This window comes from Roseovarius sp. ZX-A-9, from assembly GCF_028369135.1.
Taxonomy (GTDB): domain Bacteria; phylum Pseudomonadota; class Alphaproteobacteria; order Rhodobacterales; family Rhodobacteraceae; genus Roseovarius.
In genome coordinates, this window is sequence record NZ_JAPWHW010000003.1 from 166440 (window position 1) to 253812 (window position 87373).

Genomic DNA, 87373 nt, shown 5'->3' on the forward strand with positions numbered 1-87373 from the left:
CCGATGACGGATAGGTGGCCAGCCCGCCCGGCACGTAAAGCCCCGCCGCGCTGACCGGCGACCAGCGCCAGCCCAGCGTCGCGCCGGCGTCATCGGTCCAGCTGGCATTCTCGGGCATCTGCCGCGCATGGTAGGCGCGGATGCGGGACGCGGCCAGTTCCAGCGCCGCGCGCACATCGGCGGGCACCTGATCGGCCGCCTGCGCCACCTCTTCGGCGTTCAGACGGATCGTATCGCGCGTCAGCGTCACGCGGTCGAACTTCTCGGTCAGCTCAATCAGGGCCGCATCGCCACGGGTCCGCACATCCGCGATGATCCCGGCCACCGCCGCATCCACATCCGGGCTGTCTTCACGCTTGGCCGCGAGCAGCGCCGAAAACTCAGACTCGAAATCCGGCGCGGAAAAATCTAGAAATTTGGGCATTGGCAGTCCTTGAAACGGGTCACACCGGGTGACTTGGGGCCTTTTTCGACGGCGCACGGTAGGGCCGCGTCACATCCTTCAGCGTTACTTCCAGCGCCTCGATCTCCAGCCGGATCGCGCCATCGCCCGCCAGGGTCAGCAGAACATGCCCCGCCCCCTCTTCACCCGGCTCGAACGTGACCGACAAGAGCGACAGGATCGTATCCTTGTCACTCCGGTCGATCCCCTGGCTGGAGACGCCCAGCACGTTGTCCACGACCAGCAGCGAACGCACCCGTTCGGCACCGTGCCGCGCCTGCCCGTCATCCTCCCAGCGGAACCGGTTGATCAACAACGCAAAGCGCCGCATGCCCGGACGCCACGACATTTCGGTAATCGGGAAAACCGCGTCCTGGGACAGGCTCGACAGGATCTGCAAATCCTCCGGGTCGAACGCGCCCAGATTCAGCGGCGCCTCGCGCCCGTCCTCGAAAGCGGCATCGCGTTCGGTCATTGGCTTTTCACCCGTTCGATCTTGGCCCCGACATTGCGCAGCTTTTCCTCGACCCGCTCATAGCCGCGATCCAGATGGTAGACGCGGTTGACGACGGTTTCACCTTCCGCCGCAAGTCCAGCCAGGATCAGCGAGACACTGGCCCGCAGATCGGTCGCCATCACAGGCGCGCCCTTCAGCCGTTCAACTCCCCTGACCGTAGCATGGCCGCCATGCACGTCGATATCCGCACCCATACGCTCCAGTTCCGGGGCGTGCATGAACCGGTTTTCGAAAATCTTTTCCTCCAGCACCGAGGTGCCTTCGGCAGTGCACATCAACGCCATGAACTGCGCCTGCAGATCGGTCGGAAAGCCGGGAAACGGCGCAGTTGTTACATCGACCGCACGAATGCGGCCATTCTTGCGCGCCACTTTCAGCCCCGTGGGCGTTTCCTCGATACTGATACCCGCCGCGTCCAGCTTCTCGCAGAAGGCTCCCACCAACTCGATCCGCCCGCCAAGGCATTCCACCTCGCCGCCGCAGATCGCAGGCGCCAGCATGTAGGTGCCCAGCTCGATTCGGTCGCTCACCACCGGATGCGTCGCACCGTGCAGCCGGTCCACGCCCTGAATCTCGATGCGCGACGTACCGTCGCCGTCGATCTGCGCGCCCATCTTGCGCAGGCAGGTAGCCAGATCGACGATCTCGGGCTCGCGCGCAGCGTTGTTGATGACGGTCGTGCCCTTCGCCAGCGTCGCGGCCATCATGATATTCTCGGTGGCACCGACACTGGCAAAGGGAAAATCAATTACCGCGCCTTTCAGATGCCCACCATCGGCTTTGGCGTGCAGGTAGCCATCACGCAATTCGATCTCGGCCCCCATCTGCTGCAATCCGCTGGTGTGGATATCCATCGGCCGCGCGCCGATGGCACAGCCGCCCGGCAGCGACACTTCTGCATGGCCTTCGCGCGCCAGCAACGGCCCCAGCACAAGGTTCGAGGCGCGCATCTTGCGCACGATGTCATATTCGGCGCGGCTGTTGATCGCGCCATGGCATGACATTGCCAGAACCTTGCCATCCTGCAGCGACGTGACCTCGGCCCCGAGCGATTGCAGCAACTGTGTCATGGTCCGGATATCCGACAAGCCCGGCGCGTTGGTCAGCGTCAGCGGTTCGTCGCTCAGCAGCGTCGCCGGCATAAGCGTGAGACAGGCGTTCTTGGCCCCCGCGATCGGGATTGTCCCGCTCAGAGGGCCATTGCCCGTCACCAAAATCGAATCCATCTACGCTACCCTTTATCCTGCTCGGTTTGGCCTGCCTCGGTATCTTTCCCGCCTTCGCGCGCCCGGCTCTGGGCCTTGCGCCGTGCCAGATTGGCCTTCAGCGCACGGCTCAGCCTGTCTGCGCGCGCATTGCCTGTCTGGCCGGGCTTTTTCGGGTCGTCCTTGCGGGTCATGGGGCGTCTTTACATGAGGTGCACGCACGGGTCCAGATTAGGCTTGCACCGAGTCCGAGAAGCGTCTAATCCACCCGCCACAACGTGCTGCTGTAGCTCAGAGGTAGAGCACTCCCTTGGTAAGGGAGAGGTCGAGAGTTCGATTCTCTCCAGCAGCACCATTTTCAAAATACATTCCGCGCAAAAATAAGCCTCTGGAACCATCAGGTTCCGAGTTGGGTTCGTTGAATCGTTGACGCTTGTTTCTTAGGGATGATCGACTGGCAGCCCCCCGCGCGAGCGATCCGCCGTCTTCAGGAAAACAGTCTGGCGATCTGGGCGCAGCCACGCGCGGCCTGATCGGTCTTGCCCTCGCTGATGAAATCTTCGAGTCGGCGCATCGCGGCCCCAACGCAGATCGAATCCAGCACCAGATCCGGGTTCATATCCTTGCGGCGGACCTCGAAATACAGAACTTCGTGATCCTGCGCGCCGTAATTGTATTTATAGGGCTCGTTGCCGTGGCAGAAATCGTAACAGACAAAGCCCTGCCCGATCGCCCATTCGATGCTGTAGAAATGCAGCGCCGCACCTATAAACGCCTCTGTCGCGGCGGAATCCCGGCCAGCCACGATGAAATGCATCAGCCCGTTCTTCCGGTCCAGCACGTGGCCCAGCGCCCCCAGCGGCGTGTCGCCTTTGCGCAGAACCGGCATGAAGAGCGACCCGGTTCGCTGTGCCGCTGTCAGGACATCACGGTAGTTTCCGGCAACACGCTCGGCCTGCCGCTCGCCTTTATCGGCGCCCCATTTCTGTCTCCAGAATGTCAGCAACGCCTCCAGGTCAGCCTCAAGCGTCGTATCGTCAGCGCAACTGATGGTGTATTCGCCCGTATCCAGGCTTCTGCGTTTGAAACGGTTGAATTGCTGGCGCTTGTTGCTGCTGATCTGGTTTTTCAGGTAGCTGTCGAAATCTTCCGGCAGATCGACCTGCGGACATAACAGATTGTTGGTCTGCTTGTTGTTGATCATGTATTCCCTGAACCGCACCGAGAATCCCCTGTCGGCCAGCGCGTCGGTAAATATCTTGCAGCGACGATGCTGGGCGACATAGCGCATCGAGAGTTTGGTCCACGGCATCTGCGCCAGCTTGCCCGCCGCAGCGGTCAGCGCCTCCGCCTCATGGGTCGGATCGCACAGAAACCCGGTATATTCACTCCAGAGCAAACGGCCACCTGCCTCCATCTCGGTCTGGAATTCCTTGCGGCTGGTGCTCCAGTGCACCCGGTATTTCAGCGGCAGGATGCACACGACCCTGCCCGCCCCGGCGCCTTCGCGCACAACCAACACACTCCAGCGAAACAGCTTGTCGTGAAAAACCTCGTTCATCCAATCCCAGGTCATAAACACCGTGGATTCCGGATCACGACTTTCAAGGTCTCGCCAGGCATCGCGCAGCGCGGCGAACTCTGCATGCGTGTCGATCAATGCGACCTGCAAGGCACTGCCCCGTACTGATATGGATTTGTCATGCTTCATGAGGGTCACGCGCTCGCCGGTTCCAAGCTATCCTTCAGAATGTTCAGAAAAACGAGTTCGGCATCTTCGAAATCACGGGCGACGGGGCGCGTGGCAACGTTGCGTTCCGCAAAATAGCTTCCAACCCGGCAGAGCTGCGCCGCAAACTCGGGGTGGGCGCCAACATCGTCGTATTTGCGCACACGCGTTTTCGACAGCCAGCCACGTTTGCTGGTCTCATGCACGATCAGCTTGAACCGCTGGACGCAATGGAAGGTCAGGTAGAGCGCCATGTAATCGAGGTAATCATCCAACGCATGACCCGTCTCCGGGTCAAAGCCGTCGGCAACAATCGCCTCCATCACATCGGGCTGCAGCGGCCATGCCTCGTCACCGATCAACCAGGCAAAATCCTCGGCACCGTGGCGGGCGCCGGAATATTCACAATCGAACCAGCGCAGCCTGTCATCGGCGCCGATGGCGGCGTTCCCTGACCGACAGTCCCACTTGACGAACTGCTGCCCCGGATAGGCGATCATCTCGCACAAGGCAGGTTTGTTCAGGCTTGCAGAACGGCCTTGCGAATAGTCCGCAAGCTCGCTCACCGAGGCGACAAAGTTTTCCAGCCAGAGCTGGTTCTGCCCCAGATGCGGCAATGCCTCGTGCAGTTTGGCCTGCCGGCCCGCGGACTGAATGCGAAAGATCGAGGCAACCGCCTCGGCCGCCAGATCGACGCGTTTGGATTTGCTGACCTTGGATATCTCAAGGTTAAGGCGCTTGCCCCCGACATCCGACTGAAACAGGATCTCACCATCCACCCCCAGACACTCGGGCAGGTCAGTGCAATTCGGCCGCAATTCTTGCAGCGTGAACGCTTCAATATGTGTGCGGCGGAAATTGGGGCGCAGCGTAGCGATCACTGAGCGATCGGCAAAGACGAGCCGGTAACTCGACCGGCTTTCCCCGCCCGGAGCATCAACATCCAGAACAGGCACGCCAAAGAACTTCTCGGCGCTCTCGACCACCCGCAATTTGCGTTTCGTTCCGCCGCTCATGCTCACCTCGAATGACCCGGCCGGGCCTCTGTCCCGTTGCAGAACCGAATTTGGTGCCGCTGACTCCGGGTTTCAGCATCAGGGCTAAAGGCGAAAATCGGCAATTTTGAGGTCAGAGTAAGGAATCAGCGCCCCGACTGATTCGCCGGGTTTTCGGCACAATTGGGAAAATGATTGATCCGCGGCGGACATAAAAAAATTTGTATCAGCCGATACTGTTTCCGATTGAGAGACAAAAAATCGTCAATTTGTTGAAAATTAAGAAAAACTTTGGCAAAACTGTGGCCGCTCCGTATTTTCGACTGATCAATTTTAACGTGGATCTCTGCGACCTTCGCTGGCCTCAGGACTGCTGAAAACGCGTTTGCGCGCATGAATTTCCTTTGGAAGGGGAGACGGACGGATGAGACATTTCAGAGGCTTTGGCACCAAGGGCTCAGGCCACGCATCGGCAAGCTCGACAGATGCCTACCATAATGGCGGCGTCGAAGGCCGGACCTTTTCCAAATGGTATGACGAACATATGTCCGGCAGATTTGGCGGGCATCATGGCGCAGGCGGGCACCATGGTTCTGGCTGGCACAATGGCTCGGGCGGCACCAAGGGCTCCGGTGGGACCAAAGGCTCCGGAGGTACCAAGGGGACAGAGACCTGCGATGATCATGACAGTGCCGGCAACTCGGTCAGAGAGAGCTTTGAATGGGATCTGGCGCCGGACCCGAATGATCCGGATCCAATCGACAACTATGATGATCTGACCGGTGGGTTCACCCAGAACACCGGCAGTGTCGATGTCAAATTCTCGGTTCTTTCCAGCTCGGACAATACCGTCAGCGAATTCTACACGATGGAGCAGAACACTGCCGGTATCGTGGATGATGGCAATGCGGTCGATCCCAACAGCTCGATGTCCTCCTACCTTACGGCCCAGGGCGCCAACGCGTCTTACGAGCTTAGCTTCTCGGAAGAAGTGACAAACGTTTCGTTTCGGGTCAACGACGTCGATGCCGACTCAGTCGCCCGCATTCAGGCGTTCGATGCCGACGGCAACCAGATCGAAGTCAACCTGACGGCCGGTGAATCGGTCGACCTGCTCGACACCGACGCGGTTCCAGGTGCGGATACCGCGAACAGCACCGGCGCTGATGTCCCCTCGAATACCGAGGCCGCTTCGGTGCTGGTCGACATCCCCGGCCCTGTCTCCAGGATCGTGATCGACCACAGCCAGGACGGCGGCGCCGGTTCTGGGATCGACCTCACCGACGTCTATTTTGACGCCTGCGACGACCACAGCGACGGCAGCGGCGGCACCAAGGGTTCCGGTGGCACCAAAGGCTCCGGCGGCACCAAGGGCACTGGTGGCACCAAGGGCTCCGGTGGGACCAAGGGCACTGGTGGCACCAAGGGCTCCGGTGGCACCAAAGGCTCCGGTGGGACCAAGGGCACTGGTGGCACCAAGGGCTCCGGTGGGACCAAGGGCACCGGTGGGACCAAAGGCTCCGGTGGGACCAAGGGCACTGGTGGGACCAAAGGCTCCGGTGGGACCAAAGGCTCCGGTGGGACCAAGGGCACCGGTGGGACCAAAGGCTCCGGTGGGACCAAGGGCTCCGGTGGGACCAAAGGCACTGGCGGCACCAAGGGCACTGGTGGCACCAAAGGCTCCGGTGGGACCAAGGGCACTGGCGGGACCAAAGGCACTGGCGGCACCAAGGGCTCCGGTGGCACCAAGGGCTCCGGTGGCACCAAAGGCACTGGCGGCACCAAAGGCACCGGTGGCACCAAAGGCACTGGCGGGACCAGAGGCACTGGCGGCACCAAGGGCTCCGGTGGCACCAAAGGCACTGGCGGCACCAAGGGCTCTGGTGGCACCAAAGGCACTGGCGGCACCAAGGGCACTGGCGGCTCGCATGGCTCGGACCATTCGTCGTCAAACTGGTCCGGCTTGCCCAAGTTCCTGCCATTTGCCGAGGACGGTGACGGCGTGTCGACAGAAGATGTGATGTCTCTGATGACAGTCAATGCCTCCGGGAGCCGGTACGGCAATGCTTCAGGCGGTGACGATTGGGAAGATGATCCGCTGCACGGGTTCCTGCTCTGACGCGCAGGCAGCCCTCATCCAATCACAAGAAAACAACGGCCGGGCACCATATGGTGTCCGGCCGTGGCCCGTATAGCGATCACAAAACGTCAAATCCCGCCGCTTACATCACCATCAGATGCCCGGCGAGGCCCAGTGAGAACCCCGCGACAGCGCCCAGCGGCGGTGCCCACGCACGTTCCAGCGGGACACCCGGCGCGATGTCTTCGAACAGCAGGTAGAGGATACCCCCCGCCGCAAACAACATGATCGCCCCCAGCACCTGCGGCAGGTCGCTCAGCACCGACAGGCCGAACCACGCCGCCAGCGGCCCCAATCCGACGATAAGAACAAACAGGATCAGGATACGTAGCGTCCGGTTGCCGCCATCCTGCATTTCACGAAACGCGTTGAATCCTTCGGGCAGGTTCTGCAACGCAATCAGCCCGGCCATCAGCAGCGCCACACCGGGATCGCCCGCGATCAGCGCGCCCAGCGCCATCGCCTCGGGCACGAAATCCAGCAGCATCGCCATCAGCTGCGCGCCGCTGCCGCCCCGGTTCTGGATCGCCCGATCGACGGCGCAGAAAACCGCGCCCCCCGCCACGAACCAGAACAGCACCGGCAGTGGCGCAAGGCGCGCCGCCCCTTCGGGCACCAGAACCAGCGCAATCGCCGAGAAAAGCGCGCCGCCCCCAAAGGCAATCACCGTATGGCGAAACTCTGCCTCCAGCCAGCGCGGCAGGCACTTGTCCTGCGTCGCCAGAGCGGCACCCAGCGGAATCGTCCCCCCGGCCATCGCCGCCAGCAGCAGCGCCTGGGTCAAGGTTTCGGGCATGGTGCGGTCAGACCGTGCGCTCGACCATCATCTTCTTGATCTCGGAGATCGCCTTGGCCGGGTTCAGACCCTTCGGGCATGTCTTGGTGCAGTTCATGATCGTGTGGCACCGATAGAGCTTGAACGGATCTTCCAGATCATCCAACCGCTCACCCGTCGCCTCGTCCCGGCTGTCGATGATCCAGCGATAGGCATGCAGCAACGCGGCGGGGCCGAGATACTTGTCGCCATTCCACCAGTAGCTGGGGCAGGCTGTCGAACAGCTGGCGCACATCACGCACTCATAAAGGCCGTCCAGCTTGGCGCGGTCCTCGATGGACTGCCTCCATTCCTTCGCCGGTCGGTTGGTCTTGGTTTCCAGCCACGGCATGATGCTGGCATGCTGGGCGTAGAAATGCGTGAGGTCGGGTATAAGGTCGCGCACCACGGGCATATGCGGCAGCGGATAGATTTTCACATCGCCCTTGATCTCGTCCATGCCATAGATGCAGGCCAGCGTGTTGATCCCGTCGATATTCATCGCGCAGGAGCCGCAGATGCCCTCGCGGCAGGACCGGCGGAAACTCAGCGTCGGGTCGATCTCGTTCTTGATCTTGATCAGCGCGTCCAGAACCATCGGGCCGCAAGTGTCCATATCGACAAAATACGTGTCCACCCGCGGGGTCGCCCCGTCATCCGGCGTCCAGCGATAGATGCTGAACTTGCGCACGTTCTTGGCGCCAGTCGGCTTGGGCCAGGTCTTGCCGGTGGTGATCCGGCTGTTCTTGGGAAGGGTGAATTGAACCATGTGAGTCGCCTCCGTTCAGCCGCCCAACAGCGTGATGCTGTTTTGGGCGATACATTGCACGGCTTCGGGGCGTTGCGCGATTTCAATCACCTCCTGTGCCGTCGATTGGGTCACGCCGGTGCCCGCGGCACTGGCAATGGATATGATCTCTCCGGCGCTGGCCGCGTCGATGATGCAGTCCGATACCGGCGCCGGGTTCACACCGGGAAACCGCTCTGCAACAACGCTGTTCACGACCGTTTTGGCCCGGTCGCGCGCCAGTGCATCGGCCACGTCCCGTGCCGCACCGCAGGCCGACAGCCCGGCGATCAGCGCGCCGCCGATCAACACGCGGCGATATGTGGCGGCGACGCTCACCCGAGCCATCTTCGCGCGGCGCGATCTGCTGCCGCGACTTTTTCGGCGTTGACCAGTTGCATCAGAATGTCCGTGCCTTCGGCGCGATCTTCTTGAGACTGATGCCGCCCTCTTTCTCGTCGGTCAGCGGCGCCTCGATGATCGGACGATAGCTGAGCGCCACCTTGTTGCCCTCCACCCGCGCAATCGTGTGCACGCGCCACTTTTCGTCATCGCGCTTGGTGAAATCCTCATGCGCATGCGCGCCGCGGCTCTCTGTCCGCGCTTCGGCGCCATGAATCGTGGCCAGCGCATTCGGCATCAGGTTGGTCAGTTCCAGCGTCTCCATCAGATCGGTGTTCCAGACCAGCGAACGGTCCGTGACCTTCAGATCATCCAGCTTGGCCGCGATCGACGTCATCTTTTCGACGCCTTCCTTCAGCGTCTTGGATGTACGGAAAACCGCCGCATCTGCCTGCATGGTCTTTTGCATCTCCAGCCGCAGCTCGGCTGTCGGCGTGCCGCCATTGGCGTTGCGGATGCTGTCGAACCGGTCGAACGCCTTGTCGACCTGGCTGGTATTGGTGTCCGGTACGGCGCTGTCCGCGTCCACCACCTTGCCCGCGCGGATCGCCGCAGCCCGGCCAAACACCACGAGGTCGATCAGCGAGTTCGACCCAAGGCGGTTGGCGCCATGCACCGATGCACAGCCCGCTTCGCCCACGGCCATCAGGCCGGGAACCACCGCATGCGGGTCCTTTTTCGTCGGGTTCAGCACCTCGCCCCAGTAATTGGTCGGCACACCGCCCATGTTGTAATGCACCGTCGGCAGAACCGGGATCGGCTCCTTGGTCACGTCGACGCCTGCAAAAATCCGCGCACTCTCCGAGATCCCCGGCAGGCGCAGTTGCAGCGCCTCGGGCGGCAGGTGGCTCAGGTTCAGGTGGATATGATCACCCTCTTCACCCACGCCGCGTCCCTCGCGGATTTCCATCGTCATCGAGCGGCTGACATAATCGCGCGGTGCGAGGTCCTTGTATTGCGGCGCATAGCGCTCCATGAACCGTTCGCCTTCGGAGTTGGTCAGATACCCGCCCTCGCCGCGTGCGCCCTCGGTGATCAGACAACCCGAACCATAGATGCCCGTCGGGTGGAACTGCACGAACTCCATGTCCTGAAGCGGCAGACCGGCCCGCGCCACCATGCCGCCGCCATCACCGGTGCAGGTATGTGCGGACGTGGCGCTGAAATAGGCCCGGCCATAACCGCCAGTAGCCAGAACGACCATCTTGGCGTTGAACACATGCATCGTGCCATCGTCGAGCTTCCAGCAGACGACCCCGGTGCAGACGCCATCATCAGACATAATCAGGTCAATGGCGAAATATTCGATATAGAACTCGGCGTTGTTCTTCAGGCTCTGCCCATAAAGCGTGTGCAGAATCGCGTGGCCAGTCCGGTCAGCCGCCGCACAGGTCCGCTGCACCGGCGGGCCGTCGCCAAATTCGGTGGTGTGGCCGCCAAAGGGACGCTGATAGATCTTGCCCTCCTCGGTGCGGCTGAACGGCACGCCGTAATGCTCCAGCTCATAGACCGCCTTGGGGGCCTCGCGCGTCAGATACTCCATCGCGTCGGTATCGCCCAACCAGTCGCCGCCCTTGACCGTGTCATACATATGCCACTGCCAGTTGTCGGGTCCCATATTCGACAGTGAAGCCGCAATGCCCCCCTGCGCCGCGACGGTATGCGACCGGGTCGGGAACACCTTGGTCACGCAAGCGGTGCGCAGCCCCTGTTCGGCCATCCCCAGCGTGGCGCGCAAACCCGCGCCGCCCGCGCCAACCACAACCACATCGTAATCATGCGTCTCGTATTCGTAAGCAGCCATCAGGTCAGATCCTCAAATCGCAATTTTGGCAAGGGCGAACAGGCCAGTGGCCGTCAGCCCGTAAGACAGCACCGTCACGCTGATAATCAGCACTTTGCGCATGGCACCGCGCGAATAATCCTCCAGCATGGTCTGCGCGCCCTTGCGGAAATGTTCCAGCCCGACAAACAGGACCAGCCCGGTCAGAATCGCCACGGCGGGATGCGCAAAGGTTGCAAGCACCTCTTCGCGGCTGCCGCCAAGCGCGCTGCCAAAGATATAGAGGAAGATCGGCACGATCAGCGCCAGCCCCACGCCGCTGACGGTCATGTACCAGTGATGCTCGGTGCCGGTATGGGCCGCACCCTTGCCTTCGGCGCGCTTACGGGCGGTCAGGTAACGCATGGCTTACCTCCCTCAGATGATAATGATTGTAAGGATCGTCAGAACGACCGACCCGATGACACAGATCCAGCCCAGCTTCTCGGCCGACTTGATATCCATGCAGCGACCGGCATCCCAGATCAGGTGCCGCAGCCCCGCCAGATAGTGATACCAGATCGCCCAGAGCGACAGCGTCAGTACCAGATCACCAAACCACGAGGTGACAAACGCGTTCGCGGTCTCGAAATATTCGGGCCCCGTAGCGGCGGCCAGCAACCACCACACGATCATCAAGGTCGCCACGATCAGCGCGTTGCCCGTGATCCGCGTGAGGATCGACGAGATCGACGTCATCTGCGGGCGGTAGATCGTCAGGTGGGGCGATAGCGGGCGGTCGCCCCTGTTCACATCGGCCATTTTACAGGTCCCTTCCTTGGCAAATGGTCGCCCTCGGTCGGGCGATGCCATGACTGGCTGTTCGTTTGCGATTAGTTTTAGCGCGCCTGTCACCGGTGCACAGCCCCAAATGCCATATCTCGCGCCTTCCAGCAAGGAATGCCCGTCTCTGGACGGTTTCGTGATCACGAAAAAAATGGGCGTGATCACAAAGTACGACCTTCCTCTCGCTTTCGTGATCACGAATCACCGACTCAGCCCGCGCTTACCTTGCATCGTTCCTCATCCCACGCCCTGTTGCATCCGGCAGGGCCCGGATTTCCGCAACCGGCCAATCGCGATCTCCGTTGCCGCTTGTCCGGCACCGGACGGTTGCGCGATCAGACAGGAACCAAGGCCCAGTAATCAAGATCAAGCAGCACATCCGGCAGGTAGCGGCCATCCTCGCCCTTCAGCGCAAATGGCGCGCCGCCCTTGGTTGCCACCAGCCGCAGACGCAACGCACCGACTCCCGGCGCATCGGTCTCGGCGCGGTCCAGCACCTCGGTCCATGCCCGGACGGTATCGCCCGCATAGCATGGGTTGGCATGTGCGCCGCCATTCAGCCCGACCACCATCTGCGCATTCGCCAGCCCGTTAAAGCTCAGGCTGCGCGCCAGAGAGATCACATGCCCGCCATAGATCAAGCGCCGCCCGTCCGGGCGCGCGGAGGTGTCGAAATGCACCTTGGCGGTGTTCTGCCACAGGCGGGTGGCCAACATATGCTCGGCCTCTTCGACCGTGACACCGTCCACATGGTCGATCGTCTCGCCCACCGCGTAATCGCCCCAGCGATGCGGCTCGCCCGCCAGTTCGAAATCGTAACGCGTGAAATCCAGCCCCTCGGGCACCACCAGTTGATCGGACCGCAGCGCGCCTGCAAGCTCCGGGATCACCGGGGCGGGCGCATCGCTGCCCGGATCACGCTTGCGCACCATCACCCAGCGCACATAGTCCAGCACCGTCTCGCCGCGCTGGTTCTGCCCCTTGGTGCGCACCCAGACAACGCCCGATTTGCCGTTCGAATTCTGCTTCAAACCGATCACTTCAGAGGTCGAATGGATAGTATCGCCGGGATAGACCGGCCGCAGCCACCGCCCCTCGGCATAGCCCAGATTTGCCAGCGCATTCAGCGAAACGTCCGGCACGGTCTTGCCGAACACCACATGGAACGCCGCGATATCATCCAGCGGTGCGGCAGGCAGACCACAGTCTCGGGCAAACTCGTCAGAAGAATAGAGCGCATGGCGCGCCGGGTAGAGCGCATGGTAAAGCGCCCGCTCGCCCCCCGAAACGGTGCGCGGCACCGCATGGCGGATGGTTTCGCCGACAGTGTAATCCTCAAAAAATCGGCCCGGATTGGTTTTCGCCATGCTCACTGTGCCCCCAGCTTGGTCTCGGGCGTATACTCGCCCGGCGCGTCCTTGGTCACGGCCTGCCCGCAGCGCATCACGCCATTTGCGTGATCCCATGCGTAGGTCGGGCTACCGTGTAGCGCCCAGCCCTTGTTTAGCGCTTCCGTGACCTTGTGACAAAAGGCCGATGTGTCCTCGGCGGTAAGCAGTCGATAAAGTTTCATGGCATCCTCATCCAAATGTCGGGTAACCCAGCGCATAATGCGCCGCTGCAATCGCCGCGTAGACGATCACGCTCGCGATGATCGCAGTGATTTCCTTGCGCCGGGGCGCAACGGGCGGTGGCGTCCAGTCCCGCTCGGACCGGTTGATCAGGATGACCTCGAGCACCGCCCAGGCCAGCATCCCGCCAAACAGCACGAAGGACGGCACATCGCCATTGACCAGCAGATGCGCCAGCGCCCAGAGCTTGACCGCGCCAAGCATCGGGTGCCGCATCCGCCGCGCCAGCGCGGTCTTCGCGCCAGATACCGCAAAGAGGTAGATCGACAGCAGCATCAGCAGGTTGTTGATCCCCACCATTGCCGGGCTGCGCCCCCAGTAGAACGCACCATCGGCCATCCGGTAGCCCAGTACCATCAGCACGAGCCCCGCGAGGATCGCCAGAGCAACCGGCCCGCGCCCCTTGACGCCCATGGCCGCGCGCCGCTCTGGAGCCAGCCGCTTGAAGAGATGCGCGCCAGCCCAGAGCGCCAGCCCGAGGATCAGTAATATCATGCCCATCATTGTGCTCCCATTTCCGAAACCGCCTGCGCGCGCGCCAGCAACCGCTTGGCCGCGACCACATGCAGGTTCTCGACGATCATGCCGTCAACCACCGCAACCCCCTGCCCCGATGCTTCGCTGGCCTCGAACGCCTCGATCTGCCGCCGCGCCAGGTCGATTTCCGAACTGGTCGGGGCAAATGCGGTATTGGCCACTTCGATCTGCGCGGGATGGATCAGCGTCTTGCCGTCAAACCCCAGGTCGCGACCCTGCTCGCATTCCGCGCGCAGCCCTTCGCCGTCGCGGAACCGGTTATAGACCCCGTCAATCGCCACGATACGCGCGGCACGCGCCGCCATGACGATCATCTGCAGCGCTGTCATCAGCGGCAAACGGTCGGCGCGGCTGCGGCTGCCCAGATCCTTGGTCAGATCATTGGTGCCGGTGACCAGCCCCGCCACCCGGCCATGGGCGGCGATGTCACGCGCATTGAACACGCTCACCGGGGTTTCCATCATCGTCCAGATCGGCATGTCTGCGGGCAGCAGATCGCCCAGATTGTCCACGTCCGAGCGCGTGTTGACCTTGGGAAGCAGGATCGCATCGGCACCCGCATCGCCCAGCACGCGCACATCCTCCAGCCCCCAGGCGGTGGTCAGCGCGTTGATCCGCACGATCTTGGCCCGCTTGCCAAAGCCGCCCTCTTTCAGCGCCGCCGCAAGGGTCTGGCGGGCAGCGGCCTTGGCATCGGGCGCCACCGCGTCTTCGAGGTCAAAGATGATGGCGTCCGTCGGCAGGCTGCGGGCCTTGTCAATCGCGCGCTCCTTCGAGCCGGGGATATAGAGTACCGATCGATACGGGTGGCTGGCAGCGTCCATGAATCTCTCCTGCATTAAGCGCGGGTAATAATCTTGCGCCAGCAATGCCATTTTTGATGGGAATTGTTCAAGCCCTTATGTGCCGCAGCGCAGCATCATCCACCCCCAACACGCGCCAGGCACTCAAAGCGAACCGCAAAGGAGAACGGCGCACCCGTTCAGATACCGCTCACGCCAGAGCGTCCCAGATCAGCTTGGTCCCCGTCGCGGTGAGCAGCAGATAGGTCAGCGCGAAAAACGCCCGTTCCGGTACGGCGCGGTGCGCGACAACCCCCAGCCACGCGCCCAGCACCGCAAATGGCGCAAGCACCACGTCGATCAGCAGGGTCTGCGCCGTGAAAATCCCCAGGAACCCATAGGGCACCGCCTTGGCGATGTTCACCATCCAGAACAGCAGCACGGTCGTCGCCTGATACTCGATCTTGCTCAGCCCCCGTGACAGCAGGTAGATCGCGGCAGGCGGGCCGCCCGCATGGCTGACGAAACTGGTGAACCCGGCCACCAGCCCGGCGATCACACCTCCCCACGCAGGCATACGGCGGCGCGCGGCGCGCATGCGCCCCCACATTTGCCATGCCACGAACGCCAGGCAGATCGCCCCGATCAGCAGCCGCAACGCATCGGCATCCGCCACCCGGTAAAGCGCCGCGCCCAAGCCGACGCCCGGCAGGCCGCCCGCCACCAGCAACTGGACATCAGGCCAGCTCCACTGCCGCCAATAGGGCCGTAATGTCGCCAGATCGATCAGCATCAGCAGCGGCAACATGATCCCCAGCGCCTGCCCCGGCGGCAACACCAGCGCCAGCACCGACGACCCGGCAAAGGCCGCGCCGGACCCGAAGCCGCCCTTCGAGACCCCCGCGAATATCGCCACCAGCGCTGCCAGCACCCACACCGTCAACGGCAGCCCCAACAGGGCATGGGTCTCCGGGGTGATGTACGCGTCAGTCATGCCAGCTCGGATCAGAAAATTTGCAAATTCAAACGAAACGTTTGGAACCGTCCACACAGTTCGACGTTGATGTACCACACGGCGGCACACGCCGTAACAATTCGCAAGTTAAACCACTAAGGAGATGAAAATGAAACGTTTTCTGACAACGACCGCGCTCGCCCTGACGCTTGGCACTTCAGCTCTGGCCGAGGCGCACGGCCCCATCGACTGGACCGCACAGATGGAACCCTCGATCGGCCAGTTCTATGGGTCTGACCTGATCGGCATGCGCGTCTATCGCGCCGACAACGACTATGAAACCGGCTCGTCCATCGAGGCCGACGCAGAGCAGGACTGGGACGATATTGGCGAGATCAATGATCTGGTCATCAGCCAGGACGGCGAAGTCAAAGCGGTCATTCTTGGCATCGGCGGCTTCCTCGGCATGGGTGAACGCGATGTGGCCATCAAGATGGATGCCATCCGCGTCCTGAACGAAGCAGGTGACTCCGGTGACCGCTTCCTGGTCGTGAACGCCACCGCCGAAGAACTGGGCACCGTACCTGCCTATGACCGTGAAGCGACGATGATGGGCACCCATGACAACATGGCATCCAATGCGGCCATGAAAACCGACGGGCACGAGAAGGCCGAAGCCGAAGACACGATGGCTACCCCCACCTTCAACCGCCCTCAGGTCGAACGTGACGGTTACGCCGAGGTCGAACTTGTCGATGCACGCAACTTCACTGTCGACGACCTGCAAGGCGCACGTGTCTACGGCACCGACGATGAGGACTTGGGCGAGATTTCCGAGCTTCTGGTCGAAGACGGCAAACTGACCCGCGCCGTGGTCGATGTCGGCGGCTTCCTCGGCATCGGGGAAAAGCCCGTGGCGGTGGATTTCGAGCAGCTGCAGATCCTGCAGCACGGCACCGATGGTTCGCTCCTGATCTACATGGACGCAACCAAGGAGAGCCTCGAAGCACAGCCTGACTACCAGGCCAGCTAAACCCTCATCTGCCGCACATCATGGCCGCCCCGCACCGGGGCGGCCATTCTCTTTGCCCGGCCTGCACACAGCATGGTGGCTTGCGCGCATCCCAGCGATTGGATAGCACGGGGCGCAAATTCACCCATCCGGAGAAGACTCTCATGGCCAGACCCAAGATTGCCCTTATCGGCGCAGGACAGATCGGCGGAACGCTCGCCCATCTCGCAGCCCTCAAGGAACTGGGCGACATCGTCCTGTTCGACATTGCCGAAGGCACGCCCGAAGGCAAAGCGCTCGACATTTCCGAATCCGGACCTTCCGAAGGTTTCGACGCCACGCTGAGCGGCACGCAATCCTATGCCGACATCGCCGGTGCGGATGTCTGCATCGTGACCGCCGGTGTCGCCCGCAAGCCGGGGATGAGCCGCGATGACCTGCTGGGCATCAACCTGAAGGTCATGAAATCCGTCGGCGAAGGCATCCGCGATAACGCGCCCAACGCTTTCGTTATCTGCATCACCAACCCGCTCGATGCGATGGTCTGGGCGCTGCGCGAATTTTCCGGCCTGCCGCATGAAAAGGTCTGCGGCATGGCAGGCGTTCTGGACTCCGCGCGTTTCCGCCACTTCCTCAGCCTGGAATTCGGCGTCTCGATGCGCGACGTCACCGCCTTCGTTCTGGGCGGGCACGGCGACACGATGGTGCCGCTCACACGCTATTCGACCGTCGCAGGCATCCCCCTGCCCGATCTGGTCGACATGGGCTGGACCACCCAGGACAAACTGGACGCCATCGTCCAGCGCACCCGTGACGGTGGCGCCGAGATCGTCGGCCTGCTGAAAACCGGCTCCGCCTTCTACGCGCCCGCCACTTCGGCGATCGAAATGGCCGAAGCCTACCTGAAAGATCAGAAACGCGTCCTGCCCTGCGCCGCCTATGTGGACGGCGCTTACGGGCTCAAGGGCTTCTATGTCGGCGTCCCCACCGTGATCGGTGGCGGCGGCATCGAGAAAGTCGTCGAGATCAAGATGAACAAGGACGAACAGGCGATGTTCGACAAGTCCGTCGACGCGGTCAAAGGTCTGGTCAAGGCCTGCAAGGACATCGACGGCTCGCTGGCCTGATCCAGCTATAAGGAATCGAAGAAGGCTTCGGACTTTCTCCGGGCCATTCCGTTCTGTAGAACACAGGCGGTGAGTTTACTCACCGCCTGTTTTTTGTTTCTGGGTGCCTAAATAGGATGTGAGTGTGTTTCGGCTCGCCTATGAAAGGCCAGCATTTGCGTCACCATGCTGAAGTCTAATGCCCGGTTCGAGCCCAGATCGGACCTGAATATAAGCCGCAAATTCACTCATAGCGAAAGCGTCTACTAAAACATGCATTCGCCCCATCGCGGCGGCTGCCAGTTCGCTGGTTTAGCGGTTTCAGCAAGCTGTTCGAAGGAAAGGGCACGCGATCTGCATCAAGCTTGCTGCTGACGTCGGCGGCGTGCCGACAGACCGCCAAAGGCAATTACCGCCATCCCGAGCAGAGGTAAGGAGGCAGGAAGCGGTACCGGTGCAGGAGTGGTAATCGTAATTGGCGAACTGCTAAATATCGGCGCTCCTGACGCATTTTCAACTGAGACGCCTATCGGGAAGGCAAAAGGATCATTCGGATCAAGTTCAAGATTCGGATCAATGTCTGTAACAGTAAACGTTGTCACTCCGGTTATCCCTTCGGCTCCAAAATCCAATACAGCGCCAGAACCTAAAGAAAAGCTAGATAAGGCTCCACCACTTGTGAGGGAAAGTGTGTAGCCGTCATCGTCCGGTACAGCAGCAAAGGAAGGTGCCGTGACAGTATCAAATTCAGCATTCGTCACCGAATAGGTGTAGCCGACCGTGATCGTTGCGGCCGATGCGACCGATCCAAAAGCGACCCAACCGAGGGCGGCGGCGCAAAGAAAGATTTTAATCATCAGACTCTCCATTATAATTTGAAAAACGCGGTTGTCGGAATTGGGCGCAATGTAGATATAAATACCGTATTATTGCCGATTTGGCTCATTCAGGCAAGGAAACCAGCTTTCAATCTAAAATCGAACCATCCATCGAGCATGGAAAATTCGGTCTAAGCGTCGAGCCACCTGAATGGATTTTCCTGAAATCCAGACATCTGCGAGTGTCTAGCAGGGATCGTCAGACCAAATGTTCCAGCTCTGTCGTTGCGGGGTCGTCACCAAATGCAAGGTTGGCTTTGTCCGCAGAGCGGGCCTACCCAATACGCGGCCTCACCCAATTTTGATGGTGCAAAATGATACCGCTCACGGGAAGTTCGAACTTCCCGCCAGTTTATTTCTTGGATCTACGGGTTTTGCCCGAATTCGGACGTAAATACAAAAACCTGCCAGCTATTTGGCCGACAGGTTTCAGAGGCCTATGTCCTGCAAAACGGAATGGCTCCGGGGTTCTTCGGGGCCTTTTTTGGATCGGCCACGGGGCCGCGCCCCGGAAAACTCGGCCTCGCCATGCTTCGGACATGGCGCCCCCGCCGTGGCTGATCCTGTCGTGGTCGATGGCCCGACCGATACGCACGCGCAAAAAGCCGCCGCAGGGCACACATCTCCGTGACGGATCACATCCCCCGACCGCCCCGATTTTACGAGATGATTCTGCGGCACCGCCCATCGCGTCAGAATTTGTGATCACACGATTTACCCGTGTGATCACAAATGCGTGGAATTGACCCAAATTGAGCAAAACTAGCAGAAAGCCGTTTAAACTCTGGCCAACCTTGTGGGTATAATGCCCGCAACCAAAGCAACACGGGGACTGCCCAAATGAACATCCACGAGTATCAGGCCAAATCGCTCCTGCGGTCTTACGGCGCACCAGTCTCTGACGGTCGCGTCGTGCTGCGCGCCGAAGAGGCCAAGACCGCAGCAGGCGAGATGGACGGCCCGCTCTGGGTGGTCAAGGCGCAGATCCACGCAGGCGGCCGCGGCAAAGGCAAGTTCAAGGAAGCAGCCGCAGGCGAGGCAGGCGGTGTACGTCTGGCCAAATCGGTCGAAGAGGCTGCCGAAGAAGCCAAGAAAATGCTGGGCCGCACGCTTGTGACCAAACAGACCGGCCCGGCGGGCAAGCAGGTCAACCGCATCTATATCGAAGACGGCTCGGGCATCGAGACCGAGATGTATCTGGCCCTGCTGGTGGACCGCCAGACCAGCCGCGTCAGCTTTGTCTGCTCGACCGAGGGCGGCATGGACATCGAGGAAGTGGCCGAAAAGACGCCCGACAAAATCCTCAGCTTCAGCGTCGACCCCGCGACCGGCTATCAGCCATTCCACGGTCGCCGCATCGCCTTCAACCTCGGCCTTCAGGGCGCGCAGGTCAAACAATGCGTCAAGTTGATGGGCACGCTCTACAAGCTGTTCTTGGAAAAAGACATGGAGATGCTGGAGATCAACCCGCTGATCGTGACCGACAAGGGCGATCTGAAATGCCTCGATGCCAAGATGGGCTTTGATTCAAACGCGGTTTACCGCCACGCCGACATCGCCGAACTGCGCGACACGACCGAAGAAGACCCCAAAGAGCTGGAAGCGTCGAAATACGATCTGAACTATATCGCGCTCGACGGTGAAATCGGCTGCATGGTCAACGGTGCGGGTCTGGCGATGGCCACGATGGACATCATCAAGCTCTACGGCGCGGAACCCGCCAACTTCCTCGACGTCGGCGGCGGCGCCACCAAGGAGAAGGTGACCGAGGCGTTCAAGATCATCACCTCTGATCCACAGGTCAAAGGCATCCTCGTCAACATCTTCGGCGGCATCATGCGCTGTGACGTGATCGCCGAGGGCGTGGTCGCGGCTGTGAAAGAGGTCGGGCTGCAAGTGCCGCTGGTGGTGCGTCTCGAAGGGACCAACGTCGAGAAGGGCAAGGAGATCATCCAGAATTCCGGCCTCAACGTGATCGCGGCGGATGACCTCAAGGACGGGGCCGAGAAGATCGTGAAGGCGGTTAAGGGATGAGCACCGCAGGGTGGGCATCCTGCCCACTCCCTCGCCAAGGTTTCGAGTACAGGTGAGCAAATCATGTTCCGATATCTTTCTCTCGCATTATCCACGCTCCTTGTCGCGCCGTTGCCGGCAGAGGCGCAGGATCTTGAAGAGCTGCCCTACGTGATGCTTCTTGAGGAACTCACAAACCAGCTACGCGCTGAAGATCCGGCACTGCGGGTGCAAGGCGGGCTTGCCGCCTGCCTGGGCACCTTCGAGGCACCAACCGAGCCCGACCAGACCGCGAGCGTCTTCGAGTTCATGGAGTGGAACGCGGGCGGCACCTATGGCGGCTTGGTCGAATTTGACTATCTGGATTCCATGGCAACTGTCGCTGATGACGGCGCTTTTTGCGAAATCTCCGACATGACCCTTTCGCAAACCGAAGCGGCCGAGGTCGTATTCTCGACCTTTGCCGAGATGGGCGCAAAGCCATGGCCCCAAAGCCAGACCGAAGCGGGCTGCACGGCCTTCACCTCGCCTGCGGGCCGTGTGATCGTGATCACGAGCGCGGGGCAGGATCCGATCTGCGGCGATACCCCCGACAGCGCGATCCGCGTCTGGAATCAGGAGGCTCAGTAAATGCGGCAAACCGATCCCTTCAACGCGGCCCCGACCGGTGCCTTTCCGGCACGCCGCACGCGAACGGCCTTCCGGCCGACCAACGAAGGGAAAACCCTATGAAACATGTCGCGACCAGGGCTGGTACCATTGCGCTGCTGGCGTTTGGTCTCTCTGGTTGCGGCTGGTACCGCACCGATCTGCCGGTGCGCACCACGCCGCAGACCGAACCGCATGTGACCTACGCCACCTCCGGTGCCACGCCCCGGCGGATGACGGCGGGCACGCCTGACGCGGCAACTTTGGCCCGCGCGATCTGCGGTGCGCCCAGCGCCGCGACGGCAGAACAGGCCGCCATCGCATCGGGCCGCTTCCATCCACCCGCCACCACGAACCCCGATGCCAATGGCGCACATAGCACACTCTTCAACGACGGGGCCGGCACCGCCGTGATGATCACCACCGCGCCGGATGGCTACCAATGCACCTGGTCTGACAACTCGGGCACATCGACATGGCAGGGTGGCGCGCCCGCCACCTGATCCGACGCCACGCAATTGATTAAAAAGGGGCCGCAAGGCCCGCAAGGAGACAGAAACAAGATGGCAGTCCTCATAGACGAAACCACCCGCGTGATTTGCCAGGGCCTCACCGGCTCTCAGGGCACGTTCCACACCGAACAGGCCATCGCCTATGGCACGAAGATGGTCGGCGGCGTGACACCCGGCAAGGGCGGTCAGACGCACCTTGACCTGCCGGTCTTCAACTCGGTGCACGAGGCGCGGCATGCGACTCAGGCCAACGCGAGCGTGATCTACGTCCCGCCCCCCTTTGCAGCCGACTCGATCCTCGAAGCGATTGATGCCGAAATGGAAGTCATCATCTGCATCACCGAAGGTATCCCGGTGCTCGACATGATGCGCGTCAAACGCGCGCTCGAAGGCTCCAAGAGCCGCCTTGTCGGCCCCAACTGCCCCGGTGTGATCACACCGGACGCCTGCAAGATCGGCATCATGCCCGGCCACATCCACAAGCGCGGCTCTTGCGGCGTTCTCAGCCGCTCGGGCACGCTGACCTACGAGGCGGTCAAGCAGACCACCGATCTGGGTCTGGGCCAGTCCACCGCCGTGGGCATCGGCGGCGACCCGATCAAGGGAACCGAACATATCGACGTGCTGGAATGGTTCCTGGCCGATGACGAAACGCAATCGATCATCATGATCGGCGAAATCGGCGGCTCGGCCGAGGAAGAAGCGGCACAGTTCCTGATCGACGAGAAGAAGAAAGGCCGCTGGAAGCCCACCGCAGGCTTCATCGCAGGGCGCACCGCCCCTCCGGGCCGCCGCATGGGCCACGCCGGCGCGATCGTCGCGGGCGGCAAAGGCGGCGCCGAGGACAAGATCGAAGCAATGCGCGCCGCCGGCATCGTTGTCGCCGACAGCCCCGCCGGTCTGGGCGAGGCCGTGATGAAGGCCATCGGTTGATGCGGGCGGTTGGACATCTCGGTCGGGCATCTGCCCGGCATCTGCGCGGTGGCGTGCGGCTGGCGGTGCTCGCCTGCCTGCTCGCCACCCCGCTGCACGCTGGCTCCATGGCCCGCGTGGCCGAGATATGCAGCGATCCGATGACCACCGGCCCGCAGAAAGCCGTCGTTCTGGCGGCCGATGGCTGGGCACGGCAGGACAAAAGCAGCCTGCCTGCCGTCACTGCCATCGCCAATGCCCATATCGCCAGCTTCACCACCGGCATGCCCGACTGGGAAAGCCGCTATCGCGCGATCCCGCAACTGGCCGGCAATTTCATCCAGATGATCGACGACGGCTCTGTCGTTCTCTGGATCAAGGACAACGCCTATCTTGTCGTCTCGGTCCAGCAGACACCTGAAGGTGGCGAACATCTGGGCTGCTATTTTGCCGCGCCCGCAGACCCCGGAACGCTCGACATCATGGCGCGCTACGGCCCCCCCGAGGAAGTGCCGGACCAGCGCCTGACCATCACCCGCTTTGACGAGACAGCGATGGTGATGGACCCGGAACGCAGCTACCGGATGTTCAGTATTTTCAGCCGCCACTACAGCTACCCCGAATTCACCCATCCCGACGGCTACCGTCTGGAACGTATCGAACAGCCGCAGCTGGAATAGCGCCGCGCCACCATAGAAAGGATGTATCGACATGACCCTGACCGACGCCGTCAAAACCTGCCTGACCAAGAAATACGCGACGTTCACGGGGCGAGCCTGCCGGTCCGAATACTGGTGGTTCGTTCTGGCCTACGTGATCGTCGGCATCGTGATATCCCTTCTGGGCAACATTCTCAGCCTGCTTTACTTCGTGGCGCTGATCGTGCCTGCCCTGGCGGTCGGTTTCCGGCGCCTGCAGGACACCGGGCGCCCCGGCTGGTACATCCTGATCCCCACCGCGACCGGCCTCTTGTTGCGGCTTCTGACACCGACCCCCCCGATGATGGCAGACGGTCACATGACCGAAATGCCGGACATGGGCAGCATGGGCCTGCTGGCCCTGCTGAGCCTGGTACAACTGGCTCTGGCGGTGATCTTCATCTGGTGGCTCACCCGCCCGTCACAACCCGAAACCAACGCCTATGGTCCGCCGCCCGCCGCCTAGCTGCACGGCCAGACATATCAACCCCATGCTACTTACTGAGGGGCGCGCCCCGCACGAGGTAAACCAATGACCGACCATTCTCCCAATGACCAGTTCCACGCCTCCAGCTTCATGCAGGGGCACAACGCCGAATATCTCGAACAGCTCTATGCGCGTTACGCCAACGATCCCAACGCGGTTGACGAGGCCTGGCAGGCGTTCTTTTCGCAGCTCGGCGATTCCGAAGTCGAGGTCAAGAAAGAGGCCAGCGGCCCGTCCTGGGCGCGGCCCGACTGGCCGCCCGTCCCCAACGATGATCTGACTTCGGCCCTGACCGGCGAATGGCCCGACGAGCCCGCCCCGCGCGAGGTCGGCCAGAAGATCTCCGCCAAGGCCAAAGCTGAGGGCGTCGAGATCAGCGACGAGGTGATCCAGCGCGCCGTGCTCGATTCCGTGCGCGCGCTGATGCTGATCCGCGCCTACCGCATCCGTGGCCACCTGATCGCCGATCTCGACCCGCTCGGCCTGCGCGATCAACCCTACCGGCCGGAGCTCGACCCGAAATCCTACGGCTTCACCGAAACCGACATGGATCGCCCGATCTTCATCGACAATGTTCTGGGCCTTCAGATCGCATCCGTGCGCGAGATCCTCGACATCGTGCGCCGCACCTATTGCGGCACCTTCGCGCTGCAATACATGCATATTTCCAACCCTGACGAGGCCAACTGGCTCAAGGAGCGGATCGAAGGCTACGGCAAGGAAATCTCCTTCACCCGCGAGGGCCGGAAGGCGATCCTGAAAAAGATGGTCGAGGCCGAGGGGCTCGAGAAATACCTGCACGTCAAATACATGGGCACCAAGCGCTTCGGCCTTGATGGCGGCGAGAGCCTGATCCCCGCGATGGAGCAGATCATCAAGCGCGGCGGCCAGCTCGGGGTGCAGGACATCATCATCGGCATGCCGCATCGCGGCCGCCTGTCAGTGCTGGCCAACGTGATGGGCAAACCCTATCGCGCCATCTTCAACGAATTTCAGGGCGGCAGCTTCAAACCCGAGGACGTAGATGGCTCTGGCGATGTGAAATACCATCTCGGCGCGTCGTCAGACCGCGAGTTCGACGGCAACAAGGTCCATCTCAGCCTCACCGCCAACCCCAGCCACCTCGAAGCCGTGAACCCGGTGGTTCTGGGCAAGGCACGCGCCAAGCAGGACCAGCTGAACGATACCGACCGGACCAAGGTGCTGCCGGTGCTGCTGCACGGCGATGCGGCCTTTGCCGGACAGGGCGTCGTGGCCGAATGCTTTGGCCTATCCGGGCTCAAGGGGCACAGGACCGGCGGCACGATGCATATCGTGGTGAACAACCAGATCGGCTTTACCACAGCACCGCATTTCTCGCGCTCCTCGCCTTATCCCACGGATATCGCGCTGATGGTCGAGGCCCCCATCTTCCACGTCAACGGCGATGATCCCGAGGCCGTCGTGCATGCCGCGCGCGTCGCCACCGAGTTCCGCCAGAAGTTCCACAAGGATGTCGTGCTCGACATCATCTGCTACCGCCGGTTTGGCCATAACGAGGGCGACGAGCCCATGTTCACCAACCCGATCATGTACAAGAAGATCAAGAAGCAGAAGACGACGCTCAGCCTCTATACCGAGACTCTGGTCAAGGACGGGCTGATGCCCGAGGGCGAAATCGAGGACATGAAAGCCGCCTTCCAGGCCTATCTGGCCGACGAATTCGAGGCCGGGACCAACTACAAGCCGAACAAGGCCGACTGGCTCGACGGCAAATGGGCCCATCTCGACCGACACGACGACAATTACCAGCGCGGCCCGACAGCGATCAGCGAAGAGACCTACAACGATCTTGGCCGCGCCCTCACCACTGCGCCCGCTGACTTTCCGCTGCACAAAACAGTGCAGCGCCTGCTCGACGCCAAGGCCAAGATGTTCGAGACCGGCACCGGGTTCGACTGGGCCACGGCCGAGGCCCTGGCCTTCGGCTCACTGCTGACCGAAGGCTTTCCCGTACGTCTGTCCGGACAGGACAGCGCCCGCGGCACCTTCAGCCAGCGGCATTCGGCCCTGATCAATCAGGACACCGAAGAACGCTATTACCCGCTGAACAACATCCGCAAGGGGCAGGCGCGCTACGAAGTGATCGATTCGATGCTCAGCGAATATGCAGTGCTGGGCTTCGAATACGGCTACTCTCTGGCCGAGCCTAACGCACTTACCCTGTGGGAGGCGCAATTTGGCGATTTCGCCAACGGCGCGCAGATCATGTTCGATCAGTTCATCTCGTCGGGCGAGAGCAAATGGTTGCGCATGTCCGGCCTCGTCTGCCTGCTGCCGCATGGCTACGAGGGCCAGGGCCCCGAACACTCCTCGGCCCGTCTGGAACGGTTCCTGACCATGTGCGGACAGGACAACTGGATCGTCGCCAACTGCACGACCCCGGCCAACTACTTCCACATCCTGCGCCGCCAGTTGCACCGCACCTTCCGCAAGCCGCTGATCCTGATGACGCCCAAATCGCTCTTGCGCCACAAGCTCGCGGTGTCCAAGGCCGAGGAATTCATCACCGGGTCAAGCTTCCACCGCGTGTTGTGGGACGATGCGCAATATGGCAACTCCGAAACCGAACTGGCGCCCGACGACAAGATCAAGCGCGTCGTCATGTGCTCGGGCAAGGTCTATTTCGACCTGCTCGAAGAGCGCGACGCCCGCGGGATCGACGATGTCTACCTCATGCGGTTCGAACAGTTCTATCCCTTCCCGGCGCAATCCGCGGTGAAGGAACTGGAGCGGTTCAAGAACGCCGAAATGGTCTGGTGCCAGGAAGAGCCGAAAAACCAGGGCGCATGGTCGTTCATCGAACCGAACATCGAATGGGTTCTCCAGCGCATCGGCGCCCGGATCACCCGCCCCGAATATGCCGGCCGTCCGGCCGCCGCCTCGCCCGCCACGGGCCTGGCGTCTCAGCACAAAGCACAACAATCCGCGCTGGTCGACGCAGCGCTGACGATCGAAGGGAAATAAACCATGACCACCGAAGTCCGCGTGCCCACCTTGGGCGAATCCGTGACCGAAGCCACCGTTGCCACCTGGTTCAAGAAACCCGGTGATGCGGTGCAGGTCGATGAAATGCTCTGCGAACTGGAAACCGACAAGGTCACGGTAGAAGTGCCCGCCCCCGCCGCCGGCACAATGGGCGAGATCGTCGCCGCCGAAGGCGACACCGTCGGCGTCAACGCCCTGCTTGCCACGATCGAGGCAGGCGCCGGCGCCCAGACCAGCGCCAAAGCAGACGCTCCTGCCAAAGCCGCCAAAGAGAGTTCAAACGACAGCAGCGGCGGCAACGTCGATGTGATGGTCCCCACCTTGGGCGAGAGCGTGACCGAGGCGACCGTCAGCACCTGGTTCAAGAAGGTCGGCGACAACGTCAGCCAGGACGAAATGCTGTGCGAGCTGGAAACCGACAAGGTCTCGGTCGAAGTGCCCGCCCCCGCCGCCGGCACCCTGACCGAGATCCTCGCGCAGGAAGGCGAGACCGTGCAGGCCAACGGCAAGCTGGCGGTGCTCTCGGGCGCGGCCGACGGTGCGGTGGAACCCGCCCAACGCCCCGCAGCCGAAACCGCCTCTTCGGGCGATGCCAAAACCGCTGAACCCCGCAAGGGCGAGGATGCACCATCAGCCAAGAAGGCGATGGCCGAGGCCGGGCTCAACCCCGATCAGGTCAAGGGCACCGGCAGGGATGGCCGCGTCATGAAAGACGATGTCGCCCGCGCCGTTGCCGCCGGAGCCACGGCCTCGGCTGCCACGACAGCCGCACCTGCCGCCCCCGCTGCAACCCCGCGCGCCCCCGTCCCCGCCGAGGACGCCGCACGCGAGGAACGGGTCAAGATGACGCGCCTGCGCCAGACCATCGCGCGCCGCCTCAAGGACAGCCAGAACACCGCCGCCATGCTGACCACCTATAACGAGGTGGACATGACCGCGGTGATGGAACTGCGTAACGAGTACAAGGAAGAGTTCGTCAAGAAACACGGCGTGAAACTGGGCTTCATGTCCTTCTTCACCAAGGCCTGCTGCCACGCCCTGCGCGAGGTGCCAGAGGTCAATGCCGAGATCGACGGCACCGATATCGTCTACAAGAACTTCGTGCATATGGGCATCGCGGCGGGCACGCCCACGGGCCTCGTTGTGCCGGTGATCCGCGACGCAGACTCGATGAGCTTTGCCACGATCGAAAAGGCCATCGCCGAAAAAGGTGCCCGCGCCCGTGATGGCAAGCTGAGCATGGCCGAAATGCAGGGCGGCACCTTCACCATCTCCAATGGCGGCGTCTACGGCTCGCTGATGTCCTCACCGATCCTGAACCCGCCACAATCGGGTATCCTTGGCATGCACAAGATCCAGGACCGCCCGATGGCCATCAACGGCGAAGTCGTCATCCGCCCGATGATGTATCTGGCCCTGTCCTACGATCACCGCATCGTGGACGGTAAAGGCGCGGTCACGTTCCTCGTCCGCGTCAAGGAAGCGCTGGAAGACCCGCGCCGATTGCTGATGGATTTGTGATCGCTGCCGGGCTGAAGCCCGGCCTGCACGCACCGGTAGGGCGGGCGTCAGCCCGCCTTGCTCGACCGCGGACCTGAAATCCGGTGCCATCGAAAGTGAAGAAAATGACCCCCGAGCTCACAATCCTCACCCTCGCCGCCCTGCTTCAGGTGCTCCAGTTCGCGGCCTACTCGGTCACCGCCAACCGTCAGGTCGGCACCAAAACCGCGCTCGGCCCCCGCGACACGCCGGTACAACTCACCGGCACGGCGGGTCGGCTGCAACGGGCGATGACCAACCATTTCGAGGGGCTGATCCTCTTCACCATCGCCTGCACCGTGATCACCCTCAGCGATCAGTCCACGCCCTTCACCACGGCCTGCGCCTGGGTCTACCTGATCGCCCGCCTGCTCTACGTCCCCGCCTACGCCTTCGGCCTCTCGCCGTGGCGCTCCTTCATCTGGCTCATCGGTTTCGGCGCCACCGCGCTGATGCTGCTTGCGGCCCTTCTCTAAACGCTTCTTCGTTGCAAAAATTTTCATCTCTACCCGCAGCCAGAAGCGCTCCCGCCTGCCCCCCGGTTGACCCCGGTGGCAAATCGGGGTCAGCTTGGCTAAAGCAGACCCCACTGACGCAATACTGATGCAATACCGACGTGATACCGACGTCCAAAATCCAGAGGATTTCCAAAATGGCTTCCTATGACGTGATCATCATCGGCGCTGGCCCCGGTGGCTATGTTGCCGCCATCCGCTGCGCGCAATTGGGGCTCAAGACCGCCTGCGTCGAGGGCCGCGAAACGCTGGGCGGCACCTGCCTCAACGTCGGCTGTATCCCGTCCAAGGCGCTTCTGCACGCCACCCACATGCTGCACGAGGCCGAGCATAATTTCGCCACCATGGGGCTCAAGGGCAAAAGCCCTTCGGTCGACTGGAAACAGATGCTGTCCTACAAGGACGACGTTGTCGGCCAGAACACCAAGGGCATAGAATTTCTGTTCAAAAAGAACAAGATAGACTGGCTCAAGGGCTGGGGTTCGATCCCCGAAGCGGGCAAGGTCAAGGTGGGCGACGAGGTCCACGAGGCGAAAAACATCATCATCGCCACAGGGTCAGAGCCCAGCAGCCTGCCCGGCGTCGAGGTCGACGAAAAGGTCGTCATCACCTCCACCGGCGCGCTGGAATTGGGCAAGGTGCCAAAGAAGATGGTGGTCATCGGCGCGGGCGTGATCGGCCTGGAAATGGGCAGCGTCTATGCGCGCCTCGGCACCGAGGTGACCGTGGTCGAGTTTCTCGATGCCATCACCCCCGGCATGGATCCCGAAGTGCAGCGCACCTTCCAACGTATGCTGAAAAAACAAGGGCTTAAATTCATCATGGGCGCCGCGGTGCAAAAGACCGAAGCGACCAAGACCAAGGCCAAGGTGCATTACAAGCTGCGCAAGGATGACAGCGAACATGTGCTGGATGCCGATGTCGTGCTGGTCGCCACCGGTCGCAAACCCTACACCGACGGGCTTGGCCTCAAGGAGTTGGGAATCGAGCCGAGCAAGCGCGGCCAGATCCCCGTGGATGAGCACTGGCAAACCTCCGTCAAGGGCATCTACGCCATCGGCGACGCCATCGAAGGCCCGATGCTGGCCCACAAGGCCGAGGACGAAGGCATGGCCTGCGCTGAGGTTCTGGCAGGCAAACATGGCCATGTGAATTACGGCGTCATCCCCGGCGTGATCTACACCCATCCCGAGGTCGCCAGCGTCGGCAAGACCGAAGCCGAACTGAAGGACGAGGGCCGCGCCTACAAGGTGGGCAAGTTTAGCTTCATGGGGAATGCGCGGGCCAAGGCGGTCTTTGCCGGTGACGGATTCGTCAAACTGTTGGCCGACAAGGAAACCGACCGCATCTTGGGCTGCCACATCATCGGCCCCGGCGCCGGCGATCTGATCCACGAGGTCTGCGTCGCAATGGAATTTGGCGCCTCTGCCGAAGATCTGGCAATGACCTGCCACGCCCATCCGACCTACTCTGAGGCGGTGCGCGAGGCGGCACTGGCCTGCGGCGATGGGCCGATCCACGCCTGATTTAGCCATAGGGTTCCGGGTTGGCTTCACCTTCTGAACCGCCTGAAATTCGCGACACAGCCCCGCCGGCAACGCCGGCGGGGCTTTTCGTTTCAGGTACCGCACCCGCGATCCCGCAAACCAGTGACGGCTCTGTCCTTCGCAGGACGCCCATCTTCATCTGAAGTGAATGGCTCAGGTTCAAGGCGAAGCGACCAAAGCTCTCCGTGTTCGGCAGGCCCTGGGCCCGCTCCAACGCCGCGAGAGCGGTCACGCCTGCGTCTTGTCCACCTGAAATCCGGCCTCGTCCAGCAGCGCGTCCGAGGCCGCTTCGACCTCTCTCTCAAGCCGCTCCATCAAGGTCGCTTTGTCGAGCCCTGCGGGAATGCGCGGCAGGAACTCGACCACAGCCAGACCCGGCTTGCGATAGAACCCGCGGCGCGGCCAGAAGACACCGACATTGGTGGCGGCAGGCACACAATCCTGCCCCAGCTCCTGATAAAGCACGCTGGTGCCAACCTTGTAGGGGGCCTTGACGCCGGGCGCGATGCGCGTGCCCTGGCTATAGATGATCAACTGGCCCGGCAACTGCGTGCCGCGCGCCACGTCGCCAACCATCTTCTTGATCGCCAAGCTTCGCTTGCCGCGATCGACCGGCACGCAGCCGATCCTGAGCGCGTACTGCCCAAGGATCGGCGCATACATCAACTCGCGTTTCATGATGAATTTGCCCGCAGGTACGGCTGCGAAAATCATGATTATGTCTAGAAAGGACTGATGCTTGGCTGCAATCAGCACCTCATCCTGGGGCACCGGGCCACGCACCTCTGTCCGTAATCCCACCATCCAGCGCGCGCTCCAGCAAACCCATTTGCAGAAGGTCTTGCAGGCGATCAGCGCACCACGGCGGCTGAACGCCGCCCAAGGAAAGAAGACGATGCCAAGGATCAGCATCATCGCGTACATCTGCACCACGAAGACCAGCGACCGTAGCCATTGGACCGCGTAGGTCACGACATCTCTCCCAATGTGCGGCGCGCGGCAGCGCGCGTGGCGAGAAAGGCCACCAGCGCGGCCAGCAACGGTATCAGCAGCGGCCATAACCAGTGCCAGCCCTGGAAACCCAATCCGGTCAGGAACCCGCCGCCCACTTCTGCGCGCGGCAATGCGGCCACCGCGAGCGTTCCCAGCACCATGCCTATAGATGCGCCCATCAGGCCGCGCAGGGTAAAGCGCCGGACAAAGGCCTGCGCGATATAGCCGTCGCGCGCGCCCACAAGGCGCAGAACGCCGATTACCTGCGCATTGGCGGCCAGCGCCGCACCGGCCGCCAGCGTGATCATCGCCGCCATCGCCCCGCCGATCAGCACCAGAGATACCCAACCCAACAGCCGCAACCGCGAGGCCGCACGCACCAGCGGCTCCCGCCAGCGGGTATGATCGTCCAGTACCGCGCCGGGCACTTCGGCGGCCAACCGAAGGCGCAGCCCCGCCGCATCAAATCCGCTGCCCTCCTCGATCACTTCGATCAGCTGCGGGATCGGGAGTGTCTCGACCGGCAAATCAGGGCCGAACCACGGCTCCAACAGGGCACGTTGTTCAGCATTGGACAGGGCGCGGGCCGACGCGACGCCGGCTGTCGTCTCCAGTACCCGCAGCGCGGCATCGGTCTGGGCTGCCATCTGCCCTTCGGGAGCCGAAATCCGCAAGGTCGAACTGCGCGCCAGCTCATCCCCCCACCGATCCGCCAACCGCGATGTCGCCAGCGACAGCGCCAGCGCGAAAACCGCCAGAAATGCCATCGCAGCCGAGGAAAATAGCGTCAACCAAGCGGTAAAGCCCGTCGGCGGCACGACCCGGTCGGCCTGCGCATCGCCCCACAGAATACTGCGCAAGAGATCGATATTCAGCCTCACAGGTCCGCCCCCGCCAGTTGCAGCCGCCGATTCGAGATGCGCAGCACGCGCGCCTGAACATGCGGCTTGGCGGCACGGATCAGCGCCAGATCGTGGGTGGCGATCATGATCGTCTTGCCCATGCGGTTCAACTCAACCAGCAGCCGCATCAGGCGCTGCGACATCTCCCAGTCGACATTGCCGGTGGGCTCGTCCGCCAACACCACATCCGGCGACATGATGACAGCCCGCGCCAGCGCCGCACGCTGCCGCTCGCCACCGGACAGTTCCGGCGGCAGGGCATCCGCACGCGCGGTCAGACCAACCCAGCCGGTCAATTCGTTCAGATTGTCCATTTCACTATCGTCGGCGCGCCCCGACACCGTGAGCGGCAGCGCGATATTTTCCGCCACGCTGAGATGATTGAGAAACTGGCAGTCCTGATGCACCACCCCGATGCGCCGCCGCGCCATCGCGATATCGTCGCGCTCCATCGCGCGCACATCCGTGTCAAACAGCCGCACGTAACCCGAAGTGGGAATGAGCGCGGCATAGCACAGCTTCAGCAGCGTGGTCTTGCCCGATCCGGACGGCCCGGTGAGAAAATGAAATGACCCCGGCTGCAGTTTGAGCGAGATGTCACTCAATAACTCGGCACCGCCATAGCTGTACGCTACATTTTCCAGCTCGATCACGGCTGCCCCTTTTTCCGCTTCGCCTCTTAAATGCCTCACCGGGCGCGCGCATGCAATCGGCGGGGCACAAATCCTTTACTCTTTTCCGCCCGCGTTTTTCGTCCTATGGTACCGATCAAGGTCACGGTCGCCTGCGTGCGTCCGACGAAGATGGCCATACCAGTGCTCAATGGGGTGATCGAATGAGGCTCACTTGCCCGAATTGCGGGGCGCAATACGAAATCCCAGACGATGTGCTCCCTGAATCCGGTCGGGATGTGCAATGTTCCAATTGTGGTGACACCTGGTATCAGCATCACCCCAACCATCCCGTCGAGGATGACGAAGCCAACGATCGGTTCGCCGTCGAAGTCGGCTATGACGCCGACCGCAAGAAGGCGGAGCAGACCGCCGATGACACTGCCCCCGATAGCACCGATACCGACGCCACGGATACTGATGCTCAGGATGCCGATGCCGAGGATGCTGAAGGCGCGGATACCGAAGGCGCGGACACCCCAGCCACGGATACCGAAGGCAAGGATATCGATCCTGCGTCAGAAGCCCCCCAGCGTCGGCGGCTGGATCCCGAGGTGGCCAATGTTCTGCGCGAAGAAGCAGAGCGCGAGGCACAGGTCAGGGCACGCGAATCCGGCAGCTTGGAATCCCAGCCCGATCTCGGCCTCGACACTGGCGACGAAGGCAGCGACCGGCGTAGCCGCGAAGCGCGCGAACGCATGGCCCGTCTGCGCGGCCAGCCAGAGACAGAGGCAACACCGGATATCGACCCGTCCTCACGTCGCGGATTGCTTCCCGACATCGAGGAAATCAACTCTTCTCTGCGTAGCAGCGACGAGGAAGCCGAAAGTTCCGCCGCCGAGGACATGTACCCCGTGGCGCCCGGCGAAAATACTGGCGGTGGATTCCGGCGCGGGTTCATCCTGATCATCGCGATCGCCGCGGTCCTGACCCTGCTCTATGTCTTTGCCCCGCAGATCAGCCGCGCGGTGCCGGCACTCGCCGACGTGATGGGCGAATACGTGCAGGGCGTGAACAGTGGGCGAGCCTGGCTTGACGATCAGATCGCGGCGCTGATGCGCTGGCTTGACGGCATGGCCTCTTCCGCGCCGGACGGCGACGCAAGCTGACCCCGCCCTCGTAACTCTGAAACGATCCCCCCATGAACAGACCACTCGCCGGACAGACCCTTGCCCCGGTCATGATGACCTTTTTTGCCGCGATCATTTGGGGGCTGTGGTGGATTCCGATCCGCTATCTCGAAGGACTGGGGCTGTCTGGAGGGCAAATTGCGATTGCGGGAAATTTAGGCGCGTTGGTCGCGATCCTGCTTTTCCTACTGGTCACAAGGCAAATGCCACGCCTGAGCCGCCGCGCGCTTTGCGGGGCGCTGCTGGTTGGTTTGGCTGTGGCCTGCTATGCCATCGCGCTCGTGCTGACGGACGTGATGCGCGCGGTATTGCTGTTCTACCTTGCGCCCGCCTGGAGCAAGATCATCGAATGGGCGTTTCTCGGTCAACGCTGGCGGCACACATCAAGCCTCACGCTGGCCTTGTCGCTTGGCGGCGCGTTCATGGTCCTGGGCGGCGATGTGTCGCTGTCGCAGGTGGGCCCAGGAGACTTTCTGGCGATTATCTCGGGCGTGGCCTGGGCAATCGGCGCGGCTCTGATCTTCACCGAAGGTGCCGCGCGTGCTTCGTCGACAACGCTGGTGACCATGATTTCAGCCACTTTGGTCGCTTCAGCCTACACGCTGATGGTTGACGAGCCCCTGCCGGGCGCCGATGCACTGCCGGCCCTCGGCCTTGGCCTCGCGATGGGGGCGCTCTTTATCCTGCCGGTGATGGCCCTGACGATGTGGAGCGCGCAGCGCCTGTCGCCTGCGCTGCTCAGCTTTCTCTTTACCCTCGAAATCCTGGCGGGCGTTGTGTCGAGCGCAATACTGCTGGATGAGGCATTTGGCCAAATCCAATTGCTGGGGGCCAGCATGATCGTTGGAGCGGCGCTGGTCGAGGTGGTGATGGCGCTGCGCGCCCGACCCGCCCGCGTGGTGCCCTGAACCGGCGCAATGTGCCCCGCGGACACGCCCGCCCCAACGCAAGCCTGCGCGAAATTCATACCTTCGGGCCACACCGCCTGAAGTGCCGCATCTGCCTCAATCCTGCGCCGAGGCTTGCACGGAGACGCCCAGCGCGCTAACCCGCAGTCAGGAATGACGATAGGTGCCCCGATGGATGATCTGCGCGACAAATACATTGACCTGATTGCCAATGCTGGCAGCGAATCCGCACTGGAGGATCTGCGCGTGCAGGCCATCGGCAAGAAGGGTGAAATCAGCCTTCAGATGCGCGAGTTGGGCCGCATGACGCCGGAAGAGCGGCAGGTCGCCGGGCCAAGGCTGAACGCGCTCAAGGACGAGATCGCCAGCGCGCTGGCCGCCAAGAAAGAGGCGCTGGCCAATCACGCACTGGACGAGCGGCTGCGCAGTGAATGGCTCGATGTGACGCTGCCCGTGCGCCCGCGCCGTCAGGGCACGATCCATCCGGTCAGCCAGGTGACCGAAGAAGTGACCGCAATCTTTGCCGACATGGGCTTTGCCGTGGCCGAAGGCCCGCAGATCGAGAGCGACTGGTACAATTTTGACGCACTTAACATCCCCGGCCACCACCCCGCGCGGGCCGAGATGGACACGTTCTATACCCATCGCGCCGAGGGGGACGAGCGCCCGCCGCATGTCCTGCGCACCCATACCAGCCCGGTGCAGATCCGCACCATGCAGGAACAGGGCGCACCTATCCGCATCATCGCGCCGGGCCGCGTTTACCGCGCCGATTACGACATGACCCACACGCCGATGTTCCACCAGATCGAGGGGCTGGCCATCGACAAGGACATTTCGATGGCAAACCTCAAGTGGGTGCTGGAGGAATTCGTCAAGGCATTCTTTGAAGTGGACGATGTCGAGCTGCGTTTCCGCGCGTCGCATTTTCCGTTCACGGAACCCTCTGCCGAGGTCGATATCCGCTGCTCTTGGGAGGGTGGCACCCTGAAGGTCGGGACCGGCGACGACTGGCTCGAAATCCTCGGGTCGGGCATGGTGCACCCGCATGTGCTGCGCGCGGGCAACGTGGACCCGGACGAATGGCAGGGCTTTGCCTTTGGCATGGGGATCGACCGGATCGCGATGCTGAAATACGGGATTCCGGATTTGCGGGCATTCTTTGATTCTGACCTGCGCTGGCTGCGGCATTACGGGTTCGCCGCGCTGGATGTACCGACGCTGCGGGGTGGGTTGAGCCGGTGAGATGGCTCAACAAAATACTTGGGAAAGCAGAGCTGCTGCCTTGTATTGAGTTGGCTCATACCCGTGGCTACACACATGCGATTGTCGGCGAAGCCAGCTACCAAGACAACATCGAAAAAATTGTTGGCGGGAAAGGCCAGTATTCAGCAAAGTACGAATGCATGGCTACGCTTGAATGCGAGAACAACAATCCACACGATGAAAATGCTGTCGCAGTTAAAATTGGGAAGAGGTTGGTTGGGTATCTCGCGCGCGAAGACGCCGCGAGTTATCGTAGTGAACTTCAGAGTATAGATGCCAGTCTGCCACTAGCACAAGTCCGCGCCAAAATCGTTGGCGGTTGGAGAGATGCCGAAAGCGAAGGTCATTTCGGGGTCAAGTTGAACCTCAAACGCCCTTTGCAGAAGGCTAAAAATTAGAGATTCCATGGAATTCACTCTCTCCTGTCTCTAGGGCCATCTCAACACCACCGCCGCCGCCGCCGAAAAAAATCACTTCTTCGCTGCCCCAAACCGGACGTGCGACTGCCCGTGGGGTGGCGCTGCTCCGGTTGTGAGATGCACTTTATGCCAGCCAAGCACCTCCGACATCCGAGTGATGCATAACCCATCCAAAGCGCCAGCCCGCCCGAACGGGCTAGGCGCTCGTCCGGCGGCTTCGCCTTTATTCCGGACGAAGGCCCGCAGCGACAGCCTCAACCCTTCCCCCCCGGCGCTCTATCCGTTAGATGCAGGACAACCCATAATGACCTGCGGATGACGGCACATGAAATTCACGCTTTCCTGGCTCAAAGACCATCTCGACACCACCGCCACTGTGGACGAGATCACCTATGCCCTTACCGATCTGGGCCTTGAGGTCGAAGGGGTGGCGGACCCCGCCGCGCGGTTGGCCGACTTTACCCTTGGCAAGGTGATCCACGCCGAACAACACCCGGATGCCGACCGCCTGCGTGTCTGTCAGGTCGAAACCGACGCGGGCCAGTTGCAGATCATCTGCGGTGCGCCCAACGCGCGGGAAGGCATCACGGCCGTGATTGCCAAGCCCGGCACCTATGTGCCCGGCATCGACACCACCATCGGCGTTGGCAAGATCCGCGGCATCGAGAGCTACGGCATGATGTGCTCGGAACGCGAGATGGAACTGAGCGAGGAGCATGACGGCATCATCGAACTGCCCTCTGGCGAAGTGGGCGAGCGGTTCATCGACTGGCTGGCGCGCAACGACCCGGCAAAGGTCGACCCGGTGATCGAGATCGCCATCACCCCCAACCGCCCCGATGCACTGGGTGTGCGCGGCATCGCCCGCGATCTGGCCGCCCGTGGGCTGGGCCGGATGAAACCCGCCCCCGAGGCAGAGGTCAAAGGCCAGTTCCCCTGCCCCATCGGCGTGACCATTGACGACGACACTCGCGAAAACGGCTGCGAGGTCTTTGCCGGGCGGCTCATACGCGGCGTGCAAAACGGCCCTTCCCCCGACTGGCTGCAATCGCGGCTGCGTGCCATCGGCCTGCGCCCGATCTCGGCGCTGGTGGATGTGACGAACTTCTTCACCTTTGACCGCAACCGCCCGCTGCACGTCTTTGACGCGGGCAAGGTTGCCGGCGATCTGCGCATTCACCGCACCAAGGGCGGCGAGACCCTGATGGGGCTGGATGAAAAGGAATACAGCTTCGATCCCGGCATGGTCGTGATCTCGGACGATAACGGCGTTCAGAGCATCGCGGGCATCATGGGCGGGCTGCAGACCGGCTGCACCCATGACACGACTGATGTGTTTCTGGAGGCTGCGTATTGGGACACCGTTCAGATCGCCACCACCGGCCGTGCGCTCAAAATCAATTCGGACGCCCGGTATCGCAATGAGCGCGGCATCGACCCTGCGTTCAACATGGAGGCGATCGAACTGGCGACGCAGATGATCCTTGATCTTTGCGGCGGCGAGGCCTCCAACGTGGTGGTCGCGGGCAAGGTTCCCGATGTCTCTCGCGCGTTCAAACTGGTGCCGGCGCGCGTGCAATCGCTCGTTGGCATGGACATCCCCGAAAGCGAACAGCGCCAGACGCTGACCGCGCTCGGCTTCCGGCTCGAAGGGAACATGGCGCATGTGCCGTCCTGGCGCCCGGACGTGCACGGCGAGGCCGATCTGGTCGAAGAGGTGGCGCGCGTCGCATCCCTTACCAAGCTGAAGGGCCGTCCGCTGCCCCGCGCGCAGACGGGCGTGCCGAAGCCGGTGCTGTCGATCCCGCAGCGGCGCGAGCAGATCGCGCGGCGCACGGCGGCGGCGCTGGGCTACAATGAATGCGTGACCTACAGCTTTATCGACCACGCCAGCGCCGCGCTGTTTGGCGGTGGCGACGATGCCACGATGCTGGCCAACCCGATCAGCAGTGACATGAGCCACATGCGCCCCGCGCTGCTGCCCGGTCTGCTGCAGGCGGCGGCCCGCAATCAGGCGCGCGGCCAGATGGACATGGCGCTGTTCGAGGCAGGCCATGCGTTTCATGGTGGCGAGCCGGGCGAACAGCACATGCAGGTCGCGGGTATTCTGGTCGGGCGAACCGGCCCGAAGGATGTACACGGCACCTCTCGCGCCGTCGATCTCTATGATGCCAAGGCCGATGTCGAGGCGCTGCTTGCGGCCATCGGTGCCCCGGCCAAGGTGCAGATCCTGCGCGGCGCGCCCGAGTGGTGGCATCCGGGCCGTCACGGCATGATCTGCCTCGGCCCGAAAAAGGTGCTTGGCGTTTTCGGCGAGCTGCACCCGCGCGTTCTGCGCGCGCTGGATGTCAAAGGCCCCGCCGTCGGCTTTACGATCTGGCCCGCCGAAGTGCCGCTGCCGCGCAACGCCACCGCCAATCGCGGTGCGCTGACCAGCAGCGACCTGCAGGCCGTCGAACGCGATTTCGCCTTTGTCGTCAATGCGGATGTCGAGGCGCTGACGCTGGTCAACGCCGCCGCCGGTGCTGACAAGGCGCTGATCAGCGATGTGCGCGTCTTTGACGAATTTATCGGCGGCAGCCTTGGTGAGGGCAAGAAATCCCTCGCCGTGACCGTGCGCCTGCAACCGACCGATGCCACGCTCAAAGACACTGACATCGAAGCTGTCTCGGCCAAGATCATCGAAAAGGTTGCCAAGGCGACCGGCGGCACGCTGCGTGGCTAAATCCGCGGCCGGCGCGTCCCTGCGCGCCGCCGTGCCCGCCGATGCGGCGGCGCTGACCGAGGTGATCCGCGCCGCCTACGCGCCTTATCGGGCGCAGGGATTGGCGCTGCCCCCTGTCGACGTCGGTATTGCCGATGAAATTTCAGCCTATTCGGCAAATGTGGCCGAGCTGAATGGCCGGGTGGTAGGGGGTGTCATCTACTCGCTCCAGGCGGCCAAAGCACACTTGATGAACCTCGCCGTTGATCCGGATGCCTCAAGCCGCGGGATTGGCCGCGCATTGATCAGCGCCGCAGTGGACGCCGCCCGCATTGCGGGGCATTCTGAAATCCATCTCGGAACGCACAAGGACATGACCGAAACTCAGGCGTTCTATCGGAGTCTGGGCTGGCGGCTCTCAGGTCAAGAAGGTAACAAGGTCACGATGTTTCTACCCCTTTGACAGGTAGAAATCAGACTGAAAGTTGGTGCAACGCACGCGCCACCCAGAAGGAGATACAAAATGCTCAGCGTCTATCTGTCCGGCGAAATCCACACCGACTGGCGTGATGAAATCGCCCGAGGTGCCGAAGGGCTCAGCGTCGTGTTCTCCGCGCCGGTGACCGACCACGGCGCGAGCGATGATTGTGGCGTGGCTATCCTCGGGGCCGAGGACAACAAATACTGGCACGATCACAAGGGCGCCATGATCAACGCGATCCGCACCCGCAAGGGGATCGAAGAGGCCGATGTGGTCGTGGTCCGTTTCGGCGACAAGTACAAGCAGTGGAACGCAGCGTTTGATGCGGGCTACGCAGCCGCCCTGGGCAAATCCCTGATCATCCTGCAACCGCCGGAGCATGACCACGCGCTGAAAGAAGTGGATGCCGCAGCACTCGCCGTGGCCCGGACCCCCGATCAGGTGGTGGCGATCCTGCGCTATGTGCTCGAAGGCACGCTGCCCGACTGATCTGCCGCCCATCACCAACACCCCGTCTGCCCATCTGGCCGCAGCGGGCCATTCCGACAGGATGAACCAGGCCAGCAGCGCGGCAAACGGCGCCTCGGCGGCGCTGCGCCTTACCTATCTCTCGCTGGCCGGGGATTGTACGGTTCGTACGGTCAAACTGCCGGTTCTGACCCACCATGTCGAGGTCGCGGCACCCGCGGGCTGGTGGTGCCCCAGCCGACCTCTACTCAATATGCGGCGAATTTCCGTTCAGAGGTCAATGCAACACATGCAGCGCTTTGCACGAGTGGCCGTTTTCAGTGCCCAGATCAGGAACCTGTAAAGCAAACCAAATTGTGACAAGGGCTCTTGGCACGAGAACACCTGTCTATTTCTGGCAGCCCCGCCACTTCGTCATGCCGAGGCGCTGACGCCGTATATTCCAGGCCTGTGTGCTGACATGCATTTTGTCATGCACCTGCTGGCGAAAGTCCGAAGAATACATGTGATTCAAAGCTCACGGCTCAGCTAAATTGAAGCACCCTTGATTTGATCATCCCATTAATGCAAGCTTATGCATCGCCGGTGGTCCGCTTTGGGGCTGCCGTTTTTTAACGATTTTTCTGGGGGAAAATACGCAATGAATTTACTTAGGCTTTTTGCCGTGGCAGGTGTTTGCGCGGGATTGGGGGCTGGTGCCTCTGCCGCTACAATCGGCGGGATTGATTTTCCCGATGGCCCGATATCATTCGCCGACTCCGTCGTAAGTTACAATCCGGGAGGCGGATTCCCTGGCACTGGGGGCTGTCAAGATACCAGCGAGGCTGTTGGTATTCCCAACTTCACTGGTGGGGACTGTGACGGGTACGTCTCACTGGGTCAGGGCGGGTCCATAGTGCTGCAGTTTACCGATAACGCGCTTACGACATCGGGCGACAGTAGCGCCGACCTTCACGTATTCGAAATTGGCGACGCCGTTGAGGCCATGCTCATCTCAATATCGACAAACACAGTTGACTGGATCGACCTGGGAAGACTCTCTGGTCAGCCGACGAGCATCGACATCGACGGGGTGACAGGTGTCGTAAGCGGCGCAGCCTACAGCTATGTCCGGATTATTGACGATCCCAATTCGGGGCCAAGTGGCGGCGTCTATTCAGGGGCTGACATCGACGCCGTTGGTGCCATCTCGTCCACTGCTCCCGTTACTCCTGTGCCACTACCGGCCACTGGTCTGATGCTTGTTGGAGCATTAGGTGCGCTCGCCTCTGCGAAGCGCCGCAAGCGTAAGCAAAGCTGAAACCAGCTCGGAAAAGAGTTTGCCAGGAGCATTGCGCTACTGGCAAACCCTTTTTCTCCACAGCCAACAACTGGGGTTTAATCAGGTTTCCATTCCCAAGATTACCCCGCCGCACTCAGGCATGTAACTGGCCCATATTTCAGCTTTGCTGACCGGACAAAATCCTCACGATTTTGTCGCCGGTGAAAACGGCTGCTACTGGTGCGGTTTATAAGGCAAGCCTTGATCAAACTGCATTTTGCGTCCGCTTCGTTCGCTGAGCAGACCTTATTGCAGACCGCAGCGAAGCTCCGCAAACCACCCCGAACCGGTTCATCGGCCAACTAATGCCAGTTACGATTTCCCGAGTCAGGGAAATCGCGAAAGCCCCTCGCCCTTCACAACCGATCAAACAGCGCCCCCGGATGCTGTGCCTCGCGCGTCAGCCCCAGGTCCTGCATCAGGGCAAACACCATCGCCTGATTGGACGTGACCACCGGCTTGCCCAGCGCGGCCTCGACGCGGGAAATGACCTCGACGCTCCGCATGTCGGTGCAGCTCAGCACGATGGCCTCGGCGTCCGGATGGTCGGCCGCAACCGCCAGCGCATAGACCTCGTCAGGCGTCAGTTCGCCCTGTCCATAATTGCTCAGCTCGCGACCGATATCGTGGCAATGCACGGTCTCGAACCCCGCGCCTGCCAGAAATGCCACCGCCTCGGTGTTGATCTGCCCCACATAGGGCGAAGCAAAGCCGATCCGGCGCACCCCCAGCGCGCCCAGCGCCCGCAGCAGCGCCCCTGCCGCCGTCAATGACAGCGCGCCCGATCCCGCCTTGATCCGCGCCGCCAGATCGCGGTCAAAACTGCGACCATGCGTCAGCGTGGCCGAAGTGCAGCCATAGAGCACGACCGCCGGGCGCACGCCTGCGATCATCGCCAGATCATGGCCGATATCCGAGGCCCCGAGCCCGGCCATCTGGTCGGATCCCGGCACCTTGTCCACATCATAGCCGCCCAGCCGCTGAAAATGCATGGTGCAGCCTGCCGGGCAGAGCCGCATCATGTCCGGCTCCAGATTGGTGTTGGTGTAGGGCACCAACACGCCGATCTTCGTCTTGCGGCTCTGGCTCATCGCCTGCCCTCCATGAAACGCTGCAATACATCGCAGAGCCGGGTCATCACCTCTGCCGGGCCGATGGTCGCGCGCAGGCAATGCGGCAGGCCGTAGCCTGCCATGCCGCGCAACAGCAGGCCCGCCGCGCGCAGGGCCGCATCTGCCTGCGCGGCTTCCTGTGCATCCTGAAACGGGATCAGGATGAAATTGGTGTGGCTGTGCGGGACCCCCAGCCCGATCGCGCGCAGTCGTGCGGCCGCCCCGTCGCGCAGCGCCGCCGTGCGCACCACCACATCGCGCATATAAGCAGGGTCGCGCAGTGCGGCGGCGGCCATCGCCTGCGCCACGCCCGAAACATTGTTGGGGTTCATCAACTTGCGCATCTGTACTGCCACGCCGGACGGGAACAGCCCCCAGCCGACCCGGCACCCGGCCAGACCGTAAGCCTTGGACAGGGTGCGGATGACGGCAGTATCGCCGCGCGCCACCAGCGCAAAAACACCGGCAGGATCCTGCGGGTCGAACTCGGCATAGGCCTGATCGACGATCAGCAGGATGTCGTCCCGCAATGTCTCGCGCAGGCGGATCAGTTCGGCCCCCGGCAGGCGCGTGCCGGTCGGATTGCCGGGATTGCAGACAAACACGATTTTCGTCGCAGGCGTGACCGCCTCAAGCAGGAGTGTCACCGAGACGGTAAAATCCGGCTCCGGCACGGCCACGAAATCCGCCCCTGCCTGAGCGGCTGCGGTGCGGGCAAAGAGATAGCCATATGCCGTGCCCAGAACGGCGTCACCCGGCCCGGCAAAGGCGCGGATCAGGCAGCCGATCAGTTCCATCGAGCCCGCGCCGCACAGGATGTCGCCCGGCGGCAAATCATGCGCCCCGGTGATCGCCGCACGCAGGTCGGCCCAATCGGGATCGGGATAGAGCGGCGCGGCACGCAGCGCGGCCTTGCCCGCCGCGATGGCCTGCGGGCTGGGGGCAAAGGCGTTCTCGTTCTGGGCCAGTGAGGTCATACCTGCCCCGCCTGTGTCGGCCAGCGTGTAGGCAGCCATGGCCTGCACGTTTTCGACCGCCCGGATCATGGCGTGCCTCCATAGGCTTTCGCGCCCTCGTTGGTGACGATACCACGCGCCAAGTCGCGAGCCAGCGCCGCAGGGTCGCGCGCGGCGGGCGGGCCGAAACCGCCGCCGCCCGGTGTGTCAAAAATCAGACGCTCGCCGGGGGCGACGCGCAGCTCTCCCTTGCCGGGAATGTCATCTGCGCGCCCCGTCACCTGCACCCGCCCCGGCAGCCCCGGCAGACCGCCCGCACGGCCCCGCGCGGGGTTCTTCAGCCGCTCCAGCGACAGAAACACCAGAAACGGCGCGTCAATCGCCGATGTCATTTCGATCCGCTGGCCCAGACCGCCGCGATACTGTCCCGCACCACCACTATCGGCGCGCAATTCGCGCCGCCAGATGGTGACAGGTGCCACCGCTTCTGTGATTTCCACCTGACTGCCATAGACGCCCGAGGGATAGGCAGTGGCCGACAGGCCGTCCGCTCCGGGCCGCGCACCGGTACCGCCATTGTGCACCAACTCGACGGCAAACTCGCGCCCGCCTGTCCGCGCGCCTTCTGCCGTGTGGCGCAAGGGCAGATCGAACATGCAGGATGCCCCCTCTGCCGGGACGCGATCAGGCAACGCCTGATAGAGGCAGCCCAGCACCAAATCAGGCGTCATCTGCCCCAACGTGTGCCGCATCGCCACTGGTGCGGGGTGTTGAGCGTTCAGGATACAGCCCGGCGGCCCGCTGACCGTGAACGGCGCGAGCGACCCCGCATTGTTGGGGATGTCGTGCCCGATGATGCAGCGCATCGCAAAGACCGCATAGGCGGTTGCGTAATTCAGCGGCACGTTGATCCCCTTGGACGAGCAGCTGGAGGTGCCGGTGAAGTCCAGATGCAACGCATCGTCGGTGACGGTCAGGGTCCCGTGCAGTTCGATCTCGGCCTCGTAGCCGTCGACGCGCAGCATGTTGGTGTAGACCCCGTTGGGCACCTCGCCGATTGCCGCGACCGTGCCGCGCCGTGACGTGTCGATGATGAAATCCGACAACACGCCCAGATCATCCAGCCCAAAGTCGTCCATCATGCCGACCAGCCGCGCCACGCCCGCTTCGCAGCAAGCGATCAGCGCATAGATATCGCCCTCGTTCGCCGTCGGTTCGCGGCTGTTGGCGCGCACGATATCCATCAGCAGGGCGTTGATCTCGCCCGCGTCCACCAGCTTGCAAGGCGGGATTAAAAGCCCCTCGTCATAGATGTCCGACCCTTCCGGCCCCATGCCCAGCCCGCCGAGGTCCACCAGGTGCGATGTGCAGGCGGTAAAGCCAACCACGCGCCCGCCCCGGAACGCGGGCATCAGCAACAGGAAATCGTTCAGATGCCCCGAGGCCATCCAGGGATCGTTGGTCATGTAGATATCGCCCGGGCGCATGGTCTGAACCCCGAACCGCTCGCGCAGGGACAGCACTGCCTCGGCCATCGTATTGATATGGCCAGGCGTGCCGGTCACGGCCTGCGCCATCATCCGGCCCTGAAGGTCGAAGATGCCTGCAGAAATGTCGCCGCACTCGCGCACGATCGGGCTGAAGGCGGCTCGGATCAGGGTCTGGCCCTGTTCCTCGACCACCGCCAGCAGGCGGTTCCACATGACTTGCAGGCGGGCCGGGCTGTGATCGGTCATGGGTTTGCTCCGTGGTTCTGCCGTTCCAGCACCAGATTGCCGGACCCATCGACGCAACAGATGAAATCGCGGCTGACCAGCGTCGTGGTCTGCGGCTCGGTGATCAGGGCTGGGCCGGTGATCCGGTCGCCGGGGGCCAGCGTGGCGCGTTCGTTGACCTGCGCCTGTTGCGGGCTGCCATCCACGTCGCAGATGATCGGCACATGGGTGTCGCCCGCGCGATCACGGGGCGCGGCGGCGGAGGGCCTGCCGGGCACCGTGTCGGAAACTGTGCTGACCGCCACCGACCAGTTCAATATCTCGATCTGCATGCCCGGCACGGGGCGGGAAAACTGCACCCTGTAGGCCGCTTCGAACGCCTCTTGCAGGCCGGGGATATCGTCTGCGTCCAGCGCCCGGACCGGCAAGGCGATCTCGATCTCGTGCCCTTGCCCGTGATACCGCATGAACGCCGCGCGCCGCAGTTCCAGCGGCCCTGTCGGCGCGCCCAGCCGGACGAGCGCGCGGGCCTCGGCGCTCATCGCATCCAAGAGGGTATTGAGCCCCGCCAGATCGAGGCTTTCGAGCAGCGCATAGTGGCTGCGCACGATCTCGAAGGCCACCGGCGCAAAGAGGAACCCGACCGCCGATCCGACGCTTGGATTGGGTGGCACCACCACACGGGTGATCCCGGCGCTGCGTGCCACACGAGTGGCGTGCAGCGGACCGTTGCCACCAAAGGCAATCATCGTACGCGCGCCCAGATCCTTGCCGGACTCGACCGCGTGCATACGCCCGGCGCTTGCCATGCTTTCGTCCACGATCCGGCTGACACCGTCCGCCGCATCGCCAGCCTCCAGCCCCAGCGCGCTGCCGATCTCTGCCGTCAGTGCTGCCTCGGCTGCATGGCGGTCAATCTGGAACCTGCCTTCGGCAAAGTTCTCGGGCCGGATGTAACCCAGTGCGATATCGGCATCCGTCACCGTCGCATGCGTCCCGCCATTGCCGTAAGCGGCCGGTCCCGGCTCGGATCCGGCGCTTTGCGGTCCCACGGTCAACCGCCCCAACCGATCCACCGCCGCGATCGACCCGCCGCCCGCCCCGATCTCGATCATCTCGATCACCGGGATGCGCACGGGCATGCCGCTGCCCTTGATGAAGCGCGCCGCGCGCGCGATTTCAAACTGGCGCGCGGTTTGCGGGCGGGCACCGTCGATCAGGCACAGCTTGGCCGTGGTTCCGCCCATATCGAATGACAACACCTCGTCCAGACCGGCCTCTGCCGCGATCCTTGCGGCCAGAATGGCGCCACCTGCCGGGCCCGATTCCACCAGCCGGATGGGAAAGCGCATCGCCGTCTGGATCGTCGTCATGCCGCCCCCCGCCGTCATCATCAGTACCGGGCAGCGCACGCCTGCCTGCGCGAAACTCTGGCGGAACCCGTCGAGATACCGGCACATCAGCGGCTGGATATACGCGTTCGCGACGGTGGTGCAAAGCCGGTCGAACTCGCGCGCTTCGGGGCTGACTTCGGAACTCAGAGAGATCGACAGGTCAGGCAATGCCGCCTGCACCGCATCGCGCAATGCCAGCTCGTGGGCGGGGTTGGCATAGGCGTGCATCAGGCAGATCGCCAGAGCGTCGACCCCGGCGGCCCGCAGGCTTTCGATCACGCCGCCAACCGATGCCGGATCAAGCGCGGTCAGCGCCCGGCCAGCGGCATCCATCCGCTCGGTTACGGTAAAACTCAGGTCGCGCGGCACCAGCAGATCGGGCTTTTCCAGCATGATGTCATACTGGTCGTAGCGCCGCTCGTAGGCGATTTCCAAAATGTCGCGAAACCCCTCGGTGGTGACCGTCGCCACCTTGGCCCCGCGCCGCTCGATCAGCGCATTGGTTGCCAGCGTCGTACCATGCACGAACCCCGTCACCTGGTCGAAGGCGCGCCCGGCCTGCTCCAGAGCGCGCGCCGCCCCGGAAAGTGCTGCTTGGGATGGATCGGCATGGGTCGTCAGCGTTTTGGTGGAGGCAAGGATATCGCCTGCGCCCTCCATCAAAACGGTGTCGGTAAACGTGCCGCCAATATCTATGGCAAGGCGCAGAGGCGGGTTTGTCATGGGGCAGGTCCGTCAGGTGGGGCAAAAAGGGCAAGCATCACGCACAAGCGCGGCAGGCCCTATTCAGGCACCACGTCGGATTTCAGCGCCCGCCGGTCAGTACGGGCCAGATGAAAACGGCTGTCCATGCGGTCAGATTATCCCAGGGACGGCCCACGTCTGCCGCGTTTCGACGGCTCTTGGCACAAAAACGACCTGACCCGTTTGGCCAGTGGTCACAGCGTATGAAATGCCTCGCGCTTCTTTTCTCGCTCGCGCGACCGGGTTACGCTGCGTCACACGGGAAAACCCACCGTGCTTTCCCATGCGAACCTGAGCAAAATTAAGGCATACACATTCAACCGTGCGCTTCGAATCGGTGGTGCGGGCCAGAAACGCAAAAAAGGGACAGACATGATCAAGGAATTCAAAGATTTTATCGCCAAAGGCAATGTCATGGACATGGCCGTGGGTATCATCATCGGCGCGGCCTTCACCGCTATCGTCAGCTCGCTCGTGGCTGATCTTATCAACCCGATCATCGGCCTCTTCATGGGCGGTGTCGACTTTACCGAGCTCTTCTTCGTCCTGGGCGGCGGCGATTACGCGACCCTTGCCCAAGCCGAAGAGGCAGGCGCAGCGGTCTTTGCGGTTGGCCGGTTCATCATGGCCGTGATCAACTTCCTGATCATCGCCTTCGTGGTTTTCATGCTGGTCAAGGCAGTTAACAGTGCCAAGCGTACGGAAGAGGCGGAGCCCGCACCGGCACCCGGCCCGTCCGAGCTTGATATCCTGATGGAAATCCGCGACTCGCTGAAAAAGTAACGTCCATCGCACCGCATCACGAGGCCCGGGGGGAACCCCGGGCCTTTTTCATGCGTTGCGGGTAAAACCCGCCGTAGTACGATGGCGGGATAAGGAACATAGGGACAGCGCGTAACAATGGAAGAATTCTTTGAGGAAGCGGCGCTTTATGGCCCGCTGGTGATCAACGCGGTCAAGGCACTGATCGTCCTTGTCATCGGCTGGATCGTCGCGGGCCTGATCGGGCGTTTCGTGCGCCGCCAGGTCAACAGCCACGAACGCATCGATCAGATGCTGGGCAACTTTGCCGCCACGGTGATCACATGGGTCGTCCGCCTGATGGTGCTGATGGCCGTGCTGGGCCTGTTCGGCATCGAGGCGACCAGCCTTGTCGCTGTGATGGGCGCGGCCACGCTGGCCATCGGCATGGCGTTGCAGGGAACACTGTCTGATCTGGCGGCGGGGATCATGCTGGTGGTCTTTCAGCCTTACAAACAGGGACAGTTTGTGGATATCGGCGGCACCGGCGGCACCGTGAAGGAGGTCACGTTGTTCTTTACCGAACTGACGACCCCCGACAACGTGCAGATCATCGTGCCGAACGGACGGGCCTGGGGGTCGGTGATCACCAATTACTCACATCACCAGACCCGCCGCCTAGATCTGACCTTCGGTATCGACTACGACGACAGTGCGGACAAGGCGATGCAGATCATCTTGGACCATGCGCGGGCCGAGGACCGCATTCACTCCGATCCCGAACCCTGGGTGCGGGTGACGAATCTCGGCGACAGTTCGGTCGACATAACCGCACGGCTATGGTGCGACGCGGCTGAGTACTGGGACCTGAAATTCGGGCTGACCAAACAGATCAAGGAAGCCTTTGACGCGGGCGGCATCTCGATCCCCTATCCGCATCAGATGAACGTCACAAAGGAAGGTTGAGGGTCAGCACCGGGTGCCGTGAACTCCAGACGTTTCGGAAATCCGCAGACAGCACCCGCTTCCCGTGGCCAGGCCCCGGCGTGAGCGGTATCCGCGCTGCGAAGCTTGGCGCGGGATACAGCCATTGTCCGCTCCAAGCCCTTGCGGACGAAAGTTGCTGCCATGCAAATTGAAACGGAGCAGCTTGAAGCGGATAGCTGAACAGTTCATTCAGGTCATGTCGATCATCAGTTCGTCAAAAGCAGCCAAACTTCGAGGGAACCAAGATGCCAGTATCGATTTCAAACCTACGCGTTTTGGAAATCTCGCCCAATGTTCTCGCGTTCTACGATGGCCGGATCGACGGCCTTCGCCTGCATTCAAATGAGAAAAACTGGTTGGACGACGGTGCATTTTCGCTTGGATTTGCCAATTTCGCGATACTCGATCAGGGCGAAGCATTGGTTTACGACACCAGTATTTCCATTAAACATGCACGGGCGATAAGGGACGAACTCGACCGCCGGGGCGTCACCTCGATTCGTGTCGTACTTAGTCATCACCACAAGGATCACGTTGCCGGAACCGAAGTCTTCGCTGATTGCGAAATCATTACCAGTGAGAAATGTGCGCAGGCACTTCGCGACAACCAAGAGGCCTTCGCAAAGGCAACTCCACCAATTTCCCCATTGGTTATGCCAACCACGGTTTTTGACGGTGTCATGGAGCTATCGGTCGGCAACATCGGCGTTGAGCTGCGGCCCTTGGACGTCCACAGCTTTGATGGACTCACAATGTATTTGCCCCAAACACGACTACTGCTTGCTGGCGATACACTGGAAGACACAGTCACTTTTGTGACCGAGCCGGATCGACTCGAAGTGCATTGTGCAGAACTGGAGCGCCTTGCCTCATGGGACATCCAGAAAATCCTGCCCAGTCACGGTGCTTTCGACCGAATTGCTGGCGGCGGTTATGATCCGTCGTTCATAGACGCGACCCGAAACTACGTCGAAAAACTATTGCGCTGCCGAAACGAGCCAGATTTGGCGACGCTTAAGTTATCAGAATTTGTTGCTAGTGATATCGAAAGCGGAGCGCTCATTTATTTCGAACCCTATGAGCGGGTGCACGCCGCGAATGTGAAGTCAGTTTTGGCAGCCTGAACTCGGATGAACCTCGGTACCTGTCAGGCGGTGCCGCCCAAGCATTGCCGGGCACTGGTTGAGCGCTTCGTCTAGCCCCGCGGAACTTGCCAGCCCTGCGTCCGCTGCGCGCAACGCGTTCGCCCGCACGTCAGTCGACCACCCGCAGCGTCAGGTTGATCCGTCCGCCCTGCGGCAAGAGCGTGCTGCTGGCGAACCTGATCCGGTCCACCCCGTGATAGGTCAGCCGCGCCTCTCCGCCCATCACCACCACGTCGCCCGAGCGCAGCCAGATCGATTCCGTCTTGCCGCCGCGCGTCCGGTTGCCGATCCGCAGAAGCCCCTCGTCGCCCAGCGAGATCGACAGTACCGGCCAGCTGAAATCGGCCTCGTCACGGTCCTGGTGCAGCCCCATCCGGGCGCCCTCGCCGTAATAGTTTATCAGGCAACAATCAGGATCGCGGGCATCGCTGACCAAGCTGCGCCAGAGCGCCAGCACCGATGCCGGGATCGCAGGCCATGCCATGCCCTCGCGGTGCCGCGACGCGTAACGATAACCCGAGCGGTCCGACACCCAGCCATAGCGCCCGGCAGAGGTCATGCGCACGGTCATCGGCTTGCCATGGGGCGTCTGCGGCGAAAACAGCGGCGCGGCGCGCAGGACGGTGCGCAGATCCTCTACCAGCGAGGTTTGCGCCGCCCGGTCCAGATATTCCGGAAGGATGCGAAATCCGCGCAGGATGATGCTGGTTTCTGCCATGTCGCCGCCTCCGTTGTCGTCGCCCCGTACCAGTTGCATTTGCGCAATACACGGGCGGCCGGTCCGAATTTTACACGAATCTGCCAAATCCGTCCCGTTGCGGCGCTTGCAGGGCGCAGATGCGCTCCCTATATACGCCGAGAAGCGCCGCCAGAAACAGTCCGGCGGTATCACCCATCACCATCGGGGCCGGGATGCCGTAACGGGTCGGGCCTCGCATCATCGCCTGAAGAGAAAGGGATAAAACATGGCCAAAGTCATTGGTATTGACCTCGGAACCACCAACAGCTGCGTTGCCATCATGGATGGTAGCCAGGCACGCGTCATCGAAAACTCCGAAGGGGCGCGCACGACACCGTCGATCGTCGCCTTCACAGAGAACGAGCGCCTCGTCGGTCAGCCGGCCAAGCGCCAGGCTGTGACCAACCCGGAAAACACCGTCTTTGGTGTCAAGCGTCTGATCGGCCGCCGCGCGGACGATCCGTATCTGGCCAAAGACAAGAAGAACATGCCGTTCAACGTCATCGACGGCGGCAATGGCGACGCATGGGTCGAGGCCCGCGGTGAGAAATACTCGCCCAGCCAGATCAGTGCCTTCATCCTCGGCAAGATGAAAGAAACGGCCGAGAGCTATCTCGGCGAAGAGGTCACGCAGGCCGTCATCACCGTCCCTGCCTACTTCAACGACGCCCAGCGTCAGGCGACCAAAGACGCCGGCAAGATCGCCGGTCTCGAAGTGCTGCGCATCATCAACGAGCCGACCGCAGCCGCACTGGCCTATGGCCTGGACAAGCAGGAAACGCACACCATCGCGGTCTATGACCTTGGCGGCGGTACCTTCGACGTGACCATCCTCGAAATCGACGATGGCCTGTTCGAAGTGAAGTCGACCAACGGTGATACGTTCCTCGGCGGTGAAGATTTCGACATGCGGATCGTCAACTATCTGGCGGACTCGTTCAAGAAAGAGCACGGCGTCGATCTGACCAAAGACAAGATGGCATTGCAGCGTCTGAAAGAAGCTGCCGAGAAAGCCAAGATCGAGCTCAGCTCCTCCAGCCAGACCGAGATCAACCAGCCCTTCATCTCGATGGGTTCGGACGGCTCGCCACTGCACATGGTCATGAAGCTGACCCGCGCCAAGCTTGAGAGCCTGGTGAGCGATCTGATCAAGGCGTCGATCAAGCCGTGTCAGGCTGCGCTCAAGGATGCCGGCATTTCGGCCAGCGAGATCGACGAAGTCGTTCTGGTCGGTGGTATGACCCGTATGCCCCGCGTCATCGAGGAAGTGACCAAGTTCTTCGGCAAGGAACCCCACAAGGGCGTCAACCCTGATGAGGTCGTGGCCATGGGTGCCGCCATTCAGGCCGGCGTCCTGCAGGGCGACGTCAAGGACGTGGTGCTGCTCGACGTGACGCCGCTGAGCCTCGGCATCGAGACTCTGGGTGGAGTGTTCACGCGCCTCATTGATCGCAACACGACGATCCCGACGAACAAGAGCCAGATCTTCTCGACCGCCGAGGACAACCAGAACGCCGTGACGATCCGGGTGTTCCAGGGCGAGCGTGAAATGGCTGCGGACAACAAGATGCTCGGCCAGTTCAACCTGGAGAACATCCCGCCCGCGCCGCGCGGCATGCCGCAGATCGAAGTCACGTTCGACATCGACGCCAACGGTATCGTGTCGGTCCAGGCCAAGGACAAAGGCACCGGCAAAGAGCAGAAGATCACCATTCAAGCATCGGGTGGTCTGTCGGACGAGGACATCGAAAAGATGGTCCGCGACGCCGAAGAGAATGCCGAGGCCGACAAGGAACGTCGCGAGCTGGTAGAAGCCAAGAACCAGGCCGAAAGCCTGATCAACTCGACCGAGAAGTCGATGGAAGAGCACGCCGACAAGGTGGACCCGACCACGATCGAAGCGATCGAGCTGGCCATTGCCGCGCTCAAGGACGAGCTGGAAACCGACAACACTTCCAAGATCAAGTCCGGCATCCAGAACGTCACCGAAGCGGCGATGAAACTGGGCGAGGCCATTTACAAGGCCAGCGCCGAAGAGGCTGAAGACGGCCCCAAAGCCGCTGACGAAGCCGCCGGACCCGGTGACGACGATATCGTCGACGCCGATTTCGAGGACCTCGACGACAACAAGCGCAGCTAAGCGCCGCTTAGAACTTGCAGGGGCCGGGTCCAACGCCCGGCCCCTGACGGTTCGAGGAAAGGAGTTCTCGAATGGCCAAACGCGACTATTACGAAGTGCTCGGCATTTCCAGAGGGGCCTCGGCGGAGGAAATCAAGAAAGCCTACCGCGCGAAGGCCAAGGCGCTGCATCCCGACAGCAACAAGGGCAACCCGAACTCCGAGGCTCAGTTCAAGGAGGCGGGTGAAGCGTATGACGTCCTGAAGGATGCCGAAAAGAAGGCCGCCTATGACCGGTTCGGCCATGCTGCCTTTGAAGGCGGGATGGGCGGCGGCGGACAGCGCCCCGGCGGCGGGCAAGGCGATTTTGCCAGTGCCTTCTCGGACGTATTCGACGATCTTTTCGGCGATTTCATGGGCGCACGCGGTGGCGGCGGTGGCCGACGCGCTGCACGCGGCTCTGACCTGCGCTACAACATGCGCGTCACGCTGGAAGAAGCCTATACCGGGCTGCAGAAGACAATCAACGTGCCCACCTCGGTGGCCTGTTCGTCCTGTGATGGGACCGGGGCCGAAGGCGGCGCCGAACCGACCACCTGCCCGACCTGTTCGGGCATGGGCAAGGTGCGCGCGCAACAGGGTTTCTTTACCGTGGAACGGACCTGCCCCACATGTTCGGGCATGGGCCAGATCATCAAGAACCCGTGCAACGCCTGCGGCGGCCAAGGCCGTGTGGAAAAGGATCGCGCGCTCAGCGTGAACATTCCCGCAGGGGTCGAAACCGGCACGCGCATCCGCCTTTCGGGCGAGGGCGAAGCCGGCATGCGCGGCGGCCCTCCGGGGGATCTCTATATTTTCATAGAGGTTGCCAAACACCCCCTGTTCGAGCGCGAAGACGTGAACCTGTTCTGCAACGTGCCGGTGTCGGTCACGACCGCAGCACTGGGCGGTGATATCGAAGTGCCCACGATTGATGGTGGCCGCAGCCGGGTGAAGATTCCCGCTGGCAGCCAGTCGGGCCGCCAGATGCGCCTGCGCAGCAAGGGCATGCCAGCCCTGCGGGGCGGCGGGATGGGCGATATGTTCATTGAACTGGCCGTAGAGACACCAGTGAACCTGACGTCAAAGCAGAAAGAGCTGCTGCGCGAATTCGAAGCCCTGTCAGAAGACAACAACCCCGAGAGCAAAAGCTTCTTTCACTCGGTGAAGTCCTTCTGGGACAGTATGAAAAGCTGACATCGCGGCGGCGCGGGAAGTCGCGTCGCCCTTCCAAAATTTCGCGGCGCGCGGTAACGTGCCGCCAAGCGCCGCGCATGACGGCGCAGCATAAGGGGTGCGGGACATGGCGCATATCGTTGTCGTCGGAAATGAAAAAGGCGGCGCGGGCAAATCGACCGTGTCGATGCACGTGGCGACCGCGCTGGCGCGGATGGGCCACCAGATCAGTGCGCTCGATCTCGATCTGCGGCAAAAGACATTCGGCCGCTATATCGACAACCGTCAGAAATTTATTGAGAAATCCGGCCTCGATCTGCCCAGCCCGCACTATCACGACCTGCCCGAGGTCGACCAGTCCAGCCTGAATCCCGGCGAAAACGTCTATGACCGCCGCCTTTCAGAGGCAGTGGCGCAGCTGGAGCCGGGCAGCGATTTCATCGTGATCGACTGCCCCGGCTCGCATACAAGGCTCAGTCAGGTAGCGCACAGCCTTGCCGATACGCTGATCACGCCGCTGAACGACAGTTTCGTGGATTTCGATCTGCTGGCACATGTCGACGCCAACGCCACCAAGGTGCTCAAACCATCTGTGTATTCCGAAATGGTCTGGAACGCGCGCCAATTGCGCGCGCAGGCCGGGCTTAAGCCGATTGACTGGATCGTCGTACGCAACCGCATGGGCGCACAGCAGATGGTGAACAAGCAAAAGATGGGCGCCGCGCTGGAGAACCTGGCCAAGCGCATCGGCTTTCGCATCGCGCCCGGGTTCAACGAGCGGGTGATCTTCCGCGAACTTTTTCCGCGCGGTCTCACGCTGCTCGACCTCAAGGATGTGGGGGTCAAGCAGCTCAACATCTCGAACGTGGCCGCGCGGCAGGAACTGCGTGATCTGCTGAAGGCGCTGAAATTGCCCGGTGTCGAAGTGACGTTCTGACACTCTCGGCTGCGTATTTCCAAGACAGCTTTCGTCGCCGCAGCGGCCCTGCATTAAAAATTTCGCAGAATTTTCTCTGCGCCCGGGGCCTATGCGCCGACCGGCCGCCGGCGCCGTAGCGCCAGCAGGTTGGACACCAGCAGCGCCCCGATCACCACCGCGCCACCGATGATCGCCCAGGCGCCCGGATCCTCGCCCACCACGGCCCAGACCAGCAATGGCGCCAGTACCGATTCCAGCAAGATCAGCAGCGACACTTCCGCCGAGCTGATATAGCGCGGTCCCATCGTCAGTAGACAGGTCGACAGCGCGATGAACATGCCGTGCGGCACAACGAGGTGCCATTGACTTGGCATTGCGGTTCCCGGTTCGGCAAAGAGCAACATCACACTGGCGGCGACCAGGTAGGCAAACGGGATGGCGGGGATCATCGAGGTTGCCTTGACCTTGCGTACCGAGGTCAACGCCCCGGCAAACGCGACAGACACCAACAGTGCCACCAGATCGCCCTGCCACGTCGAGATCTGATTTCCCTGCGAGCCGTAAGCGATCAACCCCAACCCCGCCAGGACCGGAATCATCGTCAGCACCATGCGGCGCTGGATCGGTTCGCCCAGAAAGACACGGCTCATCAAGGCCGCAAAAATCGGGATGGATGCAAAGATAAAGACGACATTTGCGACACTGGTCAGGCTGACCGCGATCACGAATCCCGAGGCGGTACAGCTCAACAAGGCAGTGTAGATCACTCCGGGCCAACCGGTGCGTGCGACGGCACGAAATGCCCCAAGCCCCTGAAAAATCAGCACTCCAGTGAGAATGAGCGCCCCGGCAATCGCGCCACGCCAGAAGGCGATGGTATAGGGATCTGCCACGATCAGCCGCACAAAGAGACTGTCAGGCACGACGAGCAGAACGCCGAGCGCAGTGATGACAACGCCTTTCAGATGTTCATTCATGTGCCAGAGATCCGCCGGGTCAGGGCATGGTGCACGAAGGCGCACCACGCGTTGCGCCGCATCAATCGAAACGCCGGCCCGTCGGGCTCGGCCACCGGGCAGAACAGACAGGGCGGAAAATCCTGCAGATTACGTGATGTGGCGAGGGTGTACATGCTTTCGTCGTAGCGCCTGTCTGTTAAAGTCACATCTATCTCACGCCGCTTCGGAGAGGCCAAGTGCCCGCTATTTCGATTTTCTGGTTCGTTCTGACGGGCATCATATTCGCCATATGGGCGGCGCAGTTTTTTCTCAGCCTCTTTCGCATTTCACGGGTGGCTCGGGCACGGGCAGAGGCGCGCGGCGGAATGTGGCCCACGATCCAAGAGCAACTGTCGGCCTTCCATAGCTTCCTGTCCGCACCCGGCTATCGCGTCGATCGTCGCCGTATGCTGATCCTGACCTTGTTGATGTTCGCGGCGATCGCGGTGCATATGACGCTGATCCCGCACCCCTGACGCTATCATGCACCGTTCCCAGCCCGCGCCCTGCGCTCTATGCTGTGGCCGAACCGACCAAAGGAGACCCTATGCCCGCCCCCAAGAACCGTTTCAAATCCGCCCTGTCAAATGGCGAGATGCAATATGGCTGCTGGGCCGGATTCGCTGATCCCTACCCCACCGAAATGCTGGCCACCGCCGGGTTCGACTGGCTTGTGATCGACGGCGAACATGCCCCCAACGACCTGCGCACGATCATGGCGCAGCTTCAGGTGCTTGACGGAAAACACAGCGCACCCGTTGTCCGCCTGCCGATGGGCGAGACCTGGGCGATCAAGCAGGTGCTGGATATCGGGGCCCAGACCCTGCTGATCCCGATGGTGGAAAGCGCCGAGGAAGCGCGCCGGATCGTGCGCGCCATGCGTTACCCGCCTGCGGGCATTCGCGGCTCTGGCGCGGCACTGGCGCGTGCGTCGCGCTTTGCAGAGATCTCCGACTATATCGGCACCGCCAATGACCAGATGTGCCTGCTGGTGCAGGTCGAAACGCGGGCGGGCATCGACGCGCTGGACGATATCCTGACTGTCGTAGGTGTGGATGGTGTCTTTATCGGGCCTTCGGACCTTGCCGCTGATATGGGCCATGCCGGTGACAGCAGCGCGCCGGAAGTCAGCGCCGTCATCAAACACGCGTTGGGACGCATTGCCGCATCAAGCAAGGCGGCGGGCATCCTCGCGCTCGACCACGACACCGCGCAAACCTACCGCGATTGGGGCGCACAGTTTCTGGCGGTGGGCATCGACGTGGTGATGTTTGCACAGGCCGCCCGCGGGTTGATGGCGCGCTGGCGCGACGATGAGTGAAACCTGGCTTCTGGCCGATGTCGGAGCCAGCAATACCCGGTTCGGGCTGGCGCGGGGCGGACATCTGCGCGCGCAAACCACGCGCAGCTACCGCAATGCCGACGCGGCCGGGTTCGTCGAATTGGCGAAGCGTTTCCTGACCGAGCACGAGGCCGGACCTATCACCGCGCTTTGCGCCGGTGCAGCGGGCCCGGTACGCGATGGGGCGGCCCAGTTGACCAATCTCGACTGGCACCTGGACAGCCGCGATCTGGCGCGCAGGCTGGGTGTCGAGCGGGCGCATCTGCTGAACGACCTGCAGGCGCAGGGCCATGCGCTGGACGATCTGAACGCCGAAGATACCCGCGGCCTGATCGCCGGGCGTGCGGCACCGGCCCAAGCGACACGGCTGGTTCTCGGCCTCGGGACCGGGTGCAACATCGCGGTGGTGCACCAGCGGGAAAGCGTGCTCTTTGTGCCAGCGTCCGAAACCGGGCACACCCGCCTGCCGATGTTGCCAGCCCTGCCGGACCCGGTGATCCGCGCGCTCGGCTGGCATGGCGACCACCTGCCGATCGAGGCGGCGCTGTGCGGGCGCGGCCTGTTGCAGATAGCCGCCGCTTGCGGGTCGAGCGCCGCCACAGTGGAAGAAGTCGTAAAGCGCACCGACAGCGGCCCCGAGCAGGAAGCCCTGCACCACTATCTGTACATCCTTGGCACCGTCGCGGGCGACATCGCGCTGGCGCACCTTCCGCTGGGTGGCCTCTATCTGATCGGCGGATTGGCCCGTGCGATCGCACCTTTCGTCCCCACCGCCACCTTTTCCGATGCCTTCACGAACAAAGGCCCCTATCGGGACATCCTCGAAGGCATACCCATTCATGTCGTGCTGAGCGATTCCGCAGCACTTCTGGGCTGCGCCCGGGTGTTGCGCGGCGATTGACCCGCCGCAGGGCAATATGTCGACACCGCCGCACACCAACCGCAACCGCATTTTGCAGGCCAGCATGCTCTCTGGGGCAGGTTGCCACTGGTCAAACGACCCTGCCCTCTGGCATACTGAGCACAACCAAAAAACAAGAGCAGCCACATGAACGATCTTCTGAGCGCGCAGCCGGATTCGGGCGACTATGACGCCTCCTCGATTCAAGTCCTGGAGGACATGGAACACGTTCGCCTGCGACCCGGCATGTATATCGGAGGCAAGGACGACCGTGCCCTGCACCACATGGTGGCCGAAATCATCGACAACTCGATGGACGAGGCGGTTGCCGGTCATGCAACCTGGATCGAAGTCGAGCTGCACGAGAACGGCCATGTATCGGTGCGCGACAACGGCCGGGGTATCCCCACGGGGCCGCACCCCAAGGATCCGTCCAAATCCGCGCTGGAGATCATTTTCTGCACGCTGAACGCGGGCGGCAAGTTCTCGGGCGACAGTTATCAGACATCCGGCGGATTGCACGGCGTTGGCTCTTCGGTTGTCAACGCGCTGTCGGACCATCTGCGTGTCGAAGTGGCGCGCAACAAGGAACTCTTTGCGATGGAGTTCTCTCGCGGTATCCCGCAGGGCAAGCTGGCCAAGATCGGCGCCGCCCCCAACCGGCGCGGCACTGCCGTCACCTTTCATCCCGATCCCGAGATCTTCGGCTCGCTCAAGCTGAAGCCCGCCCGCCTGTTCAAGATGTCCCGGTCCAAGGCCTATCTGTTCTCCGGCGTCGAAATCCGCTGGAAGACCGCGATCAACGATGGCGAGACGCCGCAAGAGGCGACGTTCCACTTTCCCGGCGGCCTGTCAGATTATCTGACCGAGGCGATGGGCGGGGCCACCACCTATGCCGACAGCCCGTTTGCCGGGACCGTCTCCTTTGAGAAATTCAAAGTGCCGGGCAAGGTGGAATGGGCGATCAACTGGACCCCGGCCCGCGACGGCTTCATCCAGTCTTATTGTAACACCGTTCCGACACCCGAGGGCGGCACCCATGAAGCCGGGTTCTGGGCCGCGATCCTCAAGGGGATCAAGGCCTATGGCGAGTTGGTCAACAACAAGAAAGCCGCGACCATCACCCGCGAGGACCTGACCACCGGGGCCGGCGCGCTGGTGTCGTGCTTTATCCGCGATCCGGAATTCGTCGGCCAGACCAAGGACCGGCTGGCCACGGTCGATGCGCAGCGCATGGTCGAAAACTCGGTACGCGACCACTTTGACAACTGGCTGGCGGCGGACACGAAATCGGCGGGCGCGATCCTTGACTTCCTTGTCCTGCGCGCCGAAGAGCGCCTGCGTCGCCGCCAGGAGAAGGAAACCCAGCGCAAGACCGCGACCAAGAAGCTGCGCCTGCCCGGCAAGCTGGTGGATTGTTCCTCAAATACCCGCGAAGGGACCGAGCTGTTCATCGTCGAAGGCGACAGCGCCGGCGGCTCTGCCAAGATGGCGCGCAACCGCGTCAATCAGGCGCTGCTGCCACTGCGCGGCAAGATCCTGAACGTGCTGGGCGCGGCCTCATCCAAGTTGGGGTCCAATGCCGAGATCAGCGATCTGACACAGGCTCTGGGCGTCGGGCTGGGCACGAAATTCAACCTTGATGATCTGCGCTATGACAAGATCATCATCATGACCGACGCGGATGTGGACGGCGCACATATCGCCGCCCTGCTGATGACGTTCTTCTTTACCCAGATGCGCCCGATGATCGATTCCGGGCACCTCTATCTGGCCTGTCCGCCCTTGTACCGGCTCAGCCAGGGGGCCAAGCGGGTCTACTGCACCGACGAGGCCGAACGCGACATCTGGCTGGAAAAGGGTCTGGGCGGCAAGGGCAAGATCGACGTCAGCCGCTTCAAGGGTCTGGGCGAGATGGACGCCAAGGACCTGAAAGAAACCACGATGGACCCCAAATCGCGCAAGCTGATCCGGGTCACGATTGACGAGGATGAACCCGGAGAGACGGGTGATCTGGTAGAGCGTCTGATGGGCAAGAAACCCGAGCTGCGGTTCCAGTACATTCAAGAGAATGCGAGGTTTGTGGAGGAACTGGATGTTTGAGTGATGCGCCCTACTTATTCGATTACATACGAGCACTTGTCCCTATTCTCATTGCTATATTTGTAGCCTACGTTGCTTATCAACAGTGGCAGACAAATCACGAGAGTTTGCGAGAGAAACTCTTCGACAGGAGAATTGAGGTTCACGACCAAGTCGCTGCGGCTCTTTCAAGGCTATTACGCGAAGGATTTCCCGCTGCTGGCATAGAAAATGAGCTTGCACAAGCATGGAGAAAATCACGTTTTCTATTTGACGATGAGGTTTCCGAGTACATTGAAAAGCTTAGAGAAGCAGTCAATGATGGCCAGTTCTACCACTCGCAAGCCGCGCTCAATAACGAGAAGCGTAACGACTATCTCGACAAGGAACATGATCGCTTGAACTGGCTTGCGAAACAGTTTGACCCTCTTCACGAACATTTTGCAAAGTACCTTAGGCTTAGGTTCGGTCGAAAGTAGTTTTCTGATTTCATCCCTTTTTCTGATTTCATCCCTAAAGGCTCACTCTGATTATGGGCTGGCCGTGCCGCAAGCGTCACGGCCCATTTGGGGCAACCCCATCACATACCTCGCAGCGCGGGCGGCAGCTTGCCACATGGGCAAATCGCCCTTTCCCCCGCCGCGCGCACGCGCCATAAATCCCCCATGACCACCCACGCTTTCACCCTCGCAGGTGCGCAACTAACCGCCCTGCCCTCGGGTGCGCTCTACTGGCCGGAGCAGCGGCTGCTAACCGTCTCGGACCTGCACTTGGGCAAATCGGAGCGCCGCGCGCGTTTGCAGGGCCAATCGCTGCCCCCATACGAGACGCGAGATACCCTGACCCGGCTGGAAGCGGACCTAAAGGCCACGAACGCGGCCACGGTCATCTGCCTTGGTGACAGTTTCGACGACACCGCGGCAGCCAGCGCGCTGTGCGAAGACGACACGCTCTGGATCCAGACATTGCAGGCCGGGCGGCGCTGGGTCTGGATCGAGGGCAACCACGATCCCGGCCCGCTCGACCTTGGCGGCACGCATCTGGCTGAACTGCCGCTTCCGCCACTGACCTTCCGCCACATTGCACGGCCCCGCGCCAGCGGCGAGATATCCGGCCATTATCACCCCAAGGCCACGCTGAACGCACGCGGGCGCAGCGTCACACGCCCCGCGTTCCTGATCGACAGTGACCGGGTGATCCTGCCCGCCTATGGCACCTATACCGGCGGGCTGCGCGCCACCGACACTGGCCTGCAAACGCTGATGCGCAAAGAGGCGATCGCCGTGCTGACCGGCAGTGCCGCCCGCGCCATTCCGATGCCGCGTTAAGGCCTGTCCGGTTGCTGCGGGTGCCTGCCAAGCCGAAACGCCGGCGCTTGGGTAAGGCTCTGACGAGAGCATTCCACGCTGTCCCGACATGGAAAGGGGACGGCCTAGCCGATCACCCCCGCCGCCTCCAGTTTCGGGCGGTACTTGCGGCTGACCGGCACGGTCTCCTGGTTGACCAGCACAACCAGCACCTTATGCGGGCTTTCGCGTTTCGCACCGAGAATCGCAGACTCCGCCACCCAATGCGAGCGATGGGTGCTGTGCCCGCGCACCGGATCGGTCTCGGCGATGGCATCCGACAGGCGCAGACGCAGCGTTGCCGTCCCCCGCGTGGTCGTGACTTCGGTGAAATGTCCGTTCGCAGACAGACGGATGAGGCTGCCGCGCACCTCTGGCGGCAGGCGGCGCATCAGGCGCGGTTGCGGCGGCGTGTTCTGGGGCTTTGCCATGAACCTGTAGCGCCGTAGCTCGAACCCTGGGATCAGCCGCCGCAGGATGAAGATCGGCGTGGCGATGACCAGCACATAGAGCGCGATCAGCGGAAGCGGCGGTACCGGCGCCCCGAACCGCGCCTCTACCACCGTGCCCACAAGCAGCACCACCGGGGACAGCGTCAGGGTCACCGTGATGATCGCGACCAGGTCGAAGAGTTCGGGCCGCTCTTCCCCGACGGTGATCGCTGCCACCGCGCGCGAGGCGTAGCCCGTCACGACCGCGCAGGTGGAAATCACCATCCAAAATCCGATGCGCACCCCCAGCGGCATGGCCGCGAGCGTATCAAACGGCCCGGCGACCACGCCGATCACCCAGGCCGCCAGCCAAACAAACAGCGTCAGCGGCGCAGTCATACTCTGGACTGTCTCCTCAAGAACCGATCTGCACTTCTGACGGATTCGCATACTGTTTTCTGGCAGTCCTTTAACAAAGATCATTTTCCGCTATCGCGGCTTGATCAATCTAAGCATGATTGGTTGCGTGGCTTCCAGAAGAACACAAGCGACGTTACGTAACATGGGAAAGACACCCCGTATGTCCCCGCAAACAGAGAAGAAAATCAAAAGCAGCTTTGCCGCGCAGGCGATGATGGCAACGCTTGGCGCCCGGTTGACCCATATTTCCAAGGGAAAAGTGGAGATTTCCGCCCCGATCCTGCCCGGCAGCCTGCAGCAACACGGGTTCGCCCATGCCGCCCTCACATTTGCCATCGGAGACAGTGCCGCGGGCTATGCGGCGCTCAGCATCATGTCGGATGATCACGAAGTTTTGACCTCGGAGATGAAAATTCACCTGCTTGCTCCGGCGCGCGGCGATCTTCTGGTCGCCAGAGGTAGGGTAATCAAGCCCGGTCGACGATTGGTGATCGTGCAGGCTGACGTCCATGCCAGAACCGGCACGGACGAGGTACATGTCGCGCTGTTGACCGGCACGATGGTGCCCGTGCCGGCCATGTAACCGCCAGCTATCAGGCGGTCAGCCCTTCGGGCTCTGGCAGACCGTTGGCGCGCGCGCAGGCGGTCACGGTGTTGGCCAGCAGGCAGGCAATGGTCATCGGACCGACGCCACCCGGCACCGGCGTGATCGCCCCGGCGACTTCGCTGGCACTGGCGAAATCGACGTCGCCCACCAGCTTGTTCTTGCCGTCACGTTCGATCCGGTTGATGCCTACGTCGATCACGGTCGCGCCCGGCTTCATCCAGTCACCCGGTACCATCTCGGGGCGGCCCACGGCAGCGACGACGATATCAGCGCGGCGTACCACCTCTTCGATGTTCTTGGTGCGGCTGTGGGCGATGGTCACGGTGCAGCTGTCACCCAGCAGCAGTTGTGCCATCGGTTTGCCCACTATGTTGCTCCGCCCGATCACCACCGCGTCCATACCGCTGAGCGATCCGTGATGGTCACGCAACATCATCAGGCAGCCGAGCGGCGTACAGGGCACCATGCTCTTCTGGCCCGTGCTGAGGAGGCCCACATTCGAGATGTGAAACCCGTCCACATCCTTGGCCGGGTTGATCGAATTGATCACAAGATCTTCGTCCAAATGCTTGGGCAGAGGTAGTTGCACCAGGATACCGTGGATTTCCGGATCGTTGTTCAACTGATCGATCAGCGCCAGAAGATCGGCCTCGGATGTGCTTGCGTCCAGCTTGTGCTCGACCGATTTCATGCCAACCTCGACGGTCTGCTTGCCCTTCGAGCGCACATAGACCTGGCTGGCCGGGTCTTCGCCCACCAGCACCACGGCGAGGCCGGGGGTGATCCCGTGCTCTTCCTTCAGGCGTGCCACGTGGCCCGCCACTTTTGCCCGAACAGTGGCCGCAAAGGCCTTGCCATCAATTACAGTCGCCGCCATCCCAAAGACCCTTTCATTATTTCGGAAACATTCGTCTCGTCCGTTTGTCACATACTAAAGAGGGTGGGCATACACCCACCCTGCATTAGCCTGACAGAGTGGGCGTTACGCCCCGCCCGTATCAGAACAACCCTTCGATCGACCCCATGTCGTTCAGCCGGATCGTCTCTGCCGCGGGCTTGCGTGGCAGGCCCGGCATGGTCATGATCTCACCGCAGACCACTACCACGAACCCGGCGCCGGCGCTCAGGCGCACTTCGCGGACTGGCACCGAATGGCCGGTCGGCGCGCCACGCAGGGTCGGATCGGTGGAGAAGCTGTACTGCGTCTTGGCCATGCAGATCGGCAGATGGCCGTAGCCCTGCTCTTCCCACAGTTTCAGCTGATCGCGCACTTTGCTGTCCGCCAGCACTTCGTCGGCGCGGTAGATCGACTTGGCAATGCGGTTGATCTTGTCCCACAGGCTCATATCGTCCGGGTAGATCGGCGAGAATTGCGAACGGCCACTGTCGGCAATCTCGGCCACGCGAACGGCCAGTTCCTCGGAGCCTTCGCTGCCCAGTTCCCAATGGCGGCTAAGGATCGCTTCAGAGCCTTGACCTTTCACATATTCCTTGACCGCTTCGATTTCTGCATCGGTGTCGGTCACGAAATGGTTGATCGCAACGACAACTGGCACACCAAAGGATTTGAGGTTGCCGATGTGGCGACCCAAGTTGGCACAGCCTTCCTTGACCGCGTCGACATTCTCGGCACCCAGATCATTCTTGGAGACGCCGCCGTTCATTTTCATCGCACGCACTGTGGCGACCAGCACCACGCAATCAGGCGCAAGACCTGCCTTGCGGCATTTGATGTTCATGAACTTCTCAGCGCCCAAGTCAGCGCCAAAACCAGCTTCGGTCACAACATAATCAGCGATCTTCAGCGCTGTGGTGGTCGCGGTGACCGAGTTACAACCATGCGCGATGTTGGCAAACGGGCCGCCATGCACGAAGGCCGGGTTGTTTTCCAGCGTCTGCACGAGGTTGGGCTGCATCGCGTCCTTCAGAAGAACGGTCATCGCGCCTTCGGCCTTGATGTCGCGGCAGAAAACCGGGGTGCGATCACGCCGGTAGGCAACGATCATGTCGCCCAAACGTTTTTCGAGGTCTTCAAGATTAAGCGCGAGGCACAGAATCGCCATGACTTCGGACGCCACAGTGATGTCGAACCCGTCTTCGCGGGCAAAACCGTTGGACACACCGCCCAGCGACGATGTGATCTGGCGCAGCGAACGGTCGTTCATGTCCACGACACGCCGCCAGACGACGCGACGGGTGTCAATGCCGAGGTCGTTGCCCCAGTAGATGTGGTTGTCGATCATCGCGCTCAGCAGGCTGTGGGCCGATGTGATCGCGTGGAAGTCGCCGGTGAAGTGGAGGTTCATGTCCTCCATCGGGACAACCTGCGCATAGCCGCCACCGGCCGCGCCACCCTTCATCCCGAAGTTCGGGCCAAGCGATGCTTCGCGAATACAGATCGCGGCCTTCTTGCCAATCCGGTTCAGACCATCGCCCAGGCCGACGGTCGTTGTGGTCTTGCCTTCGCCCGCAGGTGTCGGGTTGATCGCTGTGACAAGGATCAGCTTGCCGGTTTTGTTCCCCTGAACCGAGTTGATGTACTCTTGGCTGACCTTGGCCTTGTCATGGCCATAGGGCAGCAAATGTTCGGTCGGAATGCCCAGCTTGGCGCCGATTTCCTGAATCGGCTTCTTCTTTGCTTCGCGTGCAATTTCGATGTCGGTTTTATAGCCCATGATATCTCTCCCCGAGGCGGCGGCCACAATTAATCATGGATTCTCATATCTTGTCGGCAATGGTATACAGGAAGGAATTACGACATTTCCGGCCCGGGTTGCGTCTGGCGGCGTGCGAAAAGTTTCTCATCGGAAACTCGTGTCGCCGCATGCCGGTGCGCGGCCATCGCCACTGCCTCATCAAATAACCGTTACCACGCGCTTGGCTTGTTTCAGCGCGGGACGCGTTCCCGCTTGCCAGGGCCGCATGGTGCCTTATCCGCCGGAGGATCGATTAGAGGCACTAACAGCCGAGGATGCCCTTGAAACGTTGGGCATTTTTCCTGACACAGAGAAGTTACGAGAGCCTTCAGACCGTAAGCGTGAAGAAAAGCCTGCGGAAGGGAAACAGGACAGAGCCATCGGCGCGCACCGGATAGGCGCTGTGCATGACGTCTTCGTAGCGCTTGATCAGCTTCTTGCGCTGCTTGGCGTCGAGTGCCGCGAGGATCGGGCGGGCATAAGTGCTCTCGGTATAGCGCCGCACCGGATGGCTGCCGGCCTCGGCCGTCAGGCGCTGGTAATACTCGGTTTCCCACATGCGAAACCGGCCCTTGGGGGCCAGAAGTTCGTCATACTCGATCGGAGTCAGGACACCCGGCGTGCCCTGCGTGCCGGACTGTTCGGGAAACAGTTCCTCGGCCAGCGTCAACCAGACGCGGTGCGAAGGCGCGTTGTTCTGATGCGGCAACTGCACGGCCAAAGTGCCGCCTTTGCCCAGCATGGACACAAGGCGCGGCATGAGTTTCTCGTGGTCGTCCAGCCAGTGCAGCGCGGCGTTCGAAAAGATCAGACCGGGCGCGCGACGCGGGTGCCATTCGCCAATATCGGCCTGTTGCAGGCTGTCATAGCCCTTGGCCTGGCGCGCCTTGTCCAACATCGCAGGCGATGCATCCACCCCGATCAGCGGGCGCCCCCCCGAGCGGCTTGCCAACGCGCCCGCCATCTGCCCGTTGCCGCACCCGAGGTCGACGATATCGCCCGCACCCATCTGGCCCACCGCGTTCAGCAGGTCCATGGCGGGTCTCAGGCGCAGGTCCCGAAACCGGTTATAGGCGCCGGGACTCCAGTCCGCTGTCTTTGCATTCATCACGTCGAGGGTTCGGGCTCCATCCCGCCATCACCGGCACGGGGTGCCTTTGGCTTGGTTTTCGGAATTGCCGTTACCGACGGTGCGCTGCCCTCGTCCGGTCCGTCTGCATCATCCTCGACACGCGGTGGTTCGCCGCGCGCGACACGGACAATCTCTTCGCCGGTCAGGGTTTCGTATTCCAGCAGGCCCTCTGCCAGACGCTCCCAGTCCTCTTGCCGCTCGGTGAGGATCTTGAACGCGACGTCGTAGGCCTCGTCGATCAAGCGCTTCACTTCCTGCTCGATCAGTTCCTTGGTCGCGGCGGAAATCGAGAACCCGCCCGCGCCGTTGCCCATGTAGCCTTCGTGCGCCTGCTCGTAATCGATATTGCCGACCTTGTCGGACATGCCCCAGCGCAGCACCATTGCACGCGCCAGACCGCTGGCTTGCTGAATGTCACCCGCCGGGCCATTGCTGACCTCGCTTGGGCCGTACTTGATGATCTCGGCGGCCTTGCCCGCCATGGTCATGGCCAGCTTCTGCTCGCATTCCGACTTGTGCCAGTTCAGGCGGTCAATCTCGGGAAGTGACACCACCATGCCCAGCGCGCCGCCGCGCGGGATGATCGTCGCCTTGTAGACCGGGTCGCATTTCGGCAGCGTCAGGCCGACGATCGCGTGCCCGGCCTCGTGATAGGCAGTCTTTTCCTTCTGATCCTGCGTCAGCACCATCGAGCGGCGCTCAGCACCCATCATCACCTTGTCCTTGGCCTGCTCGAAATCTTCCATCGTGACGAACCGGCGCCCGAGGCGTGCAGCCATCAACGCGGCTTCGTTCACGAGGTTGGCCAGATCCGCACCGGAAAACCCGGGCGTGCCGCGCGCAATCAGGCGCAGGTCCACATCCGGACCGAGGGGCGTCTTGCGGGCATGAACGGCCAAGATCTTCTCGCGGCCTTTGATATCCGGGTTAGGCACAGTCACCTGACGGTCAAACCGGCCCGGACGCAGCAGAGCGGGGTCGAGCACGTCCTTACGGTTGGTCGCGGCAACGATGATCACACCTTCATTGGCTTCAAAACCGTCCATTTCGACCAGCAACTGGTTCAGCGTCTGCTCACGTTCGTCATTGCCACCACCATAGCCTGCGCCGCGATGTCGACCCACGGCGTCGATCTCGTCGATAAAGACGATGCAGGGCGCGTTTTTCTTGGCCTGCTCGAACATATCCCGCACACGGGATGCGCCGACGCCCACGAACATCTCGACAAAATCAGAACCGGAAATGGTGAAGAACGGCACACCGGCCTCGCCCGCAATCGCGCGCGCCAGCAGCGTCTTACCGGTACCCGGAGGGCCCACCAGCAGCGCGCCTTTGGGGATCTGCCCGCCAAGGCGGCTGAATTTCTGCGGGTTGCGCAGAAATTCGACGATCTCTTCCAACTCTTCCTTGGCCTCGTCGATCCCGGCCACGTCGTCAAAGGTCACACGGCCCGATTTTTCGGTCAGCATCTTGGCCTTGGACTTGCCAAAGCCCATCGCTCCGCCTTTGCCTCCGCCTTGCATGCGGTTCATGAAATAGATCCACACACCGATCAGCAGCAGGAACGGCAGCAACGAGACAAGGAACGTCTGGAAACCCGATTGTTGCTGGCTCTCGGCCGTCACGGGGATGTTGTTATCGATCAGCGTCTGGGTGATCTCGGCATCGTCGGGTTTGATCGTGACGTAATCCTGCCCATCCGAGCCGCGGAATCGCACGCTTTCGCCATCCAGAGTCACATTGGTGACTTTTTCATCTTTCACGGCAGCGACGAACTCGGAATAGCTGACAGGCTTGCTCTGCAATGTGCTGCCGGCGCCACTGAACAGGTTAAACAGCGCCAGAATCAGCAGGAACAGAACCAGCCAGAAGGCGATGTTGCGTGCGTTGCCCAAGGAAACTCTCCTAAAATTCGGTCGAACCCCGCCTATCACAGGGCTCACCTGTCATAAATAGAGATCATGCCCCTTACTTCAATGCGATAATAGGTCCGCAGAGAAATCATCTGACGTCCGGCACAGTTCGGCTGACCAGCCATTCGGCAATCCCGCGAGTGGGGCCGCGATCAGGGAAGGCCCCTGCCATACTGCCGGACTGGCCTCGATTGCTGCAAGCGGCAGGCCGGTTTCGCGCCAATCCGGACAGGCCGCGCGCCCCTCCGGACCAAGCGCGCGAATGTCAGCGCCTGGCAGTTCCGGACCGCTCAGACGCCAGCGCCCGTCCCAAAGCGCGCCCGGCGCAGCGGTGCATGTCTTAACGGCGCTATATTCCCGCGTGATCCGCGTCTGGCTGTCCCCGGCCATGATCATGCAGCCGTAAAGCGTAGTTTGCCGTCCTGCCAGGACGGCATCCAGCGCCGTGTCCAGTTCATGACCGCGCGGACCGTAACCCGGCCCCGCGACCCAGCCCAGCGCGCCCCGCAGGATTCGACGGGCAATATCAGCGCGCAGCCCGGCCATGCCGGCCCGGTCTAGCAGGATATCGCCGCACTGGAAATGCACCGTATTGCGGGCTTCGATTTCCGTGTAATGCGCCAGTGTATCGCGCGCCTCCGCCAGATGGTGCGCCGATTGGGTCAACCCTTCGGCGGTCAGGCCCAGCGGTGCCAGCGCCGCCAGCGCGCGGCGCGCCTGCACCCGTCGATAGGTGCCATCGGCGTTGGTCGGGTCGTCGACCCAGCTAACGCCGCGCCGCGTCAGCTCGGCGCGCAGTGCCTTGCGGGTCAGGCGCAACATAGGCCGATGAAACGTCACACCATTGATATCGCGGCGTGGCGCCATCGCCGCCAGCCCGTCAATCCCCGCGCGCCGCGCCAGTCGCATCAGCAGGGTTTCGGCCTGATCGTCCGCGGTATGGCCCAATGCGATGTCGCCAATCGCGTGGGTCCGCGCCCAATCGGCCATCAATCCGTAGCGCGCCTGCCGCGCCCGGTCAGACAGATTGCCTTGCCCATCCCAGCCGTCCCAGCGCAGCGTGTCATGACTCAGCCCGAGACTGGCGCAGAGCGCGGCCACATGTCGCGCCTCCGTCGCGGCCTCGGGTCGCAATCCGTGGTCCACCGTGACGACACGCAGCCGTGCGCCGCCCCAGGCTGCCAGCAAATGCAGCAATGCCAGCGAATCACTGCCACCCGAGACGGCGACACCGAGTGTTTCAGGGGGATCGGGGAGGAAATGACCGGCAATCCGGTCCTGCAGTTCGAGCGCGCCTTGCGTCACTGGCATCCCAGAGACTGCATCTCGCCTTGTGCCTCCGCGACGGCCGGGCCGCCGGGAAACCGCACTTCGACCTCTGCCAGCGTCAGACAGGCCTCTTCGGTCTGACCCAAACGCCCCAGCGCGCGGCCCAGACGAAACAATGCATCAGGTGCCAAAGGCCCCTGTGGCGCTGCCGAGAATGTATCGAGGTAGGCACGTGCTGCATCCGTCAGATCGCCCGCGCCCTCCAACGCCTCGCCACGCTTCAGCCCGGCCTGATCGGACAGTGGGCCGCCGGGGTAATTCTCTCGGAAGGCGGCAAAGAGCGTGGCGGCCTCTACATAGTTGCCTGCCGCCAAAGCGGCAACTGCGGCGTCATAATCCGCTTTTTCACCTACCGCCATTTCCGGCGCGTCACTCTGCGTCGTCCCGGTCGTGCCGGGCATGGCGGAAACGCCGCTGCCTTGCGGCAGCGCGCCACCGCCCAGCGTGCTGGTTTCACCCAACGTGCTCAGATCGCCGCCTTCCAGCTCGACCAGCCGAAACTCCAGATCGCCCAGCCGGTTGGTGCCATCCGACACGATCCGGTCGATCCGCAGTTCCAGTTCTTCGGTCTTGGCGGTCAGACGCTGCAACTCGCTCTCGATGGACGCCACCCGATCCAGCACCGAACCAGAGGGCGACACCCCACCGACGCCACCCGTTGTGCTCAACTCACGTTTGAGTTTTTGCACTTCGACATAAAGCACCGTCATTTCCTGGCGGATATCGGCCAGGGTCTCGGCACGGGTCTGTGCGGTCAACATGCCGGCCATGGCCAGCAGGCAAGCAGTGGCAAGAGGTAGGATGAGGCGCATTCAGGGCTCCTGTCAGATCAGCCGTCAGCTGTCGTGTCAGCTGGTCGGTGCGATGGAGATGACCGTAACCGCACGGCGGTTCTGGGCATAGCAGCTTTCGTCGCTGCATATCTCGATCGGGCGTTCCTTGCCATAGCTGACGGTGCGCAGACGCGAGGCTGGCACTCCACGGCTGAGCAGGTATTCCTGCACGGAATTGGCGCGGCGTGCGCCAAGCGCAAGGTTGTATTCGCGCGTGCCCTGCTCGTCCGCGTGGCCTTCGATCACCGCGTTATAGTCACGGTTGGTCATCAGCCAGTCCGCCTGGGCGTCCAGCGTGCTGCGCGCCTCTGGTGTCAGCGTGTACTGGTCGATGATGAAAAGAACCCGGTCGCCCACGGCCTGGTTGAAATAGGCAGGCGATGTGGGATCGCTGGCAGATCCCGCCAAGCCGCCATTACCGCCATTCAGGTCGACGGTGTTGGAATCGTCGAACCGTCCCGGATCGGTACAGGCCGCCAGCGCGAGTCCCGCGCACAGCATCAGAAGTCTGGTCAGATATGTCATTGGTTAGCCCCGTTCGATTTGCTCAATATGTCGAGTTCGCTGCTTTATGTCGTGGTCGCTGCTTTTTTTACCACTTCTACCACAGGCGCCGCTGCAGGGAAACGCCGCATTACTGCAACGGCGACCATGCCGGATCGCTGGCGCCGGTGGCCGTCGGTACCCGTTTCAGGTTGCGCCCGGTGATATCCACCGAATAGAGGCTTGCCGCGCCCTGCGCGCCTTGCGTCTCGCGGGTGAACATGATCACGCGGCCATTGGGCGACCAGGTCGGCCCCTCGTCCAGGAACGAGGCCGTCAACAGCCGCTCTTCAGAGCCGTCGGTGCGCATGACTCCGATGTGGAAACGGCCCTTTGACTGCTTTGTGAACGCGATCAGGTCACCGCGCGGCGACCAGACCGGCGTGCCGTATTGGCCGGTCCCGTTGCTGATCCGCTGGGCCTCGCCACCATTGGCGCTCATGATATAAAGTTGGTTGGTCCCGCTGCGATCGCTTTCAAAAACGATGCGGCTGCCATCGGGGCTGAAGCTTGGCGCGGTCTCGATGGATGGCGCGCTCGTCAATTGCGTGCTGCGTCCGGTGCCAATATCCATGCGGAAGATATCCGTGTTGCCGCCGCGACTGACCGAATAGACCACTGTCGTGCCATCCGGGCCAAACCGTGGCGCAAAGCTCATCGTGCCGTCCTGACTCTCCAGCACCCGGCGGCGGACACTGGCCACGTCGAGCACATAGATCCGCGGAAAGCCGGACTCGTAGCTGGTATAGAGGATACGGTCGCCGCTGGGCGAAAACCGCGGCGCCAGAACGATAGACGAACTGTCGGTGAGGTACGTCAGGTTCGCCCCGTCGTAATCCATGATCGCCAGACGCTTGGCGCGCTTGTCCTTCGGCCCCGTCTCGGACACGAATACCACGCGGCTGTCAAAATAGCCGCCCTCGCCAGTAATCCTGGAATAGACCTGATCGGCCACCTTGTGCGCGATGCGCCGCCAGCCGTCCTGCGTGCCGACCAGTTGCAGACCATTGCCCAGCTCCTGCCCTGCGAAGACGTCCCAGATGCGGAACCTGACCACCAGCTTTCCAGCCGAATCGACGCTGACCGCGCCCGTCACCAGCGCCTGTGCATTGACCGCCTTCCAGTCGGCAAACTGAACCGGGCTGGTGAAGCTGGTGATGCGGCTGATGAATGCCTTTTCCGGGATCTCGCGAAAGAGCCCCGTGCCGGTCAGGTCTGCCGCAATCACCCCCGCGATGTTGCGCGCCACTTCTTCGGCGGCGGCATTTTCGGCGACAAGGGCCGGCACCGCAAAGGGCAGCGGCTCGATCACGCCTTCGGTGATCTCGATCCGGAGCGGGCCATCCTGTGCCGCAGCGGCCTGGGCCAACAACGACGTCAGCAGGACGGTCAGTAGGGTCAGGAAACGATGCATCATTTGATCCTCATTTTCTCCGGATTGAATGTCATTTCAATATCACGCCACGCGTCATATTTCTCAGCCGGCAAGTTAAATCCACTTGCGCCGCAGCGGATGATCGCCCGGCGCGCCGCCTCGTAGGCCTGTTTTGCAGCACCAGAAGAGCCACCGGTCGAACTGACCAGCCGGATCGAGCCGCTGACCGGCTTGGCGTCTTCGGTCATCTGTACGGCAACGACCACGGTGGTGCTCAGCGCCTCGGAGCTGAGCGAGCCGACGTTCCAGCATCGCTGAACCGCCACGCGCAGCGCATCTTTTTCACCGGCATTCAGCGGCGGCCCGCTGGTAACCGGTGAAGGAGTCGGTGCCGTGGTCTCGGCCGGGGTCTCTGTGGTCTCGGCCATCGCCGCCGCCAGCGCGGCGTTGATCCCTGTCGGCTCGGACGGTGTTTCGGCGGTCTGGGTCTGTGGCGGTTCCGGCGTCGGCTCTGGTGCGGGCGCGCGCGCGGGCCGCGCCTTGGGACGCAGCGATTTCGACGGCGCGGCCTGCTCGGCCTCGGTCACGATCTCGGTCGCGGCCTCTTCGGGCGCGGTGGCCTCGCTTTCCTCGGCCTGTACGTCGGCGCTTTCGTCGGGGCGCACCTCTTCGCGCTGCACATCATCCACGGCGGTATCCGGCTCTGGCGGAGCAACCTGCTCGGGCGCCACGCGCTCGACCGGGCGGGGCTTGGGGCGCAGCGAGGTTTCGGGCACCAGGGCGGCCACGTCCTGCTGCGGTGGTTCCAGCACCGGCGGTTCATCGCTGACCTCTGCCTCGACGGGCGCGGGTTGGGGCAGTTCGGGCGCGGCGTCCGGATTGGCCGGTGGCGTCGTATCCGGCGCGGGCTGCTCGGGCGCGTTGTCGACCTGGCTGCTGAGTTCGGGCGTCTCCTGCGGCAATTCAGGCGGCTGTGGCGCCGCGATGTTCGCGGCAGCGTCTGGCGGGCGCTGCGCGTTCATGACGGCGGCAAACTGCTCTTCCGTAATGGCGGTCACTTCGGTGACTTCGAACGGAATCGGCTCGGACGCCAGCAGGTTGCCGAAGAGCGCCCAGGCGATCAGACCCAGATGGCCTGCCCCCGATATGATTTGACCGGTGTTCACGTTTCGCGCCGTCAGCCGTCCGGCGCGTCCAGCGCCGGGCCGCCGGTGTCGGTCACAAGACCGATATTGTCAAAACCGCCGCGATTGAGCGCCCCCATGACCTGCACCACGTCGGCATAGGGCACTGCCCCGTCCGCACGCAGATAGACCCGGCGGCTTTCGCGTTCGGTCGCGATGGCGCGCAGCTTGTTCACCAATTCGGCGCGGGGCACTTCGGTGGTCTGGATCATCACCGTGCCGTCGGCCGTGATGGTGATGGCCAGCGGCTCTTCCGGCTCGCCTGGCAGCGCGTTGGCCGCCGTTTTGGGCAGTTCAACCGGCACGCCCACCGTCATCAAGGGGGCCGCCACCATGAAGATGATCAACAGCACCAGCATCACGTCAACAAAGGGCGTGACGTTGATCTCTGACATCGGGCGCGCCCGGCCACGCCCACGCCTGCGCCGCGAGCCTTCGCCGCTTTTCTGAACAACCCCGGCACCCATCTAAGCAGTGCCCCCGACACGGGCCGGGCCACCCTTTGGGCCGCCGCAGCGTTGCAAGCTTTGGAAAGAAATACTCACCTTAACTATCCAACTGTCGGCTGAGGATTGTTGCGAACTCGTCCGCGAACGCCTCGTAGCTGGCAACGATTCGATCCGCATCCGCGCTCAGCTTGTTGTAAAAGATCACGGCCGGAATCGCGGCCAGCAGGCCAAGACCGGTGGCCAGCAATGCCTCGGCAATACCCGGCGCGACAACGGCGAGGTTTGTGTTCTGCTCCTGCGCGATGCCGATAAAGGCATGCATGATGCCCCAGACCGTACCGAAAAGCCCGACAAACGGCGCGGTGGAGCCGACCGTGGCCAGCACCGGCAGGCCGCGTTGCAAGCCCTCGGATTCCTTTGCGATCGCCACATCCATGCTGCGATCGATCCGCGCCGTGGCGCCCGCGATCATGCCGCCATCGCCTTTGTGGCTTCGCCGCCACTCCATCATGCCAGAGGCGAAGATGCGTTGCGCATGGCCGTCCGGCTCTGTCCCAATTTCCTCGAAAAGCTCGTCAAGCGGTTCACCCGACCAGAATTGCTGATCGAATTTTTCGCCCTCGCGACGTGCCTTGCGGTACATTATCAATTTCTGGATGATGATCGACCACGACCAGAAAGACGCGATCATCAGCATCAGCATCACCAGCTTCACGACGATGGTGGCGCGTGCGAATAGGGCCCACATGGAGAAATCAATCTCCTGTGCCAATGCCAGGGTTTCTGCTTCCATTCTGCCTGCTCTTTTGCTCGGGTGGCCTTTTTCGTGGCCTTATTGCAAAGGAATCTACGCGATATCCAAGGGGAAAGCCAATATCATCGCGTCATCGGCGACGATTTTCGCAGGCTAAGGCAAAAGACGGCGGATATTTGCCGGAAGCCGCGCAGGTTGGCCCGCCGCGCCGATACAAACAATCGTGACCGTGGCGGAAAACAACAGATCCTTACCCCGCCAGACCTCCTGATCCATCACCAGTCGCGCCCCGGTCACCGATTGCGTGGAGGTATGCACCTCCAACATGTCGTCAAACCGCGCCGCCATGAGATAATCGCACTCGACCCGCCGCACCGCAAAAACCACGCCTTCGGCCCGCATCGCGTTCTGGTCGATGCCAATCTTGCGCACCCAGTCGCTGCGCGCACGCTCGATGTATTTGAGGTAATTGGCGTAATACACGATCCCGGCCATGTCGGTGTCTTCGTAATAGACGCGGATCGGATAGGTATGGGTCATGCGGCAAAACCTAAGGGCCTACCGGGCATAGCACAAGCGGTCGCGAACAAGGCGCATTGCCGGTTTCACTTGGCCCACGGCCACGGCATCCACTTCGATTTCGTCGCGCCACTCAGGGTTCACGAATCGGCCAATCGTCACAATCGTAGCCAAGGGGCGCGCACCCCTGCAAAAGATCATGCGGGCCCCGATGGCCTGCTTCCGATTTCACCCGGCCTGCATGCGCGCAAACAGCCGCAGAGCATGCGAGGGATCATTGGCATGGACCGGCATCACTGGATCATAGGCCGCCGCGATCAGCGTCGACAGCTCGGGCCGCAAGATCACCGCCCCCTCACCCGGCAGTTGCGCCAGCGGCGCGCGCTCTTGAAACGCAAGGTCAGACCACAGCAACACGATCTGCACCACCTGGCCCAGCGCCAGCGTCTCGGCCGGAATTTCGCTAAGCTGCGCATCCATCCGCAGAAAGACAAAACTCGCCTGAATGGCACCCGCATCATCGAACCGGAATATACGGTACTGGTTTGCTTTCTCCGCCTTCAGCCGCTCTACCAGTGGGGCAAGGTCCGGCACCAACCGGTCCAGATCCGGCACTTCCAGCAACTCGTCCCAGTCGCGGAAAAAGAACATCATCAGGTTCGCGCCCAGTTCCGGGTCGGTCTCGGCCATTTGGTGGCCGGCCAGTTGCACCACGGCCTCGATGGCGCCCTTGACCACACTCAGCGTAGCGTCATCGACACCAAAGACGATGGGCGCAATGGGGCGTCCCCAGCGGGCAAAGACATAAGAGCCGTCACTTCGGGTAAAATGCGTTTCGATCTCGTCAGGTGTCATGGCAGGCCTCCTTAGACGGGCGCCGACATAACAAACCCGGCGCCCGACTCACAGCCCCCAAATGCGTCTGTTTTCCACGCCATGGATTCGCACCTGCACGGTCAAATGTTGCGCGAGTTAGGCCTCGAACAGGTCGTTCTGCCCCACAGGGCGTGGCGCCGTCAGCCCCAGATGCGCCCAAGCCCGTTGCGCCAGCATCCGGCCGCGCGGCGTGCGCTGGATCAGCCCCTGCTGCAACAGGTATGGCTCGATCACCTCTTCCAGCGCATCACGCGATTCGCTCAACGCTGCACTCATCGTCTCGATCCCCACCGGCCCGCCTTGATAGGCCTCGGCGATCAGCCGCAGATAACGCCGGTCGGCACCGTCCAAGCCCAGTTCGTCCACTCCCAGCCGGGTCAGCGCCGCATCCGCCAGCGCGCGGCTGATGGTGCCGTCCCCATCGACCAGCGCGAAATCCACCACCCGGCGCAACAACCGTCCGGCGATCCGCGGCGTGCCGCGAGCGCGCCGCGCGATCTCCATCGCACCGTCAGAGGCGCATGGCACCTCCAGCAGCGCGGCATTGCGCACCACGATCTCGTGCAGTTCGTGAATCTCGTAGAACTGCAACCGCGTCGGAATGCCAAACCGGTCCCGCAGCGGAGTTGTCAGCAAGCCCAGCCGCGTCGTCGCACCGACCAGCGTGAAAGGCTGCAACTCGATCCGCACTGTGCGAGCTGCGGGCCCCTCGCCGATCACCAGATCCAGCTCGAAATCCTCGAGCGCCGGATAGAGCACCTCTTCAACCGCCGGATTGAGCCGGTGAATCTCATCGATGAAGAGCACATCGCGCGGTTCCAGATTGGTCAGGATCGCGGCCAGATCGCCCGCCTTGGCCAGAACCGGCCCCGACGTCATGCGAAACCCGACGCCCAGTTCGCGCGCCATGATCTGTGCCAGCGTCGTCTTGCCGAGGCCGGGAGGGCCGTGAAACAGCGTGTGGTCCATCGCCTCGCCGCGTTGCCGGGCGGACTGGATAAAGACCCGCAGATTGGCGCGCGCCTCGGCCTGTCCGATGAATTCGCTCAGCTGTTGCGGCCGCAGGCTGCGGTCGCGGTCTCCATCCAGCGGCTCGGGCCGCAATGTCGGATCTGGTTCGCTCATGACGCCTCTCCGTCGAGAAGACGCACGCCGGGGTGGATGGGCAGCGCCGCACTCATGCCTTCGGCGCCAACAGCTTCAGCGCCGCACGAATGAGCGCCGTCGTTTCGGCCTCCGGCGCGTCGCCTGCGGCCTGTGCCACCGCACCGGCCGCTTCTCCCGGGGCGTAGCCAAGATTGGTCAGCGCCGACAGCGCCTCGGCCTGCGGGCCGGGGCCTGCTGGTGGCGGCGCGACCCGTACAGCCGGGATAGATTCGATCACATCGTCCGTATCGGGCGGTATGGCCACGCCTGCGCCCGGCGCGGTGCCGGTGCCCATCGCCATGACCTCGGGGGCCTTGTCCTTCAATTCGTTCACCACGCGCTGCGCAGTCTTGGGGCCGATCCCCTTTGCAGCCTTGATACTGTTCCAGTCGCCAAGCGCGATCGCCCGGCCCACGCCATCCGGCCCGAGCGTGCCGAGGATTGCCAGTGACGCCTTGGCACCCACCCCCTGCACGCTCATCAAGAGCCGGTGCCATTCCTTTTCGATCAGTGTGGGAAAGCCGAAAAGCTGCAACAGGTCGTCGCGCACCAGCAATTCCGTATAGAGCGCGGCATGCTCGCCGACACCGGGCAGCGCCCGCAACGTCCGGTCGGTGCAGTAGACTAGGTACCCCACACCGCGCACATCCAGCAGCACATGATCTGTGGCGCGGTAGTCGATCCGGCCCGCCAGACGACCAATCATGCGCTTGCCTCCAGTCGGACAGCGCGGGCGGCGACAACCTGCGCCGATGACCAGTGATGTGCATGGCAGATTGCGATGGCCAGCGCGTCGGCGGCATCGGCGCTATCGAGCATCGCACCGGGCAACTGCATCTTTACCATATGTGCGATCTGCCCCTTGTCGGCATGGCCGACACCGACGACGGTCTTCTTGACCGTGTTGGGGGCGTATTCACCAATGCTCAGCCCCGCCTGCGCGGGCACCAGCACGGCAATCCCGCGCGCCTGCCCGAGCTTGAGCGTGGCGGCCCCGTCCTTGTTGACGAATGTCTGCTCTACGGCGGCGGTGTCCGGGGCAAATCGCGCCAGTACCGCACTCAACTGTGTGTGCAGCGACAACAGACGCTCGGGTAATGTCGTTCCGATGGAGCGACAGGTGCCGTTGGCCACATGACTCAGACGGCTGCCGTCCATGTCAATCACGCCCCATCCCAGGTTCCGAAGACCCGGATCAATGCCCAAAACCCGCATGTTGGCTGCCCTGCTCTTTGCTCTTTTTCCAAGGCGTAGCACGAAACAGGAACACGAGCCAAGAGGATTACGCGCAGCCCGGCCGACGACAGAGCTCGAAGCAGAGGTCCGCTGCGACGCAGCATGTGACTTACTTGCAACCACCCCAAATGGCGACTGAAAAACATTAATCCTTTATAAATATATATTTAGAGGAAGCGTCGACCTATGCATCCATCGCATAGTGACTATGCAATAGGCGCTATTGCCCCTGTATCGTTTGCCTCCTATCTGCACTGCAGCATTTTCAAGCACTGACGCTGAAAAAACAGACACCGTAAGAAAGAAGGAAGCTACCAATGTCCGCAATCGCAAACACCCGCTCCACCCACGCCGCAGCTCCGGTTGCCGGCACGATCACCCGCCTCATCGCCGCTTTCACCGCTTGGAATGACGCCCGCGCCACGCGCAAGGCTCTTTCGGCGCTGTCGGATCGCGAACTCGAGGATATCGGCCTTTCGCGCAGCGACATCGACTCGATCTCTGCTCGCGGCTGACGCGCTCGTTTCGGGGCGCTGTGCAAACCCTGCGCATCGCCCTGAAACAGGCTGGAACACAGACATGAACCGCAGCCATGTTCCGGCATGGTTTCAGGCGGGATAGCTATAAATCAAATCACCCCTGCACCGAGACTTGGTGCAGGGGTGACTTGCATTACAAGCCCTCTCCAACGTTCTGAATTTTCCCTACTTCAGGAAAACCGCAAAGACGCAAAAAGGGCAGCACACTCATACCGTACTAAACCGAGTGAGTCTTGGAGAGACATTTGGCGGGGCCTGGATCAAATCTGCGACGCCCGGACTGCGGGCACCAAGCAGTTGTCTACCAGAACAGCGGCGTGGCTTTTTCGGCGATCGCCTCTGTGATCGGATCGGCGTACATCACAACGGCACCGACCTTTTCCAAGACCGTACCCTGTTCCAGCACTTCAATCCGTGCGTCATAGGCGTCAGCGCCGATCTGGGCCATGATCAGCCCCTTGAACAGCAGTACACCCATGATCATCAGCACAAAGCCGCGCAGCGGGAAGGACATCTTGCGCCGCTTGGGGCGGAACACGATCAGCCCATCAGGGCCGACCTTGCTGTCATATCCACGCGCCAAGCGAACATGCTTGCGCTCTACTTTTTTAAGGCGGGCTGAGAACCCATTTTGCGAGTAAGTCATAGCAGCTTCCAGTTTTCCGGCCCCCGCCAGATCACATGTTTAAACTACGTTTGAAATGTGGCAATTTTGGGGCAAGCGCCTTGATTTCGCTACTTTTAGACAGACTTTCTGCATATTTTACAAAGCGTTGTCGTCGTCCACTCACCAATCTCTTCTCGACGCACAACATTGTTTCCACAACGTGTATAAACGTCGATCACCTCATCTGCCTGTTCGTTCAGGACGCCGGACAGAATCACAAGTCCACCATCATTGAGTCGCGCCGTCACCTCCGGAGCCAATGCGATCAGCGGCCCCATCAGGATGTTCGCGCATATCAGATCAAATGGTGCAGCGGCTTCCAGCACCGGGTGATCAAGGCCGGTGGCCTCCAGGCACTCCACCCGGTCCTGCAACCCGTTGGCCCGTACATTGGCCAGCGCCACCTCGACCGCGACCTCGTCGATATCGCTGGCAAGGACACGACCAGGCCAGAGCCGTGCAGCGGCCATCGCCAGCACTGCCGTACCGCAGCCGATATCGGCCACCGCGTCCGGAACAAACCCATCGACCGCCAACGCATCGATCGCGCGCAGACAGCCAAGCGTCGTGCCGTGATGCCCGGTGCCGAACGCCATCGCCGCCTCGATCAGCAGCGGCTCGCAGTCCTCGGGCACCTTGTCTGCGTCATGACTGCCATAGACAAAGAAGCGCCCGGCCTCGACCGGCGACAACTCGCGGCGCACCTTGGCAACCCAGTCAGTGTCGGGCAATTCCGACACGACAAAGGGCCGCGCGCCATGCATCTTCGCCAAAAGCGCGAGCCCTGCCTGATCCGGCATATCCTCGAAATAGCCGCCGACTTCCCACAGGCCGCTGCCATCCTCGATTTCTGTTGTCCCGACACCGGTAGGTTCTGGGCTGAGCCGTTCAAGATCGTCGGCCAAGGCTTCGGCTGCGGCCATGCCGCTAAGGGTCGTGAGGGCGGTATAAGTTGGCATGTATCGGGTCCTCTCGGGGGCTTATTCTGCCGGGGCGGCGGTAAAGCGTGACAGGGTGGTTTCGTTGCCCGGCTCCGGGTGGCGCGGGATCAACAGCGCCAATAGCAGCGAGAGGCCCGCCATACCAGCCGCCAAAAAGAACACCGCCGCCGGAGACGCCAGCCACAGATACCCCAGCAGCACCGGCAGGAACACCGCAGCGATATGGTTGATGGTAAAGGCCACGGCAGCTGTCGGCGCGATGTCACCGGGGGCGGCGATCTTCTGAAAGTAGGTCTTGAGCGCCAATGCCAGCGCAAAGAGCATATGATCAATCACGTAAAGCGTCGCCGCCAGCAGCACGCCCCAGCCAAAGAAGTAGATGCCGCCATAGGCCAGAAACACGACTATTAGCCCGACATATTCGAACATCAGCGTCCGGCGTTCACCGAACCGCGCCACGGCGGCCCCCATGAACGGTGCAAAGACCATGTTGGCCACCAGATTGATGAGATAAAGTGCGGTAATCTCGTGTACGTCAAAGCCAAATTTCTCAACCATCATGAACCCGGCGAACACGACAAAAATCTGCCGTCGCGCACCGGCCATGAACTGCAGACAGTAATAAAGCCAGTAACGCCGCCGCAAGATCATCTTCTTGAGCTGCGGATTGGGTGCCTCGAACTGCGGATAGGCAATCATGGCAAACACCGCGATGGCAGCGGTGGTGCCGCCCGACAGCATGTAGACGATAGTGTAGGTCAGCCCCAACGGCTCCCACAGCAACACAATCAGCCCGTAAGAGATCAGCGTCGCGCCGGATCCGGCGGCTACCAGCCAGCCCAGCACGCGTGGAGCGCGCGCCTTGTCCAGCCATTGCAGCTGTAACGACTGGTTGACCGTCTCGTAGTAATGAAACCCGATCGAGCTGAGCATCGTGATGGTCAGAATCCCGCCCATCGTGGGATAATGCGCAGTCACCGCCGTCGCCACGCCCAACAGGACCAGTGACACAAGCGCCAGCACCTGTTCGCGGACGAATATGATGATCGCGATCACCCCGATGGCCAGAAACCCGGGGATTTCGCGTACCGTGTGCAGCCAGCCGATGTCAGAACCATCGAACTGCGCCACCTCGATTACGAAGTTGTTGAGCAACGCCGACCACGTGGCAAAGGCGATGGGCATCGCCGCTGCCATGAGAAAGAGCAAGGTAATCGGCCGCCGCCAAAACGGCAGATGCCGGGCCTCGGCCAGAGGAACATATTGTGTCATTGATCCGCTCTACGCCTGAAACCCTTCATTGGGAAGACTGACGCGCATTCTGTCCCGCTCTGGCGAGCCGGACACTTGCCAAACGACCGCATGTTGCTGGTAGAGTGTCGCGGAATGCCGCCACGCGGGGACGGTCCCTCGCGCCGCCAGTAGTCAACTCGGGGATTGCCGACAGATAAAGGTTTTGACCAATGACAGATTTTTCCTTCGCCACTTCCTTGTCGCTGATGCGCCGCACGGCCCCTTTCGTCATCTTCCGCATGGCCGTCTATTTCGGCATCGCCGTCGCCTATGTTCTGGCCACCGGGACCGGGGCTGGCATCGGCTGGGGCGTGGGTGCCTTTGGCGATGCGGATTTCCGGGCCTCCACGACATTCTGGGGTGGCGGCATCGGCTTTGCCTCGGTGGCGGCCGTGCTCTATTTCCTGCGCGAATACATCCTCTACATGGTCAAGGCCGGCCATATCGCCGTGATGGTCGAACTGCTGGATAACCAGACCCTGCCCGAAGGGCGCGGCCAGATCGCCCATGCGCAGAACGTGGTCAAGGAGCGGTTCGCCCAGTCGAGCACGCTTTTCGCGCTGGATCAGTTGATCAAGGGCGTGCTGCGCATGATCACCGGGCTGCTTCAGGGGTTGGCCTCATTCCTGCCGATTCCGGGAACCCAAGGGCTGATGCGGGTCTTGCGCGCCTATCTCAGGGTTGCGGTCGGCCTGATCGATGAAGTGATCCTTGCCCATCTCATCCGCACCAGATCCGACAACCCGTGGAAAGACGCGCAATCGGCGCTAGTCCTTTATGCGCAGAATGCCAAACCGATGCTGATAAACGCGGCGGTGATCACGCTGGTCACATGGGCGCTGGCGCTTCTGGTGTTCGTGATCATGCTCGCTCCCGCCGGAGCGGTCGTCTACATGATCCCCGGTGCATGGTCGGCGGGCGGTTTCGTCTTTGCCATCCTCTTTGCCTGGGCGGTCAAGGTGGCGCTGATCGAACCCTTTGCCATCGCCTGCCTGCTTCAAGCGTTCTTCAAGGTGACTGAAGGCCAGGTGCCGAACCCCGAATGGGAGGCGAAACTGCAGGGCGCATCGACCAAGTTCCGCAAGCTGGGCGAGCGGGCCGTGGGCTGGGCGACTGGCGGGCGCGCGGCGCAGGAAAACACCGGAGCCTGAAGCCACCGCGCTTCACGCCTTCAATAAAAGCTCTGCGGGTCGATATCGACGCTCAGACGCAGCGTGTTGGGCGCCCGCACGCCGCTGATCCAGCGCGCCACCGCCGGCTGCAGCGGCGCCCCCTTGGGGGCCTTGACCAGAAGCCGCACGCGGTGACGGCCGCGAATTCGCGCGATGGGCGCGGGTGCAGGCCCGTACACCTCGGCCCCGATCTGGCGCAACGGTGCGTCATTGCGCGCCAGCGCATTGCCCAGATCGAAGGCATCCTGCAGTTCAGGCGAACTGAGGATGATCCCGGCCATCCGGCCATAGGGCGGCACACCCGCCGCCTCGCGCCCTGCCGCCTCGGCCCGCCAGAAGCCTTCTTCGTCACCACTGAGGATCGCGCGGATGACCGGATGCTCGGGCTGGAACGTCTGCAACAGTGCCGTGCCCGGCTTCTCGGCGCGCCCGGCGCGTCCGGCGACCTGCCGCATCAATTGAAACGTGCGCTCGGCGGCGCGCAGGTCTGACCCTTGCAGGCCCAGATCCGCGTCAATCACCCCCACCAGCGTCAGCAGCGGAAAGTTGTGGCCTTTCGCCACCAGCTGCGTGCCGATGATGATGTCGGCCCCGCCATCTGCGATCTGGCCGATCTGTTCCTTCAATGCCCGCGCAGAGCCGAACATGTCAGAACTGAGCGTGGCGATACGTGCCTCGGGGAACAGCGCTGCCGCCTCTTCGCCCATTCGTTCCACCCCCGGACCAACAGCGGCCAGCCGCCCCTCGACCTCGCAAGACGGGCAGGCCTCGGGCATTGGCCTTGTCTCGCCGCATTGGTGGCACATCAAACGTTTCAGGAACCGGTGCTCGACCATGCGCGCGTCGCAATGTTCGCATGCGATCTGGTTGCCGCAGGCACGGCAGAGCGTGACCGGCGCATAGCCGCGCCGATTGAGGAACAGCAACGATTGCTCGCCCTTGGCCAGCCGCGAGCGAATGGCCGCCTGCAGCGTGGGCGACACCCAGCGATTCCCCGGCAGGGTTTCGGCTCGCATGTCGATGCAGCGGATCTCGGGCATCACCGCCGCCCCGAACCGCGCCGCCAGATCAAGCCGGGTATATTTGCCCGCCTCCGCGTTGCTCCAGCTTTCCAACGATGGCGTGGCCGAGGCCAGAACCACTTGCGCGCCCACGATGGATGCCCGCAGCACCGCCATGTCGCGGGCATTGTACATCACGCCGTCCTCTTGCTTGTAGGAGGTGTCGTGTTCTTCATCCACGACGATCAGCCCCAAGTCACGGAACGGCAGGAACAGCGCCGAGCGCGCGCCGACCACCAGCTGCGCGCCACCCTGCCCGACCATCTTCCAGATGCGCCGCCGCTCTGTCATCGTCACGCCTGAGTGCCATTCGGCGGCGCGTGCGCCAAACCGCGCCTCGACGCGGGTCAGGAATTCGGCACTGAGCGCGATTTCAGGCAGCAGCACCAGCGCCTGACGGCCCTGCCGCAAGGCCTCGGCCACCGCTTCAAGATAAACCTCTGTCTTGCCCGATCCGGTGACGCCCCGCAGCAGGGTCGTGCCGTAATCGCCCGTGCGCACCGCCGCGCGCAGCGTCTCGGCACAGGCCGCCTGATCTCCGGTCAGCGCCTTGCCCGCGTGATCGGGATCAAGCCGCCGGTAGGGCAGGTCGCGCGGCGTGTCCTCTTCGGCCACCACGCGCTGCTTGACGAGCCCCTTGATGACAGAGCTGGAAACGCCCGCCTCTTCGCTCAGTTCCTTGAGCGTGAATACCGTGTCGCCGAAACTCTCCAGCACGTCCATCACGCGGGCGCGGGCATCGGTCATGCGGTCGGGGCCGCCATGGCCCAGCCGGTACACCTTGCGCATCGACGGCGGATCACCCAGCCCCGGCGCGCGGGTGGCCAGCCGCAGCATCGCCGTCAGCGGCGTCAGCGTGTAATCGGCCGCGCGGCGCAGGAATATCTGCATCTCCTCGCGCATCGGGGCCACATCCAGCACGCGCATCACGCTGCGCACCTTATTGATGTCGAAATCCCCCTGCCCCGGCCCCCAGACGACACCAACCACCTTGCGCGGCCCCAACGGCACCTCGACAAACGCGCCGATCTGGCAGCCTCCCTCCGGCGCCTTGTAATCCAGCAACCGGTCCAGCGGCTGCGTCGTCAGCACACCCACCAACGCACCTTCGTCAAAGAAATCAGCAGAGGGCGAGGGCAATTGCAAAGCTCCGGGGAAAGGGGTTTCGGCAGGTCAGTCTATGAGGTAATGGAGGGACCAACAAACTCCAATCCCTGCCAGAGAGGGCAAGCCCATGAAATTTTTCGTCGATACAGCCGAAGTCGATCAGATTGCCGAGTTGAATGATCTTGGCATGGTGGACGGGGTCACCACGAACCCGTCGCTGATTCTGAAATCAGGCCGCGACATTCTGGAAGTGACCAAAGAGATCGCCGAGATGGTCGATGGCCCCGTCAGCGCCGAAGTGGTGGCGCTTGAAGCGGATGCGATGATCGAAGAGGGCCGCAAGCTGGCCAAGATCGCCGACAATATTGCCGTGAAAGTGCCGCTGACATGGGCCGGGCTCAAGGCGTGCAACGTGCTTTCGAGCGAAGGCAACATGGTCAACGTCACGCTGTGTTTCTCGGCCAATCAGGCGCTTCTGGCGGCCAAGGCCGGCGCCACATTCATCAGCCCGTTCATCGGGCGGCTTGATGATATCAACCTCGATGGGATGGAGCTGATCTCGGACATCCGGCAGATCTACGACAACTACGGCTTTGACACGCAGATTCTTGCCGCCTCGATCCGTTCGGTGAATCACGCCTACCAGGCGGCGATGATCGGCTCAGACGTGATGACCGCCCCGCCGAAAGTGATCAAGGCGATGGCCGAACACGTGCTGACCGACAAGGGGCTGGACGCGTTCATGAAGGACTGGGCCAAGACGGGACAGAAGATCGTCTGAGGCGAAAGCGTGGGGGCTGCCCGCCCCCAGCCCCTGACGTTAAATGTTGATGCAGAACAGAAAAGCCACCTGAGTATGGTGCACATACTGCAAAGGCCCTCGAAGATATCTTCGAGGGCCTTATGCGCGAGTTATTCCTAGCAACTGTATCTTCAACTTGCTGGAACGGCCCATTTCTGGCTTGATTTACAGAGGGCGTTGACGATTGTGACGA

87 protein-coding genes and 1 tRNA gene (1 of these 88 running past the window's edge) are annotated in these 87373 nt (G+C 62.2%); 39 read left to right on the top strand and 49 right to left on the bottom strand.

The genetic code is table 11. From position 1 onward, the window contains the following. The 4 genes in view from hisD to O3306_RS04585 are tightly spaced (at most 19 nt apart) and all read right to left on the bottom strand, a layout consistent with a single transcriptional unit that may run on beyond the window. Nucleotides 1–424, bottom strand: partial view of a histidinol dehydrogenase gene (hisD, locus tag O3306_RS04570; protein WP_272003944.1) — the beginning only. Its footprint begins 878 nt before the window's first position; only the first 424 of its 1302 coding nucleotides appear in the window; its start codon is at nucleotides 422–424; its stop codon lies off the left edge, out of view. Nucleotides 425–443: 19 nt separating this feature from the next. Further along, the gene (locus tag O3306_RS04575) at nucleotides 444–917 is read right to left on the bottom strand and encodes a DUF2948 family protein (protein ID WP_272003946.1); all 474 of its coding nucleotides are present in this window, start codon (nucleotides 915–917) and stop codon (nucleotides 444–446) included. Further along, complete coding sequence (gene murA / locus O3306_RS04580; RefSeq protein WP_272003948.1) at nucleotides 914–2185, bottom strand: UDP-N-acetylglucosamine 1-carboxyvinyltransferase; 1272 nt, start codon at nucleotides 2183–2185, stop codon at nucleotides 914–916. The genes O3306_RS04575 and murA overlap by 4 nt, the downstream gene beginning before the upstream one ends. 5 nt (nucleotides 2186–2190) lie before the next feature. Next, on the bottom strand, nucleotides 2191–2358 hold the full coding sequence (locus tag O3306_RS04585; RefSeq protein ID WP_272003950.1) for a hypothetical protein: 168 nt from the start codon (nucleotides 2356–2358) through the stop codon (nucleotides 2191–2193). Nucleotides 2359–2444: 86 nt separating this feature from the next. On the opposite strand from O3306_RS04585, the gene O3306_RS04590 reads away from it, so the two are divergent. Beyond that, a tRNA-Thr gene (locus tag O3306_RS04590) sits at nucleotides 2445–2519 on the top strand. 132 nt (nucleotides 2520–2651) lie between these two features. Here the strand turns inward: O3306_RS04590 and O3306_RS04595 are convergent. Next, on the bottom strand, nucleotides 2652–3875 hold the full coding sequence (locus tag O3306_RS04595; RefSeq protein WP_272004172.1) for a GNAT family N-acetyltransferase: 1224 nt from the start codon (nucleotides 3873–3875) through the stop codon (nucleotides 2652–2654). 5 nt (nucleotides 3876–3880) lie between these two features. Further along, on the bottom strand, nucleotides 3881–4909 hold the full coding sequence (locus tag O3306_RS04600) for a hypothetical protein (protein ID WP_272003952.1): 1029 nt from the start codon (nucleotides 4907–4909) through the stop codon (nucleotides 3881–3883). A gap of 403 nt (nucleotides 4910–5312) precedes the next feature. Between O3306_RS04600 and O3306_RS04605 the strand changes: the two genes are divergently transcribed. After that, on the top strand, nucleotides 5313–7007 hold the full coding sequence (locus tag O3306_RS04605) for a hypothetical protein (RefSeq protein WP_272003954.1): 1695 nt from the start codon (nucleotides 5313–5315) through the stop codon (nucleotides 7005–7007). A gap of 103 nt (nucleotides 7008–7110) precedes the next feature. On the opposite strand, the gene O3306_RS04610 is transcribed toward O3306_RS04605, so the two are convergent. The 11 genes from O3306_RS04610 to O3306_RS04660 form a co-directional block, all read right to left on the bottom strand. Then, nucleotides 7111–7824, bottom strand: coding sequence for a ZIP family metal transporter (locus tag O3306_RS04610; protein ID WP_272003956.1), 714 nt, complete (start codon nucleotides 7822–7824; stop codon nucleotides 7111–7113). A gap of 7 nt (nucleotides 7825–7831) precedes the next feature. Next, a complete protein-coding gene (locus O3306_RS04615) occupies nucleotides 7832–8611 on the bottom strand; it encodes a succinate dehydrogenase iron-sulfur subunit (RefSeq protein ID WP_272003958.1) in 780 nt (259 codons plus the stop codon). A 15-nt stretch (nucleotides 8612–8626) separates the two neighbouring features. After that, on the bottom strand, nucleotides 8627–8977 hold the full coding sequence (locus O3306_RS04620) for a succinate dehydrogenase (protein ID WP_272003960.1): 351 nt from the start codon (nucleotides 8975–8977) through the stop codon (nucleotides 8627–8629). 52 nt (nucleotides 8978–9029) lie between these two features. After that, on the bottom strand, nucleotides 9030–10835 hold the full coding sequence (sdhA, locus tag O3306_RS04625) for a succinate dehydrogenase flavoprotein subunit (RefSeq protein ID WP_272003962.1): 1806 nt from the start codon (nucleotides 10833–10835) through the stop codon (nucleotides 9030–9032). Between the two features lie 12 nt (nucleotides 10836–10847). Further along, nucleotides 10848–11219, bottom strand: coding sequence for a succinate dehydrogenase, hydrophobic membrane anchor protein (gene sdhD, locus O3306_RS04630; RefSeq protein WP_272003966.1), 372 nt, complete (start codon nucleotides 11217–11219; stop codon nucleotides 10848–10850). A 12-nt stretch (nucleotides 11220–11231) separates the two neighbouring features. Then, complete coding sequence (sdhC, locus tag O3306_RS04635) at nucleotides 11232–11615, bottom strand: succinate dehydrogenase, cytochrome b556 subunit (protein ID WP_272003969.1); 384 nt, start codon at nucleotides 11613–11615, stop codon at nucleotides 11232–11234. A 359-nt stretch (nucleotides 11616–11974) separates the two neighbouring features. Beyond that, entirely contained in the window at nucleotides 11975–13006 is a 1032-nt protein-coding gene (locus tag O3306_RS04640; RefSeq protein ID WP_272003972.1) for a MaoC family dehydratase, read from the bottom strand. 2 nt (nucleotides 13007–13008) lie between these two features. Beyond that, complete coding sequence (locus O3306_RS04645) at nucleotides 13009–13212, bottom strand: DUF1737 domain-containing protein (protein ID WP_272003974.1); 204 nt, start codon at nucleotides 13210–13212, stop codon at nucleotides 13009–13011. Between the two features lie 7 nt (nucleotides 13213–13219). Continuing rightward, on the bottom strand, nucleotides 13220–13765 hold the full coding sequence (locus tag O3306_RS04650; protein ID WP_272004175.1) for an NnrU family protein: 546 nt from the start codon (nucleotides 13763–13765) through the stop codon (nucleotides 13220–13222). A 5-nt stretch (nucleotides 13766–13770) separates the two neighbouring features. Beyond that, on the bottom strand, nucleotides 13771–14631 hold the full coding sequence (locus O3306_RS04655) for an HpcH/HpaI aldolase/citrate lyase family protein (protein ID WP_272003976.1): 861 nt from the start codon (nucleotides 14629–14631) through the stop codon (nucleotides 13771–13773). A 169-nt stretch (nucleotides 14632–14800) separates the two neighbouring features. Beyond that, nucleotides 14801–15583 carry a sulfite exporter TauE/SafE family protein gene (locus tag O3306_RS04660; RefSeq protein WP_272003980.1) on the bottom strand — a complete coding sequence of 261 codons (783 nt, stop codon included), beginning with the start codon at nucleotides 15581–15583 and terminating at the stop codon, nucleotides 14801–14803. Between the two features lie 130 nt (nucleotides 15584–15713). Between O3306_RS04660 and O3306_RS04665 the strand changes: the two genes are divergently transcribed. Both O3306_RS04665 and mdh read left to right on the top strand, forming a co-directional pair. Further along, nucleotides 15714–16577 (top strand): PRC-barrel domain-containing protein, encoded by an 864-nt coding sequence (locus O3306_RS04665; protein WP_272003982.1) that lies wholly within the window; start codon nucleotides 15714–15716, stop codon nucleotides 16575–16577. A gap of 143 nt (nucleotides 16578–16720) precedes the next feature. Beyond that, a complete protein-coding gene (gene mdh, locus O3306_RS04670) occupies nucleotides 16721–17683 on the top strand; it encodes a malate dehydrogenase (RefSeq protein ID WP_272003986.1) in 963 nt (320 codons plus the stop codon). Nucleotides 17684–18021: 338 nt separating this feature from the next. Here the strand turns inward: mdh and O3306_RS04675 are convergent, their stop codons facing one another. Beyond that, complete coding sequence (locus O3306_RS04675; RefSeq protein ID WP_272003989.1) at nucleotides 18022–18519, bottom strand: VPLPA-CTERM sorting domain-containing protein; 498 nt, start codon at nucleotides 18517–18519, stop codon at nucleotides 18022–18024. A gap of 861 nt (nucleotides 18520–19380) precedes the next feature. Here O3306_RS04675 and sucC point away from each other — a divergent pair. The 10 genes from sucC (at nucleotide 19381) to lpdA (ending at nucleotide 30417) form a co-directional block, all read left to right on the top strand. Next, nucleotides 19381–20574, top strand: coding sequence for an ADP-forming succinate--CoA ligase subunit beta (gene sucC, locus O3306_RS04680; RefSeq protein ID WP_272003993.1), 1194 nt, complete (start codon nucleotides 19381–19383; stop codon nucleotides 20572–20574). Between the two features lie 63 nt (nucleotides 20575–20637). After that, entirely contained in the window at nucleotides 20638–21183 is a 546-nt protein-coding gene (locus O3306_RS04685; protein WP_272003996.1) for a hypothetical protein, read from the top strand. 98 nt (nucleotides 21184–21281) lie between these two features. Then, nucleotides 21282–21704: a hypothetical protein gene (locus O3306_RS04690; RefSeq protein ID WP_272003998.1), complete on the top strand. Its 423-nt coding sequence runs from the start codon at nucleotides 21282–21284 to the stop codon at nucleotides 21702–21704. 60 nt (nucleotides 21705–21764) lie between these two features. Beyond that, entirely contained in the window at nucleotides 21765–22646 is an 882-nt protein-coding gene (gene sucD, locus O3306_RS04695; protein ID WP_272004001.1) for a succinate--CoA ligase subunit alpha, read from the top strand. Beyond that, nucleotides 22646–23305 carry a hypothetical protein gene (locus tag O3306_RS04700; RefSeq protein WP_272004004.1) on the top strand — a complete coding sequence of 220 codons (660 nt, stop codon included), beginning with the start codon at nucleotides 22646–22648 and terminating at the stop codon, nucleotides 23303–23305. Before sucD ends, O3306_RS04700 begins: the two co-directional genes overlap by 1 nt. Before the next feature lie 31 nt (nucleotides 23306–23336). Then, nucleotides 23337–23789 (top strand): DUF805 domain-containing protein, encoded by a 453-nt coding sequence (locus tag O3306_RS04705; protein WP_272004007.1) that lies wholly within the window; start codon nucleotides 23337–23339, stop codon nucleotides 23787–23789. Nucleotides 23790–23855: 66 nt separating this feature from the next. Further along, the gene (locus O3306_RS04710) at nucleotides 23856–26816 is read left to right on the top strand and encodes a 2-oxoglutarate dehydrogenase E1 component (RefSeq protein WP_272004009.1); all 2961 of its coding nucleotides are present in this window, start codon (nucleotides 23856–23858) and stop codon (nucleotides 26814–26816) included. Nucleotides 26817–26819: 3 nt separating this feature from the next. Next, nucleotides 26820–28358: a 2-oxoglutarate dehydrogenase complex dihydrolipoyllysine-residue succinyltransferase gene (gene odhB, locus O3306_RS04715; protein WP_272004012.1), complete on the top strand. Its 1539-nt coding sequence runs from the start codon at nucleotides 26820–26822 to the stop codon at nucleotides 28356–28358. 104 nt (nucleotides 28359–28462) lie between these two features. Then, on the top strand, nucleotides 28463–28852 hold the full coding sequence (locus tag O3306_RS04720; RefSeq protein ID WP_272004014.1) for an MAPEG family protein: 390 nt from the start codon (nucleotides 28463–28465) through the stop codon (nucleotides 28850–28852). 176 nt (nucleotides 28853–29028) lie between these two features. Beyond that, on the top strand, nucleotides 29029–30417 hold the full coding sequence (lpdA, locus tag O3306_RS04725; protein WP_272004016.1) for a dihydrolipoyl dehydrogenase: 1389 nt from the start codon (nucleotides 29029–29031) through the stop codon (nucleotides 30415–30417). Nucleotides 30418–30666: 249 nt separating this feature from the next. Here the strand turns inward: lpdA and O3306_RS04730 are convergent, their stop codons facing one another. From O3306_RS04730 to O3306_RS04740, 3 genes are read right to left on the bottom strand one after another with little or no spacing between them, the layout of a single operon-like run. After that, nucleotides 30667–31410, bottom strand: coding sequence for a lysophospholipid acyltransferase family protein (locus tag O3306_RS04730; RefSeq protein WP_272004019.1), 744 nt, complete (start codon nucleotides 31408–31410; stop codon nucleotides 30667–30669). Further along, entirely contained in the window at nucleotides 31407–32312 is a 906-nt protein-coding gene (locus tag O3306_RS04735) for a cell division protein FtsX (RefSeq protein ID WP_272004022.1), read from the bottom strand. Before O3306_RS04735 ends, O3306_RS04730 begins: the two co-directional genes overlap by 4 nt. Further along, nucleotides 32309–32986 carry a cell division ATP-binding protein FtsE gene (locus O3306_RS04740; protein ID WP_272004024.1) on the bottom strand — a complete coding sequence of 226 codons (678 nt, stop codon included), beginning with the start codon at nucleotides 32984–32986 and terminating at the stop codon, nucleotides 32309–32311. The genes O3306_RS04735 and O3306_RS04740 overlap by 4 nt, the downstream gene beginning before the upstream one ends. Before the next feature lie 182 nt (nucleotides 32987–33168). Between O3306_RS04740 and O3306_RS04745 the strand changes: the two genes are divergently transcribed. The 9 genes from O3306_RS04745 (at nucleotide 33169) to O3306_RS04785 (ending at nucleotide 41680) form a co-directional block, all read left to right on the top strand. Then, nucleotides 33169–34113 (top strand): zinc-ribbon domain-containing protein, encoded by a 945-nt coding sequence (locus O3306_RS04745; RefSeq protein WP_272004027.1) that lies wholly within the window; start codon nucleotides 33169–33171, stop codon nucleotides 34111–34113. A gap of 32 nt (nucleotides 34114–34145) precedes the next feature. Further along, nucleotides 34146–35042: a DMT family transporter gene (locus O3306_RS04750; protein ID WP_272004030.1), complete on the top strand. Its 897-nt coding sequence runs from the start codon at nucleotides 34146–34148 to the stop codon at nucleotides 35040–35042. A 171-nt stretch (nucleotides 35043–35213) separates the two neighbouring features. Then, a complete protein-coding gene (pheS, locus tag O3306_RS04755) occupies nucleotides 35214–36287 on the top strand; it encodes a phenylalanine--tRNA ligase subunit alpha (RefSeq protein ID WP_272004178.1) in 1074 nt (357 codons plus the stop codon). Beyond that, nucleotides 36284–36706: a hypothetical protein gene (locus O3306_RS04760; RefSeq protein WP_272004032.1), complete on the top strand. Its 423-nt coding sequence runs from the start codon at nucleotides 36284–36286 to the stop codon at nucleotides 36704–36706. Before pheS ends, O3306_RS04760 begins: the two co-directional genes overlap by 4 nt. 346 nt (nucleotides 36707–37052) lie before the next feature. Further along, nucleotides 37053–39452, top strand: a complete 2400-nt coding sequence (pheT, locus tag O3306_RS04765; protein ID WP_272004034.1) for a phenylalanine--tRNA ligase subunit beta — start codon at nucleotides 37053–37055, stop codon at nucleotides 39450–39452. Continuing rightward, on the top strand, nucleotides 39361–39894 hold the full coding sequence (locus O3306_RS04770) for a GNAT family N-acetyltransferase (protein WP_272004036.1): 534 nt from the start codon (nucleotides 39361–39363) through the stop codon (nucleotides 39892–39894). The genes pheT and O3306_RS04770 overlap by 92 nt, the downstream gene beginning before the upstream one ends. 60 nt (nucleotides 39895–39954) lie before the next feature. Then, nucleotides 39955–40401: a YtoQ family protein gene (locus O3306_RS04775; RefSeq protein ID WP_272004038.1), complete on the top strand. Its 447-nt coding sequence runs from the start codon at nucleotides 39955–39957 to the stop codon at nucleotides 40399–40401. 61 nt (nucleotides 40402–40462) lie between these two features. Beyond that, nucleotides 40463–40723, top strand: a complete 261-nt coding sequence (locus tag O3306_RS04780) for a hypothetical protein (protein ID WP_272004041.1) — start codon at nucleotides 40463–40465, stop codon at nucleotides 40721–40723. 552 nt (nucleotides 40724–41275) lie between these two features. Continuing rightward, the gene (locus tag O3306_RS04785; RefSeq protein WP_272004044.1) at nucleotides 41276–41680 is read left to right on the top strand and encodes a VPLPA-CTERM sorting domain-containing protein; all 405 of its coding nucleotides are present in this window, start codon (nucleotides 41276–41278) and stop codon (nucleotides 41678–41680) included. 377 nt (nucleotides 41681–42057) lie between these two features. On the opposite strand, the gene O3306_RS04790 is transcribed toward O3306_RS04785, so the two are convergent. From O3306_RS04790 to O3306_RS04805, 4 genes are read right to left on the bottom strand one after another with little or no spacing between them, the layout of a single operon-like run. After that, entirely contained in the window at nucleotides 42058–42792 is a 735-nt protein-coding gene (locus O3306_RS04790) for a maleate cis-trans isomerase family protein (protein ID WP_272004047.1), read from the bottom strand. Beyond that, on the bottom strand, nucleotides 42789–43859 hold the full coding sequence (locus O3306_RS04795) for a pyridoxal phosphate-dependent aminotransferase (RefSeq protein WP_272004048.1): 1071 nt from the start codon (nucleotides 43857–43859) through the stop codon (nucleotides 42789–42791). Before O3306_RS04795 ends, O3306_RS04790 begins: the two co-directional genes overlap by 4 nt. Continuing rightward, the gene (locus O3306_RS04800; protein WP_272004050.1) at nucleotides 43856–45505 is read right to left on the bottom strand and encodes a hydantoinase B/oxoprolinase family protein; all 1650 of its coding nucleotides are present in this window, start codon (nucleotides 45503–45505) and stop codon (nucleotides 43856–43858) included. The genes O3306_RS04795 and O3306_RS04800 overlap by 4 nt, the downstream gene beginning before the upstream one ends. Continuing rightward, complete coding sequence (locus tag O3306_RS04805; RefSeq protein WP_272004051.1) at nucleotides 45502–47601, bottom strand: hydantoinase/oxoprolinase family protein; 2100 nt, start codon at nucleotides 47599–47601, stop codon at nucleotides 45502–45504. The genes O3306_RS04800 and O3306_RS04805 overlap by 4 nt, the downstream gene beginning before the upstream one ends. 393 nt (nucleotides 47602–47994) lie before the next feature. Between O3306_RS04805 and mscL the strand changes: the two genes are divergently transcribed. The 3 genes from mscL (at nucleotide 47995) to O3306_RS04820 (ending at nucleotide 50474) form a co-directional block, all read left to right on the top strand. Next, the gene (mscL, locus tag O3306_RS04810) at nucleotides 47995–48405 is read left to right on the top strand and encodes a large conductance mechanosensitive channel protein MscL (protein ID WP_272004054.1); all 411 of its coding nucleotides are present in this window, start codon (nucleotides 47995–47997) and stop codon (nucleotides 48403–48405) included. 117 nt (nucleotides 48406–48522) lie between these two features. Then, complete coding sequence (locus O3306_RS04815) at nucleotides 48523–49329, top strand: mechanosensitive ion channel family protein (RefSeq protein WP_272004058.1); 807 nt, start codon at nucleotides 48523–48525, stop codon at nucleotides 49327–49329. 266 nt (nucleotides 49330–49595) lie between these two features. Beyond that, the gene (locus O3306_RS04820) at nucleotides 49596–50474 is read left to right on the top strand and encodes an MBL fold metallo-hydrolase (RefSeq protein ID WP_272004062.1); all 879 of its coding nucleotides are present in this window, start codon (nucleotides 49596–49598) and stop codon (nucleotides 50472–50474) included. 130 nt (nucleotides 50475–50604) lie between these two features. On the opposite strand, the gene O3306_RS04825 is transcribed toward O3306_RS04820, so the two are convergent. Continuing rightward, nucleotides 50605–51213 (bottom strand): alpha-ketoglutarate-dependent dioxygenase AlkB family protein, encoded by a 609-nt coding sequence (locus O3306_RS04825; protein ID WP_272004064.1) that lies wholly within the window; start codon nucleotides 51211–51213, stop codon nucleotides 50605–50607. A 247-nt stretch (nucleotides 51214–51460) separates the two neighbouring features. Here O3306_RS04825 and dnaK point away from each other — a divergent pair, with 247 nt between their 5' ends. From dnaK to O3306_RS04840, 3 genes are all read left to right on the top strand, one after another. After that, a complete protein-coding gene (dnaK, locus tag O3306_RS04830; RefSeq protein WP_272004067.1) occupies nucleotides 51461–53374 on the top strand; it encodes a molecular chaperone DnaK in 1914 nt (637 codons plus the stop codon). A 71-nt stretch (nucleotides 53375–53445) separates the two neighbouring features. Beyond that, nucleotides 53446–54588 carry a molecular chaperone DnaJ gene (dnaJ, locus tag O3306_RS04835; RefSeq protein ID WP_272004069.1) on the top strand — a complete coding sequence of 381 codons (1143 nt, stop codon included), beginning with the start codon at nucleotides 53446–53448 and terminating at the stop codon, nucleotides 54586–54588. A gap of 106 nt (nucleotides 54589–54694) precedes the next feature. Then, entirely contained in the window at nucleotides 54695–55504 is an 810-nt protein-coding gene (locus O3306_RS04840) for a division plane positioning ATPase MipZ (protein ID WP_272004071.1), read from the top strand. Nucleotides 55505–55593: 89 nt separating this feature from the next. Here the strand turns inward: O3306_RS04840 and O3306_RS04845 are convergent, their stop codons facing one another. After that, a complete protein-coding gene (locus O3306_RS04845) occupies nucleotides 55594–56463 on the bottom strand; it encodes a DMT family transporter (protein WP_272004073.1) in 870 nt (289 codons plus the stop codon). Continuing rightward, nucleotides 56460–56618 (bottom strand): hypothetical protein, encoded by a 159-nt coding sequence (locus O3306_RS04850; RefSeq protein ID WP_272004076.1) that lies wholly within the window; start codon nucleotides 56616–56618, stop codon nucleotides 56460–56462. Before O3306_RS04850 ends, O3306_RS04845 begins: the two co-directional genes overlap by 4 nt. Nucleotides 56619–56681: 63 nt before the next feature. Here O3306_RS04850 and O3306_RS04855 point away from each other — a divergent pair, with 63 nt between their 5' ends. From O3306_RS04855 to pdeM, 6 genes are all read left to right on the top strand, one after another. Then, entirely contained in the window at nucleotides 56682–56960 is a 279-nt protein-coding gene (locus tag O3306_RS04855) for a hypothetical protein (RefSeq protein WP_272004078.1), read from the top strand. 71 nt (nucleotides 56961–57031) lie between these two features. Beyond that, nucleotides 57032–57805, top strand: coding sequence for an HpcH/HpaI aldolase/citrate lyase family protein (locus O3306_RS04860; protein WP_272004081.1), 774 nt, complete (start codon nucleotides 57032–57034; stop codon nucleotides 57803–57805). Beyond that, a complete protein-coding gene (locus tag O3306_RS04865) occupies nucleotides 57798–58727 on the top strand; it encodes a glucokinase (protein ID WP_272004084.1) in 930 nt (309 codons plus the stop codon). Before O3306_RS04860 ends, O3306_RS04865 begins: the two co-directional genes overlap by 8 nt. A 147-nt stretch (nucleotides 58728–58874) precedes the next feature. After that, nucleotides 58875–60830 carry a DNA gyrase/topoisomerase IV subunit B gene (locus O3306_RS04870; protein WP_272004087.1) on the top strand — a complete coding sequence of 652 codons (1956 nt, stop codon included), beginning with the start codon at nucleotides 58875–58877 and terminating at the stop codon, nucleotides 60828–60830. Next, a complete protein-coding gene (locus O3306_RS04875; RefSeq protein ID WP_272004090.1) occupies nucleotides 60827–61288 on the top strand; it encodes a hypothetical protein in 462 nt (153 codons plus the stop codon). Before O3306_RS04870 ends, O3306_RS04875 begins: the two co-directional genes overlap by 4 nt. Before the next feature lie 186 nt (nucleotides 61289–61474). Then, nucleotides 61475–62137 carry a ligase-associated DNA damage response endonuclease PdeM gene (gene pdeM / locus O3306_RS04880; RefSeq protein WP_272004093.1) on the top strand — a complete coding sequence of 221 codons (663 nt, stop codon included), beginning with the start codon at nucleotides 61475–61477 and terminating at the stop codon, nucleotides 62135–62137. 104 nt (nucleotides 62138–62241) lie between these two features. Here pdeM and O3306_RS04885 read toward each other — a convergent pair whose 3' ends face one another. Beyond that, nucleotides 62242–62985, bottom strand: a complete 744-nt coding sequence (locus O3306_RS04885; protein WP_272004095.1) for a LytTR family DNA-binding domain-containing protein — start codon at nucleotides 62983–62985, stop codon at nucleotides 62242–62244. Nucleotides 62986–63166: 181 nt separating this feature from the next. Between O3306_RS04885 and O3306_RS04890 the strand changes: the two genes are divergently transcribed. Continuing rightward, entirely contained in the window at nucleotides 63167–63589 is a 423-nt protein-coding gene (locus O3306_RS04890; RefSeq protein ID WP_272004097.1) for a PaaI family thioesterase, read from the top strand. A gap of 10 nt (nucleotides 63590–63599) precedes the next feature. Here O3306_RS04890 and folD read toward each other — a convergent pair whose 3' ends face one another. From folD to ruvC, 16 genes are all read right to left on the bottom strand, one after another. Further along, nucleotides 63600–64490 carry a bifunctional methylenetetrahydrofolate dehydrogenase/methenyltetrahydrofolate cyclohydrolase FolD gene (folD, locus tag O3306_RS04895; protein WP_272004100.1) on the bottom strand — a complete coding sequence of 297 codons (891 nt, stop codon included), beginning with the start codon at nucleotides 64488–64490 and terminating at the stop codon, nucleotides 63600–63602. 121 nt (nucleotides 64491–64611) lie between these two features. Next, nucleotides 64612–66288, bottom strand: coding sequence for a formate--tetrahydrofolate ligase (locus tag O3306_RS04900; protein ID WP_272004102.1), 1677 nt, complete (start codon nucleotides 66286–66288; stop codon nucleotides 64612–64614). A 349-nt stretch (nucleotides 66289–66637) separates the two neighbouring features. Then, entirely contained in the window at nucleotides 66638–67417 is a 780-nt protein-coding gene (locus tag O3306_RS04905) for a methyltransferase domain-containing protein (protein ID WP_334312341.1), read from the bottom strand. Continuing rightward, nucleotides 67417–69336 (bottom strand): ATP-dependent zinc metalloprotease FtsH, encoded by a 1920-nt coding sequence (gene ftsH, locus O3306_RS04910; protein ID WP_272004104.1) that lies wholly within the window; start codon nucleotides 69334–69336, stop codon nucleotides 67417–67419. The genes O3306_RS04905 and ftsH overlap by 1 nt, the downstream gene beginning before the upstream one ends. A gap of 78 nt (nucleotides 69337–69414) precedes the next feature. Next, nucleotides 69415–70665, bottom strand: coding sequence for a tRNA lysidine(34) synthetase TilS (tilS, locus tag O3306_RS04915; protein WP_272004107.1), 1251 nt, complete (start codon nucleotides 70663–70665; stop codon nucleotides 69415–69417). After that, on the bottom strand, nucleotides 70656–71495 hold the full coding sequence (ybgF, locus tag O3306_RS04920; RefSeq protein ID WP_272004110.1) for a tol-pal system protein YbgF: 840 nt from the start codon (nucleotides 71493–71495) through the stop codon (nucleotides 70656–70658). The genes tilS and ybgF overlap by 10 nt, the downstream gene beginning before the upstream one ends. A gap of 36 nt (nucleotides 71496–71531) precedes the next feature. Further along, a complete protein-coding gene (gene pal / locus O3306_RS04925; RefSeq protein ID WP_272004113.1) occupies nucleotides 71532–72041 on the bottom strand; it encodes a peptidoglycan-associated lipoprotein Pal in 510 nt (169 codons plus the stop codon). Nucleotides 72042–72150: 109 nt separating this feature from the next. Then, complete coding sequence (tolB, locus tag O3306_RS04930) at nucleotides 72151–73473, bottom strand: Tol-Pal system beta propeller repeat protein TolB (RefSeq protein ID WP_272004183.1); 1323 nt, start codon at nucleotides 73471–73473, stop codon at nucleotides 72151–72153. Beyond that, the gene (locus O3306_RS04935; protein WP_272004117.1) at nucleotides 73473–74600 is read right to left on the bottom strand and encodes an energy transducer TonB; all 1128 of its coding nucleotides are present in this window, start codon (nucleotides 74598–74600) and stop codon (nucleotides 73473–73475) included. The genes tolB and O3306_RS04935 overlap by 1 nt, the downstream gene beginning before the upstream one ends. A gap of 11 nt (nucleotides 74601–74611) precedes the next feature. Continuing rightward, nucleotides 74612–75085 (bottom strand): protein TolR, encoded by a 474-nt coding sequence (gene tolR, locus O3306_RS04940; RefSeq protein WP_272004119.1) that lies wholly within the window; start codon nucleotides 75083–75085, stop codon nucleotides 74612–74614. A gap of 79 nt (nucleotides 75086–75164) precedes the next feature. Continuing rightward, nucleotides 75165–75860, bottom strand: a complete 696-nt coding sequence (gene tolQ / locus O3306_RS04945; RefSeq protein WP_272004122.1) for a protein TolQ — start codon at nucleotides 75858–75860, stop codon at nucleotides 75165–75167. 114 nt (nucleotides 75861–75974) lie between these two features. Next, entirely contained in the window at nucleotides 75975–76361 is a 387-nt protein-coding gene (gene ybgC / locus O3306_RS04950) for a tol-pal system-associated acyl-CoA thioesterase (protein WP_272004125.1), read from the bottom strand. A 207-nt stretch (nucleotides 76362–76568) separates the two neighbouring features. Further along, nucleotides 76569–77195 carry a hypothetical protein gene (locus O3306_RS04955; RefSeq protein WP_272004128.1) on the bottom strand — a complete coding sequence of 209 codons (627 nt, stop codon included), beginning with the start codon at nucleotides 77193–77195 and terminating at the stop codon, nucleotides 76569–76571. A gap of 117 nt (nucleotides 77196–77312) precedes the next feature. Further along, nucleotides 77313–78341, bottom strand: coding sequence for a Holliday junction branch migration DNA helicase RuvB (gene ruvB, locus O3306_RS04960; protein WP_272004131.1), 1029 nt, complete (start codon nucleotides 78339–78341; stop codon nucleotides 77313–77315). A 52-nt stretch (nucleotides 78342–78393) separates the two neighbouring features. Beyond that, a complete protein-coding gene (ruvA, locus tag O3306_RS04965) occupies nucleotides 78394–79068 on the bottom strand; it encodes a Holliday junction branch migration protein RuvA (protein WP_272004134.1) in 675 nt (224 codons plus the stop codon). Next, on the bottom strand, nucleotides 79065–79577 hold the full coding sequence (gene ruvC, locus O3306_RS04970) for a crossover junction endodeoxyribonuclease RuvC (RefSeq protein ID WP_272004137.1): 513 nt from the start codon (nucleotides 79575–79577) through the stop codon (nucleotides 79065–79067). The genes ruvA and ruvC overlap by 4 nt, the downstream gene beginning before the upstream one ends. Nucleotides 79578–79915: 338 nt before the next feature. Here ruvC and O3306_RS04975 point away from each other — a divergent pair, with 338 nt between their 5' ends. Then, on the top strand, nucleotides 79916–80113 hold the full coding sequence (locus tag O3306_RS04975) for a DUF1127 domain-containing protein (protein ID WP_272004141.1): 198 nt from the start codon (nucleotides 79916–79918) through the stop codon (nucleotides 80111–80113). A gap of 325 nt (nucleotides 80114–80438) precedes the next feature. Here the strand turns inward: O3306_RS04975 and O3306_RS04980 are convergent, their stop codons facing one another. The 3 genes from O3306_RS04980 to O3306_RS04990 all read right to left on the bottom strand — a co-directional run bounded on the left by O3306_RS04980 (nucleotide 80439) and on the right by O3306_RS04990 (nucleotide 83017). Continuing rightward, nucleotides 80439–80720: a hypothetical protein gene (locus tag O3306_RS04980; protein ID WP_272004144.1), complete on the bottom strand. Its 282-nt coding sequence runs from the start codon at nucleotides 80718–80720 to the stop codon at nucleotides 80439–80441. 158 nt (nucleotides 80721–80878) lie between these two features. Then, complete coding sequence (locus O3306_RS04985; protein ID WP_272004146.1) at nucleotides 80879–81763, bottom strand: 50S ribosomal protein L11 methyltransferase; 885 nt, start codon at nucleotides 81761–81763, stop codon at nucleotides 80879–80881. Nucleotides 81764–81784: 21 nt separating this feature from the next. Further along, the gene (locus tag O3306_RS04990) at nucleotides 81785–83017 is read right to left on the bottom strand and encodes an MFS transporter (protein WP_272004149.1); all 1233 of its coding nucleotides are present in this window, start codon (nucleotides 83015–83017) and stop codon (nucleotides 81785–81787) included. Nucleotides 83018–83208: 191 nt separating this feature from the next. Here O3306_RS04990 and O3306_RS04995 point away from each other — a divergent pair, with 191 nt between their 5' ends. Further along, entirely contained in the window at nucleotides 83209–84189 is a 981-nt protein-coding gene (locus O3306_RS04995) for a hypothetical protein (protein ID WP_272004151.1), read from the top strand. A 20-nt stretch (nucleotides 84190–84209) separates the two neighbouring features. Here the strand turns inward: O3306_RS04995 and O3306_RS05000 are convergent, their stop codons facing one another. Beyond that, nucleotides 84210–86411, bottom strand: a complete 2202-nt coding sequence (locus O3306_RS05000; protein ID WP_272004153.1) for a primosomal protein N' — start codon at nucleotides 86409–86411, stop codon at nucleotides 84210–84212. A gap of 94 nt (nucleotides 86412–86505) precedes the next feature. Between O3306_RS05000 and fsa the strand changes: the two genes are divergently transcribed. Then, the gene (fsa, locus tag O3306_RS05005) at nucleotides 86506–87159 is read left to right on the top strand and encodes a fructose-6-phosphate aldolase (RefSeq protein ID WP_272004156.1); all 654 of its coding nucleotides are present in this window, start codon (nucleotides 86506–86508) and stop codon (nucleotides 87157–87159) included. The last annotated feature ends 214 nt before the right edge of the window (nucleotides 87160–87373 follow it).

Bases quoted from the DNA above. Each gene is read 5' to 3' on its own strand.
- O3306_RS04780 (WP_272004041.1), top strand. From the start codon at position 40,463: ATGAACCAGGCCAGCAGCGCGGCAAACGGCGCCTCGGCGGCGCTGCGC.
- O3306_RS04800 (WP_272004050.1), bottom strand. From the start codon at position 45,505: ATGACCGATCACAGCCCGGCCCGCCTGCAAGTCATGTGGAACCGCCTG.
- O3306_RS04845 (WP_272004073.1), bottom strand. From the start codon at position 56,463: ATGAATGAACATCTGAAAGGCGTTGTCATCACTGCGCTCGGCGTTCTG.
- ybgF (WP_272004110.1), bottom strand. From the start codon at position 71,495: ATGCGCCTCATCCTACCTCTTGCCACTGCTTGCCTGCTGGCCATGGCC.
- O3306_RS04665 (WP_272003982.1), top strand. From the start codon at position 15,714: ATGAAACGTTTTCTGACAACGACCGCGCTCGCCCTGACGCTTGGCACT.
- O3306_RS04745 (WP_272004027.1), top strand. From the start codon at position 33,169: ATGAGGCTCACTTGCCCGAATTGCGGGGCGCAATACGAAATCCCAGAC.
- O3306_RS04655 (WP_272003976.1), bottom strand. From the start codon at position 14,631: ATGGACGCTGCCAGCCACCCGTATCGATCGGTACTCTATATCCCCGGC.
- pal (WP_272004113.1), bottom strand. From the start codon at position 72,041: ATGACATATCTGACCAGACTTCTGATGCTGTGCGCGGGACTCGCGCTG.
- tolB (WP_272004183.1), bottom strand. From the start codon at position 73,473: ATGCATCGTTTCCTGACCCTACTGACCGTCCTGCTGACGTCGTTGTTG.
- ruvC (WP_272004137.1), bottom strand. From the start codon at position 79,577: ATGCGGGTTTTGGGCATTGATCCGGGTCTTCGGAACCTGGGATGGGGC.
- O3306_RS04975 (WP_272004141.1), top strand. From the start codon at position 79,916: ATGTCCGCAATCGCAAACACCCGCTCCACCCACGCCGCAGCTCCGGTT.
- murA (WP_272003948.1), bottom strand. From the start codon at position 2,185: ATGGATTCGATTTTGGTGACGGGCAATGGCCCTCTGAGCGGGACAATC.
- O3306_RS04605 (WP_272003954.1), top strand. From the start codon at position 5,313: ATGAGACATTTCAGAGGCTTTGGCACCAAGGGCTCAGGCCACGCATCG.
- O3306_RS04640 (WP_272003972.1), bottom strand. From the start codon at position 13,006: ATGGCGAAAACCAATCCGGGCCGATTTTTTGAGGATTACACTGTCGGC.
- dnaJ (WP_272004069.1), top strand. From the start codon at position 53,446: ATGGCCAAACGCGACTATTACGAAGTGCTCGGCATTTCCAGAGGGGCC.
- O3306_RS04905 (WP_334312341.1), bottom strand. From the start codon at position 67,417: ATGAATGCAAAGACAGCGGACTGGAGTCCCGGCGCCTATAACCGGTTT.
- O3306_RS04720 (WP_272004014.1), top strand. From the start codon at position 28,463: ATGACCCCCGAGCTCACAATCCTCACCCTCGCCGCCCTGCTTCAGGTG.
- ybgC (WP_272004125.1), bottom strand. From the start codon at position 76,361: ATGACCCATACCTATCCGATCCGCGTCTATTACGAAGACACCGACATG.
- O3306_RS04620 (WP_272003960.1), bottom strand. From the start codon at position 8,977: ATGGCTCGGGTGAGCGTCGCCGCCACATATCGCCGCGTGTTGATCGGC.
- O3306_RS04610 (WP_272003956.1), bottom strand. From the start codon at position 7,824: ATGCCCGAAACCTTGACCCAGGCGCTGCTGCTGGCGGCGATGGCCGGG.
- O3306_RS04790 (WP_272004047.1), bottom strand. From the start codon at position 42,792: ATGAGCCAGAGCCGCAAGACGAAGATCGGCGTGTTGGTGCCCTACACC.
- sdhA (WP_272003962.1), bottom strand. From the start codon at position 10,835: ATGGCTGCTTACGAATACGAGACGCATGATTACGATGTGGTTGTGGTT.
- odhB (WP_272004012.1), top strand. From the start codon at position 26,820: ATGACCACCGAAGTCCGCGTGCCCACCTTGGGCGAATCCGTGACCGAA.
- O3306_RS04575 (WP_272003946.1), bottom strand. From the start codon at position 917: ATGACCGAACGCGATGCCGCTTTCGAGGACGGGCGCGAGGCGCCGCTG.
- O3306_RS04815 (WP_272004058.1), top strand. From the start codon at position 48,523: ATGGAAGAATTCTTTGAGGAAGCGGCGCTTTATGGCCCGCTGGTGATC.
- O3306_RS04710 (WP_272004009.1), top strand. From the start codon at position 23,856: ATGACCGACCATTCTCCCAATGACCAGTTCCACGCCTCCAGCTTCATG.
- ruvA (WP_272004134.1), bottom strand. From the start codon at position 79,068: ATGATTGGTCGTCTGGCGGGCCGGATCGACTACCGCGCCACAGATCAT.
- mdh (WP_272003986.1), top strand. From the start codon at position 16,721: ATGGCCAGACCCAAGATTGCCCTTATCGGCGCAGGACAGATCGGCGGA.
- O3306_RS04795 (WP_272004048.1), bottom strand. From the start codon at position 43,859: ATGATCCGGGCGGTCGAAAACGTGCAGGCCATGGCTGCCTACACGCTG.
- pheS (WP_272004178.1), top strand. From the start codon at position 35,214: ATGGATGATCTGCGCGACAAATACATTGACCTGATTGCCAATGCTGGC.
- O3306_RS04865 (WP_272004084.1), top strand. From the start codon at position 57,798: ATGAGTGAAACCTGGCTTCTGGCCGATGTCGGAGCCAGCAATACCCGG.
- O3306_RS04650 (WP_272004175.1), bottom strand. From the start codon at position 13,765: ATGATATTACTGATCCTCGGGCTGGCGCTCTGGGCTGGCGCGCATCTC.
- sucC (WP_272003993.1), top strand. From the start codon at position 19,381: ATGAACATCCACGAGTATCAGGCCAAATCGCTCCTGCGGTCTTACGGC.
- fsa (WP_272004156.1), top strand. From the start codon at position 86,506: ATGAAATTTTTCGTCGATACAGCCGAAGTCGATCAGATTGCCGAGTTG.
- dnaK (WP_272004067.1), top strand. From the start codon at position 51,461: ATGGCCAAAGTCATTGGTATTGACCTCGGAACCACCAACAGCTGCGTT.
- folD (WP_272004100.1), bottom strand. From the start codon at position 64,490: ATGGCGGCGACTGTAATTGATGGCAAGGCCTTTGCGGCCACTGTTCGG.
- O3306_RS04850 (WP_272004076.1), bottom strand. From the start codon at position 56,618: ATGTACACCCTCGCCACATCACGTAATCTGCAGGATTTTCCGCCCTGT.
- O3306_RS04645 (WP_272003974.1), bottom strand. From the start codon at position 13,212: ATGAAACTTTATCGACTGCTTACCGCCGAGGACACATCGGCCTTTTGT.
- sdhD (WP_272003966.1), bottom strand. From the start codon at position 11,219: ATGCGTTACCTGACCGCCCGTAAGCGCGCCGAAGGCAAGGGTGCGGCC.
- O3306_RS04955 (WP_272004128.1), bottom strand. From the start codon at position 77,195: ATGACACCTGACGAGATCGAAACGCATTTTACCCGAAGTGACGGCTCT.
- O3306_RS04600 (WP_272003952.1), bottom strand. From the start codon at position 4,909: ATGAGCGGCGGAACGAAACGCAAATTGCGGGTGGTCGAGAGCGCCGAG.
- tilS (WP_272004107.1), bottom strand. From the start codon at position 70,665: ATGCCAGTGACGCAAGGCGCGCTCGAACTGCAGGACCGGATTGCCGGT.
- sucD (WP_272004001.1), top strand. From the start codon at position 21,765: ATGGCAGTCCTCATAGACGAAACCACCCGCGTGATTTGCCAGGGCCTC.
- O3306_RS04805 (WP_272004051.1), bottom strand. From the start codon at position 47,601: ATGACAAACCCGCCTCTGCGCCTTGCCATAGATATTGGCGGCACGTTT.
- O3306_RS04890 (WP_272004097.1), top strand. From the start codon at position 63,167: ATGTCCCCGCAAACAGAGAAGAAAATCAAAAGCAGCTTTGCCGCGCAG.
- O3306_RS04660 (WP_272003980.1), bottom strand. From the start codon at position 15,583: ATGACTGACGCGTACATCACCCCGGAGACCCATGCCCTGTTGGGGCTG.
- O3306_RS04700 (WP_272004004.1), top strand. From the start codon at position 22,646: ATGCGGGCGGTTGGACATCTCGGTCGGGCATCTGCCCGGCATCTGCGC.
- O3306_RS04885 (WP_272004095.1), bottom strand. From the start codon at position 62,985: ATGACTGCGCCGCTGACGCTGTTTGTTTGGCTGGCGGCCTGGGTGATC.
- ruvB (WP_272004131.1), bottom strand. From the start codon at position 78,341: ATGAGCGAACCAGATCCGACATTGCGGCCCGAGCCGCTGGATGGAGAC.
- pdeM (WP_272004093.1), top strand. From the start codon at position 61,475: ATGACCACCCACGCTTTCACCCTCGCAGGTGCGCAACTAACCGCCCTG.
- O3306_RS04985 (WP_272004146.1), bottom strand. From the start codon at position 81,763: ATGCCAACTTATACCGCCCTCACGACCCTTAGCGGCATGGCCGCAGCC.
- pheT (WP_272004034.1), top strand. From the start codon at position 37,053: ATGAAATTCACGCTTTCCTGGCTCAAAGACCATCTCGACACCACCGCC.
- O3306_RS04705 (WP_272004007.1), top strand. From the start codon at position 23,337: ATGACCCTGACCGACGCCGTCAAAACCTGCCTGACCAAGAAATACGCG.
- O3306_RS04690 (WP_272003998.1), top strand. From the start codon at position 21,282: ATGAAACATGTCGCGACCAGGGCTGGTACCATTGCGCTGCTGGCGTTT.
- O3306_RS04990 (WP_272004149.1), bottom strand. From the start codon at position 83,017: ATGACACAATATGTTCCTCTGGCCGAGGCCCGGCATCTGCCGTTTTGG.
- O3306_RS04770 (WP_272004036.1), top strand. From the start codon at position 39,361: ATGCCACGCTCAAAGACACTGACATCGAAGCTGTCTCGGCCAAGATCA.
- O3306_RS04900 (WP_272004102.1), bottom strand. From the start codon at position 66,288: ATGGGCTATAAAACCGACATCGAAATTGCACGCGAAGCAAAGAAGAAG.
- O3306_RS04860 (WP_272004081.1), top strand. From the start codon at position 57,032: ATGCCCGCCCCCAAGAACCGTTTCAAATCCGCCCTGTCAAATGGCGAG.
- lpdA (WP_272004016.1), top strand. From the start codon at position 29,029: ATGGCTTCCTATGACGTGATCATCATCGGCGCTGGCCCCGGTGGCTAT.
- O3306_RS04870 (WP_272004087.1), top strand. From the start codon at position 58,875: ATGAACGATCTTCTGAGCGCGCAGCCGGATTCGGGCGACTATGACGCC.
- O3306_RS04675 (WP_272003989.1), bottom strand. From the start codon at position 18,519: ATGATTAAAATCTTTCTTTGCGCCGCCGCCCTCGGTTGGGTCGCTTTT.
- O3306_RS04995 (WP_272004151.1), top strand. From the start codon at position 83,209: ATGACAGATTTTTCCTTCGCCACTTCCTTGTCGCTGATGCGCCGCACG.
- O3306_RS04750 (WP_272004030.1), top strand. From the start codon at position 34,146: ATGAACAGACCACTCGCCGGACAGACCCTTGCCCCGGTCATGATGACC.
- O3306_RS04775 (WP_272004038.1), top strand. From the start codon at position 39,955: ATGCTCAGCGTCTATCTGTCCGGCGAAATCCACACCGACTGGCGTGAT.
- tolR (WP_272004119.1), bottom strand. From the start codon at position 75,085: ATGGGTGCCGGGGTTGTTCAGAAAAGCGGCGAAGGCTCGCGGCGCAGG.
- mscL (WP_272004054.1), top strand. From the start codon at position 47,995: ATGATCAAGGAATTCAAAGATTTTATCGCCAAAGGCAATGTCATGGAC.
- tolQ (WP_272004122.1), bottom strand. From the start codon at position 75,860: ATGGAAGCAGAAACCCTGGCATTGGCACAGGAGATTGATTTCTCCATG.
- O3306_RS04615 (WP_272003958.1), bottom strand. From the start codon at position 8,611: ATGGTTCAATTCACCCTTCCCAAGAACAGCCGGATCACCACCGGCAAG.
- O3306_RS04595 (WP_272004172.1), bottom strand. From the start codon at position 3,875: ATGAAGCATGACAAATCCATATCAGTACGGGGCAGTGCCTTGCAGGTC.
- O3306_RS04840 (WP_272004071.1), top strand. From the start codon at position 54,695: ATGGCGCATATCGTTGTCGTCGGAAATGAAAAAGGCGGCGCGGGCAAA.
- O3306_RS04585 (WP_272003950.1), bottom strand. From the start codon at position 2,358: ATGACCCGCAAGGACGACCCGAAAAAGCCCGGCCAGACAGGCAATGCG.
- O3306_RS04825 (WP_272004064.1), bottom strand. From the start codon at position 51,213: ATGGCAGAAACCAGCATCATCCTGCGCGGATTTCGCATCCTTCCGGAA.
- O3306_RS04820 (WP_272004062.1), top strand. From the start codon at position 49,596: ATGCCAGTATCGATTTCAAACCTACGCGTTTTGGAAATCTCGCCCAAT.
- O3306_RS04685 (WP_272003996.1), top strand. From the start codon at position 20,638: ATGTTCCGATATCTTTCTCTCGCATTATCCACGCTCCTTGTCGCGCCG.
- sdhC (WP_272003969.1), bottom strand. From the start codon at position 11,615: ATGGCCGATGTGAACAGGGGCGACCGCCCGCTATCGCCCCACCTGACG.